At 34.3% G+C, this 81,594-nt stretch carries 76 protein-coding genes, 1 tRNA gene and 3 rRNA genes; 23 read left to right on the top strand and 57 right to left on the bottom strand.

Annotated elements, in window-relative coordinates; translation table 11 throughout:
* Window positions 1-420: 420 nt before the first annotated feature.
* From nifJ to CIGNP109_RS07290, 26 genes are all read right to left on the bottom strand, one after another.
* The gene (gene nifJ, locus CIGNP109_RS07415; protein ID WP_086228787.1) at window positions 421-3,972 is read right to left on the bottom strand and encodes a pyruvate:ferredoxin (flavodoxin) oxidoreductase; all 3,552 of its coding nucleotides are present in this window, start codon (window positions 3,970-3,972) and stop codon (window positions 421-423) included.
* A gap of 273 nt (window positions 3,973-4,245) precedes the next feature.
* Window positions 4,246-4,911 carry an HAD family hydrolase gene (locus CIGNP109_RS07410; protein WP_236845068.1) on the bottom strand — a complete coding sequence of 222 codons (666 nt, stop codon included), beginning with the start codon at window positions 4,909-4,911 and terminating at the stop codon, window positions 4,246-4,248.
* Complete coding sequence (locus tag CIGNP109_RS07405) at window positions 4,883-5,722, bottom strand: mechanosensitive ion channel family protein (RefSeq protein ID WP_086228786.1); 840 nt, start codon at window positions 5,720-5,722, stop codon at window positions 4,883-4,885. Before CIGNP109_RS07405 ends, CIGNP109_RS07410 begins: the two co-directional genes overlap by 29 nt.
* 2 nt (window positions 5,723-5,724) lie before the next feature.
* On the bottom strand, window positions 5,725-6,735 hold the full coding sequence (locus CIGNP109_RS07400) for an OmpA family protein (protein ID WP_086228785.1): 1,011 nt from the start codon (window positions 6,733-6,735) through the stop codon (window positions 5,725-5,727).
* 414 nt (window positions 6,736-7,149) lie between these two features.
* Window positions 7,150-7,539: a 30S ribosomal protein S9 gene (rpsI, locus tag CIGNP109_RS07395; RefSeq protein WP_086225465.1), complete on the bottom strand. Its 390-nt coding sequence runs from the start codon at window positions 7,537-7,539 to the stop codon at window positions 7,150-7,152.
* Between the two features lie 2 nt (window positions 7,540-7,541).
* Complete coding sequence (rplM, locus tag CIGNP109_RS07390; RefSeq protein ID WP_063998780.1) at window positions 7,542-7,967, bottom strand: 50S ribosomal protein L13; 426 nt, start codon at window positions 7,965-7,967, stop codon at window positions 7,542-7,544.
* A gap of 85 nt (window positions 7,968-8,052) precedes the next feature.
* Window positions 8,053-10,812 (bottom strand): RecB-like helicase, encoded by a 2,760-nt coding sequence (locus CIGNP109_RS07385; protein WP_180380030.1) that lies wholly within the window; start codon window positions 10,810-10,812, stop codon window positions 8,053-8,055.
* Window positions 10,809-13,163, bottom strand: a complete 2,355-nt coding sequence (locus CIGNP109_RS07380) for a PD-(D/E)XK nuclease family protein (RefSeq protein ID WP_086228783.1) — start codon at window positions 13,161-13,163, stop codon at window positions 10,809-10,811. The genes CIGNP109_RS07385 and CIGNP109_RS07380 overlap by 4 nt, the downstream gene beginning before the upstream one ends.
* Window positions 13,153-13,686 carry a hypothetical protein gene (locus CIGNP109_RS07375; protein ID WP_086228782.1) on the bottom strand — a complete coding sequence of 178 codons (534 nt, stop codon included), beginning with the start codon at window positions 13,684-13,686 and terminating at the stop codon, window positions 13,153-13,155. The genes CIGNP109_RS07380 and CIGNP109_RS07375 overlap by 11 nt, the downstream gene beginning before the upstream one ends.
* Before the next feature lie 2 nt (window positions 13,687-13,688).
* Entirely contained in the window at window positions 13,689-14,291 is a 603-nt protein-coding gene (locus tag CIGNP109_RS07370) for a hypothetical protein (RefSeq protein WP_179187007.1), read from the bottom strand.
* A complete protein-coding gene (locus tag CIGNP109_RS07365; RefSeq protein WP_086227307.1) occupies window positions 14,288-14,389 on the bottom strand; it encodes a hypothetical protein in 102 nt (33 codons plus the stop codon). The genes CIGNP109_RS07370 and CIGNP109_RS07365 overlap by 4 nt, the downstream gene beginning before the upstream one ends.
* 2 nt (window positions 14,390-14,391) lie before the next feature.
* Window positions 14,392-14,610 (bottom strand): DUF4006 family protein, encoded by a 219-nt coding sequence (locus tag CIGNP109_RS07360; protein ID WP_086228781.1) that lies wholly within the window; start codon window positions 14,608-14,610, stop codon window positions 14,392-14,394.
* Between the two features lies 1 nt (window position 14,611).
* Window positions 14,612-15,484 carry a cbb3-type cytochrome c oxidase N-terminal domain-containing protein gene (locus CIGNP109_RS07355; protein WP_086227308.1) on the bottom strand — a complete coding sequence of 291 codons (873 nt, stop codon included), beginning with the start codon at window positions 15,482-15,484 and terminating at the stop codon, window positions 14,612-14,614.
* Window positions 15,481-15,711 (bottom strand): cytochrome c oxidase, cbb3-type, CcoQ subunit, encoded by a 231-nt coding sequence (locus CIGNP109_RS07350; RefSeq protein ID WP_086225472.1) that lies wholly within the window; start codon window positions 15,709-15,711, stop codon window positions 15,481-15,483. Before CIGNP109_RS07350 ends, CIGNP109_RS07355 begins: the two co-directional genes overlap by 4 nt.
* Before the next feature lie 8 nt (window positions 15,712-15,719).
* A complete protein-coding gene (gene ccoO / locus CIGNP109_RS07345) occupies window positions 15,720-16,385 on the bottom strand; it encodes a cytochrome-c oxidase, cbb3-type subunit II (RefSeq protein WP_086227309.1) in 666 nt (221 codons plus the stop codon).
* Between the two features lie 10 nt (window positions 16,386-16,395).
* Window positions 16,396-17,862, bottom strand: coding sequence for a cytochrome-c oxidase, cbb3-type subunit I (gene ccoN, locus CIGNP109_RS07340; RefSeq protein ID WP_086228780.1), 1,467 nt, complete (start codon window positions 17,860-17,862; stop codon window positions 16,396-16,398).
* A 200-nt stretch (window positions 17,863-18,062) separates the two neighbouring features.
* Window positions 18,063-18,749 carry a response regulator transcription factor gene (locus CIGNP109_RS07335; protein ID WP_086228779.1) on the bottom strand — a complete coding sequence of 229 codons (687 nt, stop codon included), beginning with the start codon at window positions 18,747-18,749 and terminating at the stop codon, window positions 18,063-18,065.
* Window positions 18,742-19,938 (bottom strand): PAS domain-containing sensor histidine kinase, encoded by a 1,197-nt coding sequence (locus CIGNP109_RS07330; protein WP_236847572.1) that lies wholly within the window; start codon window positions 19,936-19,938, stop codon window positions 18,742-18,744. Before CIGNP109_RS07330 ends, CIGNP109_RS07335 begins: the two co-directional genes overlap by 8 nt.
* Window positions 19,935-20,600, bottom strand: coding sequence for a sulfite exporter TauE/SafE family protein (locus CIGNP109_RS07325; RefSeq protein WP_086228777.1), 666 nt, complete (start codon window positions 20,598-20,600; stop codon window positions 19,935-19,937). Before CIGNP109_RS07325 ends, CIGNP109_RS07330 begins: the two co-directional genes overlap by 4 nt.
* A complete protein-coding gene (carA, locus tag CIGNP109_RS07320; protein ID WP_086228776.1) occupies window positions 20,600-21,718 on the bottom strand; it encodes a glutamine-hydrolyzing carbamoyl-phosphate synthase small subunit in 1,119 nt (372 codons plus the stop codon). The genes CIGNP109_RS07325 and carA overlap by 1 nt, the downstream gene beginning before the upstream one ends.
* Window positions 21,718-22,269, bottom strand: coding sequence for a DUF507 family protein (locus tag CIGNP109_RS07315; protein WP_086228775.1), 552 nt, complete (start codon window positions 22,267-22,269; stop codon window positions 21,718-21,720). The genes carA and CIGNP109_RS07315 overlap by 1 nt, the downstream gene beginning before the upstream one ends.
* An 81-nt stretch (window positions 22,270-22,350) precedes the next feature.
* Window positions 22,351-22,878, bottom strand: a complete 528-nt coding sequence (locus tag CIGNP109_RS07310) for a MotE family protein (RefSeq protein WP_086228774.1) — start codon at window positions 22,876-22,878, stop codon at window positions 22,351-22,353.
* Entirely contained in the window at window positions 22,875-23,303 is a 429-nt protein-coding gene (locus CIGNP109_RS07305; protein ID WP_086227315.1) for a flagellar FliJ family protein, read from the bottom strand. Before CIGNP109_RS07305 ends, CIGNP109_RS07310 begins: the two co-directional genes overlap by 4 nt.
* The gene (locus CIGNP109_RS07300; RefSeq protein WP_086228773.1) at window positions 23,300-24,550 is read right to left on the bottom strand and encodes an adenylosuccinate synthase; all 1,251 of its coding nucleotides are present in this window, start codon (window positions 24,548-24,550) and stop codon (window positions 23,300-23,302) included. Before CIGNP109_RS07300 ends, CIGNP109_RS07305 begins: the two co-directional genes overlap by 4 nt.
* Window positions 24,551-24,559: 9 nt before the next feature.
* Window positions 24,560-25,408, bottom strand: a complete 849-nt coding sequence (locus tag CIGNP109_RS07295; RefSeq protein WP_439099294.1) for an ATP phosphoribosyltransferase regulatory subunit — start codon at window positions 25,406-25,408, stop codon at window positions 24,560-24,562.
* 15 nt (window positions 25,409-25,423) lie between these two features.
* Window positions 25,424-27,223: a PAS domain-containing protein gene (locus CIGNP109_RS07290; protein ID WP_180379621.1), complete on the bottom strand. Its 1,800-nt coding sequence runs from the start codon at window positions 27,221-27,223 to the stop codon at window positions 25,424-25,426.
* Between the two features lie 136 nt (window positions 27,224-27,359).
* Here CIGNP109_RS07290 and CIGNP109_RS07285 point away from each other — a divergent pair, with 136 nt between their 5' ends.
* Together CIGNP109_RS07285 and CIGNP109_RS07280 are read left to right on the top strand one after the other, a co-directional pair.
* A complete protein-coding gene (locus CIGNP109_RS07285; protein WP_086228770.1) occupies window positions 27,360-27,935 on the top strand; it encodes a BON domain-containing protein in 576 nt (191 codons plus the stop codon).
* Window positions 27,936-28,101: 166 nt separating this feature from the next.
* A complete protein-coding gene (locus tag CIGNP109_RS07280; RefSeq protein WP_086228769.1) occupies window positions 28,102-28,584 on the top strand; it encodes a DUF4405 domain-containing protein in 483 nt (160 codons plus the stop codon).
* Between the two features lie 21 nt (window positions 28,585-28,605).
* On the opposite strand, the gene CIGNP109_RS07275 is transcribed toward CIGNP109_RS07280, so the two are convergent.
* Genes CIGNP109_RS07275 through CIGNP109_RS07265 form a run of 3 tightly spaced genes read right to left on the bottom strand, consistent with a single transcriptional unit; the run spans window position 28,606 to window position 32,330 of the window.
* Complete coding sequence (locus CIGNP109_RS07275; RefSeq protein ID WP_086228768.1) at window positions 28,606-31,020, bottom strand: efflux RND transporter permease subunit; 2,415 nt, start codon at window positions 31,018-31,020, stop codon at window positions 28,606-28,608.
* Entirely contained in the window at window positions 31,017-31,610 is a 594-nt protein-coding gene (locus CIGNP109_RS07270; RefSeq protein WP_086228767.1) for an MlaC/ttg2D family ABC transporter substrate-binding protein, read from the bottom strand. Before CIGNP109_RS07270 ends, CIGNP109_RS07275 begins: the two co-directional genes overlap by 4 nt.
* Before the next feature lie 3 nt (window positions 31,611-31,613).
* Window positions 31,614-32,330 (bottom strand): MlaA family lipoprotein, encoded by a 717-nt coding sequence (locus CIGNP109_RS07265; protein WP_086228766.1) that lies wholly within the window; start codon window positions 32,328-32,330, stop codon window positions 31,614-31,616.
* A gap of 168 nt (window positions 32,331-32,498) precedes the next feature.
* Here CIGNP109_RS07265 and CIGNP109_RS07260 point away from each other — a divergent pair, with 168 nt between their 5' ends.
* The 5 genes from CIGNP109_RS07260 to CIGNP109_RS07240 all read left to right on the top strand — a co-directional run bounded on the left by CIGNP109_RS07260 (window position 32,499) and on the right by CIGNP109_RS07240 (window position 36,234).
* Window positions 32,499-33,287, top strand: a complete 789-nt coding sequence (locus tag CIGNP109_RS07260) for a TOBE domain-containing protein (protein WP_086228765.1) — start codon at window positions 32,499-32,501, stop codon at window positions 33,285-33,287.
* A gap of 144 nt (window positions 33,288-33,431) precedes the next feature.
* The gene (modA, locus tag CIGNP109_RS07255; protein WP_086228764.1) at window positions 33,432-34,163 is read left to right on the top strand and encodes a molybdate ABC transporter substrate-binding protein; all 732 of its coding nucleotides are present in this window, start codon (window positions 33,432-33,434) and stop codon (window positions 34,161-34,163) included.
* An 8-nt stretch (window positions 34,164-34,171) separates the two neighbouring features.
* Complete coding sequence (locus CIGNP109_RS07250; protein ID WP_086228763.1) at window positions 34,172-34,996, top strand: sulfate/molybdate ABC transporter ATP-binding protein; 825 nt, start codon at window positions 34,172-34,174, stop codon at window positions 34,994-34,996.
* Entirely contained in the window at window positions 34,993-35,658 is a 666-nt protein-coding gene (gene modB, locus CIGNP109_RS07245; protein ID WP_086228762.1) for a molybdate ABC transporter permease subunit, read from the top strand. Before CIGNP109_RS07250 ends, modB begins: the two co-directional genes overlap by 4 nt.
* 33 nt (window positions 35,659-35,691) lie before the next feature.
* Window positions 35,692-36,234, top strand: a complete 543-nt coding sequence (locus CIGNP109_RS07240; protein ID WP_086228761.1) for a hypothetical protein — start codon at window positions 35,692-35,694, stop codon at window positions 36,232-36,234.
* 24 nt (window positions 36,235-36,258) lie between these two features.
* On the opposite strand, the gene CIGNP109_RS07235 is transcribed toward CIGNP109_RS07240, so the two are convergent.
* Window positions 36,259-37,041 carry a sulfite exporter TauE/SafE family protein gene (locus tag CIGNP109_RS07235; RefSeq protein ID WP_236846185.1) on the bottom strand — a complete coding sequence of 261 codons (783 nt, stop codon included), beginning with the start codon at window positions 37,039-37,041 and terminating at the stop codon, window positions 36,259-36,261.
* 132 nt (window positions 37,042-37,173) lie between these two features.
* Here CIGNP109_RS07235 and CIGNP109_RS07230 point away from each other — a divergent pair, with 132 nt between their 5' ends.
* The 13 genes from CIGNP109_RS07230 (at window position 37,174) to thiS (ending at window position 49,373) form a co-directional block, all read left to right on the top strand.
* Window positions 37,174-38,433, top strand: a complete 1,260-nt coding sequence (locus CIGNP109_RS07230) for an anthranilate synthase component I family protein (RefSeq protein ID WP_086228790.1) — start codon at window positions 37,174-37,176, stop codon at window positions 38,431-38,433.
* Window positions 38,433-40,031, top strand: coding sequence for an anthranilate phosphoribosyltransferase (trpD, locus tag CIGNP109_RS07225; RefSeq protein WP_086228760.1), 1,599 nt, complete (start codon window positions 38,433-38,435; stop codon window positions 40,029-40,031). The genes CIGNP109_RS07230 and trpD overlap by 1 nt, the downstream gene beginning before the upstream one ends.
* Window positions 40,032-41,126, top strand: a complete 1,095-nt coding sequence (locus tag CIGNP109_RS07220) for a DNA adenine methylase (RefSeq protein ID WP_086228759.1) — start codon at window positions 40,032-40,034, stop codon at window positions 41,124-41,126.
* 3 nt (window positions 41,127-41,129) lie between these two features.
* Window positions 41,130-41,855 carry an EcoRI family type II restriction endonuclease gene (locus tag CIGNP109_RS07215; protein ID WP_086228758.1) on the top strand — a complete coding sequence of 242 codons (726 nt, stop codon included), beginning with the start codon at window positions 41,130-41,132 and terminating at the stop codon, window positions 41,853-41,855.
* A gap of 8 nt (window positions 41,856-41,863) precedes the next feature.
* Window positions 41,864-42,475, top strand: a complete 612-nt coding sequence (locus CIGNP109_RS07210) for a phosphoribosylanthranilate isomerase (protein ID WP_086228757.1) — start codon at window positions 41,864-41,866, stop codon at window positions 42,473-42,475.
* Window positions 42,472-43,653 carry a tryptophan synthase subunit beta gene (trpB, locus tag CIGNP109_RS07205; protein WP_086227330.1) on the top strand — a complete coding sequence of 394 codons (1,182 nt, stop codon included), beginning with the start codon at window positions 42,472-42,474 and terminating at the stop codon, window positions 43,651-43,653. Before CIGNP109_RS07210 ends, trpB begins: the two co-directional genes overlap by 4 nt.
* Window positions 43,646-44,392, top strand: coding sequence for a tryptophan synthase subunit alpha (trpA, locus tag CIGNP109_RS07200; RefSeq protein WP_086228756.1), 747 nt, complete (start codon window positions 43,646-43,648; stop codon window positions 44,390-44,392). The genes trpB and trpA overlap by 8 nt, the downstream gene beginning before the upstream one ends.
* 108 nt (window positions 44,393-44,500) lie before the next feature.
* Window positions 44,501-44,920, top strand: a complete 420-nt coding sequence (locus CIGNP109_RS07195) for a restriction endonuclease (RefSeq protein ID WP_086225500.1) — start codon at window positions 44,501-44,503, stop codon at window positions 44,918-44,920.
* Window positions 44,917-45,222 (top strand): flagellar motor switch protein FliN, encoded by a 306-nt coding sequence (fliN, locus tag CIGNP109_RS07190; RefSeq protein ID WP_086225501.1) that lies wholly within the window; start codon window positions 44,917-44,919, stop codon window positions 45,220-45,222. The genes CIGNP109_RS07195 and fliN overlap by 4 nt, the downstream gene beginning before the upstream one ends.
* Window positions 45,219-46,364, top strand: coding sequence for a hypothetical protein (locus CIGNP109_RS07185; protein WP_086228755.1), 1,146 nt, complete (start codon window positions 45,219-45,221; stop codon window positions 46,362-46,364). The genes fliN and CIGNP109_RS07185 overlap by 4 nt, the downstream gene beginning before the upstream one ends.
* Window positions 46,365-46,383: 19 nt before the next feature.
* Entirely contained in the window at window positions 46,384-47,571 is a 1,188-nt protein-coding gene (locus CIGNP109_RS07180; RefSeq protein ID WP_086228754.1) for a tetrahydrodipicolinate N-succinyltransferase N-terminal domain-containing protein, read from the top strand.
* 9 nt (window positions 47,572-47,580) lie between these two features.
* Entirely contained in the window at window positions 47,581-49,173 is a 1,593-nt protein-coding gene (locus tag CIGNP109_RS07175) for an ABC-F family ATP-binding cassette domain-containing protein (RefSeq protein WP_086228753.1), read from the top strand.
* Window positions 49,173-49,373, top strand: coding sequence for a sulfur carrier protein ThiS (thiS, locus tag CIGNP109_RS07170; protein ID WP_086225505.1), 201 nt, complete (start codon window positions 49,173-49,175; stop codon window positions 49,371-49,373). Before CIGNP109_RS07175 ends, thiS begins: the two co-directional genes overlap by 1 nt.
* Window positions 49,374-49,601: 228 nt before the next feature.
* On the opposite strand, the gene flhB is transcribed toward thiS, so the two are convergent.
* Genes flhB through lpxB form a run of 13 tightly spaced genes read right to left on the bottom strand, consistent with a single transcriptional unit; the run spans window position 49,602 to window position 61,778 of the window.
* Window positions 49,602-50,678, bottom strand: coding sequence for a flagellar biosynthesis protein FlhB (flhB, locus tag CIGNP109_RS07165; RefSeq protein ID WP_086228752.1), 1,077 nt, complete (start codon window positions 50,676-50,678; stop codon window positions 49,602-49,604).
* Window positions 50,679-50,687: 9 nt separating this feature from the next.
* On the bottom strand, window positions 50,688-51,821 hold the full coding sequence (nspC, locus tag CIGNP109_RS07160) for a carboxynorspermidine decarboxylase (RefSeq protein WP_086228751.1): 1,134 nt from the start codon (window positions 51,819-51,821) through the stop codon (window positions 50,688-50,690).
* 53 nt (window positions 51,822-51,874) lie between these two features.
* Window positions 51,875-52,420 carry an aminoacyl-tRNA hydrolase gene (gene pth, locus CIGNP109_RS07155; protein ID WP_086228750.1) on the bottom strand — a complete coding sequence of 182 codons (546 nt, stop codon included), beginning with the start codon at window positions 52,418-52,420 and terminating at the stop codon, window positions 51,875-51,877.
* Window positions 52,420-52,956, bottom strand: coding sequence for a 50S ribosomal protein L25/general stress protein Ctc (locus CIGNP109_RS07150; protein WP_086225509.1), 537 nt, complete (start codon window positions 52,954-52,956; stop codon window positions 52,420-52,422). The genes pth and CIGNP109_RS07150 overlap by 1 nt, the downstream gene beginning before the upstream one ends.
* A gap of 57 nt (window positions 52,957-53,013) precedes the next feature.
* Complete coding sequence (locus CIGNP109_RS07145; RefSeq protein ID WP_086228749.1) at window positions 53,014-53,994, bottom strand: transaldolase; 981 nt, start codon at window positions 53,992-53,994, stop codon at window positions 53,014-53,016.
* Between the two features lie 10 nt (window positions 53,995-54,004).
* Window positions 54,005-54,628, bottom strand: a complete 624-nt coding sequence (gene serB / locus CIGNP109_RS07140; RefSeq protein WP_086228748.1) for a phosphoserine phosphatase SerB — start codon at window positions 54,626-54,628, stop codon at window positions 54,005-54,007.
* Window positions 54,629-54,637: 9 nt separating this feature from the next.
* Window positions 54,638-55,138 (bottom strand): chemotaxis protein CheW, encoded by a 501-nt coding sequence (locus CIGNP109_RS07135; RefSeq protein ID WP_086228747.1) that lies wholly within the window; start codon window positions 55,136-55,138, stop codon window positions 54,638-54,640.
* A 9-nt stretch (window positions 55,139-55,147) separates the two neighbouring features.
* Window positions 55,148-57,508, bottom strand: coding sequence for a hybrid sensor histidine kinase/response regulator (locus tag CIGNP109_RS07130; protein WP_086228746.1), 2,361 nt, complete (start codon window positions 57,506-57,508; stop codon window positions 55,148-55,150).
* Window positions 57,509-57,518: 10 nt separating this feature from the next.
* Window positions 57,519-58,475 carry a chemotaxis protein gene (locus tag CIGNP109_RS07125; RefSeq protein ID WP_086225514.1) on the bottom strand — a complete coding sequence of 319 codons (957 nt, stop codon included), beginning with the start codon at window positions 58,473-58,475 and terminating at the stop codon, window positions 57,519-57,521.
* Entirely contained in the window at window positions 58,468-59,184 is a 717-nt protein-coding gene (locus CIGNP109_RS07120; RefSeq protein ID WP_086228745.1) for a UDP-2,3-diacylglucosamine diphosphatase, read from the bottom strand. The genes CIGNP109_RS07125 and CIGNP109_RS07120 overlap by 8 nt, the downstream gene beginning before the upstream one ends.
* Window positions 59,181-60,203 (bottom strand): N-acetyl-gamma-glutamyl-phosphate reductase, encoded by a 1,023-nt coding sequence (gene argC, locus CIGNP109_RS07115; RefSeq protein WP_442861893.1) that lies wholly within the window; start codon window positions 60,201-60,203, stop codon window positions 59,181-59,183. Before argC ends, CIGNP109_RS07120 begins: the two co-directional genes overlap by 4 nt.
* Window positions 60,204-60,226: 23 nt before the next feature.
* Window positions 60,227-60,712 carry a transcription elongation factor GreA gene (greA, locus tag CIGNP109_RS07110; RefSeq protein WP_086228744.1) on the bottom strand — a complete coding sequence of 162 codons (486 nt, stop codon included), beginning with the start codon at window positions 60,710-60,712 and terminating at the stop codon, window positions 60,227-60,229.
* Between the two features lie 40 nt (window positions 60,713-60,752).
* A complete protein-coding gene (gene lpxB / locus CIGNP109_RS07105) occupies window positions 60,753-61,778 on the bottom strand; it encodes a lipid-A-disaccharide synthase (protein WP_086228743.1) in 1,026 nt (341 codons plus the stop codon).
* 78 nt (window positions 61,779-61,856) lie between these two features.
* Here lpxB and surE point away from each other — a divergent pair, with 78 nt between their 5' ends.
* The 3 genes from surE to CIGNP109_RS07090 are packed head-to-tail and all read left to right on the top strand — an operon-like array spanning window position 61,857 to window position 64,145.
* On the top strand, window positions 61,857-62,627 hold the full coding sequence (gene surE / locus CIGNP109_RS07100) for a 5'/3'-nucleotidase SurE (RefSeq protein ID WP_086225519.1): 771 nt from the start codon (window positions 61,857-61,859) through the stop codon (window positions 62,625-62,627).
* A gap of 1 nt (window position 62,628) precedes the next feature.
* Window positions 62,629-63,267, top strand: a complete 639-nt coding sequence (locus tag CIGNP109_RS07095) for a ThiF family adenylyltransferase (protein WP_086228742.1) — start codon at window positions 62,629-62,631, stop codon at window positions 63,265-63,267.
* Window positions 63,264-64,145 (top strand): nuclease-related domain-containing protein, encoded by an 882-nt coding sequence (locus CIGNP109_RS07090; RefSeq protein WP_180380029.1) that lies wholly within the window; start codon window positions 63,264-63,266, stop codon window positions 64,143-64,145. The genes CIGNP109_RS07095 and CIGNP109_RS07090 overlap by 4 nt, the downstream gene beginning before the upstream one ends.
* Here CIGNP109_RS07090 and CIGNP109_RS07085 read toward each other — a convergent pair.
* From CIGNP109_RS07085 to CIGNP109_RS07020, 14 genes are all read right to left on the bottom strand, one after another.
* A complete protein-coding gene (locus tag CIGNP109_RS07085) occupies window positions 64,138-64,560 on the bottom strand; it encodes a Sua5/YciO/YrdC/YwlC family protein (RefSeq protein ID WP_086227348.1) in 423 nt (140 codons plus the stop codon). The genes CIGNP109_RS07090 and CIGNP109_RS07085 overlap by 8 nt on opposite strands.
* Before the next feature lie 47 nt (window positions 64,561-64,607).
* A complete protein-coding gene (carB, locus tag CIGNP109_RS07080; RefSeq protein ID WP_086228741.1) occupies window positions 64,608-67,862 on the bottom strand; it encodes a carbamoyl-phosphate synthase large subunit in 3,255 nt (1,084 codons plus the stop codon).
* 169 nt (window positions 67,863-68,031) lie between these two features.
* On the bottom strand, window positions 68,032-68,778 hold the full coding sequence (mreC, locus tag CIGNP109_RS07075; protein ID WP_086228740.1) for a rod shape-determining protein MreC: 747 nt from the start codon (window positions 68,776-68,778) through the stop codon (window positions 68,032-68,034).
* Window positions 68,771-69,805, bottom strand: a complete 1,035-nt coding sequence (locus CIGNP109_RS07070) for a rod shape-determining protein (protein ID WP_086225528.1) — start codon at window positions 69,803-69,805, stop codon at window positions 68,771-68,773. The genes mreC and CIGNP109_RS07070 overlap by 8 nt, the downstream gene beginning before the upstream one ends.
* 10 nt (window positions 69,806-69,815) lie before the next feature.
* Complete coding sequence (gene clpX, locus CIGNP109_RS07065) at window positions 69,816-71,030, bottom strand: ATP-dependent Clp protease ATP-binding subunit ClpX (protein WP_086225529.1); 1,215 nt, start codon at window positions 71,028-71,030, stop codon at window positions 69,816-69,818.
* Complete coding sequence (lpxA, locus tag CIGNP109_RS07060) at window positions 71,030-71,815, bottom strand: acyl-ACP--UDP-N-acetylglucosamine O-acyltransferase (RefSeq protein ID WP_086225530.1); 786 nt, start codon at window positions 71,813-71,815, stop codon at window positions 71,030-71,032. Before lpxA ends, clpX begins: the two co-directional genes overlap by 1 nt.
* A gap of 12 nt (window positions 71,816-71,827) precedes the next feature.
* A complete protein-coding gene (gene fabZ, locus CIGNP109_RS07055) occupies window positions 71,828-72,274 on the bottom strand; it encodes a 3-hydroxyacyl-ACP dehydratase FabZ (RefSeq protein WP_086228739.1) in 447 nt (148 codons plus the stop codon).
* A gap of 107 nt (window positions 72,275-72,381) precedes the next feature.
* Window positions 72,382-73,455, bottom strand: a complete 1,074-nt coding sequence (locus CIGNP109_RS07050; RefSeq protein ID WP_086228738.1) for an epoxyqueuosine reductase QueH — start codon at window positions 73,453-73,455, stop codon at window positions 72,382-72,384.
* Between the two features lie 5 nt (window positions 73,456-73,460).
* A complete protein-coding gene (gene bcp / locus CIGNP109_RS07045) occupies window positions 73,461-73,979 on the bottom strand; it encodes a thioredoxin-dependent thiol peroxidase (RefSeq protein WP_086228737.1) in 519 nt (172 codons plus the stop codon).
* A complete protein-coding gene (locus CIGNP109_RS07040; protein WP_086225534.1) occupies window positions 73,979-74,179 on the bottom strand; it encodes a tautomerase family protein in 201 nt (66 codons plus the stop codon). Before CIGNP109_RS07040 ends, bcp begins: the two co-directional genes overlap by 1 nt.
* 1,685 nt (window positions 74,180-75,864) lie before the next feature.
* Window positions 75,865-75,984, bottom strand: a 5S ribosomal RNA gene (gene rrf, locus CIGNP109_RS07035).
* Between the two features lie 151 nt (window positions 75,985-76,135).
* Window positions 76,136-79,166 (bottom strand): 23S ribosomal RNA (locus CIGNP109_RS07030).
* A 466-nt stretch (window positions 79,167-79,632) separates the two neighbouring features.
* Window positions 79,633-79,708, bottom strand: a tRNA-Ala gene (locus CIGNP109_RS07025).
* An 82-nt stretch (window positions 79,709-79,790) separates the two neighbouring features.
* Window positions 79,791-81,302, bottom strand: a 16S ribosomal RNA gene (locus CIGNP109_RS07020).
* Together the 16S, 23S and 5S rRNA genes with 1 tRNA gene alongside form the textbook arrangement of a ribosomal RNA operon.
* Between the last annotated feature and the right edge of the window lie 292 nt (window positions 81,303-81,594).

Here is an 81,594-nt window from a genome sequence, read left to right as displayed (position 1 = left end):
AACTTTTCCTTTGTGTTAAGATTTCCCTATAAAACTTAAATCCATTTAGGGGTTGTTTTTATTATATCGAACCAAATATTAAAAAGTTTATATATGGGGGGGGGGATTTTGATAAATTTGAAGAAAATATTGCAAATTTTTAATAAATTTGAGTAATTAATTAAATTTAGATTAGATATTGTAGTTTTATAACTTGGGTATTTTATAATTTTTAGAGTGAAATTTAGATTGGATTGGATGAGATATTAAAATATTATGGGGGTGTAATTAAATTTGTGGGTTTTAGAGATTTGGGGAGGTTAATGAGTTGGCTATGGGATAAGAGTGAATTTGATAGTTTTTGGTTTATAGATAATGTTAAAAAATAAATTTGCCTACTCATAAAAATTATGAGTAGGCCTTAGTGATTAAATTATAAATTTAATTTAACTCATCGCTATAATCAGCTGCGGCTAAGCGTTTTAATTGTCTATATCGTCGCTTAGCGTCGTTTAGGTTTTTAGCAAATAGCTCATCTGCGTGACTAGGATTGATCTTTTTAAGCGAGTTATAACGAACTTCGTTTAATAAAAACTCTTCATATCTATCCCAATTAGGCTCTTTGGATGTGATTTTAAGCGGGTTTTTGCCTTGGGCTAATAGGCTTGGATCATAGATATATGTAGGCCAATATCCACAAGCTGTGGCTAACTCCGCTTGCTCTCCTGACATAGTAAGGCCACCTTTGATACCATGAGCTATACATGGAGAATAGGCTATTATAAGACTTGGGCCATCATATTCTTCGGCTGCGGTGATAGCTTTTATCACATTTGCTTGGCTAGCGTTTAGATTGATTTGGGCTACAAAGATATTGCCATAAGTCATTGAAATTTGGCCTAGATCTTTCTTTTGGACTGCTTTGCCACTAGCGCTAAATTGTGCTACTGAGCCACTTCGGCTAGATTTTGAGCTTTGGCCGCCTGTGTTTGAATAAACCTCTGTATCAAGAACCAAGACATTGACATTTTCACCACTTGCTAATACATGATCCAAACCGCCATATCCGATATCATAAGCCCAGCCATCGCCTCCAATAATCCATTGTGATTTTTTGGCTATGTATTGTTTAAGGCTTAAAAGCTCTTTTGCCCCTTCGAAATTTGAATTTGCTTCAAGTAGTGGGACTAAGGTATCTCTAATATTTTGGGTGGCTATTCTATCATTTTTATTAGCTAACCAGTCATTATATAGCGCTGCTATAGCATTTGGGGCTTTGTCTTTGGTATTTAGCATTATGCTCTCTACTCTATTGCGGATAGTTTGCATAGCTATCTCCATACCCATACCAAACTCAGCATTATCTTCAAATAGCGAATTCGCCCATGCTACACCATTGCCTGTTTTATTAGATTTTCTATATGGCGATGATGGTGCTGACCCACCATAAATAGAGCTACAACCAGTCGCATTGGCCACCATCAACTGTTCGCCAAATAGCCTTGTAACTAGAGTGATATATGGCGTTTCACCGCATCCTGGACATGCGCCGTGGAATTCAAATAAAGGTTGAGCAAAGCCAGAGCCTTTGACGCTTTGTTTGTTCATTAAATCATCTTTATAGACAACTTTTTTAAATAGATAATCTGCGTTTTCTTGTTCGCCTTTTTCTATTTCGCCATTTAACGGCACCATTACTAGGGATTTTTCTTTGCTTGGACACTCATGAGCGCATAGCTCACAGCCGGTGCAATCTAATGGGCTTACTTGAATTTTATATTTTAATCCTGTTAGCTCTTTGCCTTTGGCGTTGATTGCTCTATCTTTGACACCTTGTGGCGCATTTGCCATCTCATTTTCATCTATCAAAAACGGCCTAATAACAGCATGCGGGCATACAAAAGCACATTGATTACACTGGATACAATTCTCCTCTATCCATTTTGGCACCATCACACCTACGCCACGCTTTTCAAATTCAGTAGTCCCAGACTCAAAGGAGCCATCTTCATACCCTACAAAGGCTGAAACAGGCAAATAATCCCCACGAGCAGCATTCATAGGCTTAGCGATATTTTCTACAAAATCACTACCTCTGTATTTATCCTCTTTTATATCATCGCTTAAATTTACCCAGCTTGGATCAATATCTATTTTGACTAACTCACTAGCACCCTCATCGATGGCTCTGTAGTTCATCTCTACAATTTTATCGCCTTTTTTGTGATAGGTTTTGTAGGCATATTCTTTCATATATTTTCGTGCTTCTTCATAGTCGATGATACCTGAAAGCTTGAAAAATGCCGATTGCATAATGGTATTTGTGCGATTTCCTAGACCTATTTCATAGGCTAATTTTGTAGCATTTAGTATATAGAAATTCGCATTTTTTTGCGCTAAAATGCGTTTAACTCTATTTGGGATTTTCTCTATTGTTTTTTGAGCATCCCAAATGGAATTTAACAAAAATGTCCCCCCATCTCTTAAACCATCTACAACATCATAAATATCCAAATACGCCGCCACAGAACAGGCTATAAAATGCGGATTTGATACTAGATATGTAGAGCGGATAGGATTTTTGCCAAATCTTAGATGGCTTCTAGTATAGCCGCCTGATTTTTTGCTATCGTAAGCAAAATATGCTTGAGCATATAGATCTGTTTTATCGCCGATAATTTTGATTGAGTTTTTGTTTGCTCCGACCGTACCATCAGCTCCAAGCCCATAAAATAAACACTCTATACAATCTTCATCACTTAGCGAAATTTTATCTCCTACTGCTAGTGAAGTAAATGAGACATCATCTACTATACCAACTGTAAATCCATCTTTAGGCGTAGGTGAATTTAAATTTTCATATACTGCTAACATTTGAGCTGGATCTACATCTTTTGAGCTTAGGCCATATCTTCCACCTACTATAATCGGGGCATTATCTTTGCCATAATATGCAGATTTGATATCTAAATATAGCGGCTCACCAAGGCTTCCTGGCTCTTTGGTGCGGTCTAAAACGGCTATTTTTTCTACTGATTTAGGCATCACATCAAACATATATTTAATACTAAATGGTCTATATAGATGGACTTTTAGCACGCCTACTTTTTCGCCTTTGGAATTTAGATAATCCACAACTTCTTCAAGCGTTTGAGTAACTGATCCCATCGCTACAATCACTCTAGTGGCATCTTTGGCGCCATAATATACAAATGGTGCGTAATTTCTACCTGTAACCTTAGATATCTCACTCATATAATAAGCCACAATATCAGGGATAGCATCATAAAATTTGTTTGTTAGCTCCCTAGTTTGAAAGTATATATCATCATTTTGAGCCGTTCCTCTGATTTTTGGATTTTCGGGATTCATAGATGTGCGTCTAAACTCTTCAACTGCCTCTTTATCAAGTAATCTATCAAATACACTATAATCCATCACTTCGATTTTTTGAATTTCATGGCTAGTTCTAAATCCATCAAAAAAGTGTAAAAATGGCACCCTACCTTTAATCGCACTAAGGTGAGCTACCCCCGCTAGATCCATAACTTCTTGGACTGATCCAGTAGCGAGCATAGCAAATCCAGTCTGCCTACAAGCGTATATATCTTGATGATCACCAAAAATTGATAAAGCTTGAGCCGCCAAAGATCTAGCTGCGACATGGATCACGCCTGGTAGCATTTGGCCTGCGATTTTATACATATTTGGAATTTTAAGCAATAGCCCTTGAGCTGCTGTAAATGTAGTAGTTAATGCTCCAGCTTGAAGGCTACCATGTACCGTACCGGCCGCACCGGCTTCGCTTTGCATCTCGACTACTTTAACAGGCATCCCAAAGAGATTTTTCTTGCCTTCACTTGCCCATATATCCACATAGTCTGCCATAGGCGAGCTAGGCGTAATAGGATATATCCCAGCAACTTCTGTAAAAGCATAAGAGGCGTAAGCTGCTGCTTCATTGCCATCCATGGTTTTCATAATTTTACTCATTTGATTCCTTTCTAAGCTAAATTTTTATATTTAAGGAATAAAAATTTAAGACTTATATTAGTTTAATTATTTTTAACTTAAAGTTAGTAATTATATTATAAAAACTTAAAAAATAAGTTAACTATAAATTTATTTTTATATAAATTATCAGTTATATAAATAATACATAGCTCAAAATATGATTTTTCCATAAAATTAATATATAATTAATTAGAAAAAATTAGCCAAATTTTTTTAGCTAATTTATAAGTTTAAACAAAAAATCAATAAATTTTATGAATTAGATATCTTGATATACTCTACAGCGCTTAAAGTATCTAAGCAGACATAATCACAGATTGACTCTAAATTCTCTCTACTCTCATATCCACAAGTTACGCCAATACTGAAAATACCAGCACTCTTAGCCGCTTTAGCATCCATTGGGGTATCGCCTATCATATAGCTTTTTGGGCTTTTACCAATCGCTTCTAAAGCCTTTAGAATCGGCTCGGGATTTGGCTTTGGATGGGTTACATCATCTCGCCCTATAACAACGCTAAAATATTTTAAAATTCCTAAGTTTTCAAGTAAATTTTTAGAATATAAAGAGGTTTTTGTAGTTACTACTCCTAAATTCGCAAATTCACTAGCCTTGCTAACTGCTTCAAATCCACCGGGTAAAAGAGTGGTTTGTGCTAGGTAGTTTTGTCTATAATCATCTTTGTAAATAGCGATAAAATCAGCTATCAAATGCTCTTTAACTCCAAGTGAGCCAAACATATACTCCAAAGGATGTCCCACTAATGAGCAAATTTGAGCCTTTGTAGGCTCGGTGAGATTATAACTCCTAAAAGCCTTATAAAATCCATTTACGATAGCTTCAGTAGAGTCAATAAGTGTCCCATCAAGATCAAATAAAATAGTAGGCTTATTCATCATCTTCGCTCTCTTTCTCATATATATGATGCGTTACAAGTTGCGGATATGGGATACTAATCCCAGCTTCATCAAATGCCATTTTAACGCCTTCTAGCATAGCTGACTGCGTAGTGCTATAATTTTCATTAAGTACCCAAAATCTAGCTAATATATCAATGCTATGAGCCCCAAGAGCACTTACGAATACGCTAGGTGCGGGCTCTTTTAGAATTAACTCATTTTGATTTGCGATATTTAAGATTATATCCTTAGCCAATCTTAAATCATCTTTATAATCCACACTAAAAAGTAGCTCAACTCGCCTTGTTGGTGTTAGTGAGAAATTTATAATTTTGCTATTTATGACCTGTTTATTTGGGATAATGACGCTTTTGCCATCGCCAGTTATTAGACATATACTAAACAAATTTAACTCACTCGCTACGCCGTTATATCCACCAATATCGATATTATCCCCTATCCTAAATGGCCTAAAAAATAGAATCAAAATCCCAGCTCCGATATTGCCAAATGAATCTTTAAAGGCCATACCGATACCAAGCCCTATGGCACCAAGCATCGCTACAAATGAGGTCGTATCGATACCAAGATTTGCCAATGCTGCTACAATGACAATTATCAAAAATATTGTTTTGGATGAATTTATAATAAAACTGGCTATTAATTTATCTATTTTGGCTTTTTGTATGACTCTTTCTATAATAAGGCAAATTCGCCAAACAATCCACTTACCAATAAAAAATATAAGTAGTGAAAATATAACTCTAAGGCTATATTTAGCACAAAGTGCCAATATAGCCGTATAATCAAAATCGGTGATTATCTGCATAATTAATTACTAAATTTAGCATCAACACGGCGATTTTGTGCTCTACCCTCTTTAGTTTTGTTTGTAGCGATTGGAGATAACTCACCATAGCCTATTGTTTGGATTCTATCTTTGCTTACACCCATATTTATAAGCACATCTGCTACTGCTTTGGCTCTTTTTTCTGATAAAATTTGGTTATATTTTTCTGAACCTGTAGAATCTGTATGGCCTTCTAATACAACTTTATACTCGCTATTCATATTTAAAACTTTAGCAACTTCTTCTATTTTAGCTACAAATTTTGGGCTTAAAGTTGCGCTATCACTTGCGAAATTAGCATGTAAATTTAATCTAATTAATTTTTGACAGCCATTTTCATCCACCACGGCACCTGCTGGGGTATTAGGACATCTATCTTTGCTATTTAACACTCCATCATTATCATCATCGCCATCTACTACTTGTGGGGCGATAGGGGCTTCTTGGGTTATGGTAGGCTCGGATTTTTTGGTAGCACCAAAACTACTAGCAAAACCTAAAGTATATAAAAATGTGCTATCTCCTTCTTTGAAGTTAATAGCATCTCTTGCTTCTAATTTGATAGCAAAATTATCCACTACTTTAAATTTAACCCCCAAACCAGCTTGACCAAATCCATCATCATTGGCATCATTTGCCTCTTTACTTAGATCTTGATATCCAGCACCGGCCAAGGCATAAACAGAAAATCTATCAGTTAAAGCAAAATCTTTTACTAAATTTAAATAGTATCTAGCAATTCTTGTATCATAGCCAATTTCTTTGCCATTTTTGTCTTCAAATGTAGCCTTAGGAGTGTAATCAAAGCCAAGCTCAATTTGACTAAGCCAAGATAGATCTAAATTTCTACCTAATCTTAGACCAATTAGCTTTTGATCATCAATACCTTGAGTGCCCTCTGGGTGAGCATATCCACCAACTATGGTTAATTCATATCTATCACTTGCAAATATCGCTGACGCCGCACATAATGCTAAAATGATTTTTTTCATTTTAATTCCTTAAAAAGTGTGATTAAATGTAATGATTAATTTAAGAATAATACATTAAATCGCTTTAAAACAATATAAATTTTGTGATTTTGAATGTTTGAGATTTATAAAGATTTGGCTACTCTTTTGGGTGAAAATAACCAAAATGAAATTATCAGAAAACTTAATTTATTTTGTAATGCGATTTATGGCTTTTTCGTGATTTATGAAAGTTTAAGAAAAATAATAAAATGTGGTATCGGAGTTGGATTACAACTCCGAAACTATTACAAAAAGGAGGTTTATCTGTTGGACATCGGAATTATATGTAATCAATCTTAACTTAATAAAAATTTATTATAAATTTTTGCTAAATAAACAAAATTAAATTTAAAAAAGCTCCAAAAGCCAAAAGGCCTTTGGAAATATGAAATATTATCTTTTTGAGAATTGCGGACTTCTTCTTGCTTTTCTGCGGCCATATTTTTTACGCTCTACAACACGGCTATCACGAGTTAGAAGGCCTTGTGGTTTAAGAGCTGCTCTAAATGTTGCGTCGATAGAGGCTAAAGCTCTTGAAATTCCGTGTCTTAAAGCCTCTGCTTGAGCTGAATACCCACCACCTAAAGTCGTAGCTGTGATATCCATAGAAGTTTCTTGTTTTGTTACTAATAATGGTTGAACTACTTTAAGCTTTATAGCTTCGTGTCCGCCAAGCCAAGTATTTAGATCCATACCATTTACTGTGATTTTGCCGCTACCTGGTTTTACCCAAACTTTAGCAACTGCTGTTTTTCTCTTACCTGTTGCGTATGTTGTTGCCATTATTATTTTCCTTCTTTAGCTATTTGTGCAGTGTGCGGATGCTCACTACCAGCATAGATTTTTAATTTTTTCAGCATCTCTTTGCCTAATTTTGTCTTAGGTAGCATACCACGGACTGCTAATTTATAAAGTTTTTCAGGTTTATTAGCTAGTAAATCACCAAATTTTTCGCTCTTTACGCTACCAAAATAGCCTGAATGTCTGTGATAAAGTTTCTCTTCAGCTTTATTCGCACCTGTAAATTCTGCCTTACTAGCATTGATGATGATTACATAATCTCCGCAATCAACATTTGGGCTAAATCCTGGCTTATGTTTGCCACGAAGTAGTGTAGCAGCTTCAGTTAGCAATCTACCAAATCTCTTTCCAGAAGCATCAAGAACGATCCAATCACGCTTTACTTCATTTGGCTTTGTTATCTTTGTCATAATCTTGCCTTTTATATAATTAATTTAGGAGTGAAATTATAGCGAGACTAGTTTAAAAATAGCTGAATTTAAGAAAATTTTTATATTAGAGCTTTGAAATTTGAATTTCATCATTTAATATATAAACTATACTAGCTTTTAGCCTTTTTTGTGGGTAAATTTGAGATAAAATATCTAGATATTCTCTAACTTGCTCTTTATGCTCATCGCTATTTTTAAGAGAGCTTTTGTAGTCTATTATCTCGATTTCATCGCTATTTACGCATAATAAATCAATGCGTTTTAACACCCCATTAAATCCGATATCTTGCTCTTGATATAATCTTTTATCTTTTATGATTTCTAAAAATTGCGGGTTATTTAAAAGCCTATCAACCCTATCTTTAATATCCTTTAGGCCATCTTGGTCGATAAATGCTCCAAATTTATTATACAAGCAATTTTGAGCGATTTTAAGTGAGTTAAAATCAGCAAAATCAATGCTCTCAAGGTAATAATGCAGTGCCTTGCCAAAGTAGATAGAATCTAAATTTAAGCGCTCTTTTGGCTTATCACTGGTTAAAATCTCTTGTGGCGCAATCTTTTCAAATGGTTTAAGATGGGTTATTTGTGGCTTGGACTCTTGCTTTTTGTCGCTATTTGGTTTGATAATCCCTAATTTGCATTCATCTAAATTTAGATATTCTACCTTTTGACCATTTGATTCATACATAGTAAAATATGAGATATTGTTGCCATTTGGATTATCTTTGGCTAAGATTATTAAGCTATGTTTAGCCCTGGTTAATGCTACATAAATTTTATTTATAACCTCTTTTCTATCAAGCTCTTTTTGTCTATCTTGAAGCTGGATATAATTCTCATCGCCCAAATACTCAAACACCTTATTAGCTAACCTTATATCCCAGCTATCTGTGTCTAGATTATACTCCATTAAAAATTTATCTTTTTGGCTATTTTCTTTTCCTATATAATCAAGCACGATAACATGGTCAAATTGCAGCCCTTTGCTCTTATGAACGGTCATTATCGTTATGCCTTTTTGGCTATTTTTAGCACTGGTTGTCTGGTCGTTATCGATATTAAAAGCAAAGTCATATATATCGCTATATTTACTACTAATCTCATATAGTTTCAATAGATCAACATCGCAAGGCTCAAGCTCAAGGTATTTAGCGATGAATTTCAGAGTTTGAGCTACGCTAGCATCGCTTTTTAACTCTAGTTTGGCTTTTTTGGTTTTGGTTATCTCATATTGAGTTTTTTGGTATATCCTATCACCAAAAATAGAGTATTTCAAAAATGCCACCGCCGCCGCTACATTGGCACTTTTGATAAGATTATTTGTAGTTTGGGTAGATACTTCTAAGCCTTTAGCTTCTAAATAGTCTTTGATATTATAAATATCGCTATTTTTCCAACAAAGTATCGCCATATCTTTATGTTCTATACGGTTATCTTCGAGTTTTTTTATGCTATCATAAATCGCCTCTAAATACTTATCTCTATCAAATTTAACAACCCCTACATAGCCATCATCTTTGCTATTTGGAATTTGGTTTATGTAGTGTGGATATTTGTCTTTAAATTTACCATTTACATATTCTACTATCTCTTTATCGCTGCGATAATTTTTATCTAGGCTTTGAGCTTTTATCTGTGAAAAATCCTCTTTGAGCTTATTAAACAGCTCACTTTGACCCCCACGAAATCTATAAATACTCTGTTTTATATCACCAACATAAAAAAAGCTCCCAATACCATTTTGACCTTCGCCAGAGAGAATTTCAGCTATGAGTGGTTTTAATATCTCATACTGCTTGATATCAGTATCTTGAAACTCATCGATCAAAATATGCCTGATCTTAGCATCAAGGCGAAAATATAGCATATCGATATTTTGCTTGTTTTTGTTAGTTAGAAGCTCATTAACCCAATTTGTGATATCGGCAAAACTTAGGCTATTTTCACGGCGATTTACATTGGTAATTGCTTTTTTATAGAGATCCACAAAATATGAAATTTGAGATATTTCATATTTCTCAAGAGCTAGATAATACTCTTTTAAAGCACTTATAAACTCATCTCTAGCGGCGTTAAATTCGGCGTTGTCTCTTACTTTATTAAAATATTTTTTATCTATATCTTTTACAACCGCTTTTTCAACTATCTCGTTTAAGCTTAAATTTTTATTAAAATTCTTCACATAATTACTATCGCTACTCAATTTTAATGCTACATCACATAACTCATTATATCTATCCATTGCGTTTTTAGTGCTTGGGAATGGGGCGTCTAATTTATCAAATTTAGTTTGTGAGAGTAGAGCAAGCTTTTCAAAAAGGGCATTTTCTTTGCTATTTGTATAATATAGATATTTTGCTACTTTACTCATCATTGAATTTGAGTTTAAGAGCCTTTTAAACTCATTTTTAACATCAATGCTATTATCATTAAGAGAGTTAAAATCTGGCATAAGACCTAAATTTAAGCTAAACTGCCTAAGAATCGTAGCAAAAAAGGAGTCAAATGTAGATATCTTTAACTCACTTGATAAAAAATCAGCCATAAATTTATCTCTAAGCGCCAAAACTTCTTCTTTTGATATACCTAAAAGCTCGCAAATCGCATTTCGCTCGCCATCGCACTTGCTTGAATCTAGATTACAAAATGTATCTGTGATCCTGTGCTTCATCTCGTTTGCGGCTTTGTTTGTGAATGTTAGGGCTAGAATTTTACTTGGGTGATTGCCTTTTAATAATAGAGCGATATAGCGAACTGATAGAGCAAATGTCTTGCCGCTTCCCGCACTCGCTTCCAAGCACAAATAATTTTCAAATTTCATCTTAATCCCCTTAAACATAGAGATTTATACGGGCATATATCGCAATGTTTTGTATCTTGATAAAATTCAATTTGGGTATTATTTTCCTTTTTTAACTCATCTAAAACTTCGATTAATTTATCAATGTCGGCTTTGCTATTGGTAAATTTATTATCATCAAATGAGTAGAAATACCCCTTGGCGGTTTTATCAAATTTCGCTTGATACAAAAGCTCATAAAATGCTAGCTGTAAGGACTTTTCATCTGCTTTTCCGCTCTTATAATCAATAAGCCAAATATCATCACCATTGATATCTATTCTATCAATCTTGCCTTTGATAGGAATACCATCAAACTGGGTTTCAATATTCATCTCACATTTGCTAACGCTAAATCCATCTTTAAAATGGCTATTTTGACTAGATGCGAACTCATCAAGTTTTAGCTTGAAAATCTCGCTTTTTAGCGTGGTATCTTTTTGATATTTGCTATATATCTGTAAAAACTCGCTTTTATCAAATTTATATTTTGATTTGGTGAAATACTCTTCTAAGGCTTCATGTATCAAATTACCAAAATCTAGCGCATCCCTATCATCAAATCTAGACTCTTCAATATTTTTGATATATTTATAATAATACCACCTTTTGCATTTAAGATAGGTATCTAAGCGAGTAAATGAGAGAGGCCAAGCAAAAAAATCGTGAGTTTCTACAATATCCCTAGGCGTCAAATCAATAGCAATTCCACCTTGACGCAAGGCGTTTTCATATGAAATTTGCGAAATTTCAATCTTCTTAACGCCCTTAAAATCCTTAATAAATCTAGATACGATATTCTCATCATTTTCAACATAGCTGATAGATACCCTTTTGGCTCTATTTATCAAGCTTTCATAGTAAAATCTCTGTAAATTCTCCCTATCGCTATGACTGATTAAACCAGCATTTTTTCTCACTACTGAGCTTAGGAACATCTCTTTTTGGCTTCTTTTAGGCACTAAAGAGTCATTGAAATCTACAATTACAATCCCATCATAAGCTCTAGAACGACTCTCTAAAACACCCATTACAGTAACTAATCCACCACCAGTCATACTCTCTTTTTTATTGGCAAAATTTAACAAAAATAGCTCAAGAAGTTCACTAAATTTAAGTTCAATCTCTCTTAAAAGATTTTTAATATTAAAAAGCTCAGTTTCTATAAACTCAGCAATTTCAGTGCTTTTTTTGATATCACTTAGTAGCAACTTCATAACGCTCTCAAAGCTTTCAAAACTCACTTTTGAATAAAATATTTCTTTAATATGATTATAAATTTGGGTTGATAAATTAAAGCTATTTAGCGTAGCAAGTATTTGATTTGGACTTGGTGTCTCTTTTATATAATTTGGGTTAAATTTATAATCAAGCTCTTGAATAATAGCTTCTTTTAAAGAGTGTAAAAATATACAAATTGGATCATTGCGTAGGCTTTTACCCATAGCATAATTTAGCATATTATTTTCATCTAGATTTTGCAACACCTCTGCAAAGCTCTCATCAGGTAGTATAACAGCGATATTTTGTGGTTTTATCCCATCTCTTATCATATTTGATATCTCATCAAAGACAAAGGCCGCTTGTAAGCTACGAAGAGAAAATCCCATAATATTTATATTTGGGTTTTGGTTTAGTTTGGTCTTGCTTTCTATGGATTTATCGCTTAAATTTAGCTTATAGTTATGGCTGGTTTTGAAATTTAAATTTGTAAAATTTTTTATCTTTTCTATCGTTTTTTGGTTAAATTTACTACAATCTACACTTAAAATCAACTGAGTTTGCTTAGCGATTTTGGTTAAAATCTCCCACTCTAATGAGGTTAAAATTCCATCAAGCCTAAACTCAATCCTATCAAAATTGCTAATAAAATTTGAGTTTATTTCATAACATTCACTAAGTGTAATATCATCGTATATATTTGATGAATTTAGACTATCTTTATAAATTTTCCCTAAATTATCTAAAATTGTTAAATGTTCATCATAGCTAGCATAAGTATCAGCACTACTTAAATTAATTACGGTACACTTTTCTCGGCTAAGCTCCTTAAAAAATGAGAATAAATAGTGCGAATTTTTAAGAAAAATTAAAAATTCATTTTTTATATTTAAAATTTTGGAGATATTCTCTACTCTAGCTACAGCATTACGCATATGCAGCAAGCACTCAGTATCGCTAGCACGGCGTTTATTTGGCACATATGTAACCTCTTCAAAAAACTCAGCCGTACTAATAGCCTTTGGTAGAAGCGAATTTAAACTTAGCTTACTAGCATAAAAATCCCGCACATTCCTAGAAGTACTAAAGACAAAAAGCGATCTATTTTGCATATAACTCTACTTGATAAAATCCAGTTTTATTATCATCAACTATAATCTTGGCTTTAATCTGCCATCTACCTGCTTTGGTTAAATTTAGATCATTTATAGCCAACTTGCCATTAATATTTTGCCCATTTAGCTCTCTATCAAATTCACTGCTATCTGGACGAGTTAGCAATATCTTAGAGCTATATTTAGTAGCATTTGTATCAAATTTGATATTAAAGTTTTGATTTAATGGGACTATTGTAGCAGTTTTACCTTTGCGAAGTTTTTGAATTTCATTTGGCAATATCTTGGTGTTTAGCTCAATTTGCGGAGTTGTATCAAAGGCAAAATCACGATTAAAATTTGCTTGAGCCGCTTGAATTTCATTAAAATTATTATCAACTTTTTGATATTTATCAAAGTAATAATCATCCATATGCACAGGATAATCAAGCGAATAATATATAGTGTAAGCACATGAACATACTATGGCAAATATAGAGATTACAATTCCGTATGGCCAAAATGTTTTACGATTTTGCATTATTAACCCTTATTAAATTTACGAAAAATTAAAACAATAATCACAAGAATAATTGAACCATATATTAAGTATCTAAAGATATTTATAGTATCTCTATTTTGTGAGCCTATTGAATTTTCTAAAATAATATTTTTGCTAGCTGCTATTTGATCGGCTATATCAGCATAACCATTTAGCATAGAGGAATTATAGATATCTTTACCTTTATTTTGTGTTAATAGTGGAATTATTGAACCAGTTTGTGGAAATGGGCTTAATACTGCCTCTTTATCAAAAAGCATTAAAGCATCATTTGAAGCAAATATATCAAGCTGACCAGCCTTGCTAGAAAAATCCTTAGGAATAATAGCTAAAACAACATATGGTGCTTGAAGTGTTTTAATATGAGAACTAGCTATATCTTTTAAATTTATCCCTTTTATATTCTCTGCAGTCAATAGATCTAGACTAACTCCAGTTTTGCTCTTAAGTTCTTTACCGATTGAATTTAGCTTAATCTCCACAGCCTCACTGATAATATTAGCATTATCAATTACAGCTCCATACGCACATATATTAAGCAAAGCGGCAATAAAGCCGCTTTTAAGAATATTAAATACTCTCATCCGATGAAAAGACTATTTGGTGTAAGCACTGACCAAGCAGTTATAGCCGCAGCAATCACAAGTCCAATTACAATCAATGATTCTAATAGATTAGACATATTTACTCCTTAATTACCATAACTTCAGCAGCTTTTTCAACACTACTTTTCATCTCTACAGATGTAGGATTTACTAGTTTATATGGCTTTTGCATTACATCTTGCTGAGCCACTATACCTAGATATGTAAGCACAACTAATATAGATAGCAAAAGAGCAGTAGCAATCAGCATACCAGTAACTCCGCTTAATGAAAATACAGATCTATTTGTGTTTTCCATATTATTCTCCTTTTGAAAGCGAAATTATATATTCGCCAACAGCTTTTTCTTGAGTAGGATTAATAAGTCCTGTGCCAGTAAATTTAGGCATATGGCCAATATCCCCTGTTTTGCCACGAGCTAAAACCTCTACTACAAAATCACTTGAGCCATATTTAGTAAGATCTGGAGCCATTCCATCCATACCTTTGCCATCTTCACCATGGCAAGCCGCACAAGTAGCCCACGCTGCACGACCAGCTTCTACTAAGTCTTCATTTACTGTGGATTTAATAGCTGATATCTCTTTAGCAGTAAATGCTGCTAGTGCCTTAGCAGTAGCTTCATCAATACCATTATCAGCTGCACTTAACATATCGCCAAGCGGGTATCCTAAGCCTTTTGAACCTTTGATGATAACATCATAAATTCCTTTTTCGCTACCCCACTCTATTAGGTTAGCTGCTTTACCATTAATACCATCACCTGTGATTCCATGACATGAGGCACATTGAACCAAAAATACTTGCTCGCCAATTGCTTTTAACTCATCTTGAGTAGCATTTTGGAATTTAGCTTGGAAGCTTGCGTTATATTTTTTGACCTCTTCATTATACTCACCAATTTGTGAATATGAATTTAAAGGATATCCAGCTAGAAAATACCAAATTGCCCATACTATAGTAAGAACAAATACAACAGCCCAACCAAATGGAAGCGGATTTTTATATTCACCAATTCCATCCCAGTTATGCTCACTTAGCTCACCGCCCTCTTTTTTCACTTTCATCAGTTTAAATAGCCTACCTACGACAACTAATGTCAACAATACGATGGCTATAGCACCAAGAATAGAAAGCGAATTTACACTGTCTTCTAGATTAAACCATTTCATTTTTTAACGCTCCTATTAGTATCTTTGCTAGAAGTAGAGACACTCTCAAGAATTTCATCTTGCAAATCATCATTCAAGGCTAAATTTGAGTATTTTTCATAATCTCTTCTACCAGTTTTTTCTGATTTTTTTAGATGAAACCAATAGCTATATAGTATAACTACCATAGCTATTAACATTATATAAAAGCCATAAGCTTGAATCTCTCTCATAGTCTCTACACTCATAACAAACCTTATTTTAAGCTATTTAAATATGCAATCAATGCAACTATTTGGCGGATTTCGCCTCTAGCAAATGCATCTTTTACATCTTGATCTTTCATCTGGCTTACGATAGCCTCCGCTTCTGCTCTTACCTCTGCTTGAGCCTCTTCCCAGCTACCTAGCTTTGGCATTCCTTCCATATCATAAGGAACATTAAATACTTTTTTAACTGTAACAGCTTCAGCATAAGCAGTCTCTATGTCTGCATTTTTATTAAACATATGAGCATAAGCAGGCATAATAGATCCTGGAACTACGCTTACTGGATCTTTCATATGATTTTCATGCCAGTCAACACTTCTATAATTACCAATTCTAGCTAGATCTGGACCAGTTCTTTTTGATCCCCATAAAAATGGTCTATCATAAGCAAATTCACCACTTACTGAATACATACCATATCTATCTGTTTCAGATTTAAATGGTCGAATTAGCTGAGAGTGGCAAGCATTACAGCTATCAGATATATATACATGTCGACCAGCTAATTGTAATACTGTATATGGTTTTTTGTGCTCTACAGGTCTAGCACGATCAGCAAAATCTGGCAAAATTTCAACAATACCAGCATATGCTATAAAGATAAACACAAATACCGCAAAAAAGAATGGATTTTTCTCTAACCAACTAAACATACATCCCTCCTTACGCAGCCATTGGTGAAGCACTTACTGGCTCACGATCTATAGGCTTACTTGATGAGATAGATTTCATAATATTGTAAGCAAACATAAAGAAACCGATTAGATATAATAAACCACCGATAGCTCTAATCCAATAATATGGGATAAGAACAGTAACTGTATCTATAAATGAATAAGCAAGATTACCATATTCATCTGTAGCTCTCCACATCATACCTTGTGTGATACCAGCGATCCACATAGATGCAAAATATAGTACGATACCTGTAGTTTGGATCCAAAATTGTGCTTCCATTAAAGATTTACTATATAGCTCACGTTTAAAAATACGTGGAGTCATATGGTATAGTGCAGCCATAGTCATAAATCCAACCCAACCTAAAGTACCATCATGGACATGTCCAGGAATCCAATCTGTAAAGTGCGCTAGAGCATTTACTGATTTTATTGAAAGAATTGGTCCTTCTAAAGTAGAGAACATATAGAATGTAGAGGCTAAAACCATAAATTTAATTAGTGGATTATCTCTTAATTGTCCCCATTCGCCTTTCATTGTTAAAAGCATATTGATAGCAGAACCCCAACTAGGTAGGATAAGAACTATAGAAAATATTGATCCCATAGTCTGCATCCAATCTGGAACAGTAGAGTAAATAAGGTGGTGACCACCAGCCCAAAGATATACAAACATTAAACCCCAAAATGAGAATAGAGATAACTTATATGAAAAGATTGGCTGACCACTCTCTTTTGGTAGGAAGTAATAAATTTGAGCAATAATTGCAACTGTAAATACAAACGCAACCGCATTGTGTCCAAACCACCATTGAACTAGCGCATCATTTGTACCTGCATACATAGATACAGAGTGTATCCAACTACCCATACCAGATACCAAGCGAGTAGGTACTTCCATATTGTTAAATAGATATAGCATAGCTACGCCAAGGAATGTAGCAATGTAATACCATAAAGAGATATATAGAGTTTTTTCACGGCGAATTCCAATAAGCCCAAATATAGAAATCCCCCATAAAACCCACACAACAACAACTATAATATCAATTGGCCACTCAAGCTCTGCGTACTCTTTAGATGTAGAAACACCAGCAAAAAGAGTTACAACAGCTAAAGCTATAACCAATACATATAGCCAGAAGTGAAGCTTACCTATGAACATTAGAAATTTAGATTCGCTCATAGATACTTTAAGCACTCTTTGTCCAATATAATACCAGGTAGCAAAAATACCTGACAACATAAATCCGTAAATCACACCGTTTGTGTGAAGTGGTCTAAGACGGCTAAATGTTCCATATTCACCAGCTAGATAGTTAAGGTCTGGGTAAGCCATTTGAAAGGCTATCAAAGTACCAATACCCATACCAACTATACCAAAAATAATAGTGGTAAACATGAAGTACTTAGCGACTGTATAGTCGTAGTTCAATGCATTACTTGGCTGCATTAAAAGTCCTCCTGTAAAGTTTGTTATCTTTTTGAAAAAAATACTTTTAATTATATGGTAAATAAAATATAAATTAACTTAAAATAATGAAAAAATATCAAAAATTAATTTAAAAGATTTTAAAAAGAGTATAAAAATATGGAGTTACCATACTTTAAAGCAACTCCGATAATTTTAAAATTTTAGATAGATTTACAAAGTTACTCATCTTTGGTAGTGATTTTATAGCCAAGACCTGGAATATTCTTAATTAAATTCGCTCCAACTTTATCACGAATTCTTTTTATAAAGGTTCTAATAGCTGCATCACTTACCTTCTCTCCTGTCCAGACGCTTTGTTTAATCTCTTCATGTAAGACTAATGTATCAATCCTTTGAGCTAAAATCGCTACAAATGCTAGCTCTTTTTTAGTCAGCCCAATCTCCTCACCAGCACTATTTATTAGAACTCTTTTGGTTTTATTAAATTTAAATCCATTTCCAATCTCTATCTCAGATGCTACGCCAATTTTCTCTTTAGCAAGCTTACAAGTAGCATCAAATAACTCTTCGATATCAATTGGTTTAATTAAATATTTATCAATTCCTACATCAATCGCACTTAGCAATCTCTCCTTTTGGCTAAAGGCACTTAGCACCATAACAGGTGTAAATCTAGATATGCACTTAATCTCTTTAGCCATCTCTAGACCATCCATTATAGGCATTACTATATCTGTAAGTACTAAATCTGGGTTGTATTTTTTAAATTTTTTTAGCCCTTCATCGCCATTTCCAGCTACAATTACCTTTTTAAAAACATCCTCCATGACATTAGCTATTGAAGTTCTTATTTTCTCCTCATCTTCGACAAACAAAACAGTTAGGTTTTTTAGCATATCATTCATCATTATCTCCGTTTAATGGTATTTTAATTTCAAAGCAAGCGCCATTTTCAAGGTTACTTACACTAATTTGACCTTGTAATTTGCTCACAATTCTCCTAACAATATATAACCCCAAACCTGTTCCTACATTTGGATGCTTGGTAGTAAAATATGGATCAAATAACTTATCACTCACACTATCTTCTATCCCACCAGCATTATCAGAAATCGTGATTATAGCATATTTGATCTGTTTATTTGTATCATTTTGAATATATGCTCTTACATTTACTCTCTTATCTTTTATATTATGCTGAAAAAAAGCATCTTTTGAATTTGAAAATAGATTTATAAATATCTGAGCCATCTCATTTTGACGCCCTACTATATAGATGTTATCATCTATATCTATCTCGAGTTTTATAGATGCATTTTTAAAAGTATTCTCTACCATTAAAATCGCATCTTGAGCAGCATCTTTAAGAGAAAATCTTTCATCATCACCATTATTAGTAAAAAAATTTCTAAAGTTATCAATAATACTACTCATTCCTTTAATCACAGCCTTTGAATGCTCATAAATCTCAATAAATTGTGAGCTTGGCTCTTTAGTGCTTTGTTTGAGTTTATATAAATTTATACTTAATTCATTTAAAGGTTGACGCCACTGATGTGAAATATTAGCCAGCATTTCACCCATATTAGCTAGGCGGCTTTGCTGAAACATTAACTTACTTTGTTCTTCATTTTTAGCCACCTCAATTGCTACACGCTCTTCTAGTTCTCTATTTAGTTCAACTAATTTTTTAGTCTTACGCAAATCATTTTGCGCCCTCATAAGCCTTTCATTTAACTCAATCATCTCAGTAATATCATAACGAATCGCCACAAATTCCTCAATTTCATTATTATTATCTAAAATCGGGATAATCGTAGTATTTAGATAAACAGCTTTGCCATCTTTGGTTCTATTTTTAATCAATCCTTTGTAAATTTTTTTATTTAAAATCGTCTCCCAAAGACGTTTAAAATATTCAGCTGGCACATCTGGATGACGAACGATATTATGCGATTGTCCGATTAACTCATCTCTTAAATAGCCACTAATCTTACAAAACTCATCATTAACAAAAGTTATAATCCCATTTATATCAGTTTTTGATACGATATTGCTCTCATCAATGGCTCTTTGATATTGTTGTAATTTCATTTTAACACCATGAATCCTAAATATAAAAGATAAATTCCATACCCAAGCATAATCAAAAATGAAGCTAAATTTATATAATTTTTAAATTTATTACTCAAAGTTGACAAAATCCATCCCGATCCCATCATTACCGGAATTGTACTAAGACCAAAAATAGCCATAATAATCGCCCCATTTACCAAAGACCCACTTCCAAGAGACATAGCTAAAAAATAATATACGACCCCACAAGGTAAAAGTCCATTGAAAAATCCTAAGATTAAAAATGAGATAGTACTATTTTTTTGTCTAAATTTACCAAGTAATGGTATAATCAATGAGCTTAATTTTTGATTTTCAATACAAGAAAGGAGTTTACCTCTTTTAAAAATGCCAAAAGCCAAAATAATTAAAACTACTCCGGCAAAAAATATAAGTAAACCCTTGCTAACACCGCTAAAGATAACTGCTGAGCCAAAAAGTCCAAACAAAAGACCCAAAATTACATAAGCTAAAACCCTACTAAGATGATAACCTAAAGATAAAATTAGTCTAGTTGTTCTATCTTTTTGACTAAGCTTTACAGCATAAGCTACTACAAACCCGCCACACATACCAATGCAGTGCGAAAGGCTAAAACCAACCGCAAGTGTAATAGTAGCAAGGATGGTAGTAAGCTCCATTATAGAATTTCTATAAATTTCTTAAATATATATTTGCTCTCATTTGGGCCGCTGCTTGCTTCTGGGTGATGCTGAACTGAAAATACTTTTCCACTATTATAACATACCCCTTCAATAGTATTATCAAAAAGATTTCTATGGGTAATTGTAGCTACTTCGCAGATATTCTCTGGAACATTATAGTTATGATTTTGCGCTGTAATCTCTATACTTTTTGTCTCTAAATTTTGAACTGGATGATTGGCTCCATGCTGACCAAATTTAAGTTTATAAGTCTCATAACCATAAGCATTTGAAAGCAACTGATGACCAAGACAGATACCAAACATCGGAATATTAGCTGCTATTAGTTTTTTAATCTGAGCAATCTCATTAACTAGCATTCTAGGCTCACCAGGACCGTTACTTAGAAATACTCCATGAATTTGACCTTTATTAAATTTGTCAATTAAAACTTCACCTTGCACATCGTGCGGATATACTTCAAGTTCAAGACCAACGCTACAAAGCTCATTTAATATATTTCTTTTAACACCATAATCAATAACGGCAACTCTTTTACCAATTGAATTTACACTACCATAAGCTTGGTTTTTATGCTCCCATCTTGAAGCAGTGTGAATATATGGCTCTTTTGTGCTTACGATACTTACGTAATTTATCTCATCGATTCTAGCACTACTTTCTAAAGCTTTTTTAAGCTCATCTTTATCACTAATCTCAGTTGAGACATATACTCTTAAATTTCCACTATCTCTTAACATCTTAGTTAAATATCTTGTATCTATATCATACACGCCAAATTTGCCTTGGTCATAAAAAAACTTTTCAATATTTTGTGTTGATCTAAAATTACTTGGATTGGCATTAAAATTACGCATAAATACGCCACTTGCGTGAATTTTGTTACTTTCTGTATCATCATCATTTATACCTACAATCCCAATTTCAGGCATAGTAAATACAATAAACTGTCCAGCATAACTAGGATCTGTAATAATCTCTTCATAGCCAGTCAAAGATGTATTAAACACAAGCTCGCCAAAAGCACTTCCACCCTTACCAAAAGCCTTAGCTTCTAAATAAACACCATTTTCTAAATAAATATATGCTTTCATTATATCATTCCTCTTTTGCTAAGCTCTTCTTCATAGAGTCTTTCAAATATCAAATCATACTCCTCAGTGCCTGGTATTAGCTTTTTCTTATAGTTTTCTAATCTATCTGCTACGCTATCTTCGATAGCTTCATACTGTTTTAAATAGCTCTCTATTGCGCCATAGATCAAATTTTTAACCCTATTTTCTGAAACGCTATAATCGATTAAATTTTCTCTCCATAATCTTTGTAAAATCTCATGCGATAGACTACTATAACGGTCATCATATGAGAGCATTACTCCAAACTCTTTGGCTAATTTTTTCTTAATCAACCAAAACATATTCTTGCGATCAATTTGCATAAAATCGATCTCATTCTCATTTTGTTCCAAAAGCTCTTTTACACGCTCTTCTAGGGCTCTTTCTTTATTTATATCAACACAAAGAATCTCTCGAGCAACGGCAGTTATAGGCTCTGTACCGCTTTTGAATTTAACAAAACCAGAGCTTAAGAGATCAGTTGTAATCTTTCTTGCTATATATGGAGCATGTGGAAGTTTAATACGCATTTAAATGACCTTTATAAATTTTTGACTAATTTTATCAAAAAAATATATAAAATCAGCTAAAAATAGCAAGATAAATTAAATTTATTTAGTTGAATTTAAATCCTTAAAAAGCTCATCATTTTTCAAAATTTGCGTAAGTTCAGCTGCTATTTGCGGATCCATCTTAGCAAATATTGTCGATATCTTCTTTGGATCTAGCGCATGCAAAACCTTTGCCGCCTCATCACGTGGAAGCTGAGCAATTATGGTGGCTGCAGCTCCGTCTTTCATCTTAGCATAAACGGCTAGAATCTTATCATTTGTAATGCTCTTGATCTCAGATAAAATTTTCTCATTTTTATCAAGCATTTTTTTAATATTTTCTTCTTTTTGAGAAATCTGCGCTAAGGTTTTATTTAGATCTCTTTCTTTGGCTAAAATCTGTTCTTCACGTTGATTAAATAGCGTATTTGTTGCAGCTCTATAAGCCTCTAGCTCTTGGCGCGAGCTATCTATTAATTCTAAATTTTTAGCAATCTTTGCCTCTCTATCGGCTAAAATCTCATCATTATTCTCACTTGCGGCATACAACAAACTAGCCAAAAATATAATAAAATATATAAATTTCAATACCTATCCTTATTTAAAAATGAGTGCCTCATAGTTCCCATATCATCTAGATTTTTAGCCTCTTTTTTTCTAAGATTTTTTAACTCTTTTTGAGTCTCTTCTTTCTCCATATATTTAAATTTTTCAAGTTCAATATAGGCCTTTTTATACTGAAATTCAAAATGCACAATCTCTTTTTGAGTAAGCAAAATCTTCTCTTTAATCTTATCTTTTTGCATTCTTAAAAGCTTTTGCTGCTCGATTGTGGCTTGAATTTTCATTGATGAGCCTCTTTTGGGAAATTTGCCCATATTAAGCTCGGCATTGATTGCATCTATAGAGCGAGTAAGCTCACGAAATGTAGCCTTGGCTCGTGCTAGGCTCATTTCAAGTTTATTTAACTCCTCTTCTTTGACTTTGACTATTTGGGTAAATTGATTACTCATCTTAGTATTGTATCACTCCTTTCAGGACTTGTTGAGATGATACTGACTCTAACTCCAGTTAACTCCTCAATACGATTAATATATCTCTTAGCATTTAGTGGCAAGTCATCATAATGCTTAATTCCACTAATGCTATCCCAACCCTCAAGCTCTTCATAAATAGGCGTAACCTCATCTAAATTTGCAGGCATATAATCAATTATCTCTCCTTGATATTCATAAGCTTTACAAATTTTAATGGTTTTAAATCCATCTAGCACATCAAGCTTCATTAGTGCATAGCTATCAACGCCATTTAGCATTGAGGCATATCTAACAGCTACAGCATCTAACCATCCGCATCTGCGTCTTCTACCGGTAGTTGTGCCGTACTCTTTACCCACTTCGCACATAGTTTGTCCATCTACGCCGTGATCTTCTGTTGGGAATGCTCCATTGCCAACTCTAGTTGTATAAGCTTTTAAAATTCCAATCACATCGCCAATACTTTTTGGACTAAGTCCAAGCCCAGTACAAGCTCCAGCTGCAATAGTATTTGAGCTAGTTACATATGGATATGTTCCGTGATCGATATCTAGAAGCGTTCCTTGAGCGCCTTCAAGGAGAATTTTTTTATTCTCACTCATTGCTCTCCATAAAATTTGAGTAGTATCAGCAATATAAGGCGCTAAAGCCTCTTTAAAACCTTTAAGTTCTTGATAGATCTCATCTTTGCTAGGAATTTGCACACCAAGAGCATCTAAATAAATCCTGTTAGTTTCAAAATCATTCATTAAATTTGTACTTAATAGCTCAGGGTTTAAAAGCTCGCCAACCCTATGCCCTGTGCGACTAATCTTATCAGCATATGCTGGGCCAATACCTTTACCAGTTGTACCTATAGCCTTATCGCCTTTTAATCTCTCTTTGGCCTGGTCAATTAGCGAGTGGTAGGCTAAATTTAGATGAGCTCTATCACTAATGTAAAATCTTCCTTCTAGATTCTTAAATTGTAACATTTCTTTGATTAAAACCTCAGGATTTACCACTACTCCATTGCCAATTATATTTATAATATTTGGGTGCAAAATACCACTTGGAACTAAATGAAGCGCATATTTTACGCCATCTACCCATATAGTATGACCAGCATTATGCCCGCCGCCACTTCTACATACTAAATCATAATTTTGCGAGAGCATATCTACGATTTTACCTTTACCTTCATCACCCCACTGAATTCCAACAATTAAATCCGCTTTTGTCATATCAATCCTTTATTTATTTCTTAAATTCTCTATCACAGCATCGCTAAATATAGCAAACCCAGCTGAGATGTTTCCATCAATTTCATAGCTTCCACCACTACTTAAAATGCTATTATCGCATAAAAACCTAAAAAATAGCTTATCATAATATCTCATTTTAGAATAATATAGCGGTGCATATATTCGTTTATCATAGTTACTAGCTAATCCTTTTATCGAGTTTAATGGCTCTTTTAGCTCACTTGGCGCAATGGCAATAACCGCATCTATATCAGCATCGCTTTTTATATTTGCTAGGCGGTTTAACCATGGTAAATTTAGTCCCAAAATTACTTCTAATCTACCATTTTCAAATACGCTAATTGGTAAATTTAGTAGCTGGCAAATAATTTTTGGAATTTGAATATTGCTAATTTGCAAATGCGCACTAATACCAAATTCTCTAAAAATCTCACTAACTATATCTATGCACGGCATAATACTGCTATCGCCTAAAATCTCAGCACCGATTTGATAAATTTCACTAGTTGGATGTTTAAATACCGGCTGAATGTAAAACCACCTTTTAGTATCGCTATCTTTTAATCTTTTTGTAGTAATTCTAACTACATCTATTGTGCTATCGCTACGAAGAGCAATCTCTAAATTTTGCTTATCACCAAAACGAATTAAATTCTCAGGCTTTACGCTTTGACGCTGATGATGGCTAAAATATGGAGTGATAATCTCGCTAAATTCATTCTTTTCTAAAATTTCAGCTGCTTTAGCTTCAATCTCTCTTTTAAGCTTAGCGCTAGCGCCAAAATATAGCTTTGACCCATCTGGGATATCGTGTTCATAGATCTTTTGTGTATCCAAATTCAAATTCTCTCCTTACTCCATTATTTTATAAAATTGTGCCACATATCGCTGAATTATCTCATGTTCATCTTTAATAGCTGTGATTACTAGATGCTCTTGATAAATTTCACCGGAACGATTTTTATTATAGATTCTTCCACTCCAACTACCAAAATGCTTAATATCAGACCACATTTTAGCATAAAATACATTATCATGTTTACCTGAATGCAGGATTTGCGGTTTTTTACCAATAACTTCTTTTTTGCTATATCCAGTAATTTTTGTAAAGCTTTCATTGACATCTAATATATTTCCAGTTGCATCACAAATTAATATTCCATTAATAGAACTAAGCATAATCGCCTTAGATATAGCGTTTTGAACTACAAAATTATGATGATCACTAATATCTGTAGCAGTACCAATAATCTCATCAGAGTCATTTAGTGTATCTAGGGCTTTGGCTTTAATTCGAACATAAATTCGATTTCCATCTTTTTTAATTAGCCTTATATCACACTCAATTAACCGTGAACTGCCATCTATATACCTATCTAACTCATCAATTAAAATATCAATATCATCTCTATAAACAATTTTATATATATCCTCAATAGAGCTAACTCCCATATCAATACTATTTTTATATCCTAAAAACTCAACAAAATCAATACTAAATTTAAAAATACCACTTTGAGCGAAATACTCAAAGCCTAACAAATTACTGCTTAAAATTCTACTTTCATAGCGTTTTAATTTACTAGATAAAATCTCTTTTAAAATCTCTTGTTCAGTGCTATCAACTAAAAACATAGTAACTTCTGTTTTGTTATCTTTATTTTTCATACTTGAAACAAAAAGTCTAAACCACCCATACTCACCACTATTTAACCTAAATCTATAAGCTCTATCAAGCTCTTTTTTCATATCATATATGCTATTTTCTAATTTTATCTTTCTTTCTAACTCTAAGCTTAATGGAGTGATATCATCACTATGACATAAAGTTTTTATATCAATTTGTTTAACATCATTTGGAATTAATAAATTTGCATTTGAACTAAGCTGAGTGCTCATCCAGCTCTCATCATAGATAAATTTAATAACAATTGCAGGATTATGCTCAATCATTCCAATCTCACTATTTAGACTCTCTATTTTTTCTTGTGCTTTTGAAGCATCTAAAATAATCATAAAATATGAATCATTAAAATATAAGCTTACTGGAGTGCTAATCACCTCAACAAATTTAATCTCACCACTAGCTAATTTATGCTTATGATAGTTAGTTTTTGTTCCATCATTTACACGAATATCAAATATACTCATTGTTAATAGCTCGCCCTTAGAGTAGCCATAAAACTCCACCGCACAACGGCTAGCATCCATTATAGAGCCATCTTTAGCATCGATAAATAAAATCTTTATATCACTTCTATCAAATAATAAACTATAATATTCCATATAGTATTTTAGGCTATTTTGTGAGCATACCCACGATGTAAATAAATCATAAATATTTTTATTTATATGATAAAAATCAAAATTTGAAACTGGATCGATAATCTCTTTGCGAGCCAGCTTATCAATAAACATTTTAGTATTAGCAATTGGTATAATAAGATTATTTTTAATAAATAAAAATATCTCCAAAAGTAGTACTAAAAGCATAATCGCAAGCGTTGAAAAGCCTAAATATACGACATTGCTTATATTATCATTAGTAAATATAAAATGCAAGCTAAAACCACTCATAGCAAGAAATATCGCTAAAATAATTATAGCTCTTCTCAATAGTCCAGAAGCAAGAAAAACTTTGCCGTATCGCATATACCTAACCTTTGGCATCACTAAATTTACATAATGCAAGGCTAGATTTTATCGAAATTTTAATAAATTCAAGCTAAATATATATTTTTAAAAGTTTTTAAGAGATATTTTGTTGAAATTTAGATAAAATTATCCAATGAAATTTATATTTTATATGATTTTTGCTAGCATTATTCTAAGTGGCTGCACTTTTAAATCGCCACTATTTAATTTAACTTCAATATATGATGCTTATACTATCAATAAAGATGAAAGAGGAATCTACACAATAATAAAAGATAATGTAATACAAAAAAAACTTCAAGCCAAAATCCTAGCTAGTGCAAATTTAAGCAATTTTCATCTAGATATAGTCTCTCAATGGGGCGAAGTATTGCTAATTGGAGAGGTTGCTACAATGGATGATAAAATAGAACTGATCAATTTAGCTCGTGATACAATGGGTATAAATCATATTAAAACATATATAAATTTCAAAACGCCAAACGCATGTCACTTCTTTGATGAATTAGCATTGCTAACTAAAATTAAAACTGATCTAATAGCTGATCCGCTCATTGATAGCACAAATATCAACATTCATATCGTACAGTGTGATGTAGTTTTTAGCGGTGCGGTCAATAGCATTGAGCAAGAAAAACGAGCCTTGTGGTATGCCTTGCATACTGACGGAGTTAGTAAAGCGTACTCATTTTTACATGTTTTAAGATAAATTCACTCCTTTGTTATTATAAAATACGACAATAATAACTCTAAATTAATCTAATAAAATTGCTATAACAAATATATCTTTTGTAAAATAACTTTATTTTGTTAATTCACATATTTTTAACATATTCTTGGAATAATTTTGCCAAATTTAACTCAAAGGATAGATAATGAAAGTCTCCAAACCAATAGCTACTACAGCGACTATCGCTACATTTGCCATTGTTGGTGTTACTGGTGTTTTTATGTTTTTTGATCTTAAAAACTATGGTATCAAGATAGCCCACGAATATATCGGCATGGTAATGGTACTTGCATGTGTGCTTCATATATTTGCTAATCTTGCGCCATTTAAGAAATATTTTACTGGCAAAAAACTTGGCTTTATAAGTGCTACCATAATAGCTGCTATAATATTTGTGGTTTTTGCTCCAAATTCAAACAAGTCAAAACTACCACAAAAAGAGCTATACTCTAGCTTTATGAGTGCAAATTTAAGTAGTGCGATGATGGCTTTAAATAGTGATAAAACTGCGGTTAAAAAATACTTAAATAGTAAAAATATTGAATTTGAAGATACCAGCATTAAAGAGTTTATCTCTAAAAATAATTTAAATGAAGTTGAATTTATAAATACTCTTTTAAATCGCTAAATTATAGAGCCATCTTAGGCTCTATAATTGCTTTTTATAAAATGAAGAGATCATCGCAGGAAGCAAAATTAACGCCCCAAGAAGCATCATAAGCATAACCAAATCAGTTAAAACCCCAAAATATATAGTCGGCCAAAAATTACTAAGACTCATCACGCTAAAGCCTAAAAATATTGCAAAAGAGGTATAATACATAGCATAACCAATACTTGCGTGTGAACGCTTTACTGCACTAGAGATAGTATGCGTACGATTTTCATTTTTAAATCTATGAATATAATGAATTATATCATCAACCCCAATTCCAAGACTAATAGCAGCAATTGTAATACTCATAATATCAAGCGGGATTCCTGCAATCCCCATTATGCCAAATACAGCACACAAAGGAACAAGATTTGCAATAATTCCAATTAGTGATAGTTTAATACTTCTAAAAATTACTACAAAAACCAAAAATAGTGCCAAAACTACAAATATAAATGTATCAGCCTGTGAACTAAAGAGAGCTTGAAGCATATTATTATATAATACCATTACGCCAGCTACTTGAATCTCTACTGGTTCATCTTTTAATAGTTTTTGTAAATCAGCCTTGAGTGATTTGACAAACTCATCACGGCGTAAATTTGGATCACTATCGATAGTTCTAATACTAAATCTTGCCTCATTATTTTCTATATTTATATATGGTGTTAAGATTAGCTGCTTATACTCATTAGGTAAATTTGTATAGATTAGCGAGAGTGCAAGCGGATCAAGCTCCTTACCATTATTTATACTTTTTCCTACTTCAAGTAAAGTAGCAAGCGAGCTAACATTTCCAACAAACTCACGCTCAGCAATAAATTTATTAACTCTTTTAATAATATCAAGCCTATAAGTATTAAACCAGTATTGCTCCTCTTGACTACCGCCAAATTCATCTTCAAATTCGCCTAGTTCATCATCACTATTTTGCTCAATTGGTTTAAATTTAATAATCACATCCAAAGGAATCGTTCCACCTAGCTCTTGATCGATCACCTTCATACCTTGGTAAATTTCAGTATTTGATTTAAAGTATCCTATAAAACTATTTTCAACCCTAAGCTGACTAATACCATAAATACCAATAACTACTATAAACAAACTAATTATATATATTATTTTTGGTTGATTTATGGCAAATTTAGCACACCACTGTGTGAATTTAAAGTGATTTTCAAAGCTCATTTTGGGCTCTTTTTTCTTCAGCATCATAAGCAAACTACCAAAAATAAAAAACGCCACCAAAAGCGATATAGAGATACTCACACTCATCATCGCCCCAAGCATAATAATTGGTTTAATATCGCTTAGGCAAAGTGATAAAAATCCAATTACTGTAGTAAAAATTGCAAAAAAGCAAGGTGTAAATTTAGAACGCAAAGTAAGATAAACTAACTGCGCATTTGTATAAATTTTATGTTTTAAATATAACTCACGATATGCTACGATTAAGTGAATTACCACTGAAATTGTAATGATTAGCTGAAGGGCTATATAATTAGAGCTAATTACTGTAATCTCATAACCTAAAAGCCCAAATAGTCCACTTGCTAAAATTACACTTAAAAAACAGACAATCACTGGTAAAACTACAAATCTAACTTGTCTAAAAAATAACCATAAACAAAACCCAAGAAGCACTAAAACACTACTTCCATAAACTGCTAAGTCATTTTTAACAAAGCTTATCATATCATCAGCAATCATACTAATGCCGCCTAAAAATAGCCGCTCATCTCCCTTATAGCGCTCTATAATCTCCCTAATTTTAGTAATATTTTCATGTTCAACAATCCTTTGAGCGTCTCTATATTTTTTAAATTCAATTTCTAAATTTGCTAATTTTTGGCCAAACTCTTTTAGATTTGCTCTTTGTTCTAAAAATCTGGCATAAGTCTCATCATCTTTTAAATTTACTACAATAGCTGTGGTTTTAAAATCACTACTAACTAATGAGTTTTTATATAATAAACTATTCATTAACTCATCTTTGGCCCTGGCCATATCGATGCCAGTTTTGCTTAAATTTGGCACATCCTCTATTAATTCACTAATGCTTAAATTGGGATTATTAGTTAAAAGTGGGGCTTTTAAGATTGAAAAAACTGAATCGACACTTTTTAAATTCTCAAGCTCTCTTGAGATTGCTGCGATTTTATCTAGACTATTTTGGTTTAAAAGTCCTAAATTTGGTGTATAAGCAATAACTAAAAAATTCTTACTATCATAGCGTTTAGTAATATCACGCCAAATAGCTAAATCCTTATCATTTTCAAGTAATAAAGTCTGAGTAGAAGCATCAATCTCAAGCTTATAAGAAAAGACTCCAATTCCAAGGCAAATAAGCAAACTAAACGCTAAAACAGCCTTAGGAAATGCGACAATTAGCTTAAATATTTTTTTCATTTAACAGTGGCATTATGATCAGCTGTTGCATTTTGAAGACGCTTTATAATCTCATCAAAGCCTGCATTTTTACTTAAATCATTAAACTGACTTCTATAGCTTTGAACTAAACTCACGCCTAAAATATCAATATCATAGATTAGATAATCACTCTTATTTGCTGGGTGAAATTTAAAAATTAATGGATAATTTTCGCTTTTATTTTTTATTACAGCATAGACATTGTATCGATTTTTGTTTCCCATTTCGCCTTTTACAAACTCAATCTCTTGATCGCTATAATATCCAAGCTTTTGCGTAAAAGATGCCTTTAAATTTGCTACAAATTGTTTTTCAAACTCATCTTGCTGTGTAGGATTTAACATACTATATTGCTTAGAAAGAGAGAGTCTAGCCATCAGTGAGTAGTCAAAGTATCCATCAAAAAGCTTAAAAAGCTCTAAAGGCTTTTGCTCTTTTACTATAGATTTATCATTCATTATCTCTATTGCTTTTTTAAAATCACTCTTTAGAGTCTCATCAATATTTTTAAGCTCTATGCCAAAAGCAATTGAGCATACCAAAAATAACAAAAATATAATTTTTCTCATATTTTACTCCTGAATTTGTGCATTTCTGCGTTGTTCATAGCCATCTTTTATGAATGTATATAAGTCGATTGCACCACTAGTAAGCTTATTATATAGTTCTGGATCTTTAGAACCATCGTTAATTAGCTGCCATGATTTAACAGCTAAATTTAGATGAAAATATTTATGACCATCATCAGTAAATATCTCATTGGTATAACTCAATGGATTAATGAAAAAGTCCCCACTCATACCTATTAAATCACGCAAATTTGTCTGTCCTAAAACTGGCAATACTATAGGAAAACCACTACCAATTCCCCAATATCCAAGTGTTTGACCAAAATCCTCATCGTGTCTTTTAAGCCCATAAACATTAGTTGCTACATCGCTAATCCCGCCAAAACCAATTATAGTATTAGCAATAAATCTTAGCGTCTCCTCTCCTGCTGCTGTAAATTTAAACTGCAAAAGATTATTAACTAAACGAATTGGATATATAATATTATCAAAAAAATTACTTATAGCATCTTGAGCAGGATCTGGCATTATATAATCATAGCCTTTAAATGTTGGTATCAAGATATTTTGATATACAACATGATTAAACTCGGTCATAACCCTATTATATCCACTAAGCGGATCAAAACTGCTAGTAGCATACTCATCTTCAAATGAATCAATATCATCAGCAAAACAGCTAATTAAAAATATAAAACTAGCCAAAAAAATCCTAGCCATAATATTACCTCATAAATTAAAAAGGCAATATTATATCAGTTCAAACTTAAGTTAGTATGAATTATAAAATTTACTATATTTTATTTTTATTGTTTTCAAATATAAACCCAATTTTAATAATAAAATATTATAATACGCCAAAGAAAAATAAGTTTAAAAGAGGTTTTTATGAAAGCTAGGATAAATCTTGAGCTATTTTTAGATGATGAAGTAGCCCTTTTGCCAAAGCATATCAAACTTCTAAAGGCTCTAGATGAGACCAAAAGCATCACTAGAGCAGCAAATGCAGTTGATATCTCGTATAAAAATGCTTGGGACTGCCTAGATCTACTTAACTCCAAAGCCAAAGAGCCATTAATTGCTAGGGTAAATGGCAAGAGAAAAAATAGTGGTAGCGAGCTTAGTGCATATGCAAAAGATATTATAGATGTGTATGAGGCGATTTTAAAAATTCAAAATAATTTATTAGATGAAATCTGTAGCAATCCAGATATTCACGCCATAAATAATCTAAAAAGGAACAATATGAAGTTAAGCGCTAAAAATCAACTTCAAGCTACAATCACAGATATAAATATCGGCGCAGTAAATGCGCAAATCACAGCTAAATTAAGCGATGGAACATTGCTAAAATCCATAATCACAATAGATAGCCAAAAAGAGTTAAACTTAGAAGTTGGCAAAGAGGTTTTATTTATCTTTAAAGCTTCAAGCGTAATTTTAGCTAAAAGCGATGATAAAGAGCTTAAAATTTCTGCATCAAATAAGCTAAAAGGCAAAGTAACTAAAGCTACAATAGGTGCAGTAAATGCCAAAATCGCCGTAAATATAGGCAATAATCAGACAATACACGCTATCATCACTAACGAATCAGCCCAAGATATGAGAATCAATGTCGGTGATGAAGTTGAGCTATTTATCAAAGCTAGTCAAATTATCATAGCGGCACAGGCTTAGTTTATTACTTGCTTGGTATTAGTCAAGCAAGAGTAATTGCTAACTTTTTAAAATATAAATATATAATTTATATTTATAAATATCCATTTATTTACTATTTTTCCATATAATTATAAGTATAAATTTATAATATTAGGAATAAATATGAGATCAATTTTTCTACTTTTAGCCTTTGTGGTTTGCTCTTTTGCTTCAACACTCAATGTAGCCGCAGCGGCAAATACAGCCTATGTCTTAGAAGAGATAAAAAGCGAATTTATCAAACTTCATCCAGATGCTAAAATCAACATAACACTAGGCTCAAGCGCTAAATTAGTAGCCCAAATCAAAAATGGCGCCCCTTTTGATCTATTTTTAAGCGCAAATATAGATTTCGCTGATGTGCTATATAAAGATGGTTTTGCTCTTAATAAACCTGTTATTTACACTAGCGGAAGCGTGGCTATTTTGAGCGTTAGAGGCTATGAACCAAGCCTAAACTCATTAAAAAACAAAGATATAAAAACAATAATAATAGCCAACCCAAAAACCGCCCCATACGGTGCTGCCACGATAGAAGCATTTAAAAATGCTGGAATTTATGATGAGATTAAAGATAAAATCATTGAAGCAAATAGCATAGGCGATGCTCTAAATCAAACTATAAAAGCTGGTGATATCGGTTTTGTCGCAGCTAGTGCTTTGAAGGCTGAACAGATGCTACAATATACAAATTATGCTATTTTAGATGGCTCACTTCATACTAGTATAGATCAAGCAATGGTAATCCTAAATCATGGTAAAGAAAATAAATTAGCTAAAGATTTTTATGATTACTTACTTAGCAAACCGGCTCAAGATATATTTGTTAAATTTGGATATAAAGCGATTAATTAGGCGAATTTATGATTCATTTCCACTGCCAAAAGTCCTTTGATGGATTTAAGCTTGATCTTGAATTTAAGATAAATAATGGCGAATTTGTCGCATTATATGGCAAAAGTGGCAGTGGTAAAAGCACGATATTAAGGCTACTTGCTGGATTTGATAAGCCTGATAGCGGAGTTATTAGCAGTGATGGGGTGATATATTATAACAAAGATATATTTTTGCCCCCACAAAAGCGAAATATCGGATATCTTTTTCAAGATTATGCTCTATTTCCTAATATGAGTGTGATGCAAAATCTACTATTTGCCAAAAATGATATTAAATTTGCTACTGAATTACTAGAATTAGCCGAGCTTTTAGAGTTTCAAAACGCCTATCCGCACACACTCTCTGGCGGTCAAAAGCAACGCACAGCCCTAGCAAGGGCTTTAATGAGGCGACCTAAAATCTTGCTTTTAGATGAGCCTTTATCTGCTTTAGATGCGAAATTACGCATTAAACTCCAAGACTACTTAAGCCAAATTCACAAAAAATATAATATGAGTATAATCTTAGTTAGCCACGATAAACACGAAATTTACAGACTCTCTAACCATATTTATGAGATTGACAATGGCAAAATCATCCAAAGTGGCACCCCAAAAGAGCTATTTTTAAGCTCAAATTTGGATCAAAATATCAATCTATTAGCTACAATTTTAGAGATAAATAGCCAAAGCATAACCTGCGAATACGCAAATCAAATTTACAAAATTCCAGCTACAAATATCAATAAATTTAAAATCGGAGATACCATCACTCTAAGCACACAAATATCAAATTTAAAGGTGGATATATGATAGATTGGACGCCACTATTATTGTCATTTAAACTAGCTATTATATCTACGATTATACTCTTTATCATATCTATATTTTTCGCTTATATCGTTGCTAGATGTGAGTTTAGATTTAAGTCTGTTTTAGAAAGCGTGATATCTTTGCCACTTGTATTGCCGCCTTCGGTGCTTGGATTTTATATCTTGATACTCTTATCGCCATACTCATTTTTGGGCGAATTTATGGAAAAATATTTTGATATTAGGCTTGTTTTTAATTTCAGCGGTCTTGTGATTGCTAGTTGTATCTACTCATTGCCTTTTATGTTTTCGCCGATTTTATCAGGGTTTAAATCCCTGCCAAATTCGCTTATAGAGGCTAGTTATAGCCTTGGCAAAGGCAAGCTTACTACTCTATTTCGTGTCGCTATGCCAAATATCAAGCCATCGCTTTTGAGTGCTATTATCATTAGTTTTGCTCACACTTTGGGCGAATTTGGAGTGATTTTAATGATAGGAGGAAGCATAGAAGGCAAGACTAAGGTCGCTAGTATCGCTATTTATGAGGCTGTTGAGATATTGGATTATAAACTTGCGCATATATATTCAGCGATTATGCTTATAATTAGCTTTAGTGTTTTGTTTTTAGTCTATTTCATAAACCAAAAAATAGAGAAAAAATAGTATAATACCTAAATTTATTTTTAGGGGATTTTGATGAAAAATATATTTTTTTGCCTTATAATTAGCTTGGTATTTTTAGGTTGTAGTAATCCTGTTTTTACTAGTTATCTCTCAACTTCTAATCCGATTTTTATCACTGAAAATATAAAAGGCAAGAGCTTTAGTATATCTTCACAAAATTTCAGCGAAAACTTTGAAAATAATCTAAGCTCTGCCCTAATCCAAAATGGTTATAAAAAAGCTACCAAAAATCCAGATATCGCAATCAAAATTACGCTAAATTACCTACGCCAAAATAGCGATATTAAGAATAATAATTTTATGGAATTTGGCTTTGGTAGTGGTGGATTTAGGCATGTTGGCTTTGGTAGCGGCTTTGGTGGTGGATACGAAAATGAGTATTTTTACGATGCTCAAGCCTCGCTTTTCATCGCTCTTAAAGATAGCAAGAATTATCAAACAAATTTAAATCTACAAAGCCAAAAATCTAGCTTTGAGTACTCTCAAACTCAAGCTATAGATAGCTTTGAGCTTAAAATAATATCTAAAATTATTGAAATTTTAAATGGATTTTAGCCCGAATTTAGCCATAAAAGTTGATTAAAATAGTATATTTTTAACCATCAAAATAAACATAATTATATATAAGCCAAGCGCCAATCTTTTTTGAATATTTTTATCAACTTTATGGCCAAATTTTACACCAAAATATACCCCAATTATAGACCCAATTCCAATTGTAAATCCACTTTTATAATCCACAAGTCCCGCATTTGCTAAGCTTATAAGCCCAGAAAATGAGCTAAATATAACAAAAAATAGCCCAATTGATATAGCTTTTTTGATATCCATTTTTAAAAATCCCACAAATATCGGCGTTAAAAATAGCGCCCCGCCAATCCCAGCCGATATCGCCACAGCACCTACTAAAACCCCCACACCAAACATTATAAATTTAGATATCTCTTTAGGATTATCATTTTTCACATCTGCTTGAAAAAATTTAATTATCGCCACCATTAACATAAATAACACCACAAATTTCAAAGCGATACTAGGCATAATTGATACTATAAATCCACTAAAACTCGCCCCCACAAGTCCGCCTATCCCAACTACAATCCCATCATTTAAAACCAATTTTTTATTTTTGTAATTCACATAGCTACCAAATAGCGCCCCCATAAACATCTGAAGCACACTAATACCAATCGCACTTTTAATATCAAAACCCAAATTTAAAAGTATCGGCACCAAAATTGTCCCACCACCAATGCCAAAAAACCCACTAATACACCCCACACCAACACCAATAGCAACAAAAATAGCAGCCGCCCATAAAAGGCTCATATCACCTAAAATCACACTAAATCCATCAACCATTTTTCTACCTTAAATTTGATTTGGAATTATATTAATCCTAAGATAAAATCTAGCTTTGAAATACTAAATTTTAAGATTGATAAAGAAAATTTTTTGTATAATATTTTTTTAAAAAAACTTTTTGGAGATAAGATGCTTTTACTCTATGATCCAACCATATATTTTAAAGAAATTTTACGCCAATATCCAAAATCCTATCTAGCTGAAGATGAGACTCAAGCAATCATCGGAATTGATTGTGAGTATATCAGCGGAGATGACTTTGGCAAATTAAACGATAGAATCAAAAATGGCAAAAAAATCTCAAATTTCGCCGGGCTTTTTGGCGTTTTAAGCTATGAAGCAGTATATAAATTCGAAAAAATTGGTGAGCTTAAACCCGCATTATATGAGTTTCCATTATATCATTATAGCGACGCTAAAGCCTATCTTCACTATGACAAACAGAGTAAAATTTATAGCTTTTATGGCGATAGCAACTACTTTAATAATCTTAAAGATATTAAGCCACTTAAATCAGATAAAAGTTATTTTTACACCATTAAAAGCGACTTAAATAGCCAAAAAGCCGACTATTTAAAGATGATTGAAACGGCTAAAAATTATATAAAAAATGGTGATATTTTCCAAGTAGTCTTATCCAAAACTTTAGAGCTACAAAGCGATTTTGATCCGCTTGAATTTTATGAAATTTTAAAATCACAAAATCCTAGCCCATATATGTTTTACTATCCAAGTGAATTTGGCACCATCGTAGGCAGTAGCCCAGAGCTAGTAGTAGAGATCAAAAAGGGCATTATCCACACAAGCCCGATTGCCGGAACCAAAAAGCGTGGAAGAGATGCTAATGAAGATGAAATTATAAAAAATGAGCTTTTAAATGATGAAAAAGAGCTTAGTGAGCATAGAATGCTAATTGATTTAGCTAGAAATGATATAGGCAAATTCGCACTTCCAAGTAGCGTAAAAGTGATAAATCCTATACATATTAAGCTTTATGAAAGTGTAATGCATATCGTAAGCGATATATACGCAGAGCTTAAAAGCTCATCATCAGCGATGGAAGCGATAGCTACGATATTTCCTGCTGGCACACTTAGCGGTAGCCCAAAGATACGAGCGATGCAAATTATAAATGAGCTTGAAGAGCATAGTCGTGGAATTTATGGTGGTGGGATTGGATTTTGGCATTTTAATGGCGATATGCAAATGGCGATTTTGATTCGTTCAGCTATATTTGTGCCAAATTCAGATTCAAATCGTGTATTTATCGGTGCTGGAGCTGGAATCGTATGGGATAGCATAGCCCAAAATGAGTATGAAGAGATCTGTAACAAACGCAAAAGCTGTCTAAAAATCTTCGAGCAATACGCAACCAAAAGGGATAAATAATGATTTTAATGATTGATAATTATGATAGTTTTGTCTATAATATCTATCAATATATCTTAGATACAACTAATGAGTCTATAAAATGCGTTAGAAATGATGAGATCACAATTGATGAGATCAAAGCCTTAAATCCATCTAAAATTATCCTAAGCCCAGGGCCAAAACACCCTAAAGATAGTGGCGTTTGCTTAGATATTTTAAGGGCGAATTTAGGCATTCCTATACTTGGAATTTGCCTTGGGCATCAAGCTATCGGGCTAGTAAATGGAGCTGATATTAAGGTACTTGACACCCCGGTACATGGCAAAATATCCCAAATTCATATCCAGCAAAACAGTCTTATATTTAATGGCTTACCAACTGAATTTAGTGTGATGAGATACCACTCTTTATATGTAGATAATCTACCACCAAACTTGCAAGCCACAGCTTATAGCAGCGATGGGGTTTTGATGGCGTTAGAAGATAGTAAAAATCAAATTTTTGGGATACAATTTCACCCTGAAAGTTTCTTTAGCCAATATGGCAAACAGATAATAGCAAACTTCGTCTCACTAAATAAAAAAGATAATGAAGAGCCTAAAAAAGCCAATTTCGCACCATTTCTTACCAAGCTCCAAAAGGGCTTTGCCCTTGATAGTAAGGATTATGAGATAATATGCAAAGAGATTTATAAGAAAAATTATGATGAAGTCCAGCTTGGGGCTTTACTAGTTTTAATAAGCGAAAAATCCCTATATCCAGATAGCTTAGCAGCACTTGTGAAAAATATACTAAAATACTCAACTACATATAGTGATAACTCCAAAATGATGGATATAGTAGGCACAGGTGGCGATGGCCTAAAAACGATAAATATCTCCACAACAACAGCCTTCATACTAGCATCTTTGGGTATCAAAGTAGCCAAACACGGCAACAAAGCCATAACCTCCAAAAGCGGTAGTAGCGATGTTTTAGGCCAAATAGGCATAAATCCTGGTAGCGATATAGAGCATTTAAAATTTAAACTCAATAACCAAAATTTAGCCTTTTTTCATGCTCCATATTTTCACCCTATTACAGCTAGCGTGCGTGATGTAAGATTAAGGCTTGGCGTGGGAACGGTCTTTAATATCCTTGGCCCACTTCTAAACCCAAATTTAAGCCTTAGCAATCAAGTAGTAGGCAACTACCTTGAAGAAGTTAATGAGTTAATCGCAGCTACTTTGCTAAATTTAGGTCGCAAACACGCTATCGTAGTCCATGGAATGGACTCTATGGATGAGATAACACTTTGCGATGAGACTCTAATCCACGAAGTCAAAGATGGCAAAATACTAGAATATAAGATTACGCCAGAGCAATTTGGCTTTAAAAGGGCATTCCACTCTGATATTGCCGGTGGCGATGCTAGTTATAATGCCGAAATTTTAAAAGCCACTCTAAAAGGCGAGCTTAGTGGGCCAAAATTTGATATAGTGCTTTTAAATGCGATGTTTGCTCTATATACAGCAGATGGTGCTAGCTCTCCACTAGAAGCTAAGGATATAATCCTAAATGCGATTAAATCAGGCAAGGTTTGGGAGTTTTATCAAAGCTATATTAAAAGGCAGTAAATGAGCGAGAATAAAGAGTATCTAAGTGAGCAATTAATCAGCTATCTAGGCAATAAACGCTCACTCCTATCCAATATCACCAAAGTAATAACTGATATCAAAAATAATCTTGCCAAAAGCAAGATATCATTTGCTGATGTTTTTAGTGGTAGCGGCATAGTCGCAAGAGCTGCTAAATCCCATTCTAGCGTAATCTTTGCCAATGATTTAGAGAGATACTCATACATTATAAACTCATGTTATCTATCAAATTCCAATCCAAATTTGATAGATAATCTATCTAAATATTTTACTCAAATTCAAAATAATTTCACCCCAAAAGAGAGCTTTATAAGCGAACTTTATGCCCCAAAAAATGATGAAAATATCCAAAAACATGAAAGAGTTTTTTACTCTAGGCAAAATGCGTTAATTTTAGGCGGTTTAAGAGATGAAATATCTAAAATTCCAACTGAATTTCAAAAATATTTTATCGCCCCACTGCTTAGCCAAGCCTCCATCCACTCCAATACCGGTGGGGTTTTCAAAGGATTTTATAAAGATAAAGATGGCGTTGGTAAATTCGGCGGACAGGGCGAAAATGCATTGAGGCGAATTCTAGGCAAAATAGAGCTAAAAATGCCGATTTTTTCAAATTTTCAAAGCGAATTTGAAGTTTTCCAAAATGACGCTTTGGAATTTGCCAAATCCATATCAAAAGTTGATATAGCCTATTTTGACCCACCTTATAATCAACATCCTTATGGCTCAAACTACTTTATGTTAAATTTAATTAGCGATTTTAAAGCTCCAAATATAGAGCAAATTAGCAAAGTTAGCGGCATACCAAACGACTGGAATCGCTCAAAATATAATAAAAAAGCTAAAGCAAGCGATGAATTTTTCAACCTTTTAAGCGAATTTAAAGCCAAATATCTAATCATCTCATTTAACTCAGATGGCTTTATCAGTATGGATGAGTTTTTGATAAATTTAGCAAAAATTGGCGAGGTTGATAAGGTCGAGATCAAATACCCAACTTACAGAGCTAGTAGAAATTTAAACTCAAGAGATTTATATGTGACAGAGTATCTTTATATCGTTAAAAAAGGATAAAAAATGGCAAGTAGCGATGTTTTGAGAAAAAATAAAAATCAACATAAGGCAAAAAATGTAAATTCTAAATCTGATGATAAAAATATTGGAATAGCTATGAATAGAACGATTGAATATTTGATAAATCGTTTTAAAAATATACAAAATTTCGATGGATATTATTTTGAATTTGGAAAATCTTTATCGCTAAAAATAATGATGGATAATATCAGAAATGGCGGTATTAGAAAACAATTTGATACAAATTGGGAAGAAAACACTATCATGCCAGACGGTGGATTTTTGATTTTAAAAAAGAAAGATGATGAAAATTATCAAAAGTTACTTCTAGCAGCAGAAGTTAAACGACAAGGCACAAATGATAAAAGACTAGCAGAAGGGCTAACAAAACAGGCTCGTGGTAATGCGATAGAAAGGCTTGGAAAAAATTTAATCGGAATAAAAGCGATGATGAACCATGAAGATATAACACCATTTGTATGCTTCGGACACGGAGATGATTTTAATCAAGATGATATAACGACAAAAAATGTTTTTTCAAAACTTAGTACAATGAACGAATTTTACTATCTAAATAAAACTTATATTTTCAAACTTGACGGCAATAGCGAACATAACAAATTTGCACCAGTGAGTATGTATTTTAGAAAAGACGAGTGGAGTATTGATGAAATGTTTGAGATTATGAAAGAAATTGCCGAGACTTCTTTGAGATATTACATTTTTTAGGTTTTAAGATGAAGCCATTAATCAAAATTTGCGGTATCAAAAATTTAAACGAAGCCAAAAGCGTATGCGAGTGCGAATTTGACGCTCAAAGGGTGGATTTCATCGGTGTGATTTTCGCTCAGAGTAAAAGGCAAGTTAGCTTAGAAATGGCTAAAAATATTGCTGATTTGGCTCATAAATTTGGTATAAAAGTTGTTGGAGTATTTGCTGGGATTGAGTTTGATAAGATAGCTAAGATAGTGAATTTAACGAGTTTAGACGCCGTTCAAATCTATGAAAAAGTAGATGATAAGGCCAAATTTGATTGTGAGGTGTGGCAAGTTTTTAGCGTGGGTGAATCGTTGCCAGAGCTTAATGGGAGCTATGATAAAGTATTATTTGATACAAAAGGTGAAAAAAGGGGTGGAAATGGGGTTAAATTTAATTGGGATTTACTAAAAAATTTAGATATCAAATTTGGTTTAGCCGGTGGAATCGGTGTAGAAAATTTAAAAGAAGCTATGAAGCTTAAACCAAATTTAATTGATATAAATAGCAAAATAGAAGATGAGTTTGGGTTTAAAGATAGCAAAAAGATATATGAAATTTTAAAAATAGTTAATTTAGGAGATTTAAGATGAATGCAAAAGCCTATTTTGGTAAATATGGTGGCCAATTTGTCCCTGAAACCGTGATGAGCGCATTAAATGAGCTAGAAGTTGCTTATGAAAAGATAGCTAGTAGCGATGAGTTTAAGGCTGAGTTAAATGAGCTTTTAAGAGATTATGTAGGCAGACCAAGCCCATTGTATCACGCCAAAAGGCTAAGTGAGCATTATGGGCATGATATCTATCTAAAAAGAGAAGATCTCAATCACACAGGAGCTCACAAGATCAATAACGCCCTAGCCCAAGCTTTGCTTGCCAAAAAAATGGGTAAAAAGAAGGTCTTAGCCGAAACAGGCGCTGGTCAGCACGGCGTGGCTACTGCGACTGCGGCGGCGCTTTTGGGTTTGGAGTGTGATGTTTATATGGGTGAATGCGATACCAAAAGACAGGCTCTGAATGTCTATAAAATGCAGCTTTTAGGGGCTAATGTAGTGCCTATTAGCGATGGACTTGGCACACTTAAAGAGGCCACCACGGCAGCTATTCAAGCGTGGGTAAATGAGATAGAGAGTAGATTTTATGTGATCGGTTCAGCTGTTGGGCCTCATCCATACCCAAAAATCGTTAGAGATTTCCAAAGCATAATTGGCACTGAAGCCAAAGCACAATTAGATGAAAAAGGGGTAAAAGCTGATTATATCATCGCTTGCGTGGGCGGTGGAAGTAATGCTATTGGGATATTTTCAGCTTTTTTAGATGATCCAAGTGTAAATATAATAGGCGTAGAAGCCGCTGGGCTTGGTATAGAGACTAAATACCACGCAGCGACTCTAACTAAGGGCGCTGATGGCATAATCCATGGGATGAAAACCATCGTTTTACAAGATGAATTTGGAATGATTTTGCCCGTTCATAGCATAAGTGCTGGGCTTGATTATCCAGGTGTTGGGCCAGAGCATGCGCATTTACAAGATATAGGTAGAGTGAGCTACTATGCTGTTAGTGATGATGAGTGCATAAATGCCCTAAAATTGCTATCAAAATTAGAAGGGATAATACCAGCTATTGAGAGCTCTCACGCCCTAGCCTATTTAGATAAGCTATGTCCTACACTACAAAAACGCTCAAATATTGTAGTAAATGTAAGTGGTAGAGGCGATAAAGATATGCATACTATAATGGATTATAAAAAAGGAACAATATATGGATAAGATAGCAAATGCCTTTAAAGGCAAAAAAGCAAATATCGGCTACATTGTAGCTGGATATCCTAGCTTAGAATACAGCAAAGAGTTTTTAAATTTACTTGATGATAGCGTGCTTGATATAATTGAGATTGGAATACCTTATTCTGATCCTTTAGCAGATGGCAAACTTATAGCCAATGCAGCATTTCAAGCATGCAATAACGGAGTAAATACAACAAAAGTTTTTGATATGCTAAAAGGTGTTAAAACCTCTAAAGCATTGGTATTTTTAGTATATTACAATATTATTTTAGCTTATGGCGAAGATAAATTTTTACGCCAAAGTTTAGAGTGTGGAATTAGTGGAATTTTAGTCCCTGATATGCCTTTTGAAGAGAGTAGTAAATTCGCCCAAAAATGCGAAGAATACGGCATCGCACTCATAAGATTAATCGCTCCTACAAGCACCAAAAGGTCAAAAGAGATATTAAGCAAAGCTAATGGTTTTATCTATGCTGTAGGCTCTTTGGGTGTAACTGGCGGGGAACAAAGCTCAATTGATAGATTAAAAGATATGATTAAAACTATAAAAGACAATACCAATTTGCCTGTCGCCATAGGCTTTGGGGTCAAGAATGCTAGCGATGTCAAAAAGGTAAAAGAGTATGCAGATGGCGCAATTATAGGCACAAAAATTGTAGAGATTACAAGCAAATTTGACCCACAAACCGCTCACAAAAAGATAAAAGAGTTATTTGAATAGTTACACAATTTGGCTAAATTTCAAACTAAAATCAGTCAGAATTTAGTCAAATAAACTCTTTTAAAGCTAAATTTTGTATAATATTAGCCAAAACTTAAGGAGATTATAATGCTAAATGCTATCAATTATGCTACTAGACACTTTTGCACTGATGTATTTGGTTACGAGATAAAAGAGGGAAAAAGTCTAGGAAAAGACCTATATGGTGCTAGTATTCCCTTATATAAAGATGATATAGAGTTTCAATTTTATCTATATTTTAAAAAAGAGACTTTAGAGCTTTTTGTAGATAAACTATTTAACACTGAAGAGGCTAAAAAGACTGATTTAGGCGATTTAAGCAGAGAGGTAGCTAATCAAATCGTAGGTTATGCCAAGCATCTCTTAAGTGATAATAATGATGGAATTTATAGGCTTGGTACACCTGAATTTCTAGGCAAAGTCGAGAGATTTCCAGTTAGACTTGAAAAATCTCATATTTTTAAAATAAAAAATAAAACTTTCAAAATAGGCTATAAAAAAGTATGAACGAGACAAATACAAACCAAAATGGATTATTTCGTGACTACGATGAGTTGCTAGATATTGGCGTAGAGTTTATTAGCGATCTTGGTATGACTACTATTAGCGTACGTGAACTTTTACGACTTGATGTTGGTTCAGTTATAGATTTAGATAAACCAGCTGGTGAAAGCGTAGAACTATACATCAATAATAGAATATTTGGCAAGGGCGAGGTAATGGTGTATGAAAAAAACTTGGCAATCCGTATAAATGAGATATTAGATTCTAAATCTGTAATCCAATATTTTAGAAGAGAGCTAATATGAAAATTTGGCTTTTAATATTTATAGCTTTGCCAATTTGGGCATCAAATTTACTTACTCACAATATATATGAACGTGATGAGCGTATCGATATTATGCTTAGTTTTGATGCTCCATATGATGGCACTATAAAACAACAAAATAACGCTGATTTAACCTATATCATCCTAAGCGATCTATCTTTAAAAGGTCAAGTAAGCAAGCAGATAAAATCAAATATTATCCAAAATATTTTAATTACCTCAGCTAATAATAGTGCTACACTGCAGCTAAAATCATCTAAGCCAATCTCTATAGTTGCCTCTAAAACTAGTGATAAATTTGGTCTTAGAATTCGTGTAACACCACAAATCCCAATTAAATCTACCAATCAGTCAGCTATAGAAAAAACTGCCCAATCAGCACAAAATATCAAACCAACACAAGTTGCAAGCACTCAACCAAAAGAACAAAATCAACTAGCTAATATCCCGACCAAAAAAGATAGTGGTGATGATATGTATACAAACTACATTATAGTAATTTTAGTTCTATTTACACTCTTTGTTTTTTTAATGTTTATCAAAGCTAAATATACAAAAAAAAATCAACAAGCCAAAAGCATACAAACTACTAAAACTACTATAAATACACCAAAAGTTACGCCAAATCCAAAATCATTTGATATTGCTACACCAAATCCACAAGTATCGCAAAATTATCAAGCCGCTGATTTTCAAATAGAACAAAATCATCAAAGTACTACAAATTCACAATCGGCACAAAGTTATCAAACAGCTCAAGATTTTCAATCCTCACCAGATTTGCAAGCAAACTCAAACTATCAAACCGCTTCAAATTTTCAAGCTACTACAGCTTCTATAAGTAACTTTGATTGGAGCAATGAGAGTGTAGATGTCCTCTATGAAAAATCATTAGATGCCCAAAATAAAGTAGTTTTACTAAACTACGAAAACCAAAAATATTTAGCCTTAGTAGGCAATTCAAATGTACTTTTGGATAAGTTTGGCGAAGATGGAATAAAAAGTCAAGATGATTTTGAACTAATTATACAACAAAGCAAGCCAAAACTAAATAGCTATCTACAAGAGCGTAAAAATGCTCTAAGTAGCTACAAAGATATGATGGATAAAGAGTCAATTTAATTAAATAAAAGGAAAGATTATGAATATTAAAAATTTAAATGATTTAAAAAAATTTACCGATGAGATTCGTTCTCAAGCTGGTTATAAAGATCCAATTGCATTTGCAATCGGTAGAAGCATAAAAGGTAAATCAGCCAAAACAATCAGCGTAAATTACGCAGTAGTAAATATGAATGAAAATTATGGAAGTGCAGCTGTATTAAGCTGGGCAATTGAAAAAAATGGTATAAAAATCGATAATAGTGGGAGTGAATTTGTAGCACCGATTAACTCAGCTATTACAGCTGATGCGCTTAATATATTTGATTTTTTACTAGATGAATGCGAAGGCGATAAACACAAAAATGTTCAAAATCTACTCGTAATAGATGAGATTTTAAATGATGGCGAGATGGAAAATGATGTTGAATTTGTAGTAACATTTTTATATAGCGATGATGCGCCAAAAAGCGTTGAAGCTGTCTATCTAAAACTATATCTACTATCACTAAATAAAGCCGAAATTCGATCACTAAATCTTAATGGCGCTTTTGGTTTATTACCAAATCTAGCTTGGGATAGTGATGGCAATCCACACGAATTAGACAATTTAAGAGAGAATGAAATTTGGCTAAAGATGAAAGGCTGGTATCCAAATATAGTAAGCGTAGATAAATTCCCACGCTACCTAAATCACATAATACCAAGCGACAATACTAGAATCTTAGATAGTGCAAAAGTAAGAATGGGTGCGGTTCTAGCACCAGGCACAACAGTAATGCCAGGCGCTTCATATATTAACTTCAACTCTGGAACAACTGGACCAGTAATGGTAGAAGGTAGAATCTCAAGCTCTGTAAGCGTAGGAGATGGAAGCGATGTAGGCGGTGGTGCGAGTATTTTAGGCGTACTAAGTGGCACAAATGGCAATCCAATTAGCGTAGGTAAAAGATGCCTTTTAGGTGCTAATTCAGTAACTGGCGTACCTCTTGGCGATGATTGTATCATAGATGCTGGTATAGCAATTCTTGAAGGTACAAAAATATATATAAGCGATAAAGAGGCTCTTGAAAAAGTAAATCCAGGGTTTAAATTTGATAAAGAGATATATAAAGCACTTGAACTAGCCAATCTAAATGGAATTCACTATCGCCAAAATAGCCAAACAGGTCAAATCACAGCTAGCATTAGTAAAAGAGCTATTAAGCTAAATGCTGACTTGCATTAAGGAATAGTAATGGTTGAAATCAAAGGTTTAACACACCGTTTTGGCTCTCAGCTACTATTTGAAGATGTAAATTTAAAGCTAAATTCGCACAATCGCTATGGCCTAATCGGCGCAAATGGTGCTGGAAAATCTACATTTTTAAAGATTTTAAGCGGCCAAATAGAACACACTAGCGGCGATATAATCATAGAATCTAATAAAAAAATCGGCGTCTTAGGCCAAGATCAATTTGCATTTGAAAATTTTACCTTAAAAGATGCTGTTTTATGGGGAAACAAAAGACTATATGATGCGATAAAAGAGAAAGAAAAATTATATCTAAGCCAAGAATTCACAGATGAAATCAATGAGCGTTTAAGCGAACTTGAGATTATCACCGCTGAAGAGGACCCAACATATGAGTATGAAACAAGGATAGAAAAGATCCTAAGCTCACTTGGCTTACATGAGTATGATAAATTAATGAGCCAAATCGAAAGCAGCGATAAGGTAAAAGTCTTGCTCGCTCAAGTGCTATTTCCTAAGCCTGATATTTTATTTCTTGATGAGCCGACAAACAACCTTGATATCGATGCTATCGCTTGGCTAGAAAGAGAGCTAATCAATCACGAAGGAACTCTAGTTGTCATCAGCCACGATAGACACTTTTTAAACCGAGTTTGCACTCATATATTAGATGTTGATTTTAAGCAAATTAGAGAATTTAGCGGTAATTATGATGATTGGTATATCGCAGCAAATTTAGTCGCTAAACAAGCTGAAATGGAGCGTGATAAGAAGTTAAAAGAGCGTGAAGAGCTTGAGAAATTTATAGCTAGATTTAGTGCCAATGCTAGTAAAGCAAAGCAAGCCACAAGTAGAGCCAAACAGCTTGAAAAACTTCAAATCAATGAGATTAAAATATCTAGCCGCCGTGATCCTAGCATACTGTTTAGGATTAATCGTGAGATCGGAAATGAGCTAATCGAGCTAAAATCAGTAAGCAAAAAATTTGATAATAATGTGATTTTAGATAATTTTAATTTTAAGATGAATAAAGGTGATAAAATCGCAATCATCGGAACCAATGGCGTAGGTAAATCTACTTTATGCAAGATTTTAATGAGCGAGTTAGAAGCAGATAGCGGTAAAGTGCATATTGGAGCAACAATAGAATTAGGATATTTTGCGCAAGATAGCTCAAATAAAATTACTGGAACATTAAAACTATATGAGTGGCTTCAAGATAGCAAAAATAAAGACCTAGATGAGATTCGTAAATGCTTAGGTAGAATGCTATTTAGTGGAGCTGAACAAGAAAAAGAAGTAGGAAGTTTAAGCGGTGGAGAAAAGCATAGATTAATGCTATCTAAGCTTATGCTACAAAGGGCGAATTTGCTTATCTTAGATGAACCAAATAACCATCTAGACCTAGAAGCTATCATTGCTTTAGGTGAAGCGTTATATAACTTTAGTGGTAGTTGTATCTGTGTAAGCCACGATAGAGAGTTAATTGATGCCTTTGCCAATAGAATATTACACCTAAAAGGTAATGGTGAAATTATAGACTTTAAAGGTAGCTACGAAGAGTATCGTACAACCTATGCAATGGATGAGAAGTAATGCAAATTTGGCTAAACTCGAATCTAATTAATATCGCTGATGATACCAATCTAGCCCAGCTCATAGAATCTCAAAACTATGATAGCAATAGAGTTGCTGCTGAAGTTGATATGCAGATAGTCCCACGGACTATCTGGAGTGAATTCAAACTAAAAGATCAGATGAAAATCGAAATTGTTGAATTTGTCGGTGGTGGCTAAGTAGTTAATTTAATTACTATATCATTATATACATTAAGAAAACCATTAAGGCAATACTCTACTAAAGCCTTTTTGTGTTTCATACCAATTACTATTTTTTAAATAAAACCATTATATATGTCATAAGTAATACCAACTGCTATTAAACATTCTATAAAAGAATCTCAGCTAATCAAAATAAAGATAACATCTTATACCATAAGCAATGCATATGATAAAAATAAACACTTATCCATTTAATCTTTTAGCAAATTTAGTCTTATTGCCTAAATATACAAATGTAAGTACTTCAGCCACAGCCTTAAATAGCGTAGCTGGAATCTGATCATCAACATCGCACAATCGGTATAACTCACGAGCCAATGGTGGATTTTCTACTATTTGCACTCCATGCTCAATGCCAATCTGTCTAATTCTTAGCGCTAAATGATCCACGCCTTTAGCTAGCACTACAGGCGCTGATTCTTTATCTTTATCATAACGGATAGCTACAGCATAGTGAGTTGGGTTAGTTATAATAGCATCTGCTGCGGGGATATTTTGCATCATACGCTTCTTGGCTGCTTGCATCTGAAGCTGACGAATTCGCCCTTTGACACGGGGATCTCCATCCATTTGCTTGTATTCATCTTTTACCTCTTGTTTGGACATTCTAAGCCCTTTAAAATATTGATACCTTACGATAAAAATATCTGCAATTGCAATCAGCATAAAGAGCAAGAGCATAATCCCAGCTAGAATAAACATTTTATTTCTAAGCCAAACTAACTGGTCAAACATCGTGTAAAACATTGTATAAGGCAACTCGGTAATAAATTGTAAAAATACGTAAAACGCACAGCCAAAAATTGCCGAAACTTTAACTACAATCTTAACCGTCTCCACGGCTTTTTTGAGTGAAAAAAGATTAGCAAGACCTTTAATTGGGTCAAGTTTAGAGAAATTTGGCGTAAGTGGCTCGGTAGTAAAAATAAAACCAAACTGCATAACATTAGCAATAATACCTGCGATCATCACGCAAATTAATAGCGGTAAAAGTATAAGCAAACACTGTAAAACCGAATGAATTACAATCTTAAAAAACAGCTCCCTAGTAAGCGGAGTACCAATTATATCTTGATAATATAGATACAAATTCATTACTCGATCGCCCATAAATCCCATCAAAGCAATGAGTGCTACACATCCTACAAGCAATGTTACAAAGCCGCTCATATCTTGAGATTTAGGGACATTACCTTTATTTCTAGCATCCTCAATCTTCTTGGCGGTGGCCTCTTCGGTTTTTTCTTGTTCGTCTGCCATTTAATCTACTTAGTTTCGTTTTGCATAATCATCATAACCAAATTCACGCCAAATAGCGACATTGCCACTCTCATCCATCATTGCCAAACTTGGAAGCTTAACGCCATTAAATGTGGTATTTTTAACTATTGTATAGTGAATTTGATCCTCAAAAATTACCCTATCACCAATATCTATTGGCTTATCAAAGCTGTAAATTGGCTCACCAGCCTCAGCTCCTACTATATCGCCAGCTAAGCAAGTCGCTCCACCAAATCTGTAACAAAATTCACCATCAACTCTCTCGCCTCTAATTTTTGGACGATATGGCATTAAAATCGTATCAGGCATATGACATTCAGCAGAGGCATCAATTATACAAGTTTTTTGCTCATTATCTACAATATCAAGCACACTTGCAATCAAAAACCCGCACTCCCAACCTACAGCTTCACCTGGTTCAATATAGACTTGTACGCCATATTTTTGGGAAAAGCTTTTAATTAAATTTATCAATAGCTCTATATCATATCCTGCTTTTGTAATGTGATGGCCTCCACCAAAGTTAATCCATTTCATACGTGGAATAATCTTACCAAATTGCTCTTCAAATGCTTTTAAAACAATCTCTAAGCTTTGAGCACTCTCCTCGCAAAGTGCGTGAAAATGCAATCCCTCAATTCCATCAAGCTCGCTAAATTCAAAGTTTGTTTTAGTAATGCCTAAACGAGAATATTTTCCACATGGATTATACATATCAGTTGGACTAGCTGAGACATTTGGATTGACACGTAAGCCTATGCTAGCTTTACTATTTTTAGCCTTAGTAGCAAATCTTCTCCACTGTGCAAAACTATTAAAAACAACATGATGGCTAATTGATAAAACTTCATCTATATCATCATCGCTAAAAGCTGGAGAATAGGTATGAATTTCTCTAAAACCATGCTCTTTAGCATATTTAGCTTCTATTAAACCACTACATGTAGCACCATTTAACATTTTAGAGACAAGTGGCATACCAGGGGAAAAAGCAAAGCCCTTAAGCGCACAAAGCACCTTAGCTCCACTCTCCTTAGCAACATGACTAAGTATATTCAAATTTGACTTAAGCTTCGCCTCTTCACAAACATAGGCTGGAGTTTTAATATCTTCTAATTTCATGTTAATCCTAAATTTAATTTTGGTATTATATCAAATTTAGAATTAAGATAATTTTATGCTTTAAGTGTAAATTTTGATGAAATAGCTGCAATATCACCAGAATTTGCTAAGGCTAAAACAGCTTCTTTAGCATGAGATAAAATTTTATTAAGTTGCGTCATCTCACTATTATCAAATTTACCCAAAACATAATCAATAACACTTCTATCACTACGGCCTATTCCTATGCGGACTCTATCATAGTTATTGCCTATTAAAGAATCAATAGATTTGATTCCATTATGGCCGCCGCTACTTCCGCCATTTTTAAATCTCATCGCACCAAAAGCGATATCAAGATCATCATGGATAACAATAATGTGATTAGGTTTGTAAAAATCATTTACAGCTTTTAAGGATTTGCCACTTGAATTCATATATGTGGATGGTTTAAGAAGAAGAAGTGAGCCATTTTTGTATAGCTCACCTTGAAATTTAGCCGAACTTATATCACTATATCCACCATCTTTTAAGATTAGATCAATAAGCATAAATCCAACATTATGGCGAGTATTTTCATACTCTTTACCAATGTTGCCAAGTCCGGCTATTAGAGTCATTACTTAGCTTTTACTACACCTAAGACAGCTACACGACCTGCATCGATGATGCGGACATTTTGTGGAGCCTCGATATCACGAACTAAGATAGTATCATCAATATCAAGTGGTGATACATCTACTTTAAAGCTATCTGGAAGGTCTTTGCCTTTACATTTAACTTTTAAGCGTTTTTTAGATTGTAATAAAACGCCTTTATTTTTGATACCTGCTGGAGTGCCTACAGGGACAACTGGGACAAGGTATTTAGACTCAACATCTGGTAAAACAACTTTTAAATCAACATGTTTTAAAATACTTGTTACTGGGTGTTTTTGGTAATCTACAACCACAACATTATAGGTTTTACCACCTACGCTGACATCAAATTTCAAACCGCTTTTAGCCTTAACAGCTTTGATAAAATCATTTACTTTAAAAGCAGCATTGATATTTTCAATACCTTTTGCGTAAATGTTAGCGATTAGATAACCATCTTTCCTAAGAGCTTTCGTGCTTCTTTTGTCAATACTCTCTCTAACAATGCCTTCTAACATTATCTTTCCTTAAAATAAAATAGTTGGCAATTATAGCTAAAAAATCTAAATTTAAGCTTATGATAATGATGTCAAAATTTCATCAAAAGCCGCTACAAATGCATCCAAGCCATCATCTAAAAGCTTAGCACAAACCTTATTATAATCCACTCCAGCTTCTTTAGCTTTAGTCATAAATGTATCTATTTCCTCGCTACTTGGTATAGTTTTTGGAGTAAATTCGCCACTTGCGATAAATGATTTAATAGTATCAAGTGGGGCTGTATTAATTGAATTTGGATACAGAAGTTCTTTAATATAATAATCTGCTGGAAGCTGATTACTCTTTACTCCAGTACTTGCAAATAGTGTTCTTACATTTCTTTGGCCAGCATTTTGAATTTTGTTATAGATATTTGTAGCATTATAAATTCCAAATTTACCAGTCTCTTCAAGCTTTTCATCAAGTAGTCTATCAAACCTGCTTACAAACACGCTAATCACTCCTTGAGGAAGTGGAGTCTGTGGAAATTTTTTACTATATTTTTTAGTACCTTCTTTAAATGCGTCTAAACAATTTTGCGCTTGGTCTTTAGAGAAAATCAGTGTTGCATTTACATTAATTCCCTTTTTCATCAATTCGCACATTGCATCAAATCCAGATGATATAGCTGGAATTTTAATCATCACATTTGGCATCTTAATCGCATTATATAATCTTTTTCCCTCATCGATGATATCACTAGCTAAGATCAAATTTGGATCTACTTCAATACTTACAAAGCCATCGTTTCCAACTGCATAATTAGCAAGCATTTTATGTGCTGCCATTTTAATATCGTTTGTAGCTAAAATTTCATATATCTTTTTTGCGCTTCTTTTGCTAAATTTGGCTTTTTGTTCACTATAGGCTTGTGAGTTACAAATCGCCTCTTTAAATATACTTGGATTACTTGTAGCTCCATTGATTGTGTCATTTTGAATTAATTCTATAAATTCTGAATTTATAAAATCACGCTCTAAAAAATCACACCAAAGAGAAAAGTTAATATCTCTCATTTTCTACCTTTTATATAATTTTTTTAATCTCATTTAAATCTTTAATATCTATGATGTGAGTTGCTGCCTCTTTTAGTATCTTATTTGCACAAAATGCAATACCAGTGCCAGCCTCTTTAAACATAGATAAATCGTTTGCTCCATCGCCTACGCAGGCAACCTCATCAATACTTAAACCCATAAAATCTTTAAGTCGTAAAAGCATCTTGCCCTTAGAGTTACCAAACATCATCTCGCCACCGACATTACCAGTTAAAATACCATTTTTATGATGAAGCTCATTTGCAAAATTTAGATCAAAGCCAAGCTTTTTTTGTGCTGAATCAGTAGCAATATGAAACCCACCACTAAATACAACTGTCTTAATATTTTTAGATTTTAGATATGCGATTATCTCTTTTGCACCGGCAATAAATGGTAAATTTGATGTAATTTCTAGTGCCCTACTAAGTTCTAAACCCTCAATCAATCTAACACGTCGTACTAAACTCTCATAAAAATCAAGCTCGCCCGCCATAGCCCTAGCAGTTATCTCGCCAACTTCTTTATCCTTGCCCATCGCACTTGAGAGGATGGTGATAGTCTCACCATCCATCAAAGTAGAATCAAAATCAAAAACACAAAGTTTTATCATATAAAAACCTTAAAAATCACGCTTTAATAAAGATTCAACCTTTAATATCGTTAAGATATTATTATCTCTTTTGCCAATACCTTGTATCATACCTTTATCTTTTGCCAAAGTTTCAGGTGGCTGGTCAATTTGATTAGTCTTTATTCTAATCGCTTCAGTTAGCCTATCTATAACAAACCCTGCGATATTCTCGTTATCTTGCATAACGATATATCTAGTATTTGGGGTCATTTTGCTAGGTTCTAGATTAAATCTAATTCTTAAATCTATTAAAGGAATTACACTACCTCTAAGATTAAACACACCAAGTACATATGGTGGAACGCTAGGTACTCTTGTATACTCGATTGGCTTAATAATCTCTTTGATATATAAAATTGGAATAGCAAATTCCTCTTCCCCAACGATAAAGCCTACAAGCTGTTCTATCTCTTCTCTATCTTTAGTACTTTCTGGTTCATTTATTTGCTGTTTTTGTCTTTGTAAAACCTCACCTAATCTATCGCTCATTTTACTTCCTTACACTAGCTTTATATTTTTTCTTACGACATTTTCTAGGTATTCTGGTGAGTATGGTTTGGTGATATACTCAGTCATACCTACTTCTACGCCTCTTAAGCGGTCGCTCTTGCTTGTTCTACTGGTAACGGCAATTAATGGTAGATTGCGATATTTGGAGTATTTTCTAATCTCGCCTGCTAGGGTATATCCATCCATTCTAGGCATTTCGATATCTATTAGCATCGCATCTATGCTGTGATCACCTGATTTTACTATATTTAGTGCTTCTATACCATTTGTTGCCTCAATCACAGTTACGCCGATTGGTTCAAGCGATTTTTGCATAATTGTTCTATCCATCTTAGAGTCATCTACGATTAGGACTTTATAATCGCTTGGTTTTTCTTTTTTAGACATTTGTGCGCTTGATTCCATACTGGCTCTGATATCTACTTTAATCTCTTTAGCCATATCCATAATCATACCTACATCTACAATTAGAGTTACCTTACCATCGCCTCTAATTGTACCACCAGCAATTCCACGGATATTTTGCAAGTAGTTACCAAGTGATTTAATAACAATCTCCTCCTGGCCAATCAAGCTATCTACAATAATACCAAGCTTACTATCAGCTACATTGATTACAACTACATAGGTTTGATCGCCACTTTCAAATACCTGCTTAACTCCAAACAGATCACCAAGTCTAACAAGACTAAGAACTTCATCACGAAGTCTAAGGACATTTTTACCTTCAATAGTGTAAATATTATCTACTGGAACTCTAACAGTCTCTTTTACGCTTGCTAGTGGTATAGCATAAAATTCTTCTTGAGAACCTACTAATAAAGATTGGATAATAGCTAGTGTTAGTGGAATTTTGAGTTTCATTATCGTGCCTCTACCTACTTCGCTATCTATATCTATGATACCGTTTAGCTTTTCGATATTTGTCTTGACAACATCCATTCCCACGCCACGACCGCTGACATTTGTAACTTGCTTAGCCATAGAAAATCCAGGCTTAAATATAAGCGAAAATGCCTCTTTATCAGTCATGCTATCAACTTCTCTTTCTGTGATTAAGCCCCTTTCTAATGCTTTCATCTTAACAGCTAAAGCGTCAATTCCCTTACCATCATCTACTATTTCAACTACGATATGATTGCCTTCATTATAAGCTTTTAGTTGAATAATACCTTTTTCAGGTTTGCCAGCTGCTAATCTCTCTTTAGGACTTTCAATACCATGGTCACATGAATTTCTAATGATATGAACTAGCGGATCGCCAATCTCTTCTACGATTGATTTATCTAGCTCTGTCTCTTCGCCGCTTATTTCTAGATCAATTTGCTTACCTAATTCACGACTTAAATCACGCACCATTCTTGGGAATTTGTTAAATACTTTAGCAATTGGTAGCATTCTAGTCTTCATAACAGCTAACTGGATATCAGTTGTTACTAAACTTAATGCACTTACTACTTGATTTAACTCCTCAAGGAATTTTTCACCCTCATATCTCTCTTCTACATCATCATAAATTTTAAGAAGTCTATTTTTACCAAGAACTAGCTCACCGATTAAATTCATCAAGTTATCAAGTCGCTTCACCTCGACCCTAATAGTTTGTTCTACAGCTGAGGCGCTAGAATGAGCTGGAGCATTTGATTCTTTTGACTCTTTTTTAGGCGCTGGTTTAGCGGCTGGAGTTGGTGCTGGTTCTGGTGCTGGAGCTGATTCAGGAGTTTGCACAGCTGATTGTTCGCTATTTTGTTTTTGCTTATCACGTCTAGCTTGATCTTCAGCTTTACGAACTTTAAGCAATCTTTCGATCTCAGCTTCTACTTCAGCTTCGCTTAAACTATTTACATCCACCTCTGGCTCTTGATCCATTGCTGATTGTGGCTCTAAATGACTATCTTGCTTAGATTGCGCCTCTTCTTGTGGCTGTGTAGATATATTATGATCAGCATTTGGATCTCTGCCTTCATTAATAGCAGTTAATCTATCGCATATATCAGATATATTCACACCCGCATCAACATCATTTCCACGCTCTCTAATGCTTCTTAAAAGCGCTTTCATCATATCTACTGATTCTAAAACAACATCCATAATATCTGGAGTTATCTTTAACTCTCCGTGGCGAGCTTTATTTAACACATCTTCCATATGGTGAGTAAGCTTTGTTAAAACATCAAAATTTAAAAATGACGAGCTACCTTTGACTGTATGAGCTACACGAAATATCCTATTTAATAATTCTAGATCCTCAGGATTAGCCTCTAACTCGACTAAATCATGGTCAATTTGCTCAATAAGCTCAAATGCCTCGACTAAAAAGTCTTCTAGTATCTCTTGCATATCATCCATAAATCACCTCTTAACTGATATATTTTTTGCGTGATTCAATCACTTTTGAAACAGCGGCATAAAATTCTGTAGCATTAAATTTAGTTAAGAACACATCACCGCCTGCATCCTTGCCATGAAGTTCACTAAATTCATTACTCAATGATGAGTTAAAGATGATAGGAATATTAGCAAATCTCTTATCATCTTTTACATTAGCCGCAAAGTGAAAACCATCCATCTGTGGCATCTCAACATCGCTGATAATAACACGTAGATTTTGTTCTAAGTCGTTTTTATACATTGAGTAAAGATCTTCTAGCTTCTCAAGTCCTTCAACGCCATCTTTTGCCTCTACTACTCTTAAACCCATTTTTGTTAGTGCATCACTAACTAAACGTCTAGCTGTAAGGCTATCATCTAAAATTAGTGCTACACCACTAAATTTATGTATCTCATTTACCTCAACTTCCATTTTTGGCTGATATATTCCTAATTCTTCAACAATACTTTCTAAATCCAAAATAAGTAAAACATCATCATTTTCAATTCTTGTTACGCCTGTGATTTTAGATCTGTCTAAAGTTCCAGTTCCAGCACTTCCAGCAAAATTTGCTGGTTCAATATCTTTCCAGTTTATACGTCTAATTCTTTTAGCTTCATGAACAATAAAACCAATAAATATATTACTAAACTCAGCAATAATAACTCTAGGTTTTACAAAGGCCTCTTTAGGCTCTTCAATTTGCATCCATTTAGCAAGGCTAATAACTGGAATAACTACGCCACGAAGGTCAAAAATCCCCTCAATATAATCGGGCGTGCCTGGTAGTTCGGTGAGATTTGGCATTTTGATTATCTCTTTTACTTTAGCAACATTGACACCGTAAATACCCTCGTATACAGTATCTTTGCCCTTTTTTAAGATGCGAAAATCAACAAGCTCCATCTCATTCGAACCCGTTTTTAAGATATTATCATCAAACATTTGGGCTCCTTATAAGTTGAAATTTAATTTCATCGGCGTATTCTACAATAAAATAACTACGCTCAGACGCAAAACAAGGTAAATTTATATAATCTTTTGAATTTATCTCAAATCTAACCCCTTGATGATAGTGCCCTTCAATTACAATATCACCTTGGTAATTAGCGATTTTTTGACTTATTAGCTCTTTGAAATTTGGTATTTTATAGGATAAATTCTTATCTTTTTGAGTAGATAAAATCCACTTAGATATCTTGTGATTTAAGCTCTTATCTATAAAATCCATCAATTTTAAAAACCTATTATTTCTAAGAAATTTAAGTATATTTTGTGTAAAAAATCCCAAAAATATATCTCCATGAGCTATTGCTACACGCTTATCACCAAGGGTAAAAATAGCTGGTTGAGATGAGATAGGATAGATTGTGATACCCTTAAAAACGGAGCTAAGATTAAAATCATGATTGCCTTCAAAATAGTGAATTTCACTCTTTTTAGCAAGCAAATTTAGCTCTTCGATCCACTCTTTATAAAATATTTGAGTATAGCTAGTAGAGCTTAGAAAATCAAATATATCACCAACCAAAAATATCTGTGGTGGCAGCGGCAAAGTGCCGCTATTGAAGCTTTTAATAAGTTTTAAGAATTGGGATCTTTTATCGTTTTCATGTGCATCAGCTATAAAAATCGCCCCATATAAAATTCTCATATAGAATTCCCAATAATCGGCAAAGCCACCGCCTCATCTATCCCGAGCATTAAATTCGCATTTGCTAAAGCTTGAGATGAAGCGCCACGAAGAAGATTATCTATACTAGAATTTATCCAAATCTTGCCACCATTATTTATCGCAAAAATATCGCAAAAATGCGTTCCAGCGACATCTTTGATGCTAACTGGCTCACGCCTAATGCGTATAAATTTCTCATCTTTATAAAAATTTTCTAAAACGCTTATTGGATCAATATCCTTAAATTCAGGCTTTAAAACCCCATAACTACTAACTAGCATTCCACGACTAAGCGGGATTAAATGTGGCACAAACATTACATCAATATTGGTATTATGAGCTAAATTCAGATGCTCTTTAATCTCATCGCTATGCCTGTGAGTAAGTGGCGAATAGGCATTCATATTCTCATTTACGCTTATGAAATGGCTACTAGATTTTAGGCTCTTGCCAGCTCCGCTTAATCCGCTTTTAGCATCAATCATAACACCAAATTTAGGATCTAGCATATTGGCAAAAGGCAACAAACCCAAAAGCGAACAAGTAGGATAACACCCCGGATTAGCTACTAAATTTGCCTTTTTAATCCTATCTCTGTTCATCTCCACTAGCCCATAAACGGCATCTTTTAATCCATCTTTATCCAAATGAGCGCAATAATTCTTCTCATAATTTTCTAAGCTCACACGATAATCAGCCGATAAATCTACGATTTTTATATCGCTTTTTCTTAGCTCTTTAGCGATTTTCATTCCTTCGCTATGTGGCAAAGCCAAAAATACTAAATCACATCTAGCCTTGATTTCATCAGTATTTGCCGCTTCGATTGGCATATCGATAACGCCTTTTAAACTAGTAAAGCTTTGAGCCAAATTCCCACTACCACTAGCCCCCGCATAACTAAGCTCAAAATTTGGATGAGCCACTATCATTTTAACTAATTCAAGCCCTGTATAACCACTAATTCCAACTATTCCTACTCTGATCTTATCTGCCATTTTCATCCTTAAGTTAATCAAATTCACTCAAAAACTATATCTTGATATTTTACCTCAACCACCTCTATCTCGCTTTTACCATTTGGCAAGGTCAAAATCACCTCATCGCCTGCTTTTTTGCCGATTAATTGCTTGGCAATTGGTGTTGAAATAGAGATCAATCCACGGCTAAGATCGCTCTCGGTTATCCCTACGATAGTGTATGTCGTCTCAACTTCGCTATCGATATCCATTATAGTTACAGTTGAGCCAAATTTAACCTTATCATGCTCATATTCGCTAGGATCGATTACCTTAGCTCTGCTTACTATATCGCTAAGTTCGGATATGCGATTTTCTATAAAGGCTTGTTTCTCTCTAGCGGCGTGATACTCGGCGTTTTCTTTTAGGTCACCGTGGCTTCTTGCTATATCTATCTCTTTTACTATCGCTGGTCTTTGGATTGTCTTTAGATCTTTTAATTCAGCTGTAATCTTCTCATAACCATAGATTGTCATTGGTTCTGTCATGGCTTTTCCTTTTAAATTTGATTTAGGATTTTATCCTATTTTATCTTAAAATCATATCAGCAACGCTCTTAGCACTTCCGTGTTTTAGATACTCTCTTAGCTCCTTAGCGGCCTTTATAAATTTATTTTCATCATAATTATTATAAGATTTGATTAAATTTTGGGCGTTGGCATCTTCTTGGATTAGCTCATCATGTAAAGGCTCTTTACCCATGAAATCAAATATTATATTTGCCAGACCTGCATATTTTAACTTCACAAGTTTTCTAGCAAGCCATATATCAATCGCTTTTGCCTTATAGCAAAGCACAAAAGGCACTCCTATCAAGGCCGCCTCCAAAGTCGCTGTCCCAGAGCAGATAAAGGCAAAATCGCTTTTTATCAATGCTTCTTTAGTATCATAAACAATCTCAAATTCACTCACATCCCCATAATACTCAGCAATATTATTAGCCAAAAATGGCGGAATTACCAAAAGTTTTTTGCCATTAATATTTTTAGCTACCTCTTTGTATAGTGGCATTAAGCGACTTATCTCGCTTCTTCTAGATCCTGGCATAAATGATATTATAGAGTTTTTCTTATAAGAATTTTTTTGGATATCTATCTCATCTAAGAGTGGATGGCCTACATATTGGCTTCTATGATAAAATTTACTATCAAAAGGCAAAATAGATGCCAAAGTATCACAATATCTCTCTACCTTAGCTACTCGCTTTGGCTTCCACGCCCAAACCTGTGGCAAGATATAATATATTATCTCACATTTTAAATTCGCCTCTTTTATCGCTTTTGCCAAAGGCAGGTTAAAAGCTGGGCTATCTATTAGCAAAACCTTATCACAAGTTTTAGCTAACTCCACCATCTGTTTTAACGCTCTTTTGGCCTTAAATATCAGTGGCAAAATCTCCACAAATCCCATAGCGCTAAACTCCTTACTATCATAAAGAGCAGCACCAAATCTCTTATCAAAAATCCCGCAAATCTCCACCCCATCAAGATGAGTTAAAATCTCTTTAAGGTGTAAATTTGCCGATGCTTCTAGGCAAGAAACTAAAATTTTCATAATTTCCCTTTTAAATTTAGCTCAAATTATAGCTAACAATTTAAAAATTATAGGTAAAATTCATCAAAAAGGATATAAGTGAAAGAGATTTTGATAACAAACGATGATGGCTTTGAGGCAGCTGGGATACTGGCTTTGCGTGATGCGCTTAGCCAAATAGCTAATGTAGTAGTAGTCGCCCCAAGTAGCGAAAAATCAGCTTGTTCGCACTCTATAACTCTTACTCGCCCACTTAGATTTATTCAGCTTGATGATGGATTTTTCAAACTTGATGACGCTACGCCTAGTGATTGTGTATATCTTGCGCTTGAGACAATGTATAAAAATAAAAAGCCTGATCTTATAATAAGTGGGATAAATCACGGCGCAAATGTAGGCGAAGATATCACCTATTCAGGCACTTGCGGTGGTGCTATGGAGGGCACACTTCAAGGGGTTTGCTCCATTGCGGTTTCGCAACTATATAAAAATGATAGTTTGGATAAATTTGGATTTAGCTTAGCTTGTGAAATTACCTTAGAATTAGTCAAAAATATCTTTGAAAATGGCTATCCATTAAGCGGTAGAGAGTTTTTAAATTTAAATATCCCAGCCGTGTCAAAAAGCGAATATAAAGGGCTAAAAATCGTCCCCGCAGGTCAGCAAAGCTACAACACAAACGCCCAAATCCATCGCAATCCAAGAGGGCTAGAATACTACTGGCTAGGGACACCGGGGATTAGATATGCTGCTAATTTAGGCTATGAGTGTGATATATCGGTGCTTGATGAAAAATACGCTAGTCTAACGCCAATTAAGCTTGATATGACCGCTCACAAAAGCATAGAAACTATAAAAAAATGGATTTAAAATGGTTGATAGATTTACTAGAAGTCGCTGGATTTTTGGCGATAAATTTCAAAAACTCCAAGACTCCAAAGTCTTAGTATGTGGCTGTGGCGGTGTGGGTGGCGTGTGTATCGATGCGCTTTATCGTAGCGGCGTTGGACATATCACGGCGATTGATTGCGATAAATTCGATATTACCAACCAAAATCGCCAAATAGGTAGCGAAAATATCGGTGAGTATAAAGCAGATGTATTTGCTAGATTATATCCTGGCTTAAAGAGAGTGAATTTAAAGCTAACCCCTAGCGTGATAAGCGAATTTGATTTTAGTGAGTTTGACCTTATAATAGATTGTATCGATGATATCCCTGCCAAAGTAGCAATAGCCAAAATTTGCTCTAAAAGACTACTTAGCTCAATGGGTGGCGCTAAAAGGTTAGATCCAACAAAAATAAAAGTCGCAAGTATCTGGAAAACTACAAATGATCCATTTGCTAGAAAAATAAGATATGAGCTTAAAAAAGCTGGATTTAAGGGTGATTATAAGGTAGTATTTTCTACTGAAGCACCAAATTGCGTGAATTTAGGAAGTTTTATAGGCGTAACTGCTAGTTTTGGACTAAATTTAGCTAGTTTAGCTGTAAATAGGCTGATTAAATGATAAAAAACTTTTGGCAAAATTATAAGCTTATCTCAAGCCCAAGCATAACTTTGCCAAATATGGCTAGTCGTGCTGGGAGTATAGCTGAGAGTGAATTTTTCGATACAATTAGCCAAATTAAAGGGCTAAATATCTACAAAAATAAGCGTGTCAAAGGTAGCCAATCTGGATTACACGAGATTGATTTTATCATTGTAGATGGGCTTAATATCTATCTTATAGAGTTTAAGCACTGGGTTGGAAATATCGATATCAAGGGCGATGAGTGGATACAAACTACCAAAAATCGCACCACTCTTCATCAAGATCCATTTGCTAAACTGATTAAAAATACTCAAATTTTTAAAGATTATCTCCAAAATAAAGAGGTTGATTTGAGTCAATTTAATATTTTAAGCTTTGTTGTTTTTGACAAAACTAGAATCAATCTGTCAAGGCAAATTCTCAAAAATAAGCAGATTATTACCAAACATAATTTTTTGAAATTCATAGATAAAAATCGTAGCAAAACTCGCCCCGATATAATCGAAGAAGATAAGCTTAAGCAGATATTAAGCTCTATGACGATCTGGTCAAGGCTGCATCTATATGGTGGTGAGATCTTAACAGGTTCGATTAGGTATTTTTTGATTGGTAGTAAAAAGAAAAAATTGCCAAAGCATTTTAGAGTAAATTTAGATCTAAACTGGCAAAGAAACAACACAATAAGCTTTATCAACGCACTATTTGGCAGACGAAAAAAGCTCAAAATCAAATCCAAAATTTACAAAATCCGCCCAAATGATAGCATAGGATTTATAAAGGCTGGGGAATTTGAGATTAAGCATATTCAATTTGGCCTTATAGAAAAGATCGTAAAAGATGATGAAATTATCTAATTCTTCTTATATTTGTTTTAGATATTTTATAAATTTTTGAAGCTGGGGCTGGGGTAAATTTCGTATCTATGATTATATCCGCATTAGCCGTCGCAAATTCGATATCAAATCCCTTTTTATGAGGGTTTGCGCTAGTAGAATATGCCCATCCTAACTTATCTAATAACTTAGCGTGTGGATGATCTTTTACCACTCTTATAGCTTGTGAATTTGGATAGATAAATGTTGTTTTTTTAGTGCGGCGGATTAAATTTTTATATTTTTTAGGCGCTCTTGAAAGCTCTTTTAATACGCTAAATTTACTTACACAAATCAAGCAAGGCTGATTTAAAGGGCGATTTTTAAGCCTGTTTAACTCTTCTAAGTTTTGGCTTAAAAATCCAGCCGTGGTATCAGTTTGTGCTAGGTAGATCATTTAAATATATCTTAAATAAGCTGCCACGACTAAGCGTGGCAAATTTATTATCTATTTAAATACTCTTGTAAGCTTTTGACCTCTAAGGCTGCTTCATTTGCACTGATAGAGCTAGCGGCGACTAGGGCTGCGTTCATATTAGTAAAATATGGGATTTTAAATCTAAGCACCGCTTGGCGGATTTTCACAGCGTCGCTAGTGCTAGATTTGCTATCGCTAGTATTTACCGCTAGGGCTATATCGCCATTTTTTAGCCTGTCTTCGATATTTGGACGGCCTTCACTAATTTTATAAACCATCTCGCATTTTACTCCAGCTTGAGCTAGAGTTTTATATGTACCACCAGTTGCTACTATATCAAATCCTAAGCTATCAAATTTTTTAGCAAGTTCAACGCCACGAGCCTTATCTGCATCAGCTAAACTGATAAAGACAGTACCACTACTTGGCAAGATATTTTTAGCTGCAATTTGTGATTTAACAAAGCTCTTTTCAAAACTATCACTAATACCCATAACCTCACCAGTGCTTTTCATCTCTGGCCCTAAGATTAGATCAGCTCCACTTAATTTATTAAATGGGAACACACTCTCTTTCACGCATACTACGCCATTTAAACTAGGCTTATAAATTTCGCCATCAAATTTAACTACTTTAAATTGATCATAAAACTCAAGCGCCTCTTTTAAATTACCTTGCCACATTACGCGTGTTGCTACCTTAGCCATTGGTAAGCCTGTAGCTTTACTGACAAAAGGCACCGTGCGACTAGCCCTTGGATTGACCTCGATGATATAAAGTTTATTATCATACACAGCAAATTGAATATTCATAAGCCCTATAACACCAAGCTTCAAAGCGATATCTTTGGTGCATTTTTCTACTTGATCTATGATATCTTGGCTTAAGTTTTGCGGTGGGAGTATGCTAGCGCTATCACCGCTATGGATCCCTGCTTCTTCTATATGCTCCATAATTGCACCGATATATACATCTTTGCCATCGCTAATAGCATCTACATCAAGCTCAGTTGCATCTTGCAAAAATTTATCAAGTAAAACTGGAGAGTTATTACTAACTCTAACTGCTTCACTCATATACTCTTTAAGCTCAATCTCGCTATGAACTCTTCTCATTGCTCTACCGCCTAAGACATAGCTAGGACGAACTAAAACTGGATAGCCGATTTTATTTGCCTTTTCTAGTGCTTCAGATTCGCTAATAGCAGTATCATTATCGGGCTGAGCTACATTAACTAAGCGAATAAACTCACTAAATTTTTTTCTATCTTCAGCAATATCAATTACCCTAGCTGTAGTTCCAATTATCTTAGCACCGATCATTGATAAGCGTTTAGAAAATTTAAGCGGAGTCTGTCCGCCAAAATGAACGATAACGCCATCTGGATTTTCACGCTCAATCACCGCTCTTAAATGTTCAAAATCAATTGGTTCAAAATATAAAATATCACTAGTATCATAGTCAGTTGATACAGTTTCAGGATTACAATTATACATAATAGTTGTAACACCTAAATCTCTTAAAGCATAACTAGCATGAACACAACAATAATCAAACTCAATACCTTGACCTATACGATTAGGGCCTCCGCCAATTATTAAAACTTTTTTATTATTACTATTTATAGGTAGATTTGGTAGATTTGGAGTGATATTTGTACTACTATATAGATATGGAGTTAGTGCTGGAAACTCGCCAGCACAAGTATCAACCTCGCTATATTCTAAGCCGATTTGGTGACGCATTCTAGCATAATATATATCGTTTTGACTTAGTTCTAGATTATCTTTAGAATTGATTAAATGCGCTATCATCTTATCGCTAAAGCCCCAAGTTTTAGCCTTTCTTAATAGCTCTTTATCATTTAAAATATCCATATCTATACGGTCTTCAAATTCAATTATCTCATAAATTTGAGTTAAGAACCATCTATCAATCTTAGTTAATTCATAAACATCTTCTACGCTTTTGCCATTTCTAAAAGCTTGTGCAATATATAAAATTCTATTTTCATGACCATTTCTTAATCCAAAAACCAAATCTTCGTCGCTTAAATTTAGATAATTAAATCCACTATAATCTTTTTCTAAGCTACAAAGAGCCTTTTGGACGCTCTCTTTAAAACTTCTACCAATTGCCATAACCTCGCCAACACTCTTCATCGCAGTGCCTAGATATGGATTAGAACCTGGGAATTTTTCAAAGGTAAATCTAGGAATTTTAGTTACTATATAATCAATTACTGGCTCAAAGCTTGCTGGTGTTCCTGTAATATCGTTTTTAATCTCATCAAGAGTAAAGCCCACAGCTAACATAGTTGCTACCTTAGCAATTGGGTAACCTGTAGCCTTACTAGCTAGGGCTGAGCTTCTACTTACTCGTGGATTCATCTCAATTACAGTCATTCTACCATTTTTTGGATTTACAGCAAATTGCACATTGCTGCCTCCAGTATCTACGCCAATTTCACGCAAGATTTTAAAGCTTGCATCACGCATATACTGATACTCTTTATCAGTTAGCGTAAGAGCTGGAGCTACAGTTATAGAGTCTCCTGTATGCACGCCCATAGGATCAAAGTTTTCAATAGAGCAGACGATAATGCAGTTATCAGCTCTATCTCTAATAACCTCCATCTCATACTCTTTCCATCCCAACAAGCTCTCTTCGATTAAAATCTCATTTATTGGACTAGCCTCAATCCCACTCTCAGCAATATCTCTAAACTCATCAAGGTTATATGCCACACCGCTACCAGCACCGCCAAGAGTATAACTAGCTCTAATAATAAGTGGGAATCCAATCTCATTAGCAGCTTTTAGTGCTTCTTCCATATTATATGCATACATAGATTTTGGTAGATCCATACCGATTTTAATCATAGCCTCTTTAAATGCTACCCTATCTTCTCCTTTTTTAATCGCTTCTGGATTAGCACCTAGGAATTTAACATCGCCAAGCATATTATTTTCATAAAGCTCCATAGCCACATTTAAAGCAACTTGACCACCCATCGTAGGCAAGAGCGCATCTACATTTTCTTTTTTAATAATTCTACTAATGCTCTCTTTAGTAATTGGCTCAATATATGTTGCATCGGCAAAATCTGGGTCTGTCATAATCGTAGCTGGATTTGAGTTAATTAGCACTACTCTATATCCTAGCTCTTTTAAAGTCTTAGCAGCCTGAGTACCACTATAATCAAATTCACAAGCTTGGCCAATGATAATAGGACCACTACCTATTAATAAAATTGTCTTGATATCTTCTCTTTTTGGCATAGTTCTACCTCTCTTAATTTATATGCATTTTAAGATTATCAATTTATTTTGATTTCAAATAAAAACTAAGCGTAATTATATTGAATTGTAGATAAAAATCAGCATAAAAAGGAGGAAAATTTACTGTTAAATTTAGCAATTTATATTAAATTTAATCAAAATAGTAAAGCTATTGATTTGTTACAACATAAAGATAGCTTGGGACTTGAATTTTCAAATCAGTTTCTACAATTGCGCTTTTATATAGTTCTTCTTCATAAACTTTGGTAATTTTACCTACTGGAACACCGCTAAAAAATATCCCATCAAGCCCACTAGTATAAACCTCATCGCCGACTTTTGGGCTTAGCCATTGAGCAATAAATTTAACTACAATATTCTTACCATTTCCTGTAGCAATTCCTGCTATGCGCTGCTCTCCTATACTAACTGAAAATGTCGACTTTGGATCGGTTTGTAGTAGAGCAAGCGGACTGCCATCTTTATTTATCACGATTCCAGCAGTTTTACCTTGCGAGATTAAGCCATAGATTTTATTTTCATCAAATTTATCAAAATCAATCCAAACCTTATCATGATCGCCAATATTCATATATGATAGTGCTCGAACCAACTGGATATTTGGTGTAAATTTAGTAGAGTTTTGTTCATTTAATAAAGCATCAAGCTTATAAGCAAAAGCTGAAAGTAGCGTAACAGAGCGCTCTAATTCAATATTTTGTTCTCTAAGCGCTCTTATCTCGCTGGCTTGATTAAAATGTTCATTAATAGTATCTATGATAAAATCCCTGCTATCTTGGTATAAAGATAGTGCAAGCTTAACCCCACTCATCACTACACTTCTAGCATAATCGCTTAAGTAAAATGATATAAAACCTAAGCAGATAACTATCAATAAGAATTTAAGTTTATTCATTGATTAATTGGTGTAAAAGTCCTATCTCTTCTAAAGCCTTACCAGTACCTCTAGCCACTGCAAGAAGTGGTTCATCAGCTACATATACAGGCAACTTAACAATATCAGATAGATACTTATCTAGCCCCCTAATAAGCGCTCCACCACCGGTTAACACGACACCACGCTCAACTATATCACCAGCTAAATCAGGCGGCATATTTTCTAAAACTGTTTTTAACGCATCAGCAATCTCTTTTAAAGACTCCCTCATTGCCTCTCTAATATCTTCACTAGTAATTTCGATACGACTTAATAGGCCACTTACTTGATCTCGTCCTTTTATAACCATAGATAGCTCTTTAGGTAACTGGATCGCTGAGCCGATTTTGATTTTTATCTCTTCACCGTTTCTCTCACCAATTAATAGATTAAATTTCTCTTTTACATAGTTTACAATGCTTGCATCAAGCTTATCTCCTGCAGTCCTAATACTTTTAGAAATTACCAAACCTCCTAAAGATACCACGCCAATCTCAGTTGTACCACCTCCGATATCAACTACTAAACTACCTTGAGGTTCACGAACTGGCAAATTTGCTCCAATTGCTGCAGCCATAGGTTCTTCAATTAAAAAAACCTCTCTAGCTCCAGCTGATAACGCACTTTCTCTTACAGCTTTTCTCTCAACTTGAGTTAAGCCATATGGGACTGAGATAATGATTCTAGGGCGTAAAAATGTCTTTCTTCTATGAGTCTTTTCTATAAAGTGTCTAATCATTTTCTCAGTCATATCAAAATCAGCTATAACTCCATCTCTCATCGGTCTAATAGCTTCTATATCACCTGGAGTCTTACCTACCATCTCCTTAGCATCCTGTCCAACTGCTAGTATCTTTTGCTTACCATACTTCTCTCTTTGAACTGCTACGACGCTTGGTTCGTTAATTACAATACCTTTATCTTTTATTAAAACCAATGTATTTGCCGTGCCTAAATCAATACCCATATCACTTGAAAAAAGTCCTACTAGTTGGTCTAAAATCATATATCCCCTTTTATTTTACTTTCATTAATAACGGCTTTGCTTCGCCATCGATTACACTTTTTGATATTATTACATCATAGCCATTTAGTTCTGGAAGATCATACATAATATCTATCATAACATCTTCCATTATACTTCTTAGGCCTCTTGCTCCGGTTTTGCGTTTAATAGCTTGATTTGCTACCTCTTTAATCGCCTCATCTTCAAATTTAAGCCTAGCCCCATCAATAGCAAAAAGCTTTTCATACTGCCTTAAAAGTGCATTTTTTGGCTGAGTTAATATTCTTATCATATCCTCGGTCGTAATTTCATTTAAAGTAGTAATAGCATGCAATCTACCAATAAGCTCAGGAATAAGTCCAAAATGCACTAAATCATCAGGCTCTACAAGACTAAGCAAATTTGTCTTCTCGCTTTTACCTCGTTTTTCTTGGCCAAAACCTAAAACATTCTTACCTAATCTTCGCTCGATTATATCTTTTAGCCCATCAAATGCGCCACCGCACACAAATAAAATATTAGTAGTATCTATTTGAATAAATTCTTGATTTGGATGTTTTCTGCCACCTTTTGGCGGAATATTTACTACACTACCTTCAATAATTTTTAACAAGGCTTGTTGAACACCCTCGCCGCTTACATCACGAGTAATTGAACGATTCTCGCCCATTCTAGCAATCTTATCAATCTCATCTACAAAAACAATTCCTTGTTGCGCTCTAGCTACATCTCCGCCAGCTGCATTTAAAAGCTTAGTTAAGATATTTTCCACATCTTCGCCTACATATCCAGCCTCGGTTAAACTTGTAGCATCACAAATAGCAATTGGTACATCTAAAAATCTAGCCAAAGTTTGTGCCATCAAGGTCTTACCACTTCCAGTTGGGCCAATTAGCAAAATATTTGATTTTGAAATTTCGGTATCATCTTCGATACTATGTTGCTTAAATATTCTTTTATAATGATTATAAACTCCTACGCTAAAGACTTTTTTGGCTCTTTCTTGACCAATTACATAATCATCTAAAACTCCCTTTAAGATCTTTGGCGTAATATCTTTATAATCCATTGCCGGTTGGCTATTTAATCCTATTTCATCACCATGAACTGCATTATATGCTGCATCTACGCAAAATTCGCATATAAATGAGCTATCACTCTCATTAGCTAAAAGTTTTCTATCATTTGCTTCGCTCTCACCGCAAAAACTACACTTTCTAGCCATTAATCTCTCCCTTTATCAAGCGGTATTCCTCGTTTTGTATTTATGATAAATTCGCACATTTTTTTAGCTTCTATAGTAGGATTTTGTCCTAAAAGTTCCAAGGCTCTATCTTTTAATCCTCCACCACTTCTAAATAGAAATTTATAAGCCCTATTAATATCCTCAACCGTATCTTTATCAAATCTTCTACGAATTCCGACTAAATTTAAACTTCTAATATAGGCTCTATTACCCTCAGCTAAGCAAAACGGTACAACATCTTGACTAAGTGCTGAGGCGCCAGCTATCATACAACTCTCACCAATATGAACGAACTGATGAACTGGGGTAAGCCCACCAATTACAGCATAATCATCAACTATCACATGCCCAGCAAGAGTTACGCCATTAGCCAAAATAATTCCATCACCAAGACAACAATCATGAGCTATGTGCGTATAAGCCATTATAAAATTATTATTGCCGATTATGGTATATCCATCACCTTTTTTGGTGCCTGAATTTATTGTAGCAAACTCCCTAATTGTAGCATTAGTACCAATTCTCACCCCACCTGTATCCTCTAAAGAGTGGCTAATATCTTGAGGTATATCACCTACTATAGCATAACTATAAATTTTACTACCACTACCAATATGGGTATCACCAATGATTCTAGCACCTTGTTTAATAGTTACATTATCACCTAAAATTGCTTTTGAACTAACAAAAGCATATGGTTCAATCACGCATCCATCGCCTAAAATTGCACCATCTTCAACTACTGCTGTACTATGAATTTGCATATTTTCTACTTATTATTTATCTACGATCATTGCCTTTAGCTCAGCTTCAGCTACTAGTTTATCATCTACATAAGCCTTACCAACTAAAACCCAAATATTTCCCTTATGTTTTAAGACCTCTAAATGGTACTCTAGTTTATCGCCTGGGCGAACCGGAGATCTAAATTTTGCCCCATCGATACTCATAAAATAAACTACCTTATCTTCTGCGTTAGCTTGTTCAGCCTCACCCATGCTTTTAAAAGCCAAAATACCGCCAGCTTGCGCCATTCCTTCGATTATCATAACGCCTGGATATATAGGATGACCTGGAAAGTGACCTTGGAAAACTTGCTCAGCAATTGTTATATTTTTATAACCTTTAATAAATTTGCTAGGTTCTAGCTTAGACACTCTATCAATAAGCAAAAATGGATATCTGTGTGGTAATATTTTTTGGATTTCAACTACATCTATCATTAAATACCTCGGAATAAAAAGTGCTAAATTGTATCTAAATTTAGCAAAATATTAGTTGAATTTTATTAATAATATTAAAAATTTTCGCTAAATTCAGATATATTTTTTTAAATTTTTACTGCTAACTCTATGCTAGAGTGGTAAATTTGGCTATTTGCTTCAATTATATATCTACCAGTTTTTATCTCATCTAGCACAATGATTGGACTAAGATTAAATTCTAAACCTGTTAGCATTTTACGCAATTTTAACTCTTTTTTTATCTTTGGGGGATTAATTAATAATTCCATTATATTTTTATATTTAAAACCGCCAATGGAGTTAAACTTAGCTAAGCTTATTAGTTTAATATCATCTTTATTTACATTAACTTGCTCGCTTAAAACCTCAATATTAAACTTAGAACTCTTAAGCTTAAAATGTGAGTAAAAGATAAAATAACTAGGTACAACATTAGTATCAATTTTTACCCTTCCAAAATGTAATCTATAGTTTAAAATCTTTTGTCTAATTAGATCAAATTCTACCCCTTTTTGTTCTAGTTTTCTTACCTTTTTATATAATTTTAAACGATAACTGATAGAACCTGGCTGAATTTGAGCGCCAAGTGGTTCACAAAGCTCGTCTATCACCTCTTCATTTTGACGTTGTTTAATTAATCCATATATACAACCGCAGTAGTTTTGATGATAGAGCTTATCCCTTTTAGCTAGTTCAAACTGTCTTTGGGTGCCACCATTTTTTCTTAAATCCACAGCAACAGATTCTAAATTTGTCCCTTTTATAGCGTTATTTAGTGCATTTTCTAACTGTGTAAAATCTTTTTTAGGACTCATTAACAATGTTGTAGTAAGCTTTTTACACCCTAATTCTATGGCAGCTTTTGCGCTATTTCCTACACGAAATTCAAAGCAATATTCACAACGTTTACCTTTTTCTGGCTCATTTTCTAAACCCTTAGTGCCTCTTAGCCACTCTTCATACTCATACTCGCCGCAAATAACCTTTATGCCAAGCTGCTTACAACTACGCTTGACATCTTTAAATCTTAGCAAAAATTCACTATATGGATGAATATTTGGATCATAAAAGTAGCCAATAATTCGCTCATTAGGGTATAATTTCTTCAACTCAGCGATAAAATAGTGACTATCGACGCTGCAACATATATGAACTAACAAATTAGCTACTTTATTAAATCAGCTAAGACTTTAGCAGCATGACCAGCTGCTTTTACACTTTTATAAACTTTTGCTATTTTGCCCTCTTTATCTATGATAAATGTAGTTCTTACTATGCCTAGATACTCTTTGCCATAATTTTTACGAACCTGCCACACACCATACGCTCTTGCTACATCTTTATTAATATCACTTAGTAGTATATGTTTTAAATTTTGCTTTGCGATAAATCCACTATGGCTCTTAGTACTATCTGGGCTAACTCCTACAATCACAGTATCATTAGCTACAAATTCATCATAATTTGCGCTAAATTCACACGCCTCAGTTGTGCATCCTGGAGTATTATCTTTAGGGTAGAAGTATAATACTACATTTTTACCTCTAAAATCTCTTAAACTAATACTTACTCCATCGCTATTTTCTAGACTAAATTCTGGAGCCATGTCACCAGCTGCTAAAATTACTTTACGATCAATATCTTCTTGATTAAATACTGTAGCTTCTTTTATTTTTTCAGCCATTATTTACCCTCTTTCATAGCTTGAACAGATTTACCACCAAAATATGTTGCATCACTTCTAATCTCATCAAAATTTATAACAACTCTTTGAGGATTTTTGCCTAGATCATTTACCATTATATCAGTAATTTTAGTTGCGATTTCATCTAGTTTTTGACGACTTGGCATTGGGTCTGAAAGCTTAATATTTATAATTGGCATATTTTTCCTTTAGATTTGATTTTGAAATTTAATTTAGAAAATTATATCTAATATTAAAAAACAAAAGATAAAGATAAATTTGGATAATTACCACATATCAATATTTTTATAATTATTAATAAACATTTTAATATCTAGTGTAAAAATATGTCTTGCAAATTCAATTCTTAATATATTTAATATGCTTTTATTTTAATATTTTAGCAATCCTAAATAAAACTCAGCGATATAAATAATATAAAAGAATAATATTTATAATCACCACATAGTAAATTTTAAATCCCTTTACACGCATCCACTCATTTGTTCTTTAAAATTTAAAGCATCTTTATAATATCTACTAATAATCAATCCGCCATTAATAGATATTTGGTTTGCCAAATCAGTATTTTATTTAGGGATAATCTCTTTTATCCTGCTTAGTAAAATCGTAACTGTTAGCATATTAAATTAAAAAGCAGCCCTATGAGCAATACCATCGCATCTAAATGCTAATCCGCTTGCAATCACGACTCTATTTATTTACAAATTTAGAAGCAATATATATACAAACACTCATCATCTTTAACTCTAAGAAAAAATCAATACTATCTTTTATTATAGGATCTTTTAAATTATTCACGCAAACCTAGCTATCTCTAAAGCGCATTTTTTCATTATTAGCATATAGTTCAGAAACCAAACAAACATAATATGAATACTTAAAAGACCATTTAAGCAAATCAATATTTGATAAAAAAGTATAGATATATCTAAAACATATATTTGAAGTATTATCAAGTTTACCTTGATTTTTGGTTTGCAAAAATCATCTTTAATAGTATAAATAAATCTAGCAGGATTCTTTTTTAAATTGTCACAATCAACACGTAAATTACCAATATAATCTAAGCTATAAAAGGCTTTTATAGCTTAGATAAAAATCATTTCTACTAATTGTAAAATCAAATATATTATATTTTTGCATATTTTATCCTATATAAAAATTTGATAATATAGTTTTACTTCACGCATTCTTGCATTTTAAATTTCCATTGTTTCATCATCATAAACAATAAGATTATTAGGAACTAAATTTAAATTATTGCTCAAATTATAATACTTATTTCTGCTAGAGTTATAATAGATATAAGAAAAATAATTTTGTAAATCATAAAAATTTTTTAAGCTCATCAGCTCTATTTTTATTAGTATTAGTCAATAAAATAATTCTATTTGTTTTATGCAATTCTAATATTAGATAATATAGTAAATAATTTACTTTTGTTAAATTAAATATTTAGAATAAATTTGTTCTTTATACTCTTTTATTTTAAGTAATTCTACTGCAGATAATGGACTTTCCAAACAGTTGTTTAAAGTTTTTATAGTAACTCTATTAAGCGAGACATTCCAAACTTATTGCTTAAAACATATTTATATAATATAAGATTAGTATAATTAGTATCTAATAAAGTTCCATCCAAATCAATAACAAGAATACCTAAAGGATTAATAATATAAGCCATAAAAACACTAAAACATCTAAGCTTAACAACTTATAATAATAAAATATCCAAAAATTAATAAATTAGTTAAAAGATATAAAGTAAAAAGCGATTTATACCATTTCATCCATTAAGGTAAAAACAAATAAATACTAAAACTATAGATTAATAAATATAAGATATAAAGAATAAAAACAAAGCTCGCAGCAACCTACTTTTCCAGCATCCCAGTAAGGGAGAGTATCATCGGCCATGAAAAGCTTAGCTTCTTGGTTCGAGATGGAGCAAGGCGTTTCCTAATCATGTATAGCCACGAGCAGTGTTAAATAAAATATCATGTCAATAAAGATAATATCTTATTTAACACTGCTTAGAGTATTAAAGCTAAAAATCACTAAGTCTAATATCTAAAAATATTTTAAAAACCTAAAAGGATTATATTTTATCCTTAACAAGGAAGTGATGCTTATAAGATAAGCAAACGAGCTATTAGTACTGGTCAGCTAAAGGACTCTCATCCATTACACACCCAGCCTATCAAACTAGTAGTCTACTAGAGCTCTTAAAAGAAGATTCATCTTGGAGTTGGCTTCGAGCTTAGATGCTTTCAGCTCTTATCACATCCCAGCTTAGCTACTCTGCGATGCTCTTGGCAGAACAACAGATACACCAGTGGCTGGTTCAACCCGGTCCTCTCGTACTAGGGTCAACTCTCCTCAATCTTCTTACGCCCACGGCAGATAGGGACCGAACTGTCTCACGACGTTCTGAACCCAGCTCGCGTACCGCTTTAAATGGCGAACAGCCATACCCTTGGGACCTGCTCCAGCCCCAGGATGCGATGAGCCGACATCGAGGTGCCAAACCTCCCCGTCGATGTGAGCTCTTGGGGGAGATCAGCCTGTTATCCCCGGGGTACCTTTTATCCTTTGAGCGATGGCCCTTCCACACAGAACCACCGGATCACTAAGACCGACTTTCGTCTCTGCTTGACATGTACGTCTCGCAGTTAAGCTGGCTTATGCCTTTATACTCTACGAACGATTTCCAACCGTTCTGAGCCAACCTTTGTAAGCCTCCGTTACACTTTGGGAGGCGACCGCCCCAGTCAAACTACCCACCAGACATTGTCCTACCTAAGGATAACTTAGGCTAGTTAGCTACCCAAATAAAGAAGAGTGGTATCTCAACAATGGCTCACCATAAACCAGAGTCTATGGATCAAAGCCTCCCACCTATCCTGCGCATCTTTATCCAAATAGCAGTGTCAAGCTGTAGTAAAGGTCCACGGGGTCTTTCCGTCTTGCCGCGGGTAGGAGGAATTTTCACCTCCACTACAATTTCACTGGATCCCTCTTTGAGACAGCTCCCATCTCGTTACGCCATTCATGCAGGTCGGTATTTAACCGACAAGGAATTTCGCTACCTTAGGACCGTTATAGTTACGGCCGCCGTTTACTCGGGCTTCGATCAAGAGCTTCGCTAATGCTAACCCCATCAATTAACCTTCGAGCACCGGGCAGGCGTCACACCCTATACATCCTCTTACGAGTTAGCAGAGTGCTGTGTTTATGGTAAACAGTCGGGAGGGACTCTTTGTTGTAACCTTCAATGCTTTGGGAGTAAATCTTAATACAAAGTTAGGCACACCTTATACCGAAGATACGGTGCTATTTTGCAGAGTTCCTTAAAGAGAGTTCTTCCACGCGCCTTAGAATACTCATCCCACCCACCTGTGTCGGTTTACGGTACGGGCAATTATTACTAAACTTAGAAACTTTTCTTGGCTCGATAGTATCATGGATTCTCCATCTACTCCGAAGAGCGTCAAGAGCCTTTGAGGTCTCGGATAGAGAGTTACGGATTTGCCTATAACTCAACCTACACCCTTAGACTAGCACTTCCATCCGCTAGCTCCACTAACTTTAAGCGTCCTTCCATCGCACATAATAATTGGTATTGGAATATTAACCAATTTTCCATCGCATACCCCTTTCGGACTTTGCTTAGGACCCGACTAACCCTACGATGACGAGCATCGCGTAGGAAACCTTGGGTTTACGGCGAAGGGGATTCTCACCCCTTTTATCGCTACTCATGCCTGCATGCTCACTTCTATCCGCTCCAGCACTCCTTACCGGTATACCTTCAACGCTGAATAGAACGCTCTCCTACCACTTGCACTTAATTCTAATTACTTCTAATTATTTTAGCTAAACTATTTTCTCATAATTTAATTTATATGAGTGCAATTAAATTATGAGAAATATAACTTAAAAGCTCATAGCCAAATTTATAATTAGAATTAAGTGCAAGTCTAAAGCTTCGGTACTCATTTTAGCCCCGTTATATTTTCCGCGCAGAATCACTAGACCAGTGAGCTATTACGCTTTCTTTAAAGGATGGCTGCTTCTAAGCCAACCTCCTGGTTGTTTCAGTAACTCCACATCGTTTTCCACTTAAATGAGATTTAGGGACCTTAGCTGTTAGTCTGGGTTGTTCCCCTCTCGACGACGGATTTTATCACTCGCCGCCTGACTGCTGTGATTACACTTTGCGCATTCGGAGTTTGATAGGGTTTGGTACATTGGTGTATGCCCTAGCCCATTCAGTGCTCTACCTCACAAAGTTACTACACAACGCTATACCTAAATATATTTCGGAGAGAACCAGCTATCACGATGTTTGATTGGCCTTTCACCCCTATCCACAAGTCATCAGGAGCCTTTTCAACGGCCGTCTGTTCGGTCCTCCACTGGCTCTTACACCAGTTTCAACCTGCTCATGGATAGATCACATCGTTTCGGGTCTGCAGCATCTGACTATACGCCCTATTAAGACTCGCTTTCGCTACGGCTCCGGGTTTCCTTAACCTCGCCAGACACCACAACTCGCAGGCTCATTATGCAAAAGGCAGTCCATCACCCTGATAAATCATAGGGCTCTGAATGATTGTAAGCAAATGGTTTCAGGTTCTATTTCACTCTGATCACCTCAGTTCTTTTCACCTTTCCCTCACGGTACTTGTGCACTATCGGTCTAGTAGTAGTATTTAGGGTTGGATAGTGGTCTACCCAGCTTCAGACAGGATTACACGTGTCCCGCCCTACTCAGGATACTGCTAAGTATAAACGCACTTTCATATACGGGAGTATCACCCTCTATGCTTAAGCTTTCCAACTTATTCTATTAGATTGTTTAAGTCTATATTGCAGTCCTACAACCCCACTAGCAAGCTAGTGGTTTGCCCTCTTACGCTTTCGCTCGCCGCTACTAGCGTAATCTCGTTTGATTTCTTTTCCTGTTGGTACTAAGATGTTTCAATTCCCAACGTTCGCTCCGCATTGCGGTAGTATATATCACTATATACTGGGTTGCCCCATTCAGAAATTCCCGGATCAAAGCCCCTTGACGGCTCCCCGAGACTTATCGCAGCCTGGCACGTCTTTCATCGCCTCTACTAGCCAAGGCATCCACCATTTGCTCTTAGTAGCTTACCTTTTTTAATTAGATTATTGATATTCTAATTCGCATCACTTCCTTGTTAAAGATAAAAATAGATAGCTAATCTATAAAATAAAGAAGATTTTTACTACTCTTTTATTTTATTAAAGATACGGCTATTAGATTTATAATATTTGAATTTAAATTTAATAAGACGGAAAGTATTAACTACTATTAAGTAAGTTTTAAAGCTTAATAGCTTGTGAAGTTAATATTTATAAACTATATCTTTTATATTATTGGGATAACAGTGTTTGATATAGAATATTTGAAATTAAACTAAATTCAAAGCTCTAACAAGTCCTGTAAAATTGTTTTAAATATTAAAACTTGATTGTGACTTTTAACAATGGTAATTTAAGTAACTTTAGACTAAAGTCTAATCAGAAAGCTTAAAATAAACTCTCTGATTAGACTTTGATTAATAAATTTATATTATTGCCATCTTTTAAATTTAAACTATGGTGGAGAATAGCGGGATCGAACCGCTGACCTCCTGCGTGCAAAGCAGGCGCTCTCCCAGCTGAGCTAATTCCCCTTTGTCAATCTCTCAAACCTAAACAAGTGTGATTGAGACTCCTCTTAAGCGATAATTGTGAGATTATCACTTTGTACTCTAGAAAGGAGGTGATCCAACCGCAGGTTCTCCTACGGTTACCTTGTTACGACTTCACCCCAGTCGCTGATTCCACTGTGGGCGGTAGCTAGTTTAGCATTCCGACTTCGAGTGAAATCAACTCCCATGGTGTGACGGGCGGTGAGTACAAGACCCGGGAACGTATTCACCGTAGCATGGCTGATCTACGATTACTAGCGATTCCGGCTTCATGCTCTCGAGTTGCAGAGAACAATCCGAACTGGGACATATTTTATAGATTTGCTCCATCTCACGATATTGCGTCTCATTGTATATGCCATTGTAGCACGTGTGTCGCCCTGGGCATAAGGGCCATGATGACTTGACGTCGTCCACACCTTCCTCCTCCTTACGAAGGCAGTATATTTAGAGTGCTCAGCCAAACTGTTAGCAACTAAATACGTGGGTTGCGCTCGTTGCCGGACTTAACCGAACATCTCACGACACGAGCTGACGACAGCCGTGCAGCACCTGTCACTAAGTTCTAGCAAGCTAGCACCCTCTTATCTCTAAGAGGTTCTTAGGATATCAAGCCCAGGTAAGGTTCTTCGCGTATCTTCGAATTAAACCACATGCTCCACCGCTTGTGCGGGTCCCCGTCTATTCCTTTGAGTTTTAATCTTGCGACCGTACTCCCCAGGCGGTATACTTAATCCGTTAGGTGCATTACTGCCCTGACTAGCAGAGCAACAACTAGTATACATCGTTTAGGGCGTGGACTACCAGGGTATCTAATCCTGTTTGCTCCCCACGCTTTCACGCATTAGCGTCAGTTGAGTTCTAGCAGATCGCCTTCGCAATGGGTATTCCTGGTGATCTCTACGGATTTTACCCCTACACCACCAATTCCATCTGCCTCTCCCTCACTCTAGATTATCAGTTTCTCAAGCAGTTTAATGGTTAAGCCATTAGATTTCACAAAAGACTTGATAATCCGCCTACGCGTCCTTTACGCCCAGTGATTCCGAGTAACGCTTGCACCCTCCGTATTACCGCGGCTGCTGGCACGGAGTTAGCCGGTGCTTATTCCTTAGGTACCGTCAAATTTCTTCCCTAAGAAAAGGAGTTTACGCTCCGAAAAGTGTCATCCTCCACGCGGCGTTGCTGCTTCAGGGTTTCCCCCATTGAGCAATATTCCCTACTGCTGCCTCCCGTAGGAGTCTGGACCGTGTCTCAGTTCCAGTGTGACTGATCATCCTCTCAGACCAGTTATGCGTCATAGCCTTGGTGAGCCATTACCTCACCAACTAGCTGATACAATATAGTCTCATCCTATGCCGAAAAAACTTTCCCAACTTAACTTGTGTTAAGAAGGAGTATGGAGTATTAGCAGTCATTTCTAACTGTTGTCCTCCAGCATAGGGCAGATTAACTATACATTACTCACCCGTGCGCCACTAACTTATAAGAGCAAGCTCTTACTTGTCCGTTCGACTTGCATGTATTAGGCACGCCGCCAGCGTTCACTCTGAGCCAGGATCAAACTCTCCATAAAAATACTTTACAAAATAGTAAAGTAACTATTTATTATGAAGTTTTAATCTAAAAACTTTATATCTGTTATATAAATATTGAATCTATTATAATATAATAAGATTCTGGCTCAATCGATCACTTGTTTAGATTTCAAAGATTGACTATAAAAGATAGTTTAACATTATAAAAATTAAAAAAACAAAAACGATAAAGAGATGATTTAACCAAGCTTTTCAGAAGGTTAAGGTGTTTCTCAATTCGTGAGCTGGAATTATATAAGAGATATGCTTAAAATAAGATTAAATATTAGG

This window comes from Campylobacter sp. P0109, from assembly GCF_002138755.1.
Taxonomy (GTDB): domain Bacteria; phylum Campylobacterota; class Campylobacteria; order Campylobacterales; family Campylobacteraceae; genus Campylobacter; species Campylobacter devanensis.
The sequence above is the reverse complement of the archived record's forward strand: the minus strand, read 5'-3'. Positions and strand labels throughout refer to the sequence as shown.

What these genes read in the sequence shown, in the direction of transcription:
- nifJ (WP_086228787.1), bottom strand. Translation starts at nt 3,972, where the DNA reads ATGAGTAAAATTATGAAAACCATGGATGGCAATGAAGCAGCAGCTTAC.
- CIGNP109_RS07410 (WP_236845068.1), bottom strand. Translation starts at nt 4,911, where the DNA reads ATGAGAAAGAGAGCGAAGATGATGAATAAGCCTACTATTTTATTTGAT.
- CIGNP109_RS07405 (WP_086228786.1), bottom strand. Translation starts at nt 5,722, where the DNA reads ATGCAGATAATCACCGATTTTGATTATACGGCTATATTGGCACTTTGT.
- CIGNP109_RS07400 (WP_086228785.1), bottom strand. Translation starts at nt 6,735, where the DNA reads ATGAAAAAAATCATTTTAGCATTATGTGCGGCGTCAGCGATATTTGCA.
- rpsI (WP_086225465.1), bottom strand. Translation starts at nt 7,539, where the DNA reads ATGGCAACAACATACGCAACAGGTAAGAGAAAAACAGCAGTTGCTAAA.
- rplM (WP_063998780.1), bottom strand. Translation starts at nt 7,967, where the DNA reads ATGACAAAGATAACAAAGCCAAATGAAGTAAAGCGTGATTGGATCGTT.
- CIGNP109_RS07385 (WP_180380030.1), bottom strand. Translation starts at nt 10,812, where the DNA reads ATGAAATTTGAAAATTATTTGTGCTTGGAAGCGAGTGCGGGAAGCGGC.
- CIGNP109_RS07380 (WP_086228783.1), bottom strand. Translation starts at nt 13,163, where the DNA reads ATGCAAAATAGATCGCTTTTTGTCTTTAGTACTTCTAGGAATGTGCGG.
- CIGNP109_RS07375 (WP_086228782.1), bottom strand. Translation starts at nt 13,686, where the DNA reads ATGCAAAATCGTAAAACATTTTGGCCATACGGAATTGTAATCTCTATA.
- CIGNP109_RS07370 (WP_179187007.1), bottom strand. Translation starts at nt 14,291, where the DNA reads ATGAGAGTATTTAATATTCTTAAAAGCGGCTTTATTGCCGCTTTGCTT.
- CIGNP109_RS07365 (WP_086227307.1), bottom strand. Translation starts at nt 14,389, where the DNA reads ATGTCTAATCTATTAGAATCATTGATTGTAATTGGACTTGTGATTGCT.
- CIGNP109_RS07360 (WP_086228781.1), bottom strand. Translation starts at nt 14,610, where the DNA reads ATGGAAAACACAAATAGATCTGTATTTTCATTAAGCGGAGTTACTGGT.
- CIGNP109_RS07355 (WP_086227308.1), bottom strand. Translation starts at nt 15,484, where the DNA reads ATGAAATGGTTTAATCTAGAAGACAGTGTAAATTCGCTTTCTATTCTT.
- CIGNP109_RS07350 (WP_086225472.1), bottom strand. Translation starts at nt 15,711, where the DNA reads ATGAGTGTAGAGACTATGAGAGAGATTCAAGCTTATGGCTTTTATATA.
- ccoO (WP_086227309.1), bottom strand. Translation starts at nt 16,385, where the DNA reads ATGTTTAGTTGGTTAGAGAAAAATCCATTCTTTTTTGCGGTATTTGTG.
- ccoN (WP_086228780.1), bottom strand. Translation starts at nt 17,862, where the DNA reads ATGCAGCCAAGTAATGCATTGAACTACGACTATACAGTCGCTAAGTAC.
- CIGNP109_RS07335 (WP_086228779.1), bottom strand. Translation starts at nt 18,749, where the DNA reads ATGAATGATATGCTAAAAAACCTAACTGTTTTGTTTGTCGAAGATGAG.
- CIGNP109_RS07330 (WP_236847572.1), bottom strand. Translation starts at nt 19,938, where the DNA reads ATGAAATTACAACAATATCAAAGAGCCATTGATGAGAGCAATATCGTA.
- CIGNP109_RS07325 (WP_086228777.1), bottom strand. Translation starts at nt 20,600, where the DNA reads ATGGAGCTTACTACCATCCTTGCTACTATTACACTTGCGGTTGGTTTT.
- carA (WP_086228776.1), bottom strand. Translation starts at nt 21,718, where the DNA reads ATGAAAGCATATATTTATTTAGAAAATGGTGTTTATTTAGAAGCTAAG.
- CIGNP109_RS07315 (WP_086228775.1), bottom strand. Translation starts at nt 22,269, where the DNA reads ATGCGTATTAAACTTCCACATGCTCCATATATAGCAAGAAAGATTACA.
- CIGNP109_RS07305 (WP_086227315.1), bottom strand. Translation starts at nt 23,303, where the DNA reads ATGAGTAATCAATTTACCCAAATAGTCAAAGTCAAAGAAGAGGAGTTA.
- CIGNP109_RS07300 (WP_086228773.1), bottom strand. Translation starts at nt 24,550, where the DNA reads ATGACAAAAGCGGATTTAATTGTTGGAATTCAGTGGGGTGATGAAGGT.
- CIGNP109_RS07290 (WP_180379621.1), bottom strand. Translation starts at nt 27,223, where the DNA reads ATGCGATACGGCAAAGTTTTTCTTGCTTCTGGACTATTGAGAAGAGCT.
- CIGNP109_RS07285 (WP_086228770.1), top strand. Translation starts at nt 27,360, where the DNA reads ATGAAATTTATATTTTATATGATTTTTGCTAGCATTATTCTAAGTGGC.
- CIGNP109_RS07280 (WP_086228769.1), top strand. Translation starts at nt 28,102, where the DNA reads ATGAAAGTCTCCAAACCAATAGCTACTACAGCGACTATCGCTACATTT.
- CIGNP109_RS07275 (WP_086228768.1), bottom strand. Translation starts at nt 31,020, where the DNA reads ATGAAAAAAATATTTAAGCTAATTGTCGCATTTCCTAAGGCTGTTTTA.
- CIGNP109_RS07270 (WP_086228767.1), bottom strand. Translation starts at nt 31,610, where the DNA reads ATGAGAAAAATTATATTTTTGTTATTTTTGGTATGCTCAATTGCTTTT.
- CIGNP109_RS07265 (WP_086228766.1), bottom strand. Translation starts at nt 32,330, where the DNA reads ATGGCTAGGATTTTTTTGGCTAGTTTTATATTTTTAATTAGCTGTTTT.
- CIGNP109_RS07260 (WP_086228765.1), top strand. Translation starts at nt 32,499, where the DNA reads ATGAAAGCTAGGATAAATCTTGAGCTATTTTTAGATGATGAAGTAGCC.
- modA (WP_086228764.1), top strand. Translation starts at nt 33,432, where the DNA reads ATGAGATCAATTTTTCTACTTTTAGCCTTTGTGGTTTGCTCTTTTGCT.
- CIGNP109_RS07250 (WP_086228763.1), top strand. Translation starts at nt 34,172, where the DNA reads ATGATTCATTTCCACTGCCAAAAGTCCTTTGATGGATTTAAGCTTGAT.
- modB (WP_086228762.1), top strand. Translation starts at nt 34,993, where the DNA reads ATGATAGATTGGACGCCACTATTATTGTCATTTAAACTAGCTATTATA.
- CIGNP109_RS07240 (WP_086228761.1), top strand. Translation starts at nt 35,692, where the DNA reads ATGAAAAATATATTTTTTTGCCTTATAATTAGCTTGGTATTTTTAGGT.
- CIGNP109_RS07235 (WP_236846185.1), bottom strand. Translation starts at nt 37,041, where the DNA reads ATGGTTGATGGATTTAGTGTGATTTTAGGTGATATGAGCCTTTTATGG.
- CIGNP109_RS07230 (WP_086228790.1), top strand. Translation starts at nt 37,174, where the DNA reads ATGCTTTTACTCTATGATCCAACCATATATTTTAAAGAAATTTTACGC.
- trpD (WP_086228760.1), top strand. Translation starts at nt 38,433, where the DNA reads ATGATTTTAATGATTGATAATTATGATAGTTTTGTCTATAATATCTAT.
- CIGNP109_RS07220 (WP_086228759.1), top strand. Translation starts at nt 40,032, where the DNA reads ATGAGCGAGAATAAAGAGTATCTAAGTGAGCAATTAATCAGCTATCTA.
- CIGNP109_RS07215 (WP_086228758.1), top strand. Translation starts at nt 41,130, where the DNA reads ATGGCAAGTAGCGATGTTTTGAGAAAAAATAAAAATCAACATAAGGCA.
- CIGNP109_RS07210 (WP_086228757.1), top strand. Translation starts at nt 41,864, where the DNA reads ATGAAGCCATTAATCAAAATTTGCGGTATCAAAAATTTAAACGAAGCC.
- trpB (WP_086227330.1), top strand. Translation starts at nt 42,472, where the DNA reads ATGAATGCAAAAGCCTATTTTGGTAAATATGGTGGCCAATTTGTCCCT.
- trpA (WP_086228756.1), top strand. Translation starts at nt 43,646, where the DNA reads ATGGATAAGATAGCAAATGCCTTTAAAGGCAAAAAAGCAAATATCGGC.
- CIGNP109_RS07195 (WP_086225500.1), top strand. Translation starts at nt 44,501, where the DNA reads ATGCTAAATGCTATCAATTATGCTACTAGACACTTTTGCACTGATGTA.
- fliN (WP_086225501.1), top strand. Translation starts at nt 44,917, where the DNA reads ATGAACGAGACAAATACAAACCAAAATGGATTATTTCGTGACTACGAT.
- CIGNP109_RS07185 (WP_086228755.1), top strand. Translation starts at nt 45,219, where the DNA reads ATGAAAATTTGGCTTTTAATATTTATAGCTTTGCCAATTTGGGCATCA.
- CIGNP109_RS07180 (WP_086228754.1), top strand. Translation starts at nt 46,384, where the DNA reads ATGAATATTAAAAATTTAAATGATTTAAAAAAATTTACCGATGAGATT.
- CIGNP109_RS07175 (WP_086228753.1), top strand. Translation starts at nt 47,581, where the DNA reads ATGGTTGAAATCAAAGGTTTAACACACCGTTTTGGCTCTCAGCTACTA.
- thiS (WP_086225505.1), top strand. Translation starts at nt 49,173, where the DNA reads ATGCAAATTTGGCTAAACTCGAATCTAATTAATATCGCTGATGATACC.
- flhB (WP_086228752.1), bottom strand. Translation starts at nt 50,678, where the DNA reads ATGGCAGACGAACAAGAAAAAACCGAAGAGGCCACCGCCAAGAAGATT.
- nspC (WP_086228751.1), bottom strand. Translation starts at nt 51,821, where the DNA reads ATGAAATTAGAAGATATTAAAACTCCAGCCTATGTTTGTGAAGAGGCG.
- pth (WP_086228750.1), bottom strand. Translation starts at nt 52,420, where the DNA reads ATGACTCTAATAGCCGGACTTGGCAACATTGGTAAAGAGTATGAAAAT.
- CIGNP109_RS07150 (WP_086225509.1), bottom strand. Translation starts at nt 52,956, where the DNA reads ATGTTAGAAGGCATTGTTAGAGAGAGTATTGACAAAAGAAGCACGAAA.
- CIGNP109_RS07145 (WP_086228749.1), bottom strand. Translation starts at nt 53,994, where the DNA reads ATGAGAGATATTAACTTTTCTCTTTGGTGTGATTTTTTAGAGCGTGAT.
- serB (WP_086228748.1), bottom strand. Translation starts at nt 54,628, where the DNA reads ATGATAAAACTTTGTGTTTTTGATTTTGATTCTACTTTGATGGATGGT.
- CIGNP109_RS07135 (WP_086228747.1), bottom strand. Translation starts at nt 55,138, where the DNA reads ATGAGCGATAGATTAGGTGAGGTTTTACAAAGACAAAAACAGCAAATA.
- CIGNP109_RS07130 (WP_086228746.1), bottom strand. Translation starts at nt 57,508, where the DNA reads ATGGATGATATGCAAGAGATACTAGAAGACTTTTTAGTCGAGGCATTT.
- CIGNP109_RS07125 (WP_086225514.1), bottom strand. Translation starts at nt 58,475, where the DNA reads ATGTTTGATGATAATATCTTAAAAACGGGTTCGAATGAGATGGAGCTT.
- CIGNP109_RS07120 (WP_086228745.1), bottom strand. Translation starts at nt 59,184, where the DNA reads ATGAGAATTTTATATGGGGCGATTTTTATAGCTGATGCACATGAAAAC.
- argC (WP_442861893.1), bottom strand. Translation starts at nt 60,203, where the DNA reads ATGGCAGATAAGATCAGAGTAGGAATAGTTGGAATTAGTGGTTATACA.
- greA (WP_086228744.1), bottom strand. Translation starts at nt 60,712, where the DNA reads ATGACAGAACCAATGACAATCTATGGTTATGAGAAGATTACAGCTGAA.
- lpxB (WP_086228743.1), bottom strand. Translation starts at nt 61,778, where the DNA reads ATGAAAATTTTAGTTTCTTGCCTAGAAGCATCGGCAAATTTACACCTT.
- CIGNP109_RS07095 (WP_086228742.1), top strand. Translation starts at nt 62,629, where the DNA reads ATGGTTGATAGATTTACTAGAAGTCGCTGGATTTTTGGCGATAAATTT.
- CIGNP109_RS07090 (WP_180380029.1), top strand. Translation starts at nt 63,264, where the DNA reads ATGATAAAAAACTTTTGGCAAAATTATAAGCTTATCTCAAGCCCAAGC.
- CIGNP109_RS07085 (WP_086227348.1), bottom strand. Translation starts at nt 64,560, where the DNA reads ATGATCTACCTAGCACAAACTGATACCACGGCTGGATTTTTAAGCCAA.
- carB (WP_086228741.1), bottom strand. Translation starts at nt 67,862, where the DNA reads ATGCCAAAAAGAGAAGATATCAAGACAATTTTATTAATAGGTAGTGGT.
- mreC (WP_086228740.1), bottom strand. Translation starts at nt 68,778, where the DNA reads ATGAATAAACTTAAATTCTTATTGATAGTTATCTGCTTAGGTTTTATA.
- CIGNP109_RS07070 (WP_086225528.1), bottom strand. Translation starts at nt 69,805, where the DNA reads ATGATTTTAGACCAACTAGTAGGACTTTTTTCAAGTGATATGGGTATT.
- clpX (WP_086225529.1), bottom strand. Translation starts at nt 71,030, where the DNA reads ATGGCTAGAAAGTGTAGTTTTTGCGGTGAGAGCGAAGCAAATGATAGA.
- lpxA (WP_086225530.1), bottom strand. Translation starts at nt 71,815, where the DNA reads ATGCAAATTCATAGTACAGCAGTAGTTGAAGATGGTGCAATTTTAGGC.
- fabZ (WP_086228739.1), bottom strand. Translation starts at nt 72,274, where the DNA reads ATGATAGATGTAGTTGAAATCCAAAAAATATTACCACACAGATATCCA.
- bcp (WP_086228737.1), bottom strand. Translation starts at nt 73,979, where the DNA reads ATGGCTGAAAAAATAAAAGAAGCTACAGTATTTAATCAAGAAGATATT.
- CIGNP109_RS07040 (WP_086225534.1), bottom strand. Translation starts at nt 74,179, where the DNA reads ATGCCAATTATAAATATTAAGCTTTCAGACCCAATGCCAAGTCGTCAA.